Here is a 115343-nt window from a genome sequence, read left to right on the forward strand (position 1 = left end):
GATGGGCGGACCGCACGAGCGCGACCGCTCCGGAGACGAACGCGGAGGCGGCGCTGGTGCCCCAGCCCTCGTAGTACTTGCGATCGGGATCGGCGATGACCACGTCCACACCGGGGGCGCTGACCGTGGCGTACCAGCGACGGGTGGAGAAGGCGGCGTGGGTGCCGAAGCGGTCGACGGCGGCGACGGCGACGACACCGGGGTAGGCCGCGGGGTACGAGATGTGGTCGCCCTTCTCGCCGCCGTTCCCGGCCGAGGCGACGACCACGGCGCCCTTGGCGAGGGCGTACTGGACGGCGGCGTCCTCCCTCTTGTCCGGGTGGGCCGACTCGCTGTCGTCGCCGAGCGAGAGGTTGATGACGTCGGCTCCCTGGTCGGCGGCCCAGCGGATGCCGTCGGCGAGCGCGGTGCCACGGGACTTGCGGGCCCGGACGCGCGCCGGATCGGTCCCTTCGAGGATCACCCGGACGGGCAGGATCTTCGCCTCGGGGGCGATGCCGAGTACGCCGTCCTCACGCCCGGGTCCATGGCCGTGCCCGGCGATGATGCCGGCCATGGCGGTCCCGTGCCGGGCCCATGCGCGATCGCCGCGGCGGGCCCCGAAGCCGATGAAGTCCTTGGTAGGGAGCACCTGGCCCGCGAGATCGGGATGGCTCTCGTCGACCCCGGTGTCGAGGACCGCGACGGTGATTCCCTTGCCCTTGGTGGTCTGCCACGCCTCGTCGGTGTGCAGGGCTTCGAGGGCCCACTGACGGGCTCTGATGGCGTCGGCGTGGGCGGGCGCCGCGGACACCAGAGCGAAGGCGAGGGCGGCGGCGAGGCCTCCGGTCAGCCGGCGGCCGTAGTGGTTCCGGGGGCGCGTACGGGCGGGGCGTGCGGCCGCGGACCTACGGTCTGCTGCGGTCATTCGGGCTGCTCCGGAGCCTTGGCGGCGAGGGCGCGCAGAGCGCGTTCTATGCCGTCCGCGATGCCATCGGCCTCGTGACCGAGGCCCGCCTGCGCCGGGGCTGATGTGGCACCGGCGACGATCGTCTCGCCCGCCGGGCGGGGATCCGCCACCGGGCGGCCGTCGGCGAAGCCGGATACGGCGTACACGATGACGGGTGCGTCGGTGAGCACGCGGATCCTCCAGCTGGCCCGCTGCCGGTCGCCGAAGCCCGCGGCGGCGGTGCCGGGGACGGCGTACGCCCGGGGCATCATGTCGGCGCGTTCGTCGAGGCTCTCGCGCGAGAACCGGGTGCGCAGGGTCGCCGTCACCTGGCGGTCCGCCTGGGTGAAGACCATGCCGACCGTGGTGACACCGCTGGCCGTGGCATCGGTGTAGGTGGCCCGCAGCACGCGCAGGCATCCGACCGGTCGCAGTGCCTTGACCAGCAAGGGGTCGAGGGCCGGGGCGCACGGGGCGTCGGGCGCCACGCCGACCCGTGTCCAGACGCGGTCCGCGCCCCCGGGCCCCGCGCCGGTGCCCCTGAGCGTGCGGGGAAAGAGCTCGTCGACGGGGACGCTGTGCCACAGGGAGCGCGCCTCGGCGTAGCCGTCCCGTGTCGCGGGGGCGCCCGCGGGTTCCCCGACGAGCCAGCTGCCGGCGGCGGCGCCTGCGGCGAGCCCCAGCCCGAGCACGACACAGACGACGGCCGCCGCGGTACGGGCCCGGCGGCGGGGGCGAATGGGCCGCAGCCGCGTGGTGACTTCCGCGGGCGTCTCGGGGCGGAAGCCGGGGTACGGCTGGTATGGCTCGCCGTATGGGGCCGCGGCGGCGCCCTGCGGTGGGCCGCCTATGGGCATCCCCTGCCAGAGCGGCCGGTCGGCCGCGCGGGGGCGCGGAGGGACCGCGACGCCGCCGTCGGGCACGGCGAGGGGCGCGGCACGGCCGAATCCCGTGGCCGGTGATGCGCCCGGCGCCCCGGACACAGCCGTGACCCCGTCGGGTACGGCTGCGGCGCCGGCCGGGGAAGGCCCGGGTACACGGCCCGTGGCACCCGGGGGTCGGGTCGGCTGCGGCGGCACTGCCCCGCCCCCGCCCATCGGCGGCCGGGAAGGGCGCGGCGGAACGGCTCCTGACGGGCGCGGGCGCACCGGTGGGAGGGTCTCAGCCGTTTCCGCGGGTTCAGCGGTACCGGCCCGCCCGGCCGCCATCGCGGCCTCGGTGGTCCCGGTGTTTCCGTCGGTGTCCGCGGGCTCAGCGGTCCCGGCGGGCTCGGTCGCCTTCGCGGGCGGAGGCGGAGTGGCCGGCTGCCGCGGGGACGGAGACGGTGTCGAGTCCGTGATCGGGCGCAATCGCGTCGTGGTCTCGGCAGGAGCCGGCGGGGGGACCGCGCCAGGCCGGGGCGGAAGGAGAACTTCCGTGATACGGGAAGAGCGTGGTGCCTCGGTGCTCATCCGCCCCCGTCTCCTTCATGCCGTAGCGCCGGCGGATCGCCTTTCGGGCAGGCCCGTTCGTCACCGCGTGAGCGTCACTCTACGGGTTGGACGAGGCGGTCCGGGTACAGGATTGTCGGCACGGGGCATCTGCCCAGAACGTCCCTCTACCCCTGGGTAATCGGGTCTGGCAAGCTCGGGCCATGATTCCCCGAGCCGCCGACAGGGCCCGGTACGACCGGGCCACGGCCCACCTCGACGCCCCGCTTGCCCTCGTCGATCTCGACGCCTTCGACGCGAATGCGGCGGACCTGGTCCGCCGGGCGGGCGGGAAGCCGGTCAGGGTGGCGAGCAAGTCCGTCCGCTGCCGGGCGCTCCTGGAGCGCGTACTGGCGAAGGACGGGTTCGCCGGGATCATGTCGTTCACCCTGGCCGAGTCGCTCTGGCTGGCGCGGGCGGGCTTCGGCGATGTGCTGCTCGCCTATCCCTCCGCCGACCGCGCCGGGTTCGCCGAGCTTGCCGGGGACCCCAAGCTCGCCGCCGCCGTGACGGTGATGGTCGACGATCCGGCGCAGCTGGAGCTGATCGACCGCTCACGTGACGGCGGCCGGGAGGAGATCCGGGTCTGTCTGGAGCTGGACACGGCGCTTCAACTGCTGGGCGGGCGCATCCGGTTCGGGGCGCGCCGCTCGCCGCTGCGTGAGCCGGCCCAACTGGCGGCGCTGGCGCGGGCCGTCGTCCGCCGCCCCGGCTTCCGGCTGGTGGGGCTGATGGCCTACGAGGGGCATGTGGCCGGTGTGGGGGACGCGGTGGCGGGCAGTCCGCTGCGTTCGCGGATGGTCCGGCTGATGCAGTCCGCGGCGCGGCGCGAGCTGGCGGAGCGCAGGGCGGCCGTGGTGGCGGCGGTCCGGGCCGAGGCCCCGGACCTGGAGTTCGTGAACGGCGGCGGCACGGGCAGTGTGCAGCACACCGCGGCCGAGGACGCGGTCACCGAGATCGCGGCCGGGTCGGGGCTCTATGTGCCGCGGCTGTTCGACAACTACACATCCTTCAGCGGCCGTCCCGCCGCGCTGTTCGCGCAGCCGGTGGTCCGCCGGCCCGGGGTGGGTGTGGTGACGGTGCTCGGCGGCGGCTATCCGGCGTCCGGTGCGGCGGGGCAGGACCGGTTGCCGGTTCCGTATCTGCCGGAGGGCCTGCGGTACGACCCGCTGGAGGGCCCGGGCGAGGTCCAGACGCCGCTGCTGGGCAGCGCCGCCGACGATCTGCTGATCGGCGACAAGGTGTGGTTCCGGCATGCGAAGGCCGGGGAGCTGTGCGAACGCTTCGACGAGCTGAGGCTGGTGGAGGGCGACCGGGTGGTGGCGTCCGTACCGACGTACCGGGGCGAGGGGCGCACCTTCCTCTGACCGCGCCCGGGGCTCGGGTCCTACGGGCCGATCGTCGAGCCGACCCCGCCGCTGACATCGCCGATCGGCCGGATGCCCTTGACGATCCGGTCCATTTCCGTGAGCGGTGGTCCGTCCGCTCCCGCGTCGAAGGCGAACCGGACGATGACGAGTGCCTCGGACCCGACCGGTGAGGGGAAGACCAGCGACTGGACGTAGCCGCCCGGTCCGGCGCCGGTGGTCACGCGCCAGCGGACCAGGTGACCCGTGCGTCCGGCGACCGCCACCGATCGCGAGGCGATCTGCCGGTGGCTCTTGATGCCGCCGTGGCGCCGGCGTTCGGAGCCCTCCTTCTCGTACGCCTCCTCGGCGGCGGCGGAGATGTCCCGCGCGGCGAGCCGTGCGGGCGAGGTCTCGTCGGTGCCGGTCGCCGTACGGGACGACACCCTGCCGTGGTCGCAGAAGCCGCCGTCGTCGCCGGGGCACCGGTAGGCGTCCTCGGTGACCATGGTGAGCCCCTCGTCGGCGAGGGAATCGGACCTTTCCCAGCCGTCCGGTATCGGCAGGGTGATGCCGTTGAGCTGGTCGACGAGAACGGTGGGATCACCGGACGGTGCGGCACTGGGGCCGTCCGCGGAATCGCTCGCCGCCGGCTCCGCGGCGGAGGCGGAGGACGTCGTGGACGCACCGCGCCGTGGGGTGGTGTCGCCGCCGCCGAGCACTACGGCCGCGGTGACGGCCGCTCCGGCGAGTACCGCTCCCGCGGCGAGGAACACGACCGTCCGGCCCCGGCGCCCGCCGCCGGTCGTGACGGTCCGGCCCGGCTGCCCGTCGCCGGTCGCAGGGATCTGCGGACCGGCGGCGGACGGCCGGGTGTGCCCGGACCAGGTGGCGCCGTCCCACCAGCGTTCGACGGCAGGGTTGCCCGGGTCCGGGTACCACCCCGGCGGAGTCGTCATGCTCACGCCGTCACCCTACAGAGGGGGTGCCTCACTACAGCGGGGTGACGTACGCCCCCGAGATACCGCCGTCGACCAGGAAGTCCGTCGCGTTCACGAACGACGAGTCGTCGCTCGCGAGGAACGCCACGGCCGCCGCGATCTCCTCGGCGTCCGCGAAGCGGCCGACGGGGATGTGAACGAGCCTGCGCGCGGCCCGCTCCGGGTCCTTGGCGAACAGCTCCTGCAGCAGCGGGGTGTTGACGGGCCCCGGGCAGAGCGCGTTGACCCGGATGCCTTCGCGGGCGAACTGCACTCCCAGTTCGCGCGACATCGCCAGCACACCGCCCTTGGACGCCGTGTACGAGATCTGGGAGGTCGCCGCACCCATCCGCGCCACGAAGGAGGCGGTGTTGATGATGGAGCCCTTGCCCTGGCGCTGCATATAGGGGATGGCGGCCTTGCAGCACAGGTACACGGACGTCAGGTTGACCTCCTGGACCCGCTTCCAGGCCTCCAGGCCGGTCTCCAGGATCGAGTCGTCGTCGGGCGGCGAGATGCCCGCGTTGTTGAAGGCGATGTCGACACTGCCGTAGGTGTCGAAAGCCGTCCTGAAGAGGGCCTCGACCTCCTCGGCGTCGGTGACGTCGACCTTCACGTACGTACCGCCGACCTCCTCGGCCGCGGCCTTGCCCGCGATCTCGTCGATGTCGCCGCAGACCACGTTCGCGCCCTCGGAGGCGAGACGTCGTGCGGTGGCGAGGCCGATTCCGCTGCCGGCGCCGGTGATGACTGCGGTGCGGCCGACGAGGCGGCGGCACACAGAAGTGTCGGTCATGGGTTCAGGCCTCCGTGCTGATGAAGACGTTCTTGGTCTCGGTGAAAGCGGTGAGGGCGTCAGGGCCGAGTTCACGGCCGAGGCCGGACTGCTTGTAGCCGCCGAACGGGGTCCAGTAGCGGACGCTGGAGTGGGAGTTGACGGACAGGTTGCCGGCCGCGACCGCTCCGGAGACGCGCAGCGCACGGCCGACGTCCCGGGTCCAGATGGAGCCGGAGAGACCGTAGTCGGTGGCGTTGGCGAGGCGTACGGCGTCGTCCTCGTCATCGAACGGGAGGACGACGGCGACCGGGCCGAAGACCTCCTCGACCGCGGCGGGTGCGTCGGGCGCGAGACCGGTCAGGACGGTCGGCGGGAACCAGAAGCCGGGGCCTGCCGGAGAGGAGCCGCGGATGCCCGGAGAGTCGTCGGGGACGTACGAACGCACCCGTTCCAGCTGGGTCTTGGAGATCAGCGGACCCATCTGGGTCCTCTCGTCCGCGGGGTCGCCGACGACGACGGACTCGATCGCCGGGGCCAGCAGTTCGACGAACCGGTCGTACACCGAGGACTGGACGAGGATGCGGGTGCGGGCGCAGCAGTCCTGGCCGCTGTTGTCGAGGAAGGCCATGGGGGCGGCGGCCGCCGCCGCCTCGACGTCCGCGTCGGCGAAGACGATGTTGGGGCTCTTGCCGCCGAGTTCGAGGGTCACCCGCTTCACCCGGTCCGCGCAGAGCCCCATGATCTGCTTGCCGATCCGCGTCGACCCGGTGAAGACGATCTTCGCGACACCGGGGTGGCGCACGAGCGCGTCTCCCGCGATGTCACCGCGGCCCGGCAGCACCTGGAAGAGGTACTCGGGAAGGCCTGCTTCCAGGGCGAGTTCGGCGAGCCGGAGCGCGGTCAGCGGAGTGGTCTCGGCCGGTTTGAGGATGACGGCGTTGCCCGCGGCGAGCGCCGGGGCCATGCCCCAGCCGGCGATCGGCATGGGGAAGTTCCACGGGGCGATGACACCGACGACGCCGAGGGGTTCGAGGATCGTGAGGTCGATCCCGCCGGGCACGGGGATCTGGCGGCCGGTGAGCCGCTCCACTCCCCCGGCCGCGTAGTCGAGGAGGTCACGGACGTTTCCGGCCTCCCAGCGGGCATTGCCGATGGTGTGGCCTGCCTCGCGGACCTCCAGCCGGGCCAGTTCCTCGACGTGGTCGTCGACGACGGCGGCGAAGCGGCGCAGCAGCCGGGCCCGGTCGGCGGGGGCCGCGGCCGCCCAGGCGCGCTGGGCCCGGGCGGCCCGGGTGACGGCCGTGTCGACGTCCTCCCCGACGGCGCCGGGGACGGTGGCGATGACCTCCTCGGTGGCCGGGTTCAGCACATCGAGTTCGTACGGTTGCGACAAGTGATGCCTCACATGCGTTCGAAGGAGCGGCGAAGCTCCCAGTCGGTCACCGCGGCGTCGAAGGCTGCGAGCTCGACCCGCGCCATGTTGCGGTAGTGGGCGACGACCTCGTCCCCGAAGGCGGCCTTGGCGATGGGGCTGTTCTCCCAGAGCTCGGCGGCCTCGCGGAGGGTGGTCGGTACGTGCTCGTAGTCGGCCGTGTAGGCGTTGCCCGCGCAGACCTCGGGGAGCTCCAGCTCGTGCTCGATGCCGTAGAGGCCGGCCGCGACCATGCCGGCGACGGCGAGGTACGGGTTGACGTCACCACCGGGGACCCGGTTCTCGAACCGCGTGGAGCGGCCGTGCCCGACGACGCGCAGGGCACAGGTGCGGTTGTCGTGGCCCCAGGCCACGGCGGTGGGGGCGAACGAGCCGGGCTGGAAGCGCTTGTAGGAGTTGATGTTCGGCGCGTACAGCAGGGTGAAGTCGCGCATCGCGACGAGCTGGCCCGCCAGGAAGTGCCGCATGATCCGCGACATTCCGTGCTCGTGACCGTGCCCCTCCCCCGCCATCACATTGCGTCCGTCCGCGTCCTGCAGGGACAGATGGATGTGGCAGGAGTTGCCCTCGCGCTCGTTGTACTTCGCCATGAAGGTGAGCGAGACACCCTCCTGCGCGGCGATCTCCTTGGAACCGGTCTTGTAGATCGCGTGCTGGTCGCAGGTGACGAGGGCCTCGTCGTAGCGGAAGGCGATCTCGTGCTGGCCGGGGTTGCATTCGCCCTTGGCGGACTCGACGGTCAGTCCGGCCGCGGCCATCTCGTTGCGGATGCGCCGCAGCAGGGGCTCGATCCGGCCGGTGCCGAGCACCGAGTAGTCGATGTTGTACTGGTTGGCGGGGGTCAGGCCCCGGTAGTTCGCGTCCCAGGCCTGCTCGTAGGTGTCCTTGAAGACGATGAACTCCAGCTCGGTGCCGACGTGCGCGGTGTAACCGAGTGCGGCGAGCCTCTCCAGCTGGTGGCGCAGGATCTGGCGCGGAGCGGCCACGACCGGGGCGCCGTCGGTCCAGGCGAGGTCGGCCATGAGCAGGGCCGTGCCCTCGTTCCAGGGTGCGCGACGCAGGGTGGTGAGGTCGGGGTGCATGGCGAAGTCGCCGTAGCCGCGGTCCCAGGAGGACATCTCGTAGCCGTCCACCGTGTTCATCTCGGTGTCGACGGCGAGGAGGTAGTTGCAGCCTTCGGTGCCGTGTCCCAGGACCTCGTCGAGGAAGAAGGACGCGGCGAACCGCTTTCCCTGCAGCCGCCCCTGCATATCGGGGAAGGCCAGGACTACGGTGTCGATCTCACCGCTCGCGACGAGGGCTTCGAGCTCCTCGACGGACAGCGGGGGTGTGCGGTCTGCCACGGGATGCGCCTCCTAAGGTCAGCCGGGAAGCCATAAGGTATGTCCGAAGACCTTTGCTTGGGAAGGGGGAATCGCGAGGTGGGCGAGAAGAGCGAGTCGACGGACCGGCTGACATCCGTGCTGCGGCCGGTGCGCGGGGGAAACGGCTTCGAGGAGGCACTGGAGCAGATCCTCCAGGTGGTGCGGCTCGGACTGGTGCCGGGGGGCGAGCGGCTGCCCGCCGAGCGGGAGCTGGCCGACCGGATGGGCATCAGCCGGGTCACCCTCCGCGAGGTGCTCAAGGTCCTCCAGGAGGAGGGCCTCGTCGAGAGCCGCCGGGGCCGCTACGGTGGAACGTTCGTGCGGCAGCGGCGGCACACCGCGGACGAGGACGAGCTGCGCCGTCGCGTCGCCGCGGTCGACCTGGAGGACACCCTGCGCTTCCGCGAGGTGCTCGAAGTGGGCGCGGCCGGGCTCTGCGCGGCGCACGGGCTCTCCGCCGAGGGCACCGAGCGGCTGGCCACGGCCCTGACGGCGACGCACGACGCCACACTGGACGACTACCGGCGGTGCGACACACTGCTGCACCTCACCCTCGCCGAGCTGTCCGGGTCGCCCACGCTGACCAAGCAGTACGCGGCGGTACGGGCGACCGTGAACGACCTCCTGGACTGCATCCCGCTGCTCGTACGCAATCTCGAGCACTCCCAGCAGCAGCACGTCGCGCTGGTGGAGGCGGTGCTGGAGGGGGACGCCGACGCGGCACGCGAGGTGATGCGCGAGCACTGCGACGGCACGGCCGCGCTGCTGCGCGGATTCCTCGCCTGACGGGCTCGCCCGGCCGGCTCCGGCCGCCCGCGCACGGGGGCGGCGTAACCCGAACGTAACGCAGGGGTCTTGCGTTTCCCCGAGTCCAACGCAAAGGTATGGCGTCATTCCATTGGGCCCTACGCGGGAGCTCTACCATGACGCTCGAAGACACCACAGGGAGCAAGACCCCACCGTCGGACGACGACTACCTCCAGCGCCGGACCCTCCGGCGCGGCAGCGCGGGCTGGCTGCTGCTGACCGGACTCGGCGTGGCCTACGTCGTCTCCGGCGACTTCTCCGGCTGGAACATAGGACTGTCCAAGGGCGGCTTCGGCGGCCTCGCCGTGGCGACCGTGCTGATGGGGCTGATGTACGCCTGCCTCGTCTTCGCGCTGGCCGAACTCTCCGCGATCCTGCCGACGGCGGGCGGCGGCTACGGCTTCGCCCGCCGCGCACTCGGCACCTGGGGCGGCTTCCTCACCGGCACGGCGATCCTCATCGAGTACGTCCTCGCACCCGCCGCCATCGCCATCTTCATCGGCGACTACGTCGAGTCACTCGGACTCTTCGGCCTGGAATCGGGCTGGCCGGTGTACCTCGCCTGCTTCGTGATCTTCATCGGGATCCATCTGTGGGGCGTGGGTGAGGCGCTGCGCTTCAGCCTGATCGTCACGGCGATCGCGGTCGCGGCCCTGCTGATCTTCGCCGTCGGCGCGTTCACCGACTTCCATGTGAGCGGGCTCGACGACATCCCGGTCGACAAGGACGCGGTCGGCTCCAGTTCCTGGCTCCCGTTCGGCCTGCTCGGGATCTGGGCGGCGTTCCCCTTCGGCATGTGGTTCTTCCTCGGCGTCGAAGGTGTTCCGCTCGCCGCCGAGGAGGCGAAGGACCCGGTCCGCTCCATGCCCAAGGCGCTCGCCCTGTCGATGTCGATCCTGGCCCTGCTCGCCCTGATCACCTTCTTCGCCGCGACGGGAGCACAGGGCTCGGCGGCGATCCAGGAAGCCGGCAATCCCCTGGTGGTGGCACTGCAGGGGGACGGTGACCCCACCGCGCTGAGCCGCTTCGTGAACTACGCGGGTCTCGCCGGTCTCGTCGCCTCGTTCTTCTCGCTCATCTACGCCGGGTCCCGCCAGCTCTTCGCCCTGTCCCGGGCCGGCTACCTGCCCCGCTTCCTGTCCCTGACCAGCAGCCGCAAATCCCCGTACCTGGGCCTGCTCATCCCCGGCGCGATCGGCTTCGCCCTGGCCGCCGGGACCGGCGACGGGGCCCGCATGCTGAACATCGCCGTCTTCGGCGCGACGATCTCGTACGCGCTGATGGCGCTGTCCCACATCGTGCTGCGGCGGCGCGAGCCGGAACTGCACCGGCCCTACCGCACGCCCGGTGGTGTGCTGACCTCGTCCGTGGCGTTCGTCCTCGCGCTGTCGGCGCTGGTCGCGACGTTCCTGGTGGACAAGGACGCGGCGTTCATCGCGCTCGCGGTCTACGGCGTCGCACTCGCCTACTTCGCCTTCTACAGTCGGCACCGTCTGGTCGCCCGGGCCCCGGAGGAGGAGTTCGCGGCGCTCGCCGCGGCCGAGGCAGAGCTCGAACGCGACTGACATCATCGAGGGACAGGAGGAATCTCACCGTGACCCAGCCGCTCATCGGCGTCAGCACCTACCTGGACACCGCCTCGTGGGGCGTGTGGCAGCTGCCGGCCGCGCTGCTGCCCGAAGGCTATCCACGCCTCGTCCAGGCGGCGGGAGGCATCGCCGCGATGCTCCCGCCGGACGATCCGGGGCGCGCGGCGCGCACGGTGGCCAGGCTGGACGGGCTGGTCGTGGCGGGCGGGCCCGATGTCGAGCCCGTCCGGTACGGCGCGGCCCCCCACGCCCGGACGGGCCCGCCGGCCCGGGAACGGGACGCCTGGGAGCTCGCGCTGATCGACGCGGCGCTGGAGTCGGGGACGCCGCTGCTCGGGATCTGCCGGGGCATGCAGCTGCTGAACGTCGCGCTGGGCGGAACGCTCGTCCAGCACATCGACGGCCATGTGGAGGCGGTCGGCGTCTTCGGCCACCACCCGGTGACCCCGGTGGCCGGCACCAGGTACGCGTCGCTGGTGCCGGAGGTCTCATCGGTGCCCACGTACCACCACCAGTCGGTCGACCGCCTGGGCACCGGCCTCCTGGCCTCGGCCCACGCGGAGGACGGCACGGTGGAGGCGGTCGAACTGCCGGGGGCGGCATGGGTGCTGGGGGTGCAGTGGCACCCGGAGATGGGTGAGGACACGCGGGTGATGTCGGGGCTGGTGACGGCGACGGGGTAGCCTCCGGCGGGTGTCTCTGGCGGTGCGGGTGCGGTTGCCTCTGGCGGTGCGGTGGTGCGGGTACCTCTGCGGGGTGGGCGGTACCGGGTTGGCGCCCGGTGTGTCCGTCCTCAATCGCCGGACGGGCTGGGGTGTGTGGGCTTGCCCTGGGCGTTGTCGGTGGGGGTTGGTGCCGTTCCGGGGCTCGCGTCCTGGACGGCATGATTTACGGCGCGCCTTGCCCCTGCCGTGATGGCACCGCCTGCGTTGCGCGCCACAAATCACGCTTTAGTGTCCCGGACACGACCCCTCCACGGCCCCTGTCCCGCAGACCGGCCCCGCTCGCCCCCGGGGTGCCTGCCGTTGCGTGGGAAGGGGGACTCGGAGGGGTCGTGTGCAGAGACACTAAAGCTCCCCCAGACTTCGTCCGGGGGGGGACCCCCATTGTGTCGCGCTACGACAACGGTGCCTTCTTGGTCCGGGGTGGGCGCGACGTAAATCATGCCGTCGTCGCATACGAGCCCCGCAGAGGCCCCCAACCTCACCGACAACGCCCCGGGCAAGCCCCACACCCCAAGCCCGTCTGGGGGTCCCCCCGGACGGAGTCTGGGGGAGATTGAGGACGGACACACCGGTTGCCGCCGCGGGCACCGCCCACCTCACCACCGCACCGCCAGAGGCATCCGCCACCCCGGCGCGACCGGGGCCGTGGGGCACCGCCCCACCCTCCTCAGCCCCGTGTCAGCGCCAGCAGCTCCCGCGCCGGACCCGCCGGCTTCCGCCCACGTGGCCACACCGCGCGCAGGTCCCGCCGCAGGGTCACGCCCTCCACCGGTACCCGGACCAGCCGGCGTGAGGCCAGTTCCTCCGTCACCGCCAGTTCGCTGAGCACCGCCGGTCCCGCCCCGCTCACCGCCGCCGCCTTCACCGCCGTCGTCGACGCGAGTTCGAGCAGCGGCTCGGCCAGACCGCCGTACTCCTCGAGCGCCGAGTCCAGAACCTGGCGGGTGCCCGACCCGCGCTCCCTCAGGACCAGTGGCATCGACGCCAGCTCGTCCGGCGCCACGGCCCTCCGCCGCGCCCACGCGTGCCCCGGAGCGGCGACCACCACCAGTCGGTCGTGGCCGATGACCGCGCCGTCCATGCCTTCAGGCACCCGGAGCCCCTCGACGAAGCCGATGTCGGCCTCGTCCCGCAGCAGCCACTGCGCGACCGCCGCGGAGTTGCCCGCGAGCAGCGACACCGCAGTGCCGGGACGTCCCTGCCGCAGCGCGATCAGCCAGCCCGGCAGCAGATACTCGGCGATGGTCATGCTCGCCGCGACCCGCAGCCGCGAGTCCCGCCGGTCCCGCAGCGCCTGCGCTCCCGCGTCGAACGCCTCCGCCGCCTCCACGATGCGCCGTGCCCAGTCGGTCACCAGCGCTCCCGCGTCGGTCAGCCGGGAACCCCGCGGAGAGCGGTCGACGAGGGCGACACCCAAGTGCCGCTCCATCGAGCGGATCCGGCTGCTCGCGGCAGGCTGGGTGATGCCCAGCTCACGTGCCGCGCGCCCGAGGCTTCCGTGCCGGGCGACGGCCAGCAGCAGCTCCAGCGCGCCGAGATCGGGTACCCGGTGCGCCAGCGGTCCCCGTTGCTCCTCGGTCATCAGTCCAGCTTATGAGCTCATAGCAAGGTGATCACTGGTGAGGGCGGGCGCGGCGCCAGAGAGTGGCCCCATGGTCTTCCCCTCTCTCCGCGATCTCGGGCCCAACTGGTACGCGACGGTCATGGGCACCGCCATCGTCGCGAACGCCGGTGCCGCCCTGCCGGTGCAGTCTCCCGGTCTGCGGGCCGCCTGCACCACGGTGTGGACGCTGTCGGCGCTGATGCTCGCGGCTCTGCTCGCCGCCCGTACGGCCCGCTGGGCGCGGCACCGTGACCGGGCCGTCGGCGATCTGCTCGACCCGGCGGTCGCCCCGTTCCTCGGCTGTCTCGCGATGGCGCTGCTCTCGGTGGGGACCGGCTCCCTCACGCTCGGCGGCGACGTGCTCGGCAGACGGTCCGCGGCGGTCGTGGGCACCGCGCTGTTCACCGCCGGCACGGCCGTCGCGCTCCTGGTCGCCGTGGCCGTCCCGTATCTGATGATCACGCGTCACCGTCTTGCGCCCGGGAGCGCTTCACCGGTGTGGCTGCTGCCCGTGGTCGCCCCGATGGTGTCGGCCGCGGCGGGGCCCCTGCTGGTGGAACGGCTGCCCGCCGGCCAGGGACGGGAGACCTTGCTGTTCGCCTGTTACGCGATGTTCGGGCTGAGCCTGCTCGCCGTACTGGTGATGCTGCCGCTGGTCTTCGCCCGGCTGGTCCACCACGGTCCCCTGCCGCTCGCGCTGACGCCCGCGCTCTTCCTCGTCCTCGGCCCGCTGGGCCAGTCGACCACCGCGATGGCCAATCTCACCGACGCCGCGCGGACGGTGGTTCCCGCGCCGTATGCGGACGGCCTCGGCGTCCTCGCGGTGCTGTACGGGGTCCCGGTGATGGGCTTCGCCCTGCTGTGGCTGCTGATCGCCGGGGCGCTGGTGGTGCGGGCGGCCCGGCGGGGCATGCCGTTCACGATGACGTGGTGGGCGTTCACCTTCCCGGTCGGCACCTGTGTGACCGGGGCGGCGGGGCTGGCCGCACGCACGGGGCTGCCCGCCTGGGGCTGGCTGGCCGGAGCGCTGTACGCGCTGCTGGTCGGCGCCTGGGCCGTCGCCGGTTTCCGCACACTGCGCGGTCTGCTCAGCGGAGCGCTGCCCGCAGCGCCGCGGGCGCCTCTGCCAGCGACGGCCCGTACCACGTGAGCATGCGGCCGTCGACGAGCGCGGCGGGCAGTCCCGGGAAGGCCTCGGGTCCGTCGGCGGCGGTGAAGCGGTAGGGCTCGTCGGGCAGCACGACGAGGTCCGCGCCCGCCGCGTTGAGTTCGTCCACCGCGATCCGCGGATAGCGGTCCGGGTGCGCGGCGTAGACGTTCTCGACCCCGAGACGGGCGAGGAGGTCCCCGGCGAAGGTGTCCCGGCCCAGCACCATCCAGGGCCGCCGCCAGATCGGTACGACGGCGCGCCGTGGCTCGCCCGGCTCCGCCGCCGCCCAGGCGGCCCGTGCTTCGTCGAGCCAGCGTGGCCGCCCCGCCCCGCAGGCCCGCAGGACCCGTTCCAGCTCGCTGAACGCCTGCGGCAGGGTGCGCACTTCCGTGACGAGGACATCGAGTCCTGCGTCGCGCAGGGCAGCGATGTCGGGGGCCCGGTTCTCCTCCTCGTTGGCGATGACGAGGTCGGGCGCGAGGGCCGCGATCGACGCGAGGTCCGGGTTCTTGGTGCCGCCGACGCGGGCCACGGCGAGGTCCGCGGGACGAGTACACCAGTCGGTGACCCCGACGAGCAGTCCGGGCGAGCTGACCGCGACGGCCTCGGTGAGCGAGGGAACGAGTGAGACGACCCGCCGTACGGTCCCGCGCGGACGGGTCACGGACCGGCCTGGACGCTGTCGCCGACGGCGACGGCGACGACGAGCAGACGGGTGCCGGGCCGGGTGGCGCGCCAGCGATGGCGTACACCGCCGGACAGATAGAGCGTGTCGCCCTTCTCCAGGCGGTACGCGCGGCCCTCGGCCTCGACCTCGGCCGCCCCGTCGGCGACGTACATCAGCTCGTCGTTGCGGTGCTGGTACTCCCGGTCGCTGTCCTGCTCGCCGGTGAATTCGACGGCCCGCAGCTGGTGGTGGCCGCGCACGAGCGGTCGTGCGCCCTCGCCGCGGAGGCCGGCGCCGTCGTCGGCCCTCACGACGTCCACGACGCGCGCGGAGTCGGCGGCGGCGAGCAGTTCGGCCCCCGTCGTGCCGAGTGCCTCGGCGACCCGGTCGAGGGAACGCATGCTGGGGCGGGCCCGTTCGTTCTCGATCTGGCTGAGGAAGGGCACCGAGAGCCCACTGCGCTCGGCCACGGTGGCGAGCGTGAGGGCAAGGGCCCTGCGCCGTCTGCGGACGGTGGAGCCTACGCGGAGAGTTTCCTTGTCTGCCATGGCGTCGTCCCTCCCTCCTTCTCAGTACCTTACGCAGATTCGGGCATCGAATCGCACAGTTGTCACAGCGGCAACGGTGAGGGCCCCGCCACTGTATGTGACGGGGCCCGACCGGTGGGGGTGGATGGAGAATGGTCTACACAGGTGCGAGGCGGTTCACCAGGCCCGGGTTCTCCTCGAGCCAGGCGCGGACGGCTTCCTGTTCCTTGCCCTTTCCGGTCTTCTGGATCGTCGCCTCGAGGTCCGTGAGCTGCTTCTCGCTCAGACGGAAGCTCTTGAGCCACTTCCCGACCTTCGGGTTGTCGGCGGCGAAGCCCTTGCGGGCCAGCGTGTGGATGCCGTCGCCCTTGCCCCAGGTTCCCTTGGGGTCCTTGAGCTTCTTCAGGTCGTAGGTGCTGTAGGCCCAGTGCGGCGACCACAGGGTGGTGACGATGGGTTCCTTCTTGTCGTACGCGCGCTTGAGCTCGGCGAGCATCCCGGGCGTGATCAGCGACCAGCGACCAGCGACCGGGAAACGGCGGCGCGGCCACGGTGGACGGGGCGCTGTCGGTGCGGTGCGGCATCATCGGGGCTGTGACGCGACGCCTGATGCTCCTCGACACCGCTTCCCTGTACTTCCGCGCCTACTTCGGCGTCCCGGAATCGGTGCGCGCCCCCGACGGCACGCCCGTCAACGCGGTGCGCGGACTGCTCGAATTCATCACCCGGCTGGTCCAGGACCACCACCCCGACGAGTTGGTGGCCTGCATGGACGCCGACTGGCGCCCCCACTGGCGGGTGGAGCTCATCCCGTCGTACAAGGCGCACCGGGTGGCGGTGGAGGCCGAGACGGGTCCGGACGTGGAGGAGGTGCCCGACACGCTGTCACCGCAGGTCCCGATCATCGAGGAGGTCCTCGACGCGCTCGGCATCGCCCGTGTCGGGGTGGCGGGGTACGAGGCGGACGACGTCATCGGCACACTCACGGGGCGTGCGACGGGCCCGGTGGACATCGTGACCGGCGACCGGGACCTGTACCAGCTGGTCGACGACGCCCGCGGGGTGCGGGTGCTGTACCCGCTGAAGGGCGTCGGCATGATGCAGGCGACCGACGAGGCCGTACTGCGCGAGAAGTACGGCGTGGACGGGCCCGGGTACGTCGATCTGGCGCTGCTGCGCGGGGATCCCAGCGACGGCCTGCCGGGAGTGCCGGGTATCGGCGAGAAGACCGCGGCGAAGCTGCTGGACACCTTCGGGGACCTGGCGGGGATCATGGCGGCCGTGGACGACCCGGCGTCGAAGCTGACGCCGTCGCAGCGCAAGCGGCTGGACGAGTCACGGGCCTATGTGGCCGTGGCCCCGAAGGTGGTGCGTGTGGCCGGAGATGTGCCGCTGCCGGCCTTCGACCCGGCGCTGCCGAAGCAGGCACGCGATCCGGAGCGGCTCGAGGAGCTGGCGTCGCGCTGGGGACTGGGGCGGGTGGTGCATCGGCTGCTCACGGAACTTGGGGCGTGAGCCACCGGGTACGCATCGGCACCTCATGGCGACTTAGGTTACCCTAACCATTACCCAGAGCCTGATCGCCCCCTGAGTGAGGGAGACCGCTGTGTCAGACACACCCACCCGCAAGGCACCGACGACCCACGAGGCGCGGGTGGTGCGGACGGACCGGATCACTCCGCACATGGTGCGCGTCGTCCTCGGCGGTGAGGGGCTCGCGGCGTTCGACACCGACGGGTCGACGGACGCCTACGTCAAGGTGCTGTTCCCCGCACCCGGAGTGACCTACCCCGAGCCCTTCGACATGGCCCGGATCCGCGAGGAGTTCCCGCGTGACCAGTGGCCGAGCAATCGCACGTACACGGTGCGCGCCTGGGACCGCGTCCACCGCGAGCTGACGATCGACTTCGTGGTGCACGGGGACGAGGGCCTCGCCGGGCCGTGGGCCGCCGGCGCACAGCCCGGAGAAACGGTCCGGCTACTCGGCCCCGGCGGGGGCTACGCTCCCGACGCGACGGCGGACTGGCATCTGCTCGCAGGAGACGAGAGCGCGCTGCCGGCGATCGCCGCCTCCCTGGAGCAGATGCCGGCGGGTGCGGTGGTCCAGGCGTTCGTCGAGGTGGCCGGCCCGGAGGAGGAGCAGAAGATCGTCACTCCGGACGGGGTCACGGTGACCTGGCTGCACCGGGGCGGCCGGGCGGTCGGCGAGGCACTGGTCGCCGCGGTGCGGGAGTTGGACTTCCCGGAGGGCGATGTCCAGGCGTTCGTCCACGGCGAGGCGGCGGCGGTGAAGGAGCTGCGCCGTCACCTGCGCCTCGAACGCGGTATCCCCGCGGCCCGTTTGTCGATCTCCGGATACTGGCGGCTGGGCAAGTCCGACGAAGCCTGGCGGGCGATCAAGAGGGACTGGAACGCGCAGGTGGAGCGGGAGCAGGAAAAGGTCGCCTGACCTCCGGCTCCGCAAAGGCCGCCGCGCCACGGCCTGTTGGGGACGTCTGCCGTCCACGGCGATCGACCCATGCAAGACAGACGCATATGTCCGCATACAGGGCGGACTGGGCTTCCGAGAGACGGCCCGGTCCGCCCTGCACCATGTATCAGCTGGGAAAAAGTCCTGCGGAAGGGCAGTCTGGACCCGCCTCTGCTCCGTATATGAGACGGAGGAAAGGGTGAGGGGAGAACGCGTGAAGGAAGCCGTAAGCATCACTGGGGCACCACCGGCCGGACCGGGACTCGACGAGCTGCTCGTACGGGTGGCACGCGGCGACCAGGAGGCCTTCGCCCGGGTGTATGACGCGGTGTGCGGGCCGGTGCTGGGAATCGTACGCAGTGTGCTGCGCGACCCGGCCCAGTCCGACGAGGTGACACAGGAGGTGCTGGTCGAGCTCTGGCGCACGGCCGCCCGCTACCAGCCGTCCCGCGGCTCGGCGCTGACCTGGACACTCACCCTCGCCCATCGCCGGGCGGTGGACCGGGTGCGGTCGGCACAGGCCGCCACCGAGCGCGAGCAGAAGGTGGCGAGGCTCGGTGCGACCCCGGCCTTCGACGACGTCGTCGAGCAGGTCGAGGCCCGGCTGGAGCGCGAGCAGGTGCGCCGCTGTCTGCGGACCCTCACCGAGTTGCAGCGCCAGTCGGTGACCCTCGCCTACTACCGCGGTCTCGCCTATCGCGAAGTGGCGGAACTGCTGTCCGTGCCGCTCGGCACGGTGAAGACAAGAATGCGCGACGGGCTCATCCGGCTGCGCGACTGCCTGGGGGTGAACGCATGAGCGCGGCGGGACGCGGCTCGGGACGGGATGCCGAACTGCACACGCTGACCGGGGCGTACGCCCTGCACGCGCTCGGCGAACGTGAACGCGTACGGTTCGAGCGGCACTTGGACGCCTGCATCTCATGCACGCAGGAGGTGCGAGAACTGAGCGCGACGGCAGGACGGCTGGGGCTCGCGGTCAGTGAACCGCCGCAGGCCGCGATGAAGGCACAGGTGCTGCACCGGATAGCGACGGTGCGTCAGGAGCCGCCGGCGGTCGGCGTCCACGGCGCACTGCCCGACGGGGCCCGGCTCGCGGAACGCCGGATCAGGCCGGGGGGCCGGCGCCGGGTGTCCCGGTTCGTACTCGCGGCGTGTGTGACGGGGCTGGCCGCGTTCGGCGGGTTCTCCGCGTGGCAGCAGCACACGGCGCAGAACGCCCTCGTCGAGGCCCGCGAGTCGGCGCGCCAGGCCCAGCTCCGGGCTCAGGCACTGACCGAGGTGCTGACGGCACCCGACGTACGGACCAGCTCGGCGAGCCTAGGCACCGGCGGCGCGACCGGCACGGTGGTGGTGTCGCACAACCGGGACCGTGCGGTGTTCCTGGCGTCCGGCCTCCCCCGCCCGGACGAGGGCAAGGTGTACCAGCTGTGGTTCGCGGACGGGGACACGATGCGCCCCGCCGGACTGCTCGACTCCTCGGCGACCGCGCAGTCCTTGCTGATGGAGGGTCCGGTGGGCCGGGCCACGGGCATGGGCGTCACGGTCGAGCCCGCAGGAGGCTCACCGAAACCGACATCCCAGCCGCTGGCGGTGCTGAGCTTCCCCGGGGCTTAGGGGGCTTCTGACGGATCTCCGCGGCGTCGCGACGCCCGGCACGCCCCCACGGCCGTACGGCGTGGGAGGTACCCCCACTCGCCGCACCGGCCGAAAGCCCAAGTACGTCCCGTACGAGGGCTTCAGCCGGCACTCCGAGAGCACGCACCGGACGCCGCTCCTTCCTCCACGGAGATCCATCAGAAACCCCCCAGCCCTGGCATGGCCTCCCCATGCGCCGTGCGTTCGCCGCGCCGCGGGCTCCCTCCCGCGCCGCGGCGAACACGGGCCGCCGGCGCGGGCCGCGGGCGCTTCGTCCCGGGGCGGCGTTGGCCCGTAGCCTGAGCGGATGCGGACGAAGGACCGGATCAGGGGCACGGTGGTCGGCTCCGCCGTGGGCGACGCGCTCGGCGCACCGTTTGAGTTCGGCCTCGGGGGCGTCTACTCGGGCCGCTTCCCGGACGGTGTCGGCGAGATGTGCGGAGGCGGCGGCTGGGATCCCGGGGAAGCCACCGATGACACACAGATGACTGTTCTCGTGGGCGAGTCACTCAGGGAACGCGGCGGACTCGACCTGCCGGACATGTTCGACCGCTTCCGGCGCTGGGCCGCAGGGGACCCGAAGGACATCGGACTCCAGACCGAGCAGGTCCTCGGCAGCGGGGACCCCTGGGACCGCGCGGCGGCGATCCATTTCCAGGTCAACGGCCGTGCGGCGGGGAACGGTTCGCTGATGCGGGCCTCGGCATCGGCCGTCTTCTTCGCCGGTGCGGGACGTACGGCCACCATGACCGCCGCCCGGCGGATCGCCGCCCTCACCCATGGCGACCGGGCCGCTTGGGAAGGCACGGCGGTACTCCACGAACTGATCCGGGTCGCCCTGGACGGACATGACCCCATGGACGCCGTGCCCGACGCGCTCGGCGAGGTGGAGGAGCAGCACAGGGAGCGCTGGGCGACGGTGCTGGCACCGTCCTGGCACCCCGACGATGCGACCGAGTTCAACGGGGCGGTCTGGCCATGCCTCGGTTCGGCACTGTGGGCGCTCCGTACGACGGGATCGTTCGAGGAGTCACTGGGCGCCGCGATCGATCTCGGTGGCGACACCGATACGGTCGCCGCGGTCACCGGCGCACTGGCGGGCGCGGTGTACGGCGCGTCCGTGATCCCCGCGCGGTGGACGGAGCCACTGCACGTCCCCATGCCCGGCCACGGCGACCGCGTGCTGCGCGCCCCGGACCTGGCTGGCCTGGCCGAGGCGCTGTCACGCGACTGAGCCCGCGGCACGGCCCACCGACCGGCGGACGAGCCCGCATATGCCTGGCCGTCCGGCGGCGGCGTCCGCATGGTCGGCAGCAGCCCGGAAAGGATCTAGTGCTGTGGCCGGATAGCTTCGCCGGGAAGCTCGCGGCGTCCTGTGCGGTGGATCGCAAGGCGGGAATCGCCCTTGTACTGGATGTACTCGGGTGATGCGACAACGCAGCGAGACGCCGTGCAGGGCGCCGCGAGCCGGTGAACCTATCCGGTCACAGCACTACGGGGCTTCTGACGGGTCTCCGCGGCGTCGCGACGCCCGGCACGCCCCCACGGCCTTACGGCGTGGGAGGTACTCCCACTCGCCGCACCGGCCGAAAGCCCAAGTACGTCCCGTACGAGGGCTTCAGCCGGCACTCCGAGAGCACGCACCGGACGCCGCTCCTTCCTCCACGGAGATCCATCAGAAACCCCCTAGCCGACCGAGCTGTACGCCACCACGCCCCGCAGCAATCCGTCGACCGCCTTGCGGGCCGTACGCGCCACCGTCGTACCCTCGCCCGGTGCCGCCGCGGCAATCTGTCCCAGCACGTCGATGACCTGCTTGCACCAGCGCACGAAGTCGCCCGCCGGCATCTCCGCTTCGCGGAGTACTTCGTCGAGGCCCTTCCCCGAGGCCCATTGGTACGCGGCCCAGGCGAAGCCCAGATCGGGCTCGCGCTGACCGACTCCCTCCGCCTGGTTGATCCTGAAGTCTTCCTCGAGCGCGTCGAGCCGACCCCAGATCCGCACCATCTCGCCGAGTGCGGCCTTCGCCTTCCCCGAGGGCAGTTTCGGCGCCACCGCATCGTCCGCCTGCCGTGCCTCGTAGACCAACGCCGAGACACAGGCGGCCAGTTCGGCCGGGCTCAGGCCCTCCCAGACACGCTCACGCAGGCATTCGCTGGCCAGCAGATCCAGTTCGCCGTACAGCCGCGCCAGTCGCTTGCCGTGTTCCGTGACCTCGTCGCCACGGAGGTAGTCCATCTCCGTGAGCAGGCCGACGATCCGGTCGAAGGTGCGGGCGATGGTGTTGGTGCGCCCCTCGATACGGCGTTCCAACTGCCGGGTGTCGCGCTGCAGACGGTGGTAGCGCTCGGCCCAACGGGCGTGGTCCTCGCGCTCGTCGCAGCCGTGGCAAGGGTGCGAGCGGATGTCCTTGCGGAGCCGGGCGATCTCCCGGTCGTCCACGGCGGCCGATCGCTGCCTGTGGTGCCGCTCGGGCACGATGTGCCCGGCCTTCGTCCGCAGTGCCGACGCCAGGTCGCGCCGGGACTGCGGCGACCTCGGATTGAAGGACTTGGGGATTCGCATCCGCTCCAAAGGCTCGACCGGGACCGGGAAGTCCATCGCCGCGAGCCGCTTGACCTGCCGTTCGGCGGTCAGCACGAGGGGCCGCGGTCCGTCGTGGTACTCGAACCCCCCGCGGTGGCCGCCCGACCGCCCGGCCGGAAGCCCCGGGTCGAGCACCAGGGCGAGACCGGCGAACTTGCCTGTGGGGACGTGGATCACGTCTCCGGGCTTGAGCCGCTCCAGCGAGCCGGCGGCGGCCGCCCGGCGCTGCGCCGCGCCCTGCTTGGCCAGTTCGGTCTCGCGGTCCTTGAGCTCCCGCCGCAGCCGGGCGTACTCCTCGAAGTCGCCGAGGTGGCAGGTCATCCCCTCCAGGTAACCGGCCAGCCCCTCCTCGTTGCGCTGCACCTGGCGCGAGATCCCGACCACCGACTTGTCGGCCTGGAACTGCGCGAAGGACGTCTCCAGCAGTTCGCGCGAGCGATGCCGGCCGAACTGCTGCACAAGGTTCACCGCCATGTTGTAGGACGGCTTGAAACTGGAGCGGAGCGGATAGGTGCGCGTGCCCGCGAGACCGGCGAGGGCGCCCGGGTCCATACCGCGCTGCCACAGCACGACGGCGTGGCCCTCGACGTCGATGCCGCGCCGTCCCGCCCGGCCGGTCAACTGGGTGTATTCGCCGGGGGTGATGTCGGCGTGCTGCTCGCCGTTCCACTTGACGAGCTTCTCCAGCACCACCGACCGCGCGGGCATGTTGATGCCGAGCGCGAGGGTCTCGGTGGCGAAGACGGCCTTGACGAGGCCGCGTACGAACAGCTCCTCGACGACTTCCTTGAAGGTCGGGAGCATCCCGGCGTGGTGCGCCGCTATGCCTCGCTCCAGCCCTTCCAGCCACTCGTAGTAGCCGAGGACGTGGAGGTCTTCGCTGGGGATGGCGGCCGTGCGCTCCTCGACGATCTCACGCACCCTCCTGCGCGCCTCGTCGTCGTTGAGCCGCAGTCCCGCGTGCAGACACTGCTGGACGGCCGCCTCGCACGCGGCGCGGCTGAAGATGAAGGTGATGGCGGGCAGCAGGCCCTCGGCGTCGAGGCGCTCTATGACCTCGGGCCGGGAGGGTGTCCAGATGCGGCTGCGCTGTCTGCGTTCGCGCTCGCGGTCAGCCTCGCGGACCATCTTGCCGCGCCGGCGCTCGCGGGGGTTGTACGTGCGCGAGTTCTCCATCCGGGCCATGCGGACCAGATCGGGGTTGACCTCACGGCGTGCGGCGCCACGGCCACCGTGGTCGCTCTCCTCCTCGAAGAGGTCGTGCATCCGGCGGCCGGCGAGCACGTGCTGCCACAGCGGCACCGGGCGGGACTCGGAGACGATCACCTCGGTGTCGCCACGGACGGTGTCCAGCCAGTCACCGAACTCCTCGGCGTTGGACACGGTCGCCGACAGGGACACCAGCGTCACGGACTCGGGGAGGTGGATGATCACCTCCTCCCAGACGGCGCCGCGGAAGCGGTCGGAGAGGTAGTGGACCTCGTCCATGACCACATAGCCGAGACCGAGCAGGGACTGGGATCCCGCATACAGCATGTTGCGCAGGACCTCGGTGGTCATGACGACCACGGGAGCCTCGGAGTTGACGCTGTTGTCCCCGGTGAGCAGGCCGACCTTCTCGGGGCCGTACCGCTTGACCAGGTCCGAGTACTTCTGGTTGGACAGCGCCTTGATGGGTGTCGTGTAGAAACACTTGCGCCCCTGGGCGAGGGCGAGGTGCACGGCGAACTCGCCCACGATGGTCTTGCCCGACCCGGTGGGCGCCGCGACGAGCACGCCCTTGCCGCCCTCCAGGGCCTGGCATGCCTCGATCTGGAACGGGTCCAGCTCGAAGTCGTACAGCTCGCGGAAGGGAGCGAATGCGGTGGCCTGCTCGGCGGCACGGATCCGAGCGGCGGTGTATCGCTCAGCTGGGGAGAGGTCCTCTGTCATCTTGCTGTCGAGAGTACCCGCCGGGTCCGACAGTGGGCGCGATCTTTAACCGGGCCCGGAGCCCGGCCCGCGGTGGGCTCCGGACAGAACCCCAGGACGGCACAGAGGGCCGGACGCGGAGCGCGTCCGGCCCTTCGCACTTCCCGGAGTGAGGTCCTCCGCACCGTGTGTGGCGGGCTCAGGTCACGTCGTCGTACCCGTTGACGCGGTCGCGGTCGCCGCTCTGCTGCTCGGGGAGCGCATGGGCGGACGGGACGGACTCGACGGCGCCGATCGGGGACGGTGTCAGGTCGAGATCGGCGGCCTCGTCGTCACCGATCCCGGCGTCGGGGTCGTTGCGGCTGCGGCGCTTGTCGTTGAGCAACGCGATGCCGACCGCCATGAGGTAGAGCACGATGATCGGGCCGGCCAGAGCGATCATGCCCAGCGGATCCGTCGACGGGGTGGCGACGGCGCCGAAGACGAAGATGCCCATGATGACGCCCCGCCACCAGCCGGCCATCCGCTTCCCGGACACGACACCGGCGAAGTTCAGCATGGTCAGCATCAGGGGCAGCTCGAAGGAGAATCCGAAGATCAGCACCATCCGGACGGCGAAGTCCAGGATCTTGTCGACCTCGAGCAGGTTCTCGGCGGGAGCCGGCGTGATGCTCAGAAGCACGCTCATGCTGACCGGCATGATCACGAACGCCAGATACGCGCCGGCGACGAACAGGGGCACGGCGGCGAAGGCGAAGATGTAGGTGTACTTCTTCTCGTGCTTGTGCAGCCCGGGAGCCACGAAGGCCCAGAGCTGGTAGAGCCAGACCGGGCAGGAAGCGATGATACCGGCCATCAGAACGACCTTCACGGTGGTCGTGAACGGCGACAGCAGGTCGGTGTAGACGATCGTCGCGCAGGCGCCGCCGGTGCGGGTCTCCCCCGGCACACACCGGTTGACGGGAGAGGCCAGGAGGTCCATCAGCTCCTGGCTGTAGAAGGCAGCGACGACGGACGTGATCGTGATCGCCAGCATCGCCTTCGCGAGCCGGTTGCGAAGCTCACGGAGATGGTCCGCGAGCGGCATCCGCCCCTCGGGGTCCACGTCCTTCTTGGTGCGGGCACGCTTGAGCAACCCACGTCCTCATCTCGTGCGTCAGGCCGCCACTGGGCGGCCCGGGGTCAGCGCTGGGTGGTGGTGTCCGTCGGCTCGGTGACAGGACGGGACGTCACGTCACCGGGCGCCGCCTTGATGGTGCGCTGAGCCGGGGGCTGCTCGGCCGGCGGGTCGGCGGGCGCGGGCTGCTGGCCCTCCGACTTCATGGCCTTGGCCTCGCTCTTCAGGATCCGCGCGGACTTGCCGAGCGAACGGGCCATCTCGGGGAGCTTCTTGGCGCCGAAGAGAAGCACGACGACGACCAGAATGAGGATGATCTCGGTGGGGCCGATCTGTCGGAACATATGCTTTGTCTACCTTCTCACCGAGGCGTCTGGGGCGGGAGAGCGGCGCGATCGGACTGTCGTCCGAACCACCACCAGCAGCGATCGTAACTCGGACGAGTAAACACAAGGCAATCCCTGTGTATACCACCGTTGGCGGCAGCGCCTCGTTGCTTCCACCGCGATCATCAGCCTACCTCTCCGGTCGTATACCGGAGGAAATGGCCTTTTCGTCAGTGCTGTGACCGGATGGGATCCGGTCACAGTACTAGGGGGTTTCTGATGGATCTCCGTGGCGGACGCCGCGGAGATCCATCAGAAACCCCCTAGCGCAGCGCCCCTCCCGTGCGCCCGAGCACGGTCGCCGCGTGCTCCAGATCCTCGGCGGCACGGTTGATGCGTTCCGCGGCGGCGGCGACCTGCCGGCCCAGGCGCCGGGCCTCCAGGAAGACGCGGATTCCAAGGACACCGAGGACGGCGATTCCGAGGAATCCCAGGGCGATGGCGAGCATGGACCAGAACATGGGCGGAGCCTTGCGGTCGAAGGAGGATCAGACGGTCGAGTGGAGGCGCAGCGTCCGCACTCCGCCGCCGGTGAGCAGTTCGACGATCCGCTCACCCGCGGGCTTGCGCACGGCCGCCCCGCACTCGGGACAGGTGAAGGAGTAGAACGTGGTCCGCCGGCTGGCGCCGATCGCCAGGCGCAGGGCGGCCGCCGAGAGCTCGAAGCGGGAGCGGCAGTCGGGGCACGCGGCCTTGAACAGGACCGGGACCGCGGATGCCGGAATTCCGGAGAGAACGGACATATCCCTCAATAACTCCCATCGGTCACGGTCGTCTCGGTCACGGCTGCCGGGCCTGGACGTCGTACGCGGCCAGTGCCTCGCTCGCCGCCCGCTGGGCGCTGTCCGCCAGATCCTGCGGCGAGACGATCCGGCCGTCCCTGCCGAGCCGCAGCGCGAGCCGCCGGAGAGAGGCGGGGTCCGGTGTGCGCAGCGTGATCCGCAGCCCGCCGTCGGCCAGCTCCTCCGCCCGGTCGTGGGGGTAGTACTCGGCCACCCAGCGACCGCCGGGGCCGACCTCGACCACGACTTCCGGGTCCTCGGCCGACGCCTGCACCAGTCCCTCCGAGAGGTCCCGCAGCTCGATCTCGGGCGGTGCGGACGGCTCGTCCAGCAGCCGGATCTCGGCGACCCGGTCGAGCCGGAAGGTCCGGCGCGCCTCCGAGAGGTAGCACCACGCCTCCATGTACGTGTGTCCGACCGCGAACAGCCGGATCGGGTCCACCTCGCGCTCGGTGAGCTCGTCACGCGCCGGTGAGTAGTAACGCAGCCACAGCCTGCGGCGCTCCGAGATGGCGCGGTCGACGTCGGCGAAGACGCCGCCCTCGGACTCGAAGGTGACCGAGAGCCGGGCGCTGGCGCCGGCCGCCTCCCCTGCCGCGGCCTCCAGTTTGGCGGTGGCTCTCAGCAGGGCGTCCCGGTCGCCCTCACGCAGCCCGGGCAGCGTGGCGACCGCCCGCGCGGCGACCAGCAGGGCCGTCGCCTCGTCCGCCGCGAGCCGCAGCGGCTCGGCCGCCTCCGCCGCGAGGGCACCCGGGTTGCGCCACCAGATGCGGTCGCCGTCCGTGTCGATGTCGAGCAGATCGCCGCCGCGGAAGCTCGTTCCGCACATGGGCAGCACGTCGAGGTCCGAGATCAGCTCGTCCTCGGTGATCCCGAAGGCCCGGGCCACGTCTCCGACACGCGCGCCGGGGCGCTCGCGCAGATAGGTCACCAGCGAGAGCATCCGCCGGGTCTGGTCGATGGCGTTCACGGCCATGGTCGTACGAGTCCCCTCAGCCCTTGGCCACGGCGCGCAGCCGGTCGACCACATCGGCCCGCAGGTCCGCGGGCTCCAGCACGATGACGTCCGGGCCGAACTCGACGAGCCAGGCGTCCAGACCGTGTCCGTACGGAATCTCCAACTCGTCCCAGCCGTCGCCCAGTTCCCGGACCTCCGCGGCCCGTGCCCGCAGCGGATAACCGGCGCCCGACCGCAGCTTGATCAGTGCGGACCGGGTCGCGGTCTCCCCCGCCCAGGTCTCGACCGTCTCGCGCACGGTGACCACGTCGGGCACCGGCGCGGTGTACGCCCCCGCCCGGGAGCGGACCTTGCCGGTGATCCGGGACAGCCGGAAGACCCGCTCGGCGCCGCGGTCCCGGTCCCAGCCCGCGAGGTACCAGTGGCCGCGCCAGCACTCGAGCGCCCAGGGCTCGACATGACGGGTCTCGGGGTGGACGGCATTGGACTTGCGGTAGTCGAAGACGACGGGCCGGCGGTCCCGGCAGGCGAGCATCAGCGGCTCGAACGCGGCCTCGTGGACGGGGATGCGCGGCTCGAGGGCACTGTGCTGTGCCGTGTCGTACGCCGTCTCGCTCTCCGGCATACCGGCCGCGCGCAGCTTCTGCAGGGCACCGCTGGCCGCTCCGGCGAGACGGGCCTGCTGCCAGACCTTGGCGGCGAGGCCGAGGGCGGCGGCCTCCTCGGCGTCGAGGGTGATGGGCGGAAGCCTGTTGGAGTCGCGGCGGGCGAGGTAGCCCGTCTCACCGTCGAGATTCTCCACGGTCGCGATGACCAGGCCGAGTTCGCGCAGATCGTCCTTGTCGCGCTCGAACATGCGGTTGAAGGCCTCGTCGCCGCCCGCCTCGAGATAGGCCTCGATGGACCCGCGCAGCTCCCGCTTGCTGAGCGGTCGTCGTGTGCCGAGCAGACACAGCGCCAGGTTCATCAGCCGCTCGGCCTTGGCAATGGCCATCGACGCCCTTCCGCCCTTCATAGAGTTCTCTGATCGTCGAACCTACCGCTACGGGCTGTCGTGGCAAAAGCGCGGGCCCCCGCCAGGACAGGCGGGGGCCCAGCGTGACCGCTTGCGATCAGATCGCGACCAGGTCGCAGACGAAGATCAGCGTCTCGCCCGGGGCGATACGGCCGCCGGCACCGCGGTCGCCGTACGCGAGGTGGGCGGGGATGATCAGCTGGCGGCGGCCGCCGACCTTCATGCCCTGGACGCCCTGGTCCCAGCCCTTGATGACCTGGCCGACACCGAGCTGGAAACGCAGCGGAGTACCGCGGTTCCAGGACGCGTCGAACTCCTCGCCCGTGGAGAAGGCCACGCCGACGTAGTGCACGGAGACGGAGTCACCGGCCTTCGCCTCGGGACCGTCGCCCTCCCAGATGTCCTTGATCTCGAGCTCGGTGGGGGGCTCGCCACCCGGGAAGTCGATCTCGGGCTTGTCGATGCTCACTGCTCTGCTCCTCAAACTGGTGAACTGGGCAACCGGGACAGTCTTACATCTTTGCCAGGATGTCCAAGGCGAAGACCAGCGTGGAGTTCTTGGGAATGCCCTGCTGCTCCTTGTCGCCGAACGCCTGGTCCGGCGGGGCGACGATCAGGATGCGGCTGCCCACCTTCTTGCCCGTGATGCCGTTCTTGAGGCCCTTGAGCGTCAGCTGCGGCAGCGGGAAGTTGGCGGTCTTGCCGGTGGCGTACGTGGAGTCGAACTTCTTGCCGTCCTTCCAAGTCAGGGCGACATAGTTCACGACGACCGTGTCACTGGCCTTGACCGGCTCGCCCTTGCCCTCGACCACGTAGTTCGAGACCAGCTTCGTCGGCGGGTCGGACTTGGGGACGGTGACGGTCGGTTCCTTGCCGTCGGTGTTGGTGCCGACCTTGGGGAGGTCGATGTTGTCCTGGGCTACGACGGAGCCCGAGGCGGACTTGGGGATCGTGGTGCCCTTCAGGATGTCCACCACGAAGACCAGGGTCGCGTTGGGCTTGATGTCGCCCTGGCCCTGGGCGCCGTAGCCGAGATCCGGCGGGATGACGAGCTCGACGCGGCTGCCGACCTTCTTGCCCTCGAGGCCCTGGTCCCAGCCCTTGATGACCTGTCCGGCCCCCAGCGTCAGATCGAACGGCTGCCCGCGATCGAAACTGTTGTCGAACGGCTTGTCCGAGTCCCAGGACTGACCGAGGTAGTTGACCTGGACGGCATCGCCCTTCTTCAGAGCCGGGCCCTTGCCCTCGATGAGGGTCTCGGACTTCAGCTCCTTCGGCGGGTCGCCCTCCCCCTTGGCGAGGGTCGGTTTCTCTCCGAACTTGGCGCCCGCCGTGATCGCGGGAAACCCGTTCTTGGACGAGGTGGAGTCGGAGCCGTTCTCATCACCGCAGGCCACTGCGGAGAGCAGCAGCAGGGGGACGACGAGAAGGCCGGCAAGTCGGCGCACGTGTTCCTCAGATCTCAGACGGCACATCGGTCGCTCGACACTCTATGGCGTGCCGAGGGCCCCGCACGAGGAACGTACGGGGCCCAGGTCGCGTTCCCGGACCGGGAGAACCGGCGGGAGCGGCTACATGCCGGCGATCAGTTTCTCCACCCTGTCGTCGACCGAGCGGAAGGGGTCCTTGCACAACACGGTGCGCTGCGCTTGGTCGTTGAGCTTGAGGTGCACCCAGTCGACCGTGAAGTCGCGCCGCTGCTCCTGGGCGCGGCGGATGAAGTCGCCGCGCAGCCGTGCCCTGGTGGTCTGCGGGGGCACGGATTTGCCCTCGAAGATCTTCAGATCGTTGCAGATCCGGGCCGCCTGGCCCTTCTTCTCCAGGAGGTAGTACAGGCCCCGGCGGCGGTGGATGTCGTGATAGGCGAGGTCTATCTGGGCGACCCTCGGGTGCGACATGGTCATGTTGTGCTTGGCCCGGTACCGCTCGATGAGCTTGTACTTGATCACCCAGTCGATCTCGGTGCCGATCCGGTCGAGATCCTCCTGCTCGATGGCGTCGAGCGTGCGGCTCCACAGTTCGAGTACCTGCTCGACCGTGCCCGAGCGGATCCCGCGGCGGTCGACGAAGTCCACGGCCTTCTCGTAGTACTCGCGCTGGATCTCCAGGGCGGAGGCCTCCCGGCCGCTGGCCAGGCGCACCTTGCGCTGACCCGTGATGTCGTGGCTGACTTCACGGATGGCCCGGATGGGGTTCTCCAGCGTCAGATCGCGCATCACCGTGCCTGCCTCGATCATGCGCAGCACCAGGTCGGTGGCGCCGACCTTGAGCAGCATGGTCGTCTCGGACATGTTCGAGTCCCCGACGATGACGTGCAGACGGCGGTAGCGCTCCGCGTCCGCGTGCGGCTCGTCGCGGGTGTTGATGATGGGGCGGGACCGGGTCGTGGCCGAACTGACGCCCTCCCAGATGTGCTCCGCGCGCTGGCTGACGCAGTAGACGGCGCCGCGCGGGGTCTGGAGCACCTTTCCGGCGCCGCAGAGCAGCTGCCGGGTCACGAGGAACGGGATCAGGATGTCCGCGAGCCGGGAGAACTCCCCATGACGGGCGACGAGGTAGTTCTCGTGGCAGCCGTAGGAGTTTCCCGCCGAGTCGGTGTTGTTCTTGAAGAGATAGACGTCGCCTGCGATTCCCTCCTCGTGCAGACGGCGTTCGGCGTCGACGAGCAGGCCTTCGAGGATCCGCTCGCCGGCCTTGTCGTGGGTGACCAGTTCGGTCACGTTGTCGCATTCCGGAGTGGCGTACTCCGGGTGCGACCCCACATCGAGGTAGAGGCGGGCGCCATTGCGCAGGAAGACGTTGCTGCTGCGGCCCCATGACACAACACGGCGGAAGAGGTAGCGCGCCACTTCGTCAGGAGACAGTCGGCGCTGTCCCCTGAATGTGCACGTGACGCCGTACTCGTTCTCCAGCCCGAAAATGCGGCGGTCCATGACTGAACATTACGCCTGACGGCCTGAGCTGAAACCGGGTTCGACGGCACCGCTCCGATCATTTTCATCCGCTGACGCGATGTGTTCGCTCCGGCCGGGAGCTACGAGGACCCCGCCGGTGGCCAGAAGGACCAGCAGAGCGGCGATTCCGCCGCCCCCCGCCACGGCGAAGCCCGCGACGGTCCCGCCCAGTTCCACGGCGGGTCCGGCGGCGGCCGTGCCCACGGCGGCGCCGACGCCGAACGTGGTCACGAGCCAGGAGAATGCCTCGGTGACGGTCCCCCGGGGGGCGTGCCGGTCGACGACGATGAACGCGCACGCGATGGCGGGGGCCAGGAACACGCCCGCGACGGCGCTGAGGGCGGTCATCGCCACGATCCCCGGGGTGAGCATGAGCGGCAGATAGCCGAGCGCGAGCAGGCCCACGATGGCGCGCAGACGTCGCTCCGGGGCGCCTGCCCACTGGCGGGCACCGTAGGCGACGCCGCCGACGAGCGCTCCGAGACCGAGAGCGGCCATCAGGGCGCCGTACACGGAGTCACCGCCGTGGTCGTCGGCGTAGGCGATGGCGGCGACCGTGATGGAACCCAGGGCGAGGCCTACGAAGAAGAACGAGCCGAGGAGCGCAAGCAGGCCGGGTGAGCGCAGGGCACCCAGCCAGTGGGCCTCACGGGGCGCGGAACGCCAGTTCCTGGAAGGTCCGGACACGATGACCGAGAGCGTGCCGACGAGCCCCAGGGCATTGATGACCAGGAGCGCGGCGGCGGGCGAGAGGAGCCACACCAGCAGCGTCACGAGCAACGGACCCACGGTGAACATGACTTCCTGGGCTATCGCGTCCATGGCGTAGGCCTGGTGGACCCGCTCCTGGCGGTGGCCCAGCACGCTGGACCACAGGGCCCGCAGCCCGCCTTCGAGGGGCGGGGTGAACACTCCCGCGACGACCACCGCCGCGTACGCCACCGGCAGCGACGCGATGCCCGCCACGGCCAGCAGCGCCATCCCCAGTGCGGAGACTATGGCGGACGGAAGCTGGACACGCGGCTGGCCGTGCAGGTCGACGAGACGCCCCAGCAGCGGCTGCCCCACGGCGGTGGCGAGGCCGTAGACGGCGGCGAGTGCGCCCGCGAGCGCATAGCTGCCGCCCTCGGCGCGGGCGAACAGGACGATCGCCACATGCGCGGTGGCGTTCGGCAGACGGCCCACGAGGGTGCCCATGAGCAGGCGGGCGGCGTGCGGCGCCTTGAGGATCTCTGCGTACCCGGACGCTCCCGCGGCCATGTCCCGCCTCTTCACTCGATCCCGTTCAGGGAAGTTTTACGTATAACTTGGTACGTCATACGTACCATGTGGCCAGGCCGCGAGTCCACCCCTCGCGGCGGACAGAGTCCTGCCCACCCGGCGGACGACATGACGCGGAGGCGAGTGTGCAGACCCGGGAGCCCGCCGGCGGTCCTCGGCCGACCAGCAGGGACGTGGCGCGGGCGGCGGGGGTCTCACAGGCCACGGTCTCGCTCGTGCTGGGCGAGAAGTGGCGGGGCCGGGTGTCCGAGCGCACCGCCGTTCTGGTCCGGCGGACGGCGCAGGAGCTCGGCTACCGCCCCAATCTGGCGGCCCGCAATCTGCGGCTCGGCCACACCAGGACCGCGCTGCTCGTGGTGCCCGCGCTGACCAACGAGTTCTTCGCCCGGGTGTACGCGGGTGCGGCGCTCGTCGCGGCGGACCACGGCTTCGGAGTGGTGCTCTACCCCTCGCCGGAGGGGGTCGGCCCCGCGAAGGACCCGTTCGCCTCGGCGCGGGCCGCGCTGGACGGGGTGATCGCCTCGTCGATGGCGGCAGGTGCCCTGGACGCGATCCGCGGCACCGGTCTGCCGCTGGTGATGCTCGACAGCGACCCGGCCGATCCGGGACCGGCCGCGCAAGTGAATCTCGATCTCGCCGACGGCATGCGGCAGGTGACGGACCATCTGGCCGGGCTGGGACACCGTCAGTTCCTGCACCTGGCCTCGGCGATCCCGTCCTGGACCTTCGAAGTACGGGCCCGCGCACTGGATGCGGCCGTGGCGAAGGTGCCGGGGGCGTCGCTGCTCAGAGTCCCGTCACCGCTCGACGTGGACGGTGCGCGTGCGGCGGCCGAGCGCGCGCTGACCGAGGCGGCGCCGTCCCGGCCGACCGCGCTCGTCTGCGACGACGACATCGTCGCCGCGGGCGCGTGCAAGGCGGCACGGAGGCTCGGGCTGCGCGTGCCGGAGGACCTCTCGGTGACGGGCTTCGACGATCTGACGCTGGCGACCGCGCTGGAACCCGAGCTGACCACGGTCCAACTGCCGGCGGAGCGGGTGGGCGAGGCGGGGATGTCCGCGTTGCTGTCCGTCCTGGAGGGCCGGACCCCCGACTCGGGGGACCTCCCGGTCACCCTGATCCCCAGATCCTCGACGGGCCCTGCGCGGTGACGCTGCGCTGTGCGGTTCGGGGTGGGCTTGTTGAGCTTGCCCGGTGCCGCGGCGTGCCCACACACCCGCAGCCGGTCTGAGGGTCCCCCCGGACGCAGTCTGGGGGAGATTGAGGACGGACACACCGGACGCCAACCCGGGCAGCGGCACCCCACCGCCGGCCGCACCCCGACGGTGGGGGTGAGGGACGGTGGGGGTGAGGGGGAGGCGGCTAAGCCTCCCCCTCCGTGTCCTCCGCGTCGGAGGGAACCTCCGTCGGCGCCGACGCCGCGTCATCCGCCTGCAACAGCCGCGACAACTGCCGCCCCACAATGCGCTTGAACTTCCGCTTCTGCGGCCGCGTGCGGTCCAGGATCGCCACCTCCAGCCGCTCCGCGGGGATCTCCCGCTCGGAGCCGTTGGTGTCGCGGGACAAGGCCTGCACCGCGAGCTTCAGGGCCTCGGCGAGGGACATACCGTCCCGGTGCTGCTGGTCGAGGAAACTGCTGATCTGCTCCGCGTTTCCGCCGACCGCGACCGAGCCGTGCTCGTCCACGATCGAACCGTCGTGGGGCAGCCGGTAGATCTGGTCTCCCTCGGGCGAGGTACCCACCTCGGCGACGACCAGCTCCACCTCGTACGGCTTCTCACCCGCACTGGAGAAGATCGTGCCGAGCGTCTGGGCGTAGACGTTGGCGAGGCCGCGGGCCGTCACATCGTCGCGGTCGTAGGTGTATCCGCGCAGATCCGCGTAGCGCACACCACCGATCCGCAGGTTCTCGTACTCGTTGTACTTGCCGGCGGCCGCGAAGCCGATCCGGTCGTAGATCTCGCTGAACTTGTGCAGGGCACGGGACGGGTTCTCACCGACGAAGACGATGCCGTCGGTGTACTGGAGGACGACCAGGCTGCGGCCGCGTGCGATGCCCTTGCGGGCGTACTCCGCCCGGTCGGCCATGGCCTGCTGGGGTGAGACATAGAACGGCGTCGACACCGGCTATCCGTCCCTTTCTGTCAGTGGCGAGTGGATCAGAGCAGCGAGGCACGCGGGCCGTCGGGCTGCTCGAGGCGGCGCTCCAGGATCGAGCGGGCGGTCTCACCTGTCTCGTCGTCGGTCAACCTGCGGAAGCCCTCGTCGGTGATCACCGTGACGATCGGGTAGATCCGGCGCGCCACGTCCGGACCGCCCGTCGCCGAGTCGTCGTCGGCCGCGTCGTACAGCGCCTGCACGACCAGGGTGACGCTCTGCTGCTCCGTCAGGTCCTCGCGGTAGAGCTTCTTCATCGCGCCGCGCGCGAAGATCGAACCGGAGCCGGTCGCCGCGTAGCCGTGCTCCTCCGAGCGGCCGCCGGTGACGTCGTAGGAGAAGATGCGGCCCTTCTCCCGGTCGATGTCCCAGCCGGCGAAGAGCGGCACCACGGCGAGGCCCTGCATGGCCATGCCGAGGTTGCTCCGGATCATCGTGGAGAGACGGTTCGCCTTGCCTTCGAGGGAGAGCTGGGCTCCTTCCACCTTCTCGAAGTGCTCCAGCTCCAGCTGGAAGAGCTTGACCATCTCGACCGCGAGACCGGCGGTACCGGCGATGCCCACGGCCGAGTACTCGTCGGCCGGGAAGACCTTCTCGATGTCGCGCTGGGCGATCATGTTGCCCATCGTGGCCCGCCGGTCACCGGCGAGCACCACGCCGCCGGGGAAGGACGCGGCGACGATCGTCGTGCCGTGGGGTGCTTCGATCACGCCCTGCACGGGGGGCAGCACGCGCTTGCCCGGGAGCAGTTCCGGTGAGTGCTCGCCCAGGAAGTCCATGAACGAGGAGGAGCCCGGCGTCAGGAAGGCTGCCGGCAGACGCCCGGTGCTACGAGGGTTGGCTTCCACGCGTTTCCTTCCGAATTGGCGGCGGCCCGCCACGGGGGCCGGGCCGATCTTGCATGCTCTGCACGGACCTTACCCGCGCCGTCTCCGGTCATCCGCCCGGTTGCGGCCGGCCTCGGGGCCGGCCGCAACGGACGGACAGTCGGGGGCTACCCCGACACGATCAGGGGGAGTTACTCCCCGCCCTTCTGGACGAAGGACCGCACGAAGTCCTCGGCGTTTTCTTCCAGGACGTCGTCGATCTCGTCGAGCACGGAGTCGACATCGTCCGACAGCTTTTCCTGGCGCTCCTTGAGGTCTTCGGAGGCCTGCGCGTCCTGCGCCTGCTCCTCGACCTCCTCGGTGGAGCGCGTGGCCTTCTGCTGCCCGCCGCCGGTGTCCTTGGTCGCCATATCCCTCACCCCGCTCGGGTTGCCCGTTTGGTTGGCTCACTCAAGATCAGACCCTACAAGCAGGGTCCGACATCGGCCCCGCACTTTCCTCAACGTCCGGGGGTCACCGCATTGATTCCCGGCCGGAAGCCATTTCAGCCCCCGGACAGCACCCGGACCAGGTCCTCGGCGGTGCGACACCGGTCGAGCAGCGCTTTCACATGGTTCCGCGTGCCTCTGAGCGGCTCGAGCGTAGGCACTCGTTGCAGAGAGTCACGACCCGGGAGATCGAAGATCACGGAGTCCCAGGAGGCCGCGGCGACGTCGTCCGCGTACTGCTCCAGGCAGCGGCCGCGGAAGTACGCCCTGGTGTCCTCAGGAGGCTTGCTCTCCGCCCTTTCGACGTCCGACTCGTCCAGGAGCCGCTTCATCTTGCCGCGGGCCGCCAGACGGTTGTACAGGCCCTTCTCGGGGCGTACGTCGGCGTACTGCAGATCCACGAGGTGCAGCCGTGCCGCGTCCCAGTCCAGGCCGTCCCGGCGCCGGTAGCCCTCGAGGATCTCCCGTTTGGCGATCCAGTCCAGCTCCCCGGACAGGCTCATCGGGTCGTTCTCGAGCCGGTTGAGCGTGTCCTCCCAGCGGACCAGGACGTCCGAGGTCTGCTCGTCGGCGTCGACGCCGAAGCGGTCCTCGACGTACTTCCTGGCGAGCTCGAAATATTCCATCTGCAACTGGACCGCGGTGAGTGTGCGGCCGCTGCGCAGAGTGATCAGACGCTGCAGAGTCGGGTCGTGGGAGACCTGGTGCAAGGTGCGTACCGGCTGGTCGACGGCCAGGTCCACCGTGATGAAGCCGTCCTCGATCATGGACAGCACCAGCGCGGTCGTGCCGAGCTTGAGGTACGTCGAGATCTCGGAGAGGTTCGCGTCGCCGATGATCACATGCAGCCGGCGGTACTTCTCGGCGTCCGCGTGCGGCTCGTCCCTGGTGTTGATGATCGGCCGCTTGAGCGTGGTCTCCAGGCCGACCTCGACCTCGAAGTAGTCGGCACGCTGGCTGATCTGGAAGCCGTGCTCGTGCCCGTCCTGGCCGATTCCCACCCGTCCGGCACCGGTGACCACCTGCCGGGACACGAAGAACGGCGTGAGGTGGCGCACGATGTCCGAGAACGGGGTCTCCCGCTTCATCAGGTAGTTCTCGTGCGTTCCGTAGGACGCGCCCTTGTTGTCGGTGTTGTTCTTGTACAGGTGGATCGGCTGGGCGCCGGGCAGCTGGGCGGCCCGCTCGGCGGCCTCGGCCATGATCCGCTCGCCGGCCTTGTCCCAGAGCACGGCGTCACGCGGATTGGTGACCTCGGGGGCGCTGTACTCGGGGTGGGCGTGGTCGACGTAGAGCCTGGCGCCGTTGGTGAGGATCACATTCGCCAGGCCGATGTCCTCGTCCGTGAGCTGGCTGGAGTCGGCGGCCTCCCGTGCGAGGTCGAAGCCCCGGGCGTCCCGCAGCGGATTCTCCTCCTCGAAGTCCCAGCGGGCACGGCGCGCCCGGTGCATCGCCGCCGCGTAGGCGTTGACGATCTGGGACGAGGTGAGCATGGCATTGGCGTTCGGGTGGCCGGGGACGGAGATCCCGTACTCCGTCTCGATGCCCATTACTCGCCGTACGGTCATGCGGCCCTCCTTGCCCGGCGGCGCTCCCGTCTGGGGGCGGCGCTCAAGTACCGCTCGGTCTCCGGTGCGTGTGCGGTGCCCGTCCCCGCACTGCGCGGCTCGGCGGTACCGACGAGCCTAGAACGCCTCTGCGCTGGTGGGGAGATCAATTCGGTCATTGCTCTGTGTGGTGCGATTACCCGTCCGCAGGCCCTGGGAAAGCAGGCGGCTGCGGATGTCCTCTCCCGTTTTTCCACGGGCGAGCCAAAGACATCCGCAGCCGGGCTGCGATTTACAGGTACTGACCGGTGTTCGCCACCGTGTCGATGGAGCGTCCGGTGTCCGCGCCCTGCTTTCCTGTGACAAGGGTGCGGATGAACACGATCCGCTCGCCCTTCTTTCCGGAGATCCGGGCCCAGTCGTCCGGATTCGTGGTGTTCGGCAGGTCCTCGTTCTCCTTGAACTCGTCCACGCAGGCCTGGAGGAGGTGAGCGACCCGCAGGCCCTTCTGGTTTTGGTCAAGGAAGGCCTTGATGGCCATTTTCTTGGCCCGGTCCACAATGTTCTGGATCATGGCGCCGGAATTGAAGTCCTTGAAGTACAGGACTTCCTTGTCGCCGTTGGCGTACGTGACCTCGAGGAAGCGGTTCTCCTCGGATTCGGCGTACATCTGCTCCACGACGGACTGGATCATTCCCTGCACCGCCGCCTCCTTGGAGCCGGTGTGCTCGGAGATGTCGTCCGAGTGCAGCGGAAGCGACGGCGTGAGGTACTTCGCGAAGATGTCCTTCGCTGCCTCCGCGTCCGGACGCTCGATCTTGATCTTGACGTCGAGCCGGCCGGGCCGCAGGATCGCGGGGTCGATCATGTCCTCACGGTTCGAGGCGCCGATCACGATGACGTTCTCGAGGCCCTCCACACCGTCGATCTCCGCGAGCAGCTGCGGAACGATGGTGTTCTCCACGTCCGAGCTGACGCCGGAGCCGCGGGTGCGGAAGAGCGACTCCATCTCGTCGAAGAAGACGATCACGGGGGTGCCCTCGCTCGCCTTCTCCCGCGCACGCTGGAAGACGAGGCGGATGTGCCGCTCGGTCTCGCCGACGTACTTGTTCAGGAGCTCGGGGCCCTTGATGTTGAGGAAGTAGCTCTTCCCGGCGGGCTGGCCGGTCACTTCGGCGACCTTCTTGGCAAGGGAGTTGGCGACCGCCTTGGCGATCAGCGTCTTCCCGCAGCCGGGCGGACCGTAGAGCAGGATTCCCTTCGGCGGGCGCAGTTCGTGCTCCCGGAACAGGTCCGGGTAGAGGTACGGAAGCTCGACCGCGTCGCGGATCATCTCGATCTGGTTGCCCAGACCGCCGATCTTGTTGTAGTCGACGTCCGGAACCTCTTCGAGGACGAGCTCCTCGACCTCGCTCTTGGGCACGACCTCGTAGACGTAGCCGGACCTGGGCTCGAGCAGCAGGGCGTCGCCGGGACGGATGGTGGCGTCCAGCAGCGGCTCGGCGAGCCGTACCACCCGTTCCTCGTCGGTGTGCCCGATCACCAGGGCGCGCTCGCCGTCCTCGAGGATCTCCTTGAGGGTGACGATGTCCCCGGTGCGCTCGAACTCCATGGCCTCGACCACGTTGAGCGCCTCGTTGAGCATGACCTCCTGGCCGCGCCTGAGCTCGTCGAGCTCGACGCCGGGGCTGACGTTCACCCGGAGCTTGCGGCCCCCGGTGAAGATGTCGGCGGTGCCGTCCTCGTTGGACTGCAGGAAGACACCGAAGCCGGCCGGCGGCTGTGCGAGCCGGTCGACCTCCTCCTTGAGGGCCACGATCTGGTCGCGGGCCTCACGGAGCGTGTTCGCCAGTCGTTCGTTCTGAGCGGACACGCCGGCCAGGTTTGTCTGCAGCTCGACGATCCGCTCTTCGAGAATCCTCGTATGACGCGGAGAGTCGGCGAGCTTGCGGCGCAGGACGGCGATCTCCTGCTCGAGATATGCGACCTGACCGGCAGGGTCGTCAGACCCCCGTCCCGGCCGGAAGCCGCGGTTGTTGTCGTCGTCGTGGGCTGCCACGGTCCTCACCTCCTCCAAGGGGAGCTGGACGCTTCCTGACCCTACCTGGGTGGGTGGTGATTGAAACCCCTAGATCACAAAGACGGAAGGGGTGTGTCCGATCTTCACCCTTGCGCTCTCCCTCACGCCAGGGGAATACCCACCCATCAACATCGGAAAGCGGGCGGTTGTATCGTCGGAACGGTCAACACCCGTCAGGGCTGGCACCTATTGATGCACATCGCGCAGGAACGGCAGGCGACATGAACGAGGCTCTCGAAGTCTGGATCGACCAGGACCTCTGCACCGGCGACGGGATCTGCGCGCAGTACGCCCCCGAGGTCTTCGAGCTGGACATCGACGGACTGGCCTACGTGAAGGGCGGGGACGACGAGCTGCTGCAGGCGCCGGGCGCCACAACGCCCGTGCCACTGCCGCTGCTGACCGACGTCATCGACTCCGCCAAGGAGTGCCCGGGCGACTGCATCCATGTACGACGCGTTGCGGACAAGGTCGAGGTGTACGGGCCCGACGCCGACTAGTGTCCTGTCCGGCCATCCCGCCGCACGGACGGTGACCGTTCAGGCACCGTCCGCAGTCGGAGCGGTGCTACGGGACTCGACGAACTTCCCGCCTCGCCAACGCCATTCGGCCTGCTCCTGCTCGTCGGGACAGCAGCGGGGGACGTCCGGTGAGGAATAGCCGAGGAGCGTCGCCGTGACGGCTCCGTCACGGACGGTGAAAGCGGACACACTGAGGCGCTCGGCCGGGTCGAGCAGGGTCGCCACGACGCGTGGCGTACCGGCCGATGACCGGGCGATGACGTAGACGCCGCTCGGCGGGGTCCCCGAACCGGCTTCGCAGCGGCCCACCACGGCGGTCTCGGGACCACCGTCGCCGTCGAGGTCCCCCGCGGCCTTCTTCACGACTGTCGTACCGGCTGCACCGCACTCGAGGGGCAGATCCACCAGCGCCGGATCCGGTGCCGCCACGGGAGCCGCGGCCGTCGCGACCTCCGTGCCGGACTGGTTGGCCTTCGCGGCGTCCGGCTGGAGCAGGCCCGCACCCGCGACCACTGCGGCCATCGCCGTCGCGGTGGCGAGCCAGTGCACCGGGCGGGCGGCGGTGTGCGCGAGGTCCGGAAGCGTCGCGGAGGTCTGCACGCGATGTGTCTCCTGTGCGGGCTGTACGGGCTGCGCCGGCACGAACCGGCGGCAGGAGGAGTAGGCATCGTGCCACACGTCACAGGGGGCCGGAACAGGGGGGTGGGCAATGCCAACGTAAAGACGCCGCCGTCCAGTTCTCCCGGGCAACCGGGAACTGGACGGCGGCAGCCGTGCGTTGTGAGGTGATTCAGCCCTTGTTGGGGCCTTCGTAATCCTCGCCGTAGGCACCCTTGGCGGGGCGCCGGCGGCGCATCGGCGGCTCCACCCCGTCCGCGAGACGGCGGGCGGTGACGAGGAATCCGGTGTGGCCGATCATCCGGTGGTCCGGACGTACGGCGAGGCCCTCGACGTGCCAGTTGCGGATCATGGACTCCCAGGGCTGCGGCTCGGCGTAGCAGCCGATCTCGCGGATGGACTCCACGGTCCTGGCGAGCTGGGTGGTCGTCGCCACGTAGCAGCAGAGGATGCCGCCGGGGACGAGCGCCTTGGAGACGGCCTCCAGGCACTCCCAGGGGGCGAGCATGTCCAGGATGACGCGGTCGACGTCCGCGTCCGAGAGGTTGTCCTGGAGGTCGCCGACGGTGAGCGTCCAGGCAGGGTGGGGGCCCCCGAAGTAACGCTCGACATTCGCCTTGGCGATCTCCGCGAAGTCCTCCCGGCGCTCGTACGAGTGCAGCATGCCCTCGTCGCCGATGGCCCGGAGCAGGAAGCTGCTCAGCGAGCCGGAGCCCACACCCGCCTCGACGACGCGTGCGCCGGGGAAGATGTCGGCGAACGCCAGGATCTGCCCCGCGTCCTTGGGGTAGACCACGGCGGCGCCGCGGGGCATGGACAGGACGTAGTCGGGGAGCAGGGGGCGCAGCGCGAGGTAGGCGACGTTTCCCGTGGTACGGACGACACTGCCCTCAGGGGCGCCGATCAACTCGTCGTGCGGGAAGGAACCCTTGTGGGTGTGGAAATTCTTCCCGGCCTCGAGCGTGAACGTGTAGTGGCGTCCCTTGGGATCCGTGAGCTGGACCTGGTCCCCGACCTTGAAGGGCCCGCGACGGCGGGCGGCACCGGTCGGTTCGGACATGTGACCAGAGTACCGGCTGTTTTGGGCCCGGTTCTCCCCCCTGGGGCCCACAGGGGCACCCGGGCGGAACGGACCGGGCTCCGTGACGAGCGGGAGTCAGCCGGAGGGCCGGGCCATGGCCTTGACGAAGGCCCGCTCGACGTCCGCCGTCGAGAGCACGCCGTAGATCTCGCCGGTCTCCTCGACGACGAGGTACTCGGTGGCGGGGGTGGCTCTGAGGCGGTCGAGGAGGGCCTCGCCGGCGAGCTCGGCGGGCACCCTCATGCCCTCGGTGAGCTCCTGCGCCAGACCGCTGACGGCGACCCAGGGGCGGCGGTGCTGGGGTACGCCGACGATCGCGCTCTCACGTACCAGAGCCGTCGGGTCGCCGTGCCCGTCGACCACCACGAGGGCGCGTGCGCCCGCCTCGTTGGCGCGGCGCAGGGCCTCGGAGAGTGGGGTGTCGGACTCGACGGGGACCGCACGGCGGGTGAGGGTGCGGGCGCTCAGTTCGGGAAGGTGCTCGCGCAGCCGGGCCATGCGCAGGCTGTTGCCGGCGCCGGTCCAGATGATGGCGGCGAGGATCGCGGCGAGCAGGGCGTCGGTGACGGTCTCCATGCCGCCGATGTCCGCGGTGGAGTTGCCGAGGGCTCCGGTGTGGGTGAGCAGCGGGAGGCCGATCAGCACCGCGACGGCGAGCGCCCGGCCGACCCAGGCGGCGGCGACCGTGCCGCTCATCGGCTTTCCGGTGATCTTCCAGACGACCGCGCGCAGCATCCGGCCGCCGTCCAGGGGAAGCCCCGGCAGCAGGTTGAAGGCGGCGACGATCAGGTTCGAGATCATCAGTCCGGCGAGGAGCACCCCCGGGACGGTGCCGGGCTCCACGGCCCGTACTCCGGCGTAGAAGAGTCCGGCGAGTGCCAGCGAGAGCAGCGGACCGACGAAGGCGAGGAGGAATTCACGGCCGGGTGTCTCGGACTCCTTCTCGATCTCCGAGACGCCTCCGAAGAACTGGAGCTGGATGCGGCGCACCGGCAGCTTGTAGCGCAGCGCGACGATCGTGTGGGCCAGCTCGTGGACGAGCACCGAGGCGTAGAAGGCGACGGCGAAGAACAGCGAGACGAGATAGCGGGCGCCGCCCAGTTCGGGCAGGACCCGGTCCAGTTGGCCGCCGAAGACCCAGGTGATGAGGGCGGCCACCAGGAACCAGCTGGGGGCGACGTATACGGGCACGCCGAAGAGGCGGCCCATGAGGATGCCGCCACCGGGCTCTTCCGGACGCCGCCGCCCTGTGGTGTCGGGGTCCGCTTTCCCCGTGCCGGACTGCGGCCGCGTGTGCTCGCCGCTCTCGTCGTCCTTGTTCACGGGTCCCCTTCGTTGCGGTCGCTCGCCCGATCATGCTGTGCGAGAAGGTCTGCCGTCGATGGTATGCCGCTCGCTGTCAGTGGCGGGTCGTAGGGTCGTGGTCATGAGTACGAGTCAGCCGCCCGTCCCGGAAGGGCTCCCGCCTGCTCCGCAGGGCCCTCCGCCCGTCCTCGAGGACCAGCCGCCGACGGCGGACGGTCACCCGTCGCCGCCGGAGACCGGGCCGTCGGTGCCCGAGAGCCGGCCGCCGATGTCGCTGTCGCCGTCGCGGGCGAGCGACTTCATGCAGTGCCCGCTGCTGTACCGCTTCCGGGTGATCGACAAGCTCCCGGAGAAGCCCAGCGAGGCGGCTACCCGGGGGACCCTCGTGCATGCCGTGCTTGAGCGGCTGTTCGACGCTCCGGCCGTGGACCGCACCCCACCGCGGGCGAAGTCGCTGATCCCGGGGCAGTGGGACCGGCTGCTGGAGTCACGGCCCGAGCTCGGCGGGCTGTTCGCCGACGATCCTGACGGCGAGCGGCTGGCTCGCTGGATGTCGGAAGCGGAGCAGCTGGTGGAACGCTGGTTCTCGCTGGAGGACCCGACGCGGCTCGAGCCTGCCGAGCGCGAGCTGTTCGTCGAGGCGGAGCTGGAGTCGGGCCTGCGGCTGCGGGGGGTCATCGACCGGGTCGACGTGGCGCCCACGGGAGAGGTGCGGATCGTCGACTACAAGACGGGCAAGGCGCCGCGGCCGGAGTACAGCGAGGGCGCGCTGTTCCAGATGAAGTTCTACGCCCTGGTGGTCTGGCGGCTGAAGGGGGTCGTGCCCCGGCGGCTTCAGCTCGTCTATCTGGGCAGCGGCGAGGTCCTCACCTACGACCCGGTCGCGGCGGATCTGGAGCGGGTGGAGCGCAAGCTGCTGGCGCTCTGGGAAGCGATCGTCCGGGCCACGCAGAGCGGCGACTGGCGCCCGCGCCCGTCGAAGCTCTGCGGCTGGTGCGACCACCAGTCGGTGTGCCCGGAGTTCGGCGGTACGCCTCCCGTGTATCCCTTGCCTCTGGTGCCTCCGCAGCCCTCCCCCTGAACGTGGCCGGAATGTGCCTGGCGGTGACGCTCCGGGAGCGTGCTCCGCGGAATGTGCGCGTCCGCGGGACATGCGGTGCAGTCCGGGGCAGACGGGGGCGCCCGGCGACGTTCCGGTACCGCGGTCAGGGCAGAATGGGGCGGGTCTAGCGAAGGAGATCCCGTGGCTATCCGCGTCCTACTGGTCGATGATCAACCGCTGCTGCGCACCGGCTTCCGGATGATCCTGGAGGCGGAACAGGACATCGCGGTGGTCGGTGAGGCCGGCGACGGTCTGCAGGCCCTGGACCAGGTGCGGGCGCTGCAGCCCGATGTGGTGCTGATGGACATCCGTATGCCGCGGATGGACGGGGTGGAGGCCACCCGGCAGATCACCGGTCCGGGGCGGGACGGCCCGGCGAAGGTGCTGGTGCTGACCACGTTCGATCTTGACGAGTACGTGGTGGAGGCGCTGAGGGCCGGGGCGAGCGGCTTTCTGCTGAAGGACGCGCCCGCGAACGAGCTGGTGCAGGCGATCCGGGTGGTCGCGGCGGGCGAGGCGATGCTCGCGCCGAGCATCACCCGTCGGCTGCTGGACAAGTACGCGGGACATCTGCCGTCCGGCGAGGAGTCGGTGCCGGACACCCTGCACACACTGACCGAGCGCGAGGTCGAGGTGCTCAAGCTGGTCGCGCGTGGCCTGTCGAACGCGGAGATCGCCGCGGATCTGTTCGTCAGTGAGACGACGGTCAAGACCCATGTGGGCCATGTGCTGACGAAGCTGGGGCTGCGGGACCGGGTACAGGCCGCGGTGTACGCGTACGAGAGCGGCTTGGTGCGTCCCGGCGCCCAGTAGTCGTCCGGCTGTGCGGCAGGGGCCCGGTCGGTGCGACCGGGCCCCTGCCGTTTGCCGTGTCAGCCCTTCTTGATCTCCCAGAAGCGGAAGACCGTCGAGGGGTCGAGCGTCCACTCGAGGCCGGTGATGTTGCCGTGGGCGACGGCGTACTGCTTGCCCTGCCACAGCGGCAGCAGCGGGACGTCCTCGGCGACCTTGTTCTGCAGCTCGCCGAACATCTTCTCGGTCGCGGCGCGGTCCGTCATGGCCGACGTGGCCGGAATGATCTTCCCGGTGATCTGCTTGTTCTCGTAGTTGTTGTCGAGGACGTTGCCGGGCCCGAAGAACGGCTGGGTGAAGTTGTCGGGGTCCGGGTAGTCGGGCACCCAGCCCCTGACGTACACGCCGTACTTGCCGGCCTTGATGTCCTTGTCGTACTGCTCGAGTTCGACGGACTTGACGTCGGCCTTGAACAGACCGCTGCTGTTGAGCTGCTTGGCGATGGCCTGCAGCGCATGGTCCGTTGCCGGGCCGAAGCGGCTGTGGGTGGACCAGAGTGTGATCTCCACCTTGCTGCTGATGCCGGCCCCCCGCAGCGCCTGGCGGGCCTTGTCGGGCTGCGGGCGCTCGCCGTAGCGGTCGAAGTAGGCGGTGTTGTGTCCGGCGATACCGGCCGGGATGATCGAGTACAGGGGCTCCGCCGCGGTGGCGTCGTAGGCGTCACGCACGAGCGCGTCCCGGTCCACGAGGTAGGCGAAGGCCTGGCGCACAGCGAGCTTGCCCGCGACCGGGTGCTTCACATTGAAGACCAGGTGCTGCACCTCGGCGCTGTCGCCCTCGATGACCGATATCTGCTGCTTTTCGGAGCCCTTGAGCGCGGTGATGTCCTGGGCGGTGAGGCCTCGGTAGGCCACATCGACCTTGCCCTCCTTCAGGGCGGTGGCGAGCTTCTTCTGGTCGCCGTGGAAGAAGGACATGGTGACCCCGCCGTTGCGCGCGGACGCATGGCCCTTGTACTCGGAGTTGACCGAGAAGACGCCTTCGTTGTCGTTGAAGGAGTCGAGCTTGTACGGGCCGGAGCCGACCGCCTTGCCGTCGGTGCGCAGCGAGCCGGCGTCGTACTCGCGGTGGTCGACGATCGATCCCGCGCCGGAGGCGATCTTGCTGGGGAAGGTGGCGTCGGGGCTCTTGAGCCGGAAGACGACCGTCCGCTCGTCGGGGGTCTCGATGCGGTCGATCGTGGCCAGCAGCGGACCCGGACCGGAGTCACTGGCGATCTTGATCGTGCGCTCGAAGGAGAACTTCACGTCCTCCGAGGTCAGGGGGTTGCCGTTGCTGAACTTGAGGCCGTCGCGCAGCGTGCAGCTGTAGACGGTGCTGGCGCCGCCCTTGAAACCGCACTTCTCGGCCGCGTCGGGCTCGGGAGTGGTGCCGCCCTTGGGGAAGGCCAGCAGGGACTGGAAGACGTTGTTGAACAGCACCCACGAGCCCGGGTCGTAACCATCGGCCGGGTCGGTGGCCAGGATCTCGTCGGACATACCGACGACGATCCGGCCGCCCTCGCCCGACGCGCTGTCGTCCGTCCCGACGCCGCAACCCGCGAGCAGGACGGCGGAGAGCCCCGCGGCAACCGGGGCCGTCCTCTTGATGTTTCTTGCCTTCACAGAACCTTGCCTCTTGCTCTCGAATGCCGGCCGCGACGTTCGCGGCTCGATGGTGAAGATCAGGCGTCGTCGCGCGCGAGCTCCCACAGCTGGAGGTCGGACGAGGAGTTCAGCGTCCACTCGACGCCGGTGACTCCCGACCGTGCTGCGACGTACTGCTTGCCCTGCCACAACGGCAGCACGGGCACATCTGCGGCCACGATGTCCTGCAGCTTCGCGAAGGACGCGGACGCGGCGTTGCGGTCGGCCTCGCGGCGCGACGCGGGGATGAGTTCGCGGCGGGCCACGGTGCTCACATAGGGGGTGTTGAGGAAGTTGTCCTTGTCCAGGAACGGGGCGATGTAGTTGTCCGGGTCAGGGAAGTCGGGGAACCAGCCGAGGCCGTAGACCGCGTACTCACCGCGCTGCTGAGCGGTCCGGAACTTCGACCACTCGGCACCCTGGACGGTGATGTCGAAGAGCTTGGTGGCGTTGAGCTGGTCGCGCAGCGCCGCGAACTCCTTGGCCGTACCGGGGCCGTAGTGGTCGGTCGTGTAGTGCAGGGTGAGCTTGACCGGGGTGGCGATTCCGGCGTCGCGGAGGTAGCCGGCGGCCTTGCTGCGGCTCGGCTCGCCGTACATGTTGTAGAACGAGTTGACGTGGCCGACGACGGACGACGGGATCAGCGAGTAGAGCGGCTCGGCGGTCGCGCCGTAGACCTTGCTCGCGATCTGTCCGCGGTCGACGACGGCGGCCATGGCCCGGCGGACCGCCCTGTCCTTCACGGACGGGGCCTTGGTGTTGAAGCCGAGGTAGCGGATCTCCAGGCCGGGCATCTCGGTGAGCGAGACGTCGTCCTGGGGCGACTGGAGTTCGGCGATCTGCTCCGGCGCCAGGGTCCGGGCCATCATGTCGACGCCGCCGGATCGCAGAGCGCTCCCCATGCTCTCGGCGTCGGGGAAGGAGCGCAGCTCGACCTTGTCGTTGCGGAGCTTCAGATCGCCCTTGTAGTGGGGGTTCCTGGTGAAGACGGCGCTGACGAGCTTCTCGCCGTCGGTCTGGGCCGCGAGGGTGTACGGGCCGGATCCGCTGACGTCGAACCCCTCCCGCAGCTTGTGGCCGTCGTAGGCCTCACGGCTGACGATGCCGGCGACGGGCGTCGAGAGCTTGTAGGGGAAGGTCGCGTCCGGGGTGCCGAGGTGGAAGACGAGTTCCTTGTCGCCCTTGACGTCGATGGTGTCGATGTTGGCGAGCAGACCGGCTGCACCGCTGTCGGCCTTGATGGCCAGGACCCGCTCGATGGAGAACTTCACGTCCTCGGCGGTGACGGGCTTGCCGTCGGAGAACTGGAGATCGTCACGGAGTGTGCAGCGGTAGCTCTCGCTCGCGGTGTCCGTGAAGGCACACCTGGAGGCCGCCTCCGGCACTGGCGCACCGCCGCCGCGCGGGACGTGCATCAGCGTCTGGAGGGTCTGGCGGAGCACGTTCCAGGCTCCGGTGTCGTAGGCGTAGGCGGGGTCGAAGGGCGCCGGTGCGTCACTGCCGGCGACGAACTGGTCCGTGGTTCCCACGACAATGGCGTCCCCCTTGCTCGCTCCCCCGCTGACGTTTCCGCAGGCGGCGAGCAGGGAAGTGAGCAGGCCCACTACGGCCGGCAGCACCAGAGTCTTGCGGTTCATCCTGGACGTTCTCTCCCTCATCCCACACTGGGATACAGCGATTACGGGACACTCCGCCGCGGCCGCCCGGTCGGGGCGGGGGCGATCGGGCAGGGCACAGCACGATCAGGCCTGCGACACGGGCTTCGGGGTGTCGCCCTTGACACAGGCCGGTGTGCGGCGAAGTTCTCGCGTCGAGATTAGTCGGCGGTGTCACGAGCGCAGGACCGAACCGGAGTTGGGACGGCGTCGCCCGGTGAGCAGAAATGGCGCCGCATCGATATCCATGCAGCGGGATGATTAGGGCATTACGGATTCAAACTCGGACACAAGGGCACCACCCCGGCCGCCCGAACGGACCCTTGTCCGCATGGCCAACCCCCGAGGCACCGATCCCGCGTGACGAACGTCACGCCCTCGGGGGGTTACGGAAAATACACGGGTAGATGCCCAGAGTTTCCGCATCTTTTGAAGGCAACGGTGGGTGTACGCCTTAGTTCATTCGGGTGATCAGGGTACGCAGGAAGGACAGGTCGACCTCCTCGAGCGAGGTCACCACCACCCGGCCGTCGGCCGGTGCGATGGGCGCCACGGACGGAACCGCGACCACCCGGCAGCCGGCGGCCTCGGCCGCGGCGACACCCGTGGCGGTGTCCTCGATGACGGCGCATCTCGCCGGTTCGGCCCCCAGGCCGCGGGCGGCCAGGAGATAGGGGTCGGGGTGCGGCTTCGTACGCGAGACCTCGTCGCCCGCGACGGTGAGCGCGAAGCGGTCACGGCCCAGCGAGGCCAGCACCCGGTCGATGATGCGCCGGTGCGAGGCGGAGACCAGGGCGGTGGGGACGTTGTGCGCGGCGAGTTCGGCGAGTAGCCGCTCGGCGCCCGGCATCAGCGGCACTCCGAGGGAGATGCGGTCCTCGAAGCGTTCGTTGAGCAGCACGGTCAGCTCCGCGAGGGTGATGTCCGCGCCGGTCGCCTCGATGAGATAGCCCGCGCTGCGGGTCATGGGGCCGCCCACCACGATGTCCCGCCAGGCTGCGTCCAGCTCGTGGCCGAGGTCGGCGAAGACCTCCACCTCGGCGTCCCACCAGAAGCCCTCCGTGTCCACCAGAGTGCCGTCCATGTCGAGGAACACGGCTTGCAGGGCGGGGGCGGAGCCCCGGACGAGCCCGGGGACGGAGCCCTCACCCGTGCGCGTCGAGGACGCGGGGACCGTGCTGGTCATCGGCACACCTCCGAGAGGGACGAGAAGGCCGGCCGCCTTCCCGGTGAGGGAGGGCGACCGGCCTGCACTGGACCGACCAGTGTACGTCGTGAGTGACCGGTGTGCGCGGCCGAAACTCACGGGGCGCACCCGGAATCCCCGCCATGACCGAGCGTGCCCGGACGCACCCGCAGGGTCAGCCCGTCCCGGCGGGCATGACGGCGGGCGTCTCAGCGGGCGTTGAAGTACTTCGCCTCGGGGTGGTGGATCACGATCGCGTCGGTCGACTGCTCCGGATGGAGCTGGAACTCCTCGGAGAGCTTCACCCCGATCCGCTCGGGCTCGAGCAGGTCGGCGATCTTCGCCCGGTCCTCGAGGTCGGGGCAGGCCCCGTAGCCGAGGGAGAAACGTGCTCCGCGGTACCTGAGCGCGAACATGTCCTCGATGTCCGCCGGGTCCTCACCGCCGAAGCCGAGCTCGCCGCGGACCCGGGCGTGCCAGTACTCCGCCAGCGCCTCGGCCAACTGGACGGACAGCCCGTGCAGTTCGAGGTAGTCGCGGTAGGAGTCGGAGGCGAAGAGCTTCGACGTGGCCTCACCGATCCGGGAGCCCACGGTGACGACCTGGAGGCCGACCACGTCGGTCTCGCCGGAGTCCTCCGGCCGGAAGAAGTCGGCCAGACACAGCCGCCTTCCGCGCCGCTGCCGCGGGAAGGTGAAGCGGGTGCGCTCGGAGCCGTCCTCGCCCAGGATGATCAGGTCGTCGCCCTTGGACACACAGGGGAAGTAGCCGTAGACCACGGCCGCTTCCAGCATGTTCTGGGTGTGCAGCTGGTCGAGCCAGCCGCGCAGCCTCGGGCGCCCCTCGGTCTCGACGAGCTCCTCGTAGCCCGGGCCGCCGCCCGTGCGGGCCTGCTTGAGCCCCCACTGGCCCTTGAACAGCGCGCCCTCGTCGAGCCAGGAGGCGTACTCCTTGAGCTGGATGCCCTTGATCACCCGGGTGCCCCAGAACGGCGGCTCGGGGACGCGGTTGTCGGTCGCCACGTCGGAGCGCACGGAACCCTCGGGGCCCTCGTGGACGGCGTCCTCGGCCACCGCGGACGCGGTGGCCCGCACCCGGCGCTGCCTGAGCTCGGGCAGTGCGGCGCCCGGGACGCCCCGCTTGACCGCGACCAGGGCGTCCATCAGCCGCAGGCCCTCGAAGGCGTCGCGGGCATAGCGCACCTCGCCCTCGTAGATCTCGTGGAGGTCCTGCTCCACATAGGCCCGGGTGAGGGCGGCGCCACCGAGGATCACCGGGTACTCGGCCGCCAGCTTGCGCTGGTTCAGCTCCTCCAGGTTCTCCTTCATGATCACGGTGGACTTCACCAGGAGTCCGGACATGCCGATGACGTCGGCCTTGTGCTCCTCGGCGGCCTCCAGGATCGCGGAGACGGGCTGCTTGATGCCGAGGTTGACGACGTTGTAGCCGTTGTTGGACAGGATGATGTCCACGAGGTTCTTGCCGATGTCGTGCACGTCGCCGCGGACGGTGGCCAGCACGATGGTGCCCTTGCCCTGCGCGTCCGACTTCTCCATGTGCGGCTCGAGATACGCCACCGCGGCCTTCATCACCTCGGCCGACTGGAGCACGAACGGCAGCTGCATCTGGCCGGAGCCGAAGAGTTCGCCGACCACCTTCATGCCGTCCAGCAGGGTCTCGTTGACGATCTCGAGGGCGGGCCGCTCCGCCAGTGCCGCTTCCAGGTCGGCTTCGAGACCATTGCGCTCGCCGTCGATGATGCGCCGCTTGAGCCGCTCCTCCAGCGGAAGCGCGGCCAGCTCCTCGGCCTTGCCCGCCTTCAGCGACTTGGCGGTGGCCCCCTCGAACAGCTCCATCAGCTTCTGGAGCGGGTCGTAGCCCTCGGCCCGCCGGTCGTGGATCAGGTCGAGGGCGGTGCCGACCTGTTCCTCGTCGAACCGGGCGATGGGCAGGATCTTCGAGGCGTGCACGATCGCGGAGTCCAGTCCGGCCTTGACGCACTCGTCGAGGAACACGGAGTTCAGCAGGATCCGGGCGGCAGGGTTCAGACCGAAGGAGATGTTGGACAAGCCCAGGGTGGTCTGGACGTCCGGGTGGCGCCGCTTGAGTTCGCGGATCGCCTCGATGGTGGCGATGCCGTCCTTGCGGGACTCCTCCTGGCCGGTGCAGATGGTGAAGGTCAGTGTGTCGACGAGGATGTCCGACTCCTGGATGCCCCAGTTGGCGGTGAGGTCCGTGATGAGCCGCTCGGCGATCTCCACCTTCTTCTCGGCGGTGCGGGCCTGGCCCACCTCGTCGATGGTGAGCGCGATGAGGGCCGCGCCGTGTTCCTGCGCCAGCCGGGTGACCTTCGCGAAGCGCGACTCGGGTCCGTCGCCGTCCTCGTAGTTGACGGAGTTGATGACGGCGCGCCCACCGATCTTCTCCAGGCCGGCACGGAGGACGTCGACCTCGGTGGAGTCGAGGACGATCGGGAGGGTGGACGCGGTGGCGAAGCGGCCGGCCAGTTCCTCCATGTCGGCGACGCCGTCACGGCCGACGTAGTCGACGCACAGGTCGAGCATGTGGGCGCCTTCGCGGATCTGGTCGCGGGCCATCTCCACACAGTCGTCCCAGCGGCCGTCCAGCATGGCCTCGCGGAACTTCTTGGAACCGTTGGCGTTCGTCCGCTCGCCGATGGCGAGGTACGAGGTGTCCTGGCGGAACGGCACGGTCTGGTAGAGGGAGGCGGCGCCGGGCTCCGGGCGGGGCTCGCGCGGCGCCGGGGCGAGGTCGCGCACCCGCTCGACGACCTGGCGCAGATGCTCGGGGGTCGTGCCGCAGCAGCCGCCGACCAGGGACAGTCCGTACTCGCCGACGAAGGTCTCCTGGGCGTCGGCGAGCTCGGCCGCGGTCAGGGGATAGTGGGCGCCGTCCTTGCCGAGTACGGGCAGACCGGCGTTCGGCATACAGGACAGCGGGACGCGCGAGTGGCGGGCGAGATAGCGCAGGTGCTCGCTCATCTCGGCCGGACCGGTGGCGCAGTTCAGCCCGATCATGTCGATACCGAGGGGCTCCAGCGCCGTCAGGGCGGCTCCGATCTCGGAGCCGAGCAGCATCGTGCCCGTGGTCTCGACGGTGACCGAGCAGATCAGCGGGAGGCTGATCCCGGCGGTCTCCAGGGCGCGGCGGGCGCCGAGGATGGCGGCCTTGGTCTGGAGGAGGTCCTGGGTGGTCTCGACGAGCAGCGCGTCGGCGCCGCCGGCGATCATGCCCTCGGCGTTCTGCTGGTAGGCGTCGCGCAGGGTGGTGTACGAGGCGTGGCCGAGCGTCGGCAGCTTGGTGCCGGGGCCCATCGAGCCGAGCACCCAGCGCTGCTGCCCGGTGGCCGCCGTGTACTCGTCGGCCACCTCCCTGGCGATGCGGGCACCGGCCTCGGACAGCTCGTAGACCCGCTCGGAGATCTCGTACTCCCCCAGCGCGGCGTAGTTGGTACCGAAGGTGTTGGTCTCGACGCAGTCGACCCCGACGTCGAAGTAGGCGGCGTGCACCGAGCGGACGATGTCCGGGCGGGTGACGTTCAGGATCTCGTTGCAGCCCTCGAGGTCCTGGAAGTCCTCGAGCGTGGGGTCCTGCGCCTGGAGCATGGTGCCCATCGCCCCGTCGGCCACCACCACCCGGGTGGCGAGAGCCTTGCGGAGGGCGTCTGCCCTGGTCCGGTGGGCAGCCGAGGCTCCCCCACGGGGGGACGTCGGGCTGTCGGCGGAAAGGGTCGGCAACGAGGCCATGGATTGCTCCCTGGGATGCGACGGCTGTCGGCTTTGCGGCTCCTCGGGGGAGGCACACCCGGCCAGCCTAGCCGGGAGTGACCTTTCGCGGAGTTCCGTCCCAGCCGTTGGACGGCACGTCCTCCCAGGCGACCGGGTGACGACCCCGTGATGTCCGGAACCACTCGGTCTTGACAGACTGTCCTCGCGGTAACGCCGATTCGGCATCGACCGATAGTGTTCAGCATTGTCGAACCATGGGGAGAAAGGCCGGGCGATGGCGAAGAACATCCAGTCGCTTGAACGGGCGGCGGCCATGCTGCGACTGCTCGCGGGCGGGGAGCGCCGGCTCGGACTGTCCGACATCGCCTCGTCCCTCGGTCTGGCCAAGGGCACCGCGCACGGCATCCTCCGCACGCTGCAGGCGGAGGGCTTCGTCGAACAGGACGACGCGTCCGGCCGCTACCAGCTGGGGGCGGAACTGCTGAGGCTCGGCAACAGCTATCTGGATGTGCACGAACTGCGGGCCCGGGCGCTGGTCTGGACGGACGACCTGGCCCGTTCCAGCGGCGAGAGCGTCCATCTGGGGGTGCTGCACCAGCACGGCGTGCTCATCGTCCACCACGTCTTCCGGCCCGACGACAGCCGGCAGGTGCTGGAGGTCGGCGCGATGCAGCCCCTGCACTCCACGGCCCTGGGCAAGGTACTGGTCGCGTTCGACCCCGTGGCGCACAGCGAGGCGCTGGAGGTCGACCGCATGGCGTTCACGCCGCGGACGGTGACGGAGCTGCGGGAGTTCGAGGGCCTGCTGGAGCTGACGCGGGCGCGGGGCTGGGCCGCCGACGTGGAGGAGACCTGGGAGGGCGTCGCCGCGGTGGCCGCGCCCATCCACGACCGGCGCAGGATGCCGGTCGGCGCGGTGGCCATCACGGGCGCCGTGGAGCGGGTGTGCAACGGGGCCGAGCTGCGCTCCGAGCTGGTCGCCGCGGTACGTGACTGCGCGCGCGCCGTCTCCCGCGACCTGGGCGCCGGACGGTTCTGACCGGGGCAACGAGGCCAACCGGCACCGGCACAAGCGCGGGACAAGGGGGGCAGTCCGGGCGCATGCCCTGCGCCCGGACTGGACCTGGCGGCGCCTGGTCAGGCCCTTGCCGTGACGACTGGGCCGCCGGGCGTCGACGCGTGGCCGGTGGCCGGCCAATGGCGCGTACGGGCGACCCGGGGTGCGACGGCGGCATGCGAGCGGCCGCCGGACCGCGGCGCCTGACGGCAGCCCGGTGCAGCGCATGGCCGAAATGCATCGGGTGCCGGGATCGGACGAGATCGCGCCCGAACGGCCCCGCCCACCGCCACCTGGGCCGCCACGAAGGCGTACACCAGGCGCTTCTGATCGTTCGGGCGCATCATCGATAACGATCGGGTTTTCGGCCACACAACCCTTGACGTCCCGTTCACCGCGAAGCAAAACTGCCGTTCATCGGTCGGCATTGTCGAACACCTACCGGCAATACACGCTAAGGTGTGGCAACGCCAAGGGCCGGTAATCGCTCTCATCCCCGAGGGCGCGAACCGCGGAGGGACCCGTCGGTTCGCCTTGCCCTGGACGAAGGACAAAGGAGTCGCGGGTGTCCAGCTCCGACATCTTCATCGGCGAGATCATCGGTACCGCCGTTCTCATCCTGCTCGGCGCCGGCGTTGTCGCCGCCGTCGTACTCAAGCGCTCCAAGGCGCAAAACGCCGGCTGGGTCGCCATCACCTTCGGGTGGGGCTTCGCAGTCCTTACCGCGGTCTACATCTCGGCTCCGCTGTCCGCCGCGCATCTCAACCCGGCGGTCACCCTGGGCATCGCGATCACGAGCGGTGACTGGAGCCAGGTCTGGGTCTACTGGGCTGGCCAGCTCGTCGGTGCCATGCTCGGTGCTTTCGTGGCCTGGCTCGCGTACTACGGCCAGTTCAAGGCCCATCTGACGGACCCCGAGATCATCAAGTCGCCGCCGCACGAGGAGGGCCTGGTCACCGAGGAGGCCGCCCCGAAGGCCGGCCCCGTGCTCGGTATCTTCTCCACCGGCCCGGAGATCCGTGTCGCCTGGCAGAACCTCGTCACCGAGATCATCGGCACCATGGTGCTGGTGCTCGCCGTCCTCACCCAGGGCCTAAACAACGACGGTAAGGGCCTCAACGTCGTCGGCGGTCTGATGGTCGCCCTGGTGGTCGTCGGTATCGGTCTGTCCCTCGGTGGACCGACCGGTTACGCCATCAACCCCGCCCGCGACCTGGGTCCGCGCATCGTCCACGCACTGCTGCCCCTGCCGAACAAGGGTGGCTCCGACTGGGGGTACGCCTGGATCCCCGTCGTCGGTCCGCTGATCGGTTCGGCCATCGCCGCGGGTATCTACAACATCGCATTCGCGTGAGCCCTACGTCCTTCCCTCAGATTTCCAGGAGTAGACCGTGACCGACGCACACACCGCCGGCCCGTTCATCGCGGCCATCGACCAGGGCACCACCTCCTCCCGCTGCATCGTCTTCGACAAGGACGGCCGGATCGTCTCGGTCGACCAGAAGGAGCACGAGCAGATCTTCCCGAAGCCGGGCTGGGTCGAGCACAACGCCGCAGAGATCTGGACCAACGTCCAGGAGGTCGTCGCCGGCGCGATCGAGAAGGGCGGCATCTCCGCCGCCGACGTGAAGGCCATCGGCATCACCAACCAGCGTGAGACCACGCTGCTGTGGGACAAGAACACGGGCGAGCCCGTCCACAACGCCCTCGTCTGGCAGGACACCCGCACCGACGCGCTCTGCAGGGAGCTCGGCCGCAATGTCGGTCAGGACCGTTTCCGCCGTGAGACCGGTCTTCCGCTGGCGAGCTACTTCTCCGGCCCCAAGGTCCGCTGGCTGCTGGACAACGTTCCCGGCCTGCGCGAGCGCGCCGAGCGCGGCGAGATCCTCTTCGGGACCATGGACTCCTGGGTCATCTGGAACCTCACCGGCGGTGTCGACGGCGGTCACCACGTCACCGACGTCACCAACGCCTCGCGCACCATGCTGATGAACCTCCACACCATGGAGTGGGACGAGAAGATCGCCCAGTCCATGGAGGTCCCCATGGAGGTGCTGCCGGAGATCCGCTCGTCCGCCGAGGTGTACGGCCATGTCAAGGGCGGCGTACTGGACGGCGTTCCGGTCGCCTCGGCGCTCGGCGACCAGCAGGCGGCCCTCTTCGGCCAGACCTGTTTCGCCGAGGGTGAGGCGAAGTCCACCTACGGCACCGGCACCTTCCTGCTGATGAACACCGGCAGCAAGATCATCAACTCCTACTCCGGCCTGATCACCACCGTCGGCTACAAGATCGGCGACCAGGCGCCGGTGTACTCGCTCGAGGGCTCCATCGCCGTCACCGGGTCGCTCGTGCAGTGGATGCGTGACCAGATGGGTCTGATCAATTCCGCGGCCGAGATCGAGACGCTCGCGTCCTCGGTCGAGGACAACGGCGGCGCCTACTTCGTGCCGGCGTTCTCCGGACTCTTCGCCCCGTACTGGCGCTCCGACGCCCGCGGTGTGATCGCCGGCCTTACCCGTTACGTCACCAAGGCGCACATCGCGCGCGCCGTTCTCGAGGCCACCGCCTGGCAGACCCGCGAGATCACCGACGCCATGACCAAGGACTCCGGTGTCGAACTGACCTCGCTCAAGGTCGACGGCGGAATGACCTCCAACAACCTGCTGATGCAGACGCTCGCGGACTTCCTCGACGCACCGGTGGTGCGCCCGATGGTGGCCGAGACGACCTGCCTCGGCGCGGCCTACGCCGCCGGCCTGGCCGTCGGCTTCTGGCCGAACACCGACGCCCTGCGCGCCAACTGGCGCCGGGCCGCCGAGTGGACCCCCCACATGGACCCTGCGAAGCGCGACAGGGAGTACAAGGACTGGCTCAAGGCCGTGCAGCGGACCATGGGCTGGCTCGAGCACGACGAGAGCTGACGAGGAGCTATCGATCATGACCACCCTGCAGAGCGTCCCTGCCGTGGGGACGCGCCCGGCCTCCGGTTCCCTGCCGAGCCGCGCCGAGACCCGGGAGCAGCTTGCCAAGGCGACGTACGACCTCCTGGTGATCGGCGGGGGCATCCTGGGCATCTCCACTGCCTGGCATGCCGCGCAGGCCGGACTGCGGGTGGCCCTGGTGGACGCCGGCGACTTCGCCGGCGCCACCTCCTCCGCCTCCTCCAAGCTGCTCCACGGCGGTCTGCGCTATCTGCAGACCGGCGCGGTCAAGCTGGTGGCGGAGAACCACTTCGAGCGCCGTGCGGTCTCGCGCCAGGTGGCCCCCCACCTGGCCAACCCGCTGACCTTCTATCTGCCGGTCTACAAGGGCGGACCGCACGGCGCTGCCAAGCTCGGCGCGGGGGTGTTCGCCTACTCGGCGCTCTCCGCGTTCGGTGACGGCGTCGGACACGTCATATCCCCGTCCAAGGCGCAGCGGGACGTTCCGGAGCTGCGCACGGAGAACCTCAGGGCCGTCGCCGTGTACGGCGACGACCAGATGAACGACTCCCGTATGGCGCTGATGACGGTCCGCGCGGCCGTCCAGGCGGGCGCGGCCGTCCTCAACCACGCCGAGGTCACGGGACTGCGCTTCACCAGAGGCCGGGTCACGGGCGCCGAGCTCAGGGACCGTACGGACGGCACCGAGTTCGGCGTCGACGCCCGGCTGGTGCTCAACGCCACCGGCCCCTGGGTGGACCACCTGCGGAAGATGGAGGACCCGAACGCGGCTCCCTCCATCCGCCTCTCCAAGGGCGCCCATCTGGTGCTGAAGCGCACCTCGCCGTGGAAGGCCGCCCTCGCGACCCCGATCGACAAGTACCGCATCACCTTCGCCCTCCCGTGGGAGGACATGCTGCTGCTCGGTACGACCGACGAGGAGTACGAGGGCGATCCGGCGGACGTCTCGGTCAACGAGAAAGACATCACGCAGATCCTGGACGAGGCCGCGTTCTCGATCCGCGACCAGCAGCTGTCACGCGATCTGATCACCTATTCCTTCGCCGGCCTGCGGGTGCTGCCGGGCGGCCCCGGCGACACCTCGAAGGCCAAGCGGGAGACGGTGGTCACGGAGGGTCGCGGGGGGATGCTGTCGGTCGCCGGCGGCAAGTGGACGACTTTCCGCCACATCGGCCGCACGGTGATACACAAGCTGGCGACCCTGCCGGGCCGGCCGCTCGCCGACGACATGGAGCCGGTCGCGCAGCTGCCGAAGAAGCTCCCGCTGCCGGGCATCGCCAATCCGCGCGCGGTGGCGCACCGGCTGCTGGTGGACGGCCCGGCACCCGGCCCCCGCATGGCCGCCGACACCGCCCGGCACCTGGCCACGCACTACGGCTCGCTGTCGTTCGAGATCGCACGGCTGGCGAACGACAACCCGGAGCTGGGTGAGCGGATCCACCCCGACGCCCCGGAGATCTGGGCGCAGGTCGTCTATGCGCGCGACCACGAGTGGGCCGAGACGGCGGACGACGTGCTGCGCCGCCGCACGACCCTGACGATCCGCGGGCTGGCGACGGACGACGTCCGCGCCGGGGTCGAGAGCCTGCTCCAGAACAGGGACTGATCCAGAACAGGGACTGAGCAGCGCGGTGCGATGTCCCCCGGCGGGGGGCGGTTCCTTCGGGAGCCGCCCCCCGCCGCTTTGGCGCCCGGGGAAGCGGCAACTGCGGCCGCGGAGGCGGCCAAGGGGATCGCCACGGCCGAACTCGGCCCGTTTGTCCGTCCGTTCGGAGCCGATGCCGACCGCCGGTCAGCGGGCACCCGTCGCCGATGCCCAATCGGGCCGCGCGTCCCGGCCGGCGCCGGGTGGTGCGCCTCGCCCCCCGCCCCGCACACCCGCCCCACCCCGGGAAAAGCCCCTGGCCGGAAACCGCTGGTCTGTCGGCCTGTGCCACCGCCCCCGCGAAGTTCACCCGGCGGTGCACAGGGGCTCGGGCGCGCACCCCTGAAGCCGTAAGGTTGGTCCGTAAGCAAGGAAACGTCGGAAGGAGGCACTGGGTGATCGAGCTCGAGGGGGTTCCCGAGCTGATCGACCCGGTCATGGTGGCCGCGTTCGAGGGCTGGAACGACGCCGGCGACGCCGCCTCCACCGCGGTCGCGCATCTGGACCGGGAGTGGAAGGGGGAGGTGTTCGCGGCGCTCGACGCCGAGGACTACTACGACTTCCAGGTCAACCGGCCCACGGTGTGGCTGGACGGCGGGGTGCGGAAGATCACCTGGCCCACCACCCGGCTCTCCGTGGTCCGGATCGGCGGTGAGAAGCCCCGTGATCTGGTGCTGGTACGCGGGATCGAGCCGTCCATGCGGTGGCGCTCGTTCTGCAACGAGCTGCTGGGCTTCGCGCACGAGCTGGGCGTGGAGATGGTCGTGATCCTGGGCGCGCTGCTCGGAGACACACCTCACACCCGTCCGGTGCCGGTCAGCGGTGTCACCTCGGACCCTGACCTGGCCAGGACGATGGATCTGGAGGAGACCCGATACGAGGGCCCGACCGGCATCGTCGGGATCCTCCAGGAGGCGTGCACGCATGCCGGGGTGCCCGCCGTGTCACTGTGGGCTGCGGTGCCGCACTACGTCTCCCAGCCGCCCAACCCGAAGGCGACGCTGGCTCTGCTGAACCGGCTCGAGGACCTGATCGACCTCCGCATTCCCCTGGGCGAACTCCCGGAGGACGCACGGGCCTGGCAGCTGGGCGTGGACCAACTGGCCTCCGAGGACAGCGAAGTGGCGGAGTACGTCCAGACGCTGGAGGAGGCGCGGGACACGGCCGAGCTCCCCGAGGCCTCCGGGGAAGCGATCGCGCGCGAATTCGAGCGATATCTGCGGCGGCGTGACGGTGGTCCGGCAGGCCCCGGACAGCCACCGGGCGGGCTTGCGGCCGAGGGCGGTGACGGCGGCTCGTATCTGCGCGGCACGTCCAGCGGGCGGACTCGTCCGCCCAAGCCCCAACGGCTGGAGCCCGAGCACGGGCAGGCGGGCTCCGACGACGGCCCCGCCCCTGACTCGACGGAGCCGAAGGACTCGGCGGGTTCGGCGGGTTCGGCGGGTTCGGCGGGTTCGGCGAAGCCGGACGACTCCCGGGATTCAAAGGATTCGCAGGATTCGCAGGATCCGGCGGATCCGACGGATCCGACGGATCCGTCAGAGGACTGAACGGTCGGGGAAGATCGGGGCGGCGCCTGTCGGGCACCGCCCCGCTCCCGTGTCCGTACCCGCCCGTGCCCGACCGTCCGGCAATCGCCCCGGCGTTCGGCGGGCACTACAAGGTCAGGGGCAGCGGAACCGGGCCCCCGCCCAGTCGGCGTGGTCCCCGCTCTTGGAGCCGTTGGTATCGGTGACCTTGAGACGAACGTGCCGGGCGCCGGTCACGTCCACGTCGACGGGTACGGTCGGCGACGCCCCGCTCAGCCTGGACGACGTCCACAGCACCTCGCCGTCCGCCTCGACCGAGAAGGCCACCTCCCCATAGCCGTCGATCTCGTCGTCGATGCCGACATCGGCAGTGAACCCGCTGCACCGGCCGCCGAGATGGACCTCGATGTCGGAGTCGGCGTGCGCGCCGATCCCCTTCTCGTAGGTCGTGCCGGCAAGCGTGAGCGTCCGTCCGTCGCCGGCGGCCGACTCACCGTTGCTGCGGTCGCGTTCGGCAGGCCCCCACCCGTTGCCGGACGTCAGCCACACCAGTTCGCTCGCCCAGACATCACCGTTCGGCGGCTTCGGTACCACGGCGGTCGCGAACCGCTGGACGGCGGTGCGGGAGGCACCGGCCGAGCGGTAGCGCGCGGTGGCGGTCAGCGTCACCTCGCCCGGTGCCGCGTCGCCTGGCGCGGTGACCTTCAGGGCGATACGCCGAGTGGTCCCCGCGGGAACACGGGCGATAGGCCCGGCCGGTGTCACCTTCCAGCCGGCTGGCGCAGCCAGCGAGACCGAGACCCCCGTGGCGTCCCGGGTCCCCGCGGTGACGTCGACCGCGATCGTCCCTTCTTCCCCCGCGCCCAGCTCCTGCCCGATCGGCGCGGCGACCACCGCGGCCGCGCCAGGCACGGCACCGCCGACCGCGGCCGTGTCCTTCAGCACGAGCGAGAAGGCCCGGTCGGTGCGCAGCGGTTCGGTCTTGATCTTGACGACTCCCCCGCGGTCGCCGGCGTCGTACCACCATCCGCGAGGGGACCGCTCGAAGGCGGCCCCGGAAGCCATCCGGGGAAGCGAGCGCCCCCGGAGCACGACATCGCTCGGGGCGTCCCCGGTGTGCACGGTGAAGTGGTAGGGGCGGCCGGCCGCCTTACCCGTGAAGGAGCCCTCGCTCGCCCCGATCCGCACCGTCACGTCCCCCGCTCCCCGGCGCGGCGCGGCGACGTCGGCGCGCTGGGTGGCGTAGGCGCCGCCCCGGTGCTCGCGTGTCACTCCGTCGTCCTCGTAGAGCGTGAAGGACGAGCCGCCCCGGGGGTAGATGTCCCACGCGAGCGGTGACCCGGGTGCGCGGTCGGCGTAGGAGCGGATCCCGCCGGGCCACATGGGGACGACGGCCCCGGCACGGACGAACAGGGGCAGGGTGTCGAGCGGTGCGCTGTAGCCGTCGACGGTGGCGGGGCCTTCGTAGGTCCGTCCGCTCCAGTAGTCGATCCAGGTGCCCTCCGGCAGATGGATCCCGTCACGTCGCACGGTGTCCTGGTACACGGGTGCGACGAGGAAGTCCCTGCCGCTGAGGAAGGTGTACTTCGCCGCGTCCGTGGCCGCATCCGGGTCGTCGGGATACTCGAGCACCAGCGGTCTGGCGAGCCCGACGCCCGTCTTCGTGGCTTCGTGGGCGTAGGTGTAGAAGTACGGCAGCAGGGCCTCGTGAAGCTTGAGGTAGCGGCGGTTGACGGAGGTGTACGGCTCCCCGTGCCGGAAGGGTTGCTTGTCGGTGGGCGCCCAGCCGTCCATGGTCATCGTGACCGGGAGGAACATCTTCCACTGCAGATCCCGGGTGTACGTCCGGGGACTGCCGCCGAAGATGCCGTCGACGTCACCCGTGGTGTAGGCGAGGCCCGACATGGCTGCTCCCGCATAGGTCGGTATCTGCCAGCGGATGTACTCCCAGCTGCCCGCCTGGTCTCCGGACCACTGGACTCCGCAGCGCTGTGCGCCGGACCAGCTCTCGGGCGCCCAGGTGAAGCCCCGGGCGTCGCTGTGGGCCTCGATGCCCGCGTAGGCGTCCTTGCAGCCGTCGAGGGCGAACTTGTAGCCGGCCCCGACCCAGGCGACGTCGAGCTTGGCGACGCGCTGGCCGGCCCGTACCTGTTCGGCCAGTTTGTCGAGGCCGTCCTCGGTCCACAGGCCGAGCCGAGTCCCGCGCTGGACGAGACCCGTCGCGGTCTCGGCGAGATGCTCGTATCCGCAGCCGTAGCCGTCGTTGACGAGCATCCAGCCGTTCGGCATGTCGTGGGCGACGTAGCCGTCGGCGACCTTCAACGCGTCCAGGGTGCGCCGTTCACCGCGGTTGGCGTTGTGCAGATAGCAGTCGGCGTCACCGATCTCCAGGCCGTAGACGGGCGGCAGGAACGGCTTTCCGGTGAGCCGGGTGTACTGCCCGATGACGTCCTTCATCCCGGGCCCCGCGAAGTAGTAGGCGTCGAAGCGGAGTTCCTTCGCCGTGGTGGTCACCGGATCGCCGAACGCATAGGTGTTGGGGGCGTAGGTGTTGCGGTAGACGCCGTAGCCGGCCGACGACACGTAGAACGGCACGGAGTTGGGGTGACCGCCGTCGTTCCAGTTGTAGTCGACGCCGACCTCGACGGTCTTGCCGCGGTGCGAGGTGTTGCCCCGGCCGTTCTGCATGCCGGCGCCGTAGAACTGCTCGTCCGCGCCGCGCTCGAGGGTCTGGGTCGTGGTGGTCCCGCTCCAGCTCAGCCCGCGGGTCTCGGCCCACAGCCGGGTGCCGTCGGCGCGGTGGAGGGCGAAGCGCAGGGGCGACTTGTAGGCGCGCAGGGTCATCTGAGACGTGCTGAGCTCGTAGCGGTCGCCGCGGTCCTTCCAGTGGGTCGCGGGCGGTCCGCCCTGCGGGAGGACGATATCGGTGCCGGTCGGGTCGGTGAACGCGCCGTCGGGGGCGAGTTCCAGACGGAAGGTCAGCGGTGACACGAAGCTGACCCGGACTTCGGCCCGGCCTGCCGTCAGCCGGTAGACGGCCCCGTCGGCCGAGAATCCGGTGAGATCACCGACGGTGGTGGAAGGAGGGTCGCCGGCTGGGGGAAGACCGCCGGCCCGGGGCACACCGCCGGCTGCCGGAAACGGAGCGGCGACCACGGCGACCAGACCGAGCAGCGCCCCGGCGATAGCCGTCCCCACCCCTGCTCTGATGCGCATTGGTGATGGCATACGGCGTACTTAGCGCAGAAACGAGCATGGAACCAGGGGTGAGCCTGGAGGCAGGGCCGAAAAGCGACGGCGCCCCCGGGCTCCGGAGAGCTCCAGGGGCGCCGGACGCGCCGGACGGCAATGAGCCTGGTTACAGGGCGACACCCAGCAGGGCGTCCACCGCACGGGACACGAGACCGGGCGCGCCCTCGTCCGTCCCGCCCTCGGTCCGCTGGCGCTCGGCCCAGCGGTCGACGGCGACGAGTGCGGCCGGAGCGTCCAGATCGCTCGCGAGGGCTTCGCGGATCTCCTCGACCAGCGCGTCGGCCGACGGACCGTCAGGCCGCGATACGGCCGCGCGCCAGCGGCCGAGGCGGGCCTGCGCCTCCTCCAGGACCTGGTCGGTCCACTCCCAGTCGGCCCGGTAGTGGCGGGACAGCAGCGCCAGCCGGATGGCGGCCGGGTCGACGCCGTCACGGCGCAGGGTGGAGACGAAGACCAGATTGCCCTTGGACTTGGACATCTTCTCGCCGTGCAGCGCCACCATGCCGGCGTGCACATAGGCCTTGGCGAACGGGTGCTCGCCGGTGAGGACCTGCGCGTGCGAGGCGCCCATCTCATGGTGGGGGAAGGCGAGGTCGGAGCCACCGCCCTGGACGTCGAAGCCCATACCGAGGTGGTCGAGGGCGATGGCGACGCACTCGATGTGCCAGCCCGGACGACCCCGGCCCAGGCTTCCGCCGTCCCAGCTCGGCTCGCCGTCGCGGGCGGCCATCCAGAGCATGGGGTCGAGCGGGTTCTTCTTGCCGGGGCGCTCAGGGTCCCCGCCGCGCTCGGCGGACAGGGCGCGCATCACTTCGGCGTCGTAGCGGGAGACCTCCCCGAAGTGCGGGTCGGCCTCCACCGAGAAGTAGATGTCGCCGTCGAGCTCGTACGCGGCGCCGGCGTCGCGCAGCCGCTCCACGAGCGGGACGATTCCCGGTATCGCCTCGACGGCGCCGATGTAGTGCCTGGGGGGAAGCATCCGCAGCGCGGTCATGTCCTCCCGGAACAGGGACGTCTCGCGCTCGGCGAGCGCCACCCAGTCCTCGCCGTCCCGCTGCGCGCGCTCGAGCAGGGGATCGTCGACGTCCGTGACGTTCTGGACGTAGTGAACCTGCCGCTTGGTGTCGAGCCACACGCGCTGAACGAGGTCGAACGCGTTGTAGGTCGCCGCGTGACCCAGGTGGGTCGCGTCGTACGGGGTGATTCCGCAGACGTAGATACGGGCGACGGGACCGGGGTCAAGGGTGACGAGACCCCCGGTCGCGGTGTCGTGGATCCGGAGGTCGCGGCCCGTGCCGGGCAGGGCGGGGACCTCAGAAGCGGGCCAGGCATGCATGCCACGAGCGTAACCGGATGCCTGTTCCGGATACGAACCGGATACCGCTTCTTGGCCGGTGGGGCACTCTTGCGTGCGACGGTGACCTGGGAGTAAGAGAACCGGTCACAGCGGAGCGGTGCCCTGGGCGTACGGCTACACCGGCGGCCAGGGGATGGCCGGCCAGCTGCCCGAGGGTTCCGGGTGACGCCCTTCGGCCAGCAGCGCGGTCACCCGCGTCCGGACGGCTGCCACCTCGGCCGCCGTCAGCAGCTTCGCCAGCCGGCCGGCCAGGCCGGACCCGTCGTCGAGGGCGTCCGCGAGCGCACCGAGGGCGTCCGTGGCCTCCGCCGTCAGCGGTTCCCCCGCCCAGCCCCACAACAGGGTGCGGAGCTTGTCGTCGACGTTGAACGTGACGCCGTGGTCGATCGCGTACAGTCGGCCGTCCGCCGTCGGCAGCAGATGCCCGCCCTTGCGGTCGCCGTTGTTGATCACGGCGTCGAGCACGGCGAGCCGCCGCAGCCGCGGGTCGTCCGCATGGACGAGCAGCGCGGTGCGCCCCTCCCCCACATCGGCGAGGCCGACCGCCTTCCAGCCGTCGCCCGGCTCCTCGGCCTCGACCAGGGCGAGCAGCCCTTCGGCGGACGGATCCGCTTCGATCCAGAGCTGGACCATGCCCTCGCCGTACGGGCCGTCCCGCAGCACGGTCGGCGGTACCAGTCCCCATCCGGTCGCCTCGGAGATCTCGTACGCCGCGACCTCGCGCTGTGCCAGTGTGCCGTCGGGGAAGTCCCACAGGGGCCGCTCGCCGGCGACGGGCTTGTAGACGCAGCGCGCTTCCTCGCCGTCGTAGGACAGGGTGCAGAACAGCACCGCGTTGGACGCCTCACGGACCCGCCCCTTCACCGTCAGCTCGCCCTTGGCGAGCAGATCGAGAGCGGTCACGCTCCGCGGCGGTATCCGTTCTGGCGCGGACATACGTGTCCCTCCGGGTCGAGCGGCAGGCTGCACAGGGGGCACGGCGGCCGCCCCGCGTTCACGACGTCCAGGGCGCGCTTGGCAAAGGCCCTCGCCTGTACCCCGGTCAGCCGGACGCGCAGCATCGGCGGTCCGTTCTCCTCGTCCTGCAGCAGCCGTTCCTCGGCTTCGGCGAGATCCTCCTCGGAATCCGCGTCGAGCTCGACGAGCGCCTGCGCCTCGACGATCATGCGCTGTTCCTCGCCGTCCCAGGCGAGCGCCATGGTGCCGACCCTGAACTCCTCCTCCACCGGCGCGTCGAGCGGTGCGGTGTCGGCGATGTCCGTGGGCGCCATGGCGGGCACGGGGGCGTTGCCCCCGGTGCGCCGCACCACCTCGTCGAGCAGTTCGTCGATCCGCTCGGCGAGCGCCGCGACCTGGGTCTTCTCCAGGGCGACACTGGTGATGCGCCCTGACGCGGAAGCCTGCAGGAAGAACGTACGGCGCCCAGGCAGCCCGACCGTGCCGGCCACGAAGCGGTCCGGTGGGTCGTAGAGGAATACCTGACGGGGCACGTCCTGTCTCCCTTGAGAATCAGCGGGCTTTCGGCTCGTCCACCCTACTGCTCCGACCGATCACCGTGCGCCCGCGCCGCCCCCGACCACAGCGGCACCGTCCTGCCCCTCCGCAGGACGCTTGGCCGGGGTCAGGGATCCGAAGTCCCCTGTGTCGCCGAGCCGCAACAAGAAGGGCCGGATCCGTGTGTAGCGGATCGCCGTCACGGAGCACGGCTCGACATGGATGCGCTGGAAGAGATCGAGGTGCATCCCGAGCGCGTCCGCCACCAGGGACTTGATGATGTCTCCGTGCGAGCACATCAGGTAGACGGCGTCCTCGCCGTGCTCGTGCTCCATCCGCGCGTTCCAGTCGCGCACGGCGTCGACGGCACGCGCCTGCATGGCCCGCATCGACTCGCCGCCCGGGAACGCCGCGGCCGAAGGGTGGTGCTGGACGACCTCCATCAGGGGCTCGTCGGCGAGTTCGGCGAGCTTGCGGCCGGACCAGTCGCCGTAGTGGCACTCGCCGATCCGCTCGTCGGTGTGCAGCGGCAGGGCCGGGCGGGCGTCCAGCAACGGCTGCAGGGTCTCGAGACAGCGCTGCAGCGGACTGGTGACGACGGCGGCGAGTTCCACCCCGGCGAGCCGCCCGGGCAGCGCCGCGGCCTGCAGCCCGCCCCGCTCGTCGAGGGCGATCCCGGGCGTCCAGCCCGCGAGTACCCCGGCGGTGTTGGCGGTGGAGCGTCCGTGGCGTACGAGGATCAGCGTGGCCATGCTGGCCAGCCTAAGGGCTGTCCCGTGGAGCCTTTCGTCTGGATCTTGCCGGGCTCGCGTGCCCTGGTGCTGTGCCCGGCCGCCCCGGAGCGCCCGGGCCGCGGGACCGTGCGTCGGGCCCTGCGGGGGACACAGAGTCCGGAGGTGCGGGCCGGGCCCGGGCGCGGAAGAATGCGCGCCGTGATCGTGGATTGCGCCATCTACCGGGAAGGGCGCCGCACGAAGGGTCCCGACGACCTCTCCGACGCCCTCGCCCAGGCTCGCGCGAGCGGGGACGCCTTCCTGTGGATCGGTCTGTACGAGCCGACCTCGGAGGAGTTCGACCGCGTCCGCAGCGAGTTCGGGCTGCACCCGCTGGCCGTGGAGGACGCGCTCACCGCCCACCAGCGCCCCAAGCTCGAGGTCTACGACGACTCGCTGTTCGTGGTCCTCAAACCGCTGAAGTACGACACGGGGAGCGACACCGTCTCCGCCGACGAGGTGATGGTCTTCGTCGGTGACTCGTTCGTGGTGACGGTGCGGCACGGGGAGAGCGCCCCGCTGCATGCCGTAAGGCTGCGGTTGGAGGCCGACCCGAAGGTCCTCAGGCACGGCCCGACGGCGGTCCTGTACGCCGTCAGCGACGCCATCGTCGACCACTACATCGAGGTCGCGAGCGAGCTCCAGATGGACCTGGAAGGGCTGGAGGCGGAGGTCTTCGCACCCGAGGGGGGCGACTCCCGGAACACCGCGGCGAAGATCTACACCTTCAAGCGGCAGGTGCTGGAGTTCCGCCGGGCGACGGGGCCGCTGACGGCACCCGTGGAACGGCTCGCCGGCGCGTCGGTCCCCTTCGTCCACGACCACTCCCAACCGTTCTTCCGCGATGTGAGTGACCATCTGCTGCGGGTCAACGAACAGATCGAGGGTCTCGACCGGCTGCTGTCGGACATCCTGGCGGCGCATCTCGCGCAGATGGGGGTGCGGCAGAACGACGATGTGCGCAAGATCTCGGCGTGGGCGGCCATGGTGGCGATCCCGACGATGGTCGCGGGCATCTACGGCATGAACTTCGAGCACATGCCCGAGCTGCGCTGGACCTGGGGGTATCCGGCGGTACTGCTGGTGATGGCCGCGGTGGTGTACGGGCTGTACCGGCAGTTCAAACGCCGCGGGTGGCTGTGATCCGAGGGTGCCGGCACCGTGGCTGCGGGCACTGCGGCCGGGCGGGGCTCAGACGGCGGAGGCCGTCGTCGCCGGTCCTCCCCCTGCCTCCGGCGGAGGGACCCCGAGGGCGTTGCGCCGATCGGGCATCTTCAGACTGACCATGCGCCGCCAGCCCCCGGCGCGCTCGTAGACGTACATCCCGTGGATACCGGCGGCCAGGGCCGCCGACTTGGCCTTCGGCCAGTTCAGCAGCCTGCCCATGTGCGCCATGACGGCGAGGCTGACGTCCCGGTAGACGGTGACCTCGGTGAGGGCGCACTCACGCAGGGTGCTCTGGATGGTACGGCCGTGGCCCGCGTAGGCAAGCCGGAGCAACTCCTCGTGGCAGTAGGCCAGGTGGTTGTCCTCGTCGTGGCAGATCTGCCGGATCGCCCTGCCGACCTCGGGGTGATCGCCGAAGTACCTGACCAGCATGTCCATCTGGTCGGCGGCCCGCTGCTCGGTGACCCGGCTGTGCGAGAGGTAGACGATGATGTCCCGCTCGGTCAGAGGCTCGTCACGGCGCAGCTTGTCGTGGGCGAGTCCGATTCCGTGCTTCTCGAGGAGCATCGTGTAGTCGGTCTCGGGCGGGACCTCGACGGGGTCGAGTCCGCGCTTCTTGAGCAGCGCGTTGAAGATCCGGCCGTGCTTGTCCTCGTCCGCGCCGTGCCGGGTGATCTTCGGGGTGAGCTCGCGCATGCCCGCGGGCACCAGTGTGGCGATCCTGCCGTTCTCCCAGCCCCCCTGGGTCTCCCCGCTGGCCGCGATCGAGCAGAACAGCTGGTAGGAGTCGTCGTTGTCGAGGATCTCCTGGAACAGGCTTCGGGCCGAAAGCATCACTGCCACCTCCAGTCGGACATCCGCAAAGAACGAGTCAAATGCGGACAGGCCGGACAGGCAACCGATGAAGCGGACCGCTCCGCCGAAAGAAGGAGCGCGTGGGGGCGCCCCGGGCAAGCCGGGCACGCCCCTGTCGCTCACGCTCGCCCCGTGACCCGGGGCCGCCCGGCGCGTTAGACGTCGTGACGGCCGTGGCGGGGATGACCCCGAGCCCCCACCACGGCCGCAGGTCTGCCAGGGCGGCGCCGACGCCCTTACGCGAGCCCGGAGCGCTCCAGGGCGTCCGTGCCGGCTCGCAGGGCGGCGAGACGCTCGTCCAGCGTGAATCCCGCGGGGGCGAGGGTCAGCGTGGTCACCCCGGCCGCGGCGTACGCCTGCATCCGCTCGGCGATCCGCTCGACGGAGCCGAGCAGCGTCGTGGAGTCGATCAGCTCGTGCGGGACGGCCGCGGCGGCGCCGTTCTTGTCCCCGGAGAGGTACTTGTCCTGGATCTCCGCCGCTTCCTGCTCGTATCCCATGCGCTGGGCGAGCTGGTTGTAGAAGTTCTGCTTGCGGCTGCCCATACCGCCGACATAGAGCGCGGTGTACGGGCGGAACATGTCGGCGAGGCCCTTGACGTCGTCGCCGACGGCGAGCGGAACGGTCGGACAGACGTCGAAGCCCTCCATCGTCTTGCCCGCCTTCTCACGGCCCGCGCGGATGTGGCGGATCGCGGTCTCCTCGAGGTGATCGGCGGACGGGAAGATCAGCAGGGCGCCGTCGGCGATCTCACCGGTCTGCTCGAGGTTCTTGGGGCCGATGGCGGCGATGTAGAGGGGGATGTGCTCGCGCTCGGGGTGGACGGTGAGCTTGATCGGCTTGCCGGGGCCGCCGGGCAGCGGGAGGGTCCAGTGCTCGCCCTCGTAGGAGAGGCGCTCGCGCGTCATGGCCTTGCGCACGATCTCGACGTACTCACGGGTGCGGGAGAGGGGCTTGTCGAACTTGACGCCGTACCAGCCCTCGGAGACCTGCGGTCCCGAGACGCCGAGGCCGAGCCGGAAGCGGCCGCCGGAGAGCGAGTCGAGGGTGGCCGCCGTCATGGCGGTCATCGCGGGCTGGCGGGCGGGGATCTGGAAGATCGCGGAGCCGACGTCGATGCTCTCGGTCTGGGCGGCGACCCAGGCGAGAACGGTCGGGGCGTCGGAGCCGTAGGCCTCGGCGGCCCAGCACACGTCGTAGCCGAGCCGGTCGGCCTCCTGCGCGACGGCGAGGTTGTCGCCGTCCATGCCGGCGCCCCAATAGCCGAGATTGATGCCGAGCCGCATACCGCTCCCCTTACCGATGAGTAACGTCGTTCTCGCGGACTCTAGCGCGGCGGCCCCGGATCCGTCAGGGGTGACCGGGCGGTGGCGGGGGCCCGGTTCGGGGGCGAGTTGTCCACAGGGTCGCTCGGAGTGGGGCCCTGGCCAGTAATCTCGCCGCCATGGAGCAGAGGCATCTCGGCCGTACCGGCCTGCGTGTGTCCCGGATCGGGCTCGGCACCCTCACCTGGGGGCGGGACACCGACGAGCACGACGCCGCCGACCAGTTGAAGGTCTTCTGGGAGGCAGGCGGCACGCTGGTCGACACGGCCGATGTGTACGGAGGGGGCGAAGCCGAGTATCTGCTCGGACAGCTCGTGGAGCGGCTGGTGCCCCGGCGCGATCTGGTCATCGCCACGAAGGCGGGGAGCGTGCTGGAGCCGGACCGCAGATTCGACGCCTCACGGGGACATCTGCTGTCCGCTCTGGACGCATCCCTCGAACGCCTCGGCACGGACTACGTGGATCTCTGGCAGATCCACGCCTTCGATCCGCTGACGCCGCTGGAGGAGACCCTTCAGGCCCTCGAACTCGCGGTGAGCAGCGGACGCGCACGGTACGCGGGTGTGTCGAACTTCTGCGGCTGGCAGCTGGCGAAGGCCGCGACCTGGCAGCTCGCGGCTCCGGGCATACGGACACGTCTCGCGAGCACCCAGATGGAGTACTCGCTGCTCCAGCGCGGGGTGGAGCGCGAGGTCCTGCCGGCCGCCCTGGACCTCGGTGTGGGCCTGCTGCCGTCGTCCCCGCTCGGACGCGGTGTGCTCACGGGCAAGTACCGGACCGCGACGCCGGCGGACTCGCGCGGGGCCTCGGAGATGATGTCCGCCTTCGTCGAGCCCTATCTCGACGACGCGGCGAGCCGCATCGTCGACGCGGTGGCGACCGCGGCGGACGGTCTGGCGACCACCCCGCTCGAGGTGGCTCTCGCCTGGGTGCGGGACCGGCCGGGAGTGGTGGCCCCGATCGTCGGTGCACGCAGCGCGCAGCAGCTCACGGCGGCACTGTCAGTGGAGGGCCTTAGTCTTCCTGACGAAATCTGCCAGGCGCTCGACGATGTGTCGGCGCCCGTGCACCGCTATCCCGACCAGGACTGGAGCACGCTGTGACTGCGCAACCCGGGGCGACCCCCGGCCCCCCGGCGGACGAGCCCGAGGACGCTGCCCTCGCGGAGGAGCCCGGTGGCGGCACCGGGCAGCCACCGGCGCCTGGCGGTGACGGCCCGGCGGTGGACGCCGGGAGTGCGGTCCAGGAGGACGCGGCCGGGGGCGACGCCGACGACACCGCCGGGCACGGCGGTGCTGCGGACGACGGCGGCGCTGCGGACGACGGTGGCGCCGCGGACGACGGTGGCGCCGCGGACGACGGTGGACGGACCGGCGACGGAGCGCTGTCCGAGACCGAGGCCGAACTGGCCGCACAGCGTGAGCTGCGGGAGCGGATCGAGCGGCGCAAGGCGGAGAAGGACGGGCCGGTCGAGGCGGGGGCGAAGCTGAGCGGGACGGCGGCCGAACTGCTCGCGGCCGTGCGGGCCGTCGAGAGCGGGCAGCGGCCGGAGAAGGCATTCTTCGAGCAGCCCGCCGCGCCGCGGCCTCCGGCGGCTTCGTCAGTGCCGCTCCCGGTGCGGCCCCCGATGCCGGACCCGGAGCGCGGCCCCCGGAGGCCGGCTCCGGCGGCCGTGGCCGCGGTGCTGGAGGTGCTGGTCTCGGGCGGCGCCCCCGAGGGGCTGGCGGAGCGGGTCGCCGGTGTGCTCGGCGAGCAGGCCGCGCAGTCGCTCCGCGAGGATCCCTGGCAGCTGCTGGCCGTGCCTGGGGTCCGGCCCGAGCAGGCCGACGGGTTCGCGAGAGCCCTGCTCGGCGCGGAGTGCGGCCCGGGCGACCCACGGCGGTCCGTCGCTCTGGTCGCCTGGCTGCTGGAGCAGTCCGCGCAGCAGGGAGACACCGCCCTGGAGGCGTCAGCCGTGCGCAAGGCCCTCGCCGGACGCTCCGTACCCGAGCCGGAGGAGGCGTTGGAGCATGCCATCGCCGAGGGTGCCGTCCTGGTGTTCCAGGACGGACCGGAGCAGCATGCCGACGCCGAGGAGGCCGACGGTGAGGACGGCGACGCCGAGGCTTCCGAGCAGGAGCAGGCGGCCGCACCGGTCCTGGTGGGGCTCGACCGGTATGCCCTCGCGGAGGAGAGCCTCGCCGACGGTCTGGCCCGACTGGTACGGACCGGTCCCGACGACACCTGGGACGGACCCGAGCTGGTGCGTGCCTCCGGCGGGCACGGCCTGGTACTGCACACGGGCGGCGAGGCGGCCCGCGCGGAGCCCATGTCCTTGGTCGAAGCGGCTCGTGTCCGCGGGCTGCGCGCCCTGGTCGCGACCGACAGCGAGAACGGCCGCCGACGGCTCGGCCTCGCCGACGCCGTCACCGTGCAGGGGCTGCTGGCCGGCACACAGGGCCCGGGCCGTGACGACGACGGCGCCCTCGCGCTCGATCTGCTGGCCGTGCTGGACGCACCACAGCTGGACGTCGAGACCGCGGCGATGCTCGTGGAGTCGCTCCCCGACGGCAGCCGGCTGGTGCTGAGCGGTGACCCGGGGGTGCTGGGGTCCGCGGGTGCGGGCCGGGTGTTCGCCGATGTGCTGGCGGCCCGGGTGTGCCCGCACATCGCCTCGCGCGTCCCCGACCCCGGACCGATCGGAGAGCTGGTCTCCGGCATCGGGATCGGTGAGCTGCAGCAGGTGGAGGCACCGGGCAAGGAGGTCGTCATCGTGCCGGTCCGGGACGCCGGCGAGGCTGTGCACCGCACGGTCCAGCTGGTCGCGGACTCGGTCCCGAGGGCGATCGGCGTTCCGGCCGACCGCACCCAGGTGATCACGGTCGGCCATGGCGGCTCGGCGGGCACCCGCGCGCTCAACGCGGCGCTCAAGGAGCGGCTCAACCCGGGCCCGGGCCGGTTCGGCGGCTTCGACCCGGGCGACCGTGTCGCATACGTCCCCGCCGCCGGACGCACCCTGTGCGGCACCGTGGTCTCGGCCGACGCGGAGGGCCTGCGCCTCGACTGCGAAGGCACGCCCGTCGTCGTCCCGAAGGAGCAGGTCGGCACGGCGCTGCGGCACGGCTGGGCCCTCACGGCACACCAGGCGGCGGGAAGCCGCTGGCCCGCCGTGGTCGTCGTCCTCCCGGGGGATGCGGCACAGGGTCTGAGCCGTCCGTGGGTCTACACCGCCTTCAGCCGCGGTGAGCGGCACCTCTCGGTGGTCCATGGTGTGGACCAGGCCCTCGCCCACGCGGTGGCCCACGTCCCGGCCCAGGACCGCACGACCCGGCTGCGCACCCTGCTGGAGGGGCTGCTGGTGCCACCGAGCGCTTAGGACAGGACCGAGGTCCCGCCTTGTCCCCGGCCACGCCCTGCCCCGTCCGAGCCGGGGCAGCGGTCGGGGACAGGCCCGGGTCAGGGAGCCGGGCTCGCGGCCGGGGCCCGAGGGCGGTCAGGTGCCCGCCGTGTCCATATCGTCCAGGTCTTCGTCCAGATCGTCTTCGTCGAAGACGGAGCTGACGTCGAAGCGGCAGACCACGCGCTCCGGATCCGCCTGATCGAAGGGAGTGCTCAGCCACTCCCCCGGCTCGGGCAGTTCGTCGGCCGCGGACACCCACAGCGTGGAGTCGCCCTCCTGCAGGCCGAACTCCTTGTGGCGGGAGGCGATTTCGTCCGGTTCGAACTCACCGAAGAGCACACCGAGCGCCGCGTGCACGCTCGTCCCGACCACGGCCGCCGTGCGCTCGGAGGTCGCGTCCCGGTCCAGGTCGGCAACACGCTGGGCCTGGGCCAGCAGGCGCTGCGGCTCGGCCACGGCATAGTCGCGTCGGATGAGCACGCTCACGGCATTCGGTTCGTCGGGTCCGGCATAGGGCGGAAGGGAATCGTCCGCTCCGGGAATCTCGAAAGGAGTGACTTCGTCGTAGCGGTCATAAAGTCGTTCGTCGTACGCCTCGGCCGCGGCGGCGAGGGCGTTGAAGGCGTCGTAGACCGCCGGGTCGTCCTCTCCCGTGCGGCGTTCTACCGCTTCGAGGTGACGGTCCAGCGCTGCTTTGACCGCCTCGGCGGCGGCGCGAACCTCGGCAGCCGTGGGCTGCGCAGGAGCGGATGCATCAGACATAGGGCAGACGCTATCCGTACCAGGGCTCTGCCCGCACAATAGATGCGATGCCGGAATACGAATTTGTCGACGTGTATGTGCCCCGCGGAGTCTCTCGCAAGGAGGCGGCCCGTCTGCTGACCGAGCATGCCGAGTACGGACACTGGGAGTTGGACCGACTGAGTCTCCACCGGGACGGCAGTCGGAAGGTGCGGCTGCGCCGGCGCATCATCCGCCAGGTTCGCGCCACATGGTGAGATCCTGCTGCACGAAAGACGGATCGGGCCCGCTGCTGCGGGCCCGATCCGATTCCACGCCGCTGAGTGAGGATATGGTCACGCGGAGGCGCGGGCCTTGCGGTAGATGACCGCACCGCCGAGGAGCAGTCCGGCCCCCATGGGGATCGCCAGGCCGAGCGACCCGGCGCCGGTGTGCGCGAGCTGGTCGGTGTTCCTGGGCGGGGTCACGGTGTTGGTGCCCGGTACGTTCGGAACCGAAGGCTCGACCGGAGTGCCAGGCCGACCCGGCTCTCCGGGCTCACCCGGCTCCCCAGGCTGACCGGGTTCCCCAGGCTCACCCGGCTGACCGGGTTCCCCAGGCTCCCCCGGCTGACCGGGCTCTCCGGGTTCACCCGGCTCCCCAGGCTCCCCCGGTTCCCCAGGCTCACCCGGCTCCCCCGGTTCACCGGGGTTGTCGCCGCCCCGGCCGTTGCCGCAGTCGTTGCCGACAGCGCCGTTGCCGAGGCCGCCGATCGTGACGCTGTTCCCGCATGCGTTCACAGGAACGTCGACGGGCACTTGGACCGTGTTGCCGGATCCGACTCCCGGGGAGTTCGTCGTCCCGCCCTCGGCGTGGGCGCCCCGGCGGTTCTCCCCGGCATTGACACAGCGGTTTCCGACCGCGGGATTCAGCACCCCGACGACGTTCACGGTGTTGCCGCAGACGTTGACCGGGACGTGCACCGGAACCTGGACCGTGTTCCCGGAGAGGACACCTGGTGAATCCGACGCGGTGCCGTGGGCGTCCGCACCCCCGTGCGCGTGCGCGTAGCCGCCGCTCAGGGCGAGCACTCCGCCCGCAGCCGCGATGGTGATCAGGCCTTTTCGCGTGACCTGTCGCATAGGTAGTTCCCTGCCTTCTGACTTCGGAACGCTCCCGGGCACCGTCGCCCGGAGGCGGAATGTCAGCGGCCCCGGAGTACGCGGCGCGCACTCCGGGGCCGCCGGACTCCTCACGAGTCGTGATGCAACATCACGCGTTCTGGCAGTAGTTGCCGAAGGCCGGGTTCAGCAGCCCGATCACGGAGACCGTGTTGCCGCAGACGTTCACCGGCACGTGGATCGGCGCCTGGATGACATTGCCGGACAGCACACCCGGGGACTGCACGGCGGCACCCTGAGCACCCGAGTCGGCGACGGCCATCCCCGCACCCGCGAGAACCAGACCACCGGTGGCAGCCGCGACAGCGACGACCTTCTTGATCATTCTTCCTCCTAGTTGGCAATGCGATCCCAGCCGCGGACCGCACACCCTGTAACGAGGAGGAAGTAATGGAGCTACTAGCGTATGGTCCCATTCACTCTTTTCAGTCAAGTACGCACGCGCGGCCGAATTTCCGGGTTGTCATCCCCCGGGGTCGACCGGCTCCTGCCAGGCCCGGCCTGCTCGCGTCCCCGGGGCCGCTCAGCTCGCGTCGAGGAAACGGTCCAGCACCCGGACGCCGAACCTGAGGCCGTCGACCGGCACCCTTTCGTCCACCCCGTGGAACATTCCGGCGAAGTCCAGCTCCGGCGGCAGCTGCAGCGGCACGAAACCGAAGCAGCGGATGCCCAGATCGTCGAAGGACTTGGCGTCGGTACCGGCGGAGAGCATGTACGGCACGGCCCGCGCGATCGGGTCCTCGGCCTTCAGCGCCGACTGCATCGCCTCCACGAGACCGCCGTCGAAGCTGGTCTCCAGCGCCTTGTCCGCGATCACGTCCTCGCGCTTCACACGCGGCCCGAGGAGCCGGTCGAGCTCGGTCAGGAACTCCTCCTCGTACCCCGGCAGGAAGCGCCCGTCGACATGGGCGGTGGCCTGTCCGGGGATCACGTTCACCTTGTAGCCGGCGCCGAGCATGGTGGGAGCGGCCGAATTGCGCAGCGTCGCCCCGATCATCTTGGCGATCCCGTTCAGCTTGGCGAGCGTGGCCTCCATGTCCTCCGGGTCGAGCGGGGTGCCGAGCGCGTCGGACAGTTCGTCCAGGAAGGACCGTACGGTCTTGGTCACCCGCACCGGCCAGGTGTGCCGTCCGAGCCGTCCGACGGCCTCGCACAGCTCGGTGATGGCGTTGTCGTTGTTGGTCATCGAACCGTGCCCGGCGGTGCCCTCGACGGTGAGCCGCATCCAGTGCATGCCCTTCTGCGCCGTCTCGACGAGATAGAGCCGCAGGTTCTCGTTCACGGTGAAGGAGAAGCCGCCGACCTCTCCGATCGCCTCCGTGACCCCCTCGAAGAGGTCCGGGTGCTTGTTGACGAGATACCGCGCCCCGTAGGTGCCGCCCGCCTCCTCGTCCGCCAGGAACGCCAGGACCACGTCACGAGGTGGCTTACGCCCGCTGCGCAGCCGGTCCCGTACGACCGCGAGGGTCATCGCGTCCATGTCCTTCATGTCCACGGCGCCGCGGCCCCAGACGCAGCCGTCGGCGATCTCACCGGAGAACGGATGGTGGGTCCAGTCGTCGGCGTTGGCCGGGACGACGTCGGTGTGGCCGTGGATGAGCAGCGCAGGCCGGGAGGGGTCCTCGCCCTCGATCCGCGCCACGGTGGAGGCGCGCCCCTTGTGGGACTCGATGATCCTCGGCTCCAGGCCCACCTCGGCGAGCTTCTCCGCGACGTACTCGGCGGCGGCCCGCTCACCCGGGCCCGAGTGGTCGCCGTAGTTGCTGGTGTCGATCCGGATCAGATCGCGACAGAGGTCGACGACCTCGTCCTCGCCGGAGATCGTCCGGCCGGTGCTCGACTCGCTCACGCTCTTTCCTCCCGCTGTCGCTCGGTGGTCCCCCACATCCTCCCCCCGCTCCCGCCTCCGTCCCAAGGGCGCCCGCGCGCCGACACACACCCGTCACGGGCCCGCCCCTGGCGGCGGCGCCCGCGGCGTCCGGGGCGTGATCGAGCACCCCCGAATGTTTGCTATGGTTTTCCACGTCGGAACGGCCGAGGGCCGGAAGACAGACACCTTGTCCGGGTGGCGGAATGGCAGACGCGCTAGCTTGAGGTGCTAGTGCCCTTTATCGGGCGTGGGGGTTCAAGTCCCCCCTCGGACACCACCAAGGAACCCCAGCTGAGCTGGGGTTTTTTGCATTTCTGGCAGACAGCACGGGACGGGGTACGGGAGCTGTGGGACGCAGACGACGGGTGGCGCCGCCGGCGCCGCTGCCACAGCGGGACGGCATCGATCCCGTGCGCGTTCGTCTGCCCGCGGACCCGGGGGGCGCCTGGCCGACGGTGCGGGAGCATCTCGTCGAGCGCTTCGGGGCGGCTGTGGGCACGGAGCGGGTGGAGGAGATGCTGCGCGAGGGACGGTTCGTCTCGACGGACGGTCCGGTCACCGGCGACGAGCCGTACACCCCGGGCCGCCTTCTGTGGTTCCACCGGGATTTCGCGACGGAGGAGCGCGTGCCGTTCGAGGTGGGCATCGTGTACCGGGACGAGCGCCTGGTGATCGCCGACAAGCCGCACTTCCTCGCCACCACTCCGCGTGGCCGGCACATCACCGAGACCGCGGTCGCCCGGCTGCGCCGTGAACTGGGGCTGCCCCATCTGCAGCCCGCACACCGGCTCGACCGGCTGACGGCGGGGCTCGTGCTGTTCGTGGTGCGCCCCGGGGACCGGGGGGCCTACCAGACGCTGTTCCGGGACCGCCGGGTGCGCAAGGAGTACGAGGCGGTGGCCGCGTACGACCCGGCGGTCGCGCTCCCGGTCACCGTCCGCAGCCGGATCGAGAAGGAGCGCGGGGTGATTGCCGCCCGGGAGGTACCGGGCGAGCCGAACAGCGAGAGCCGGATCGAGCTGCTGGAGCACCGCGGCGGGCTCGGCCGGTATCTGCTGGTGCCGGCGACCGGGCGGACCCACCAGCTGAGGGTGCATATGAACCGCCTGGGGCTCCCCATCCTGAACGACCCGGTGTATCCGGTGGTCCAGGACGTTCAGGATGCGGAGCCCGGGGGCCGGGCGGACTACTCCCGGCCGTTGCAGCTGCTCGCACGGTCGCTGGCGTTCACCGATCCGCTCACCGGGCAGGAGCGCCGCTTCGAGAGCCGGCTGGTGCTCCCGGCCTGGTGACGCCCGCGGCGAGCGGTCAGAGGATCACCACCGAGCGCAGGACGTCGCCCTCGTGCATCCGGGCGAAGGCCTTCTCGATGTCGCCGAGGCCGATCGTCTCGGTGACGAAGGCGCCGAGATCGATGCGGCCCTGCCGGTGGAGGTCGATGAGCATGGGGAAGTCGCGGGACGGCAGACAGTCGCCGTACCAGGACGACTTGAGCGCGCCGCCTCGGCCGAACACGTCCAGGAGCGGCAGTTCGAGCTTCATCTCGGGCGTGGGGACGCCGACGAGGACCACGGTGCCGGCCAGGTCCCTGGCGTAGAAGGCCTGTTGGTAGGTCTCGGGACGGCCGACAGCCTCGATGACGACGTCCGCACCGAAGCCGCCGGTGAGCTCGCGGACGGCTTCGACGGGGTCAGTGATGCGGGAGTTGACGGTGTGGGTGGCGCCCATGGAGCGGGCGGTCTCCAGCTTGCGGTCGTCGATGTCGACGGCGATGATCCGGGCGGCTCCGGCCAGGCGGGATCCGACGATCGCCGCGTCGCCGACGCCGCCGCAGCCGATGACGGCGACGGAGTCGCCGCGGCCGACGTTCCCCGTGTTGATCGCCGCCCCGATGCCCGCCATCACTCCACAGCCCAGCAGGCCCGCCACGGCCGGGGCGACCGACGGGTCGACCTTGGTGCACTGGCCGGACGCGACCAGGGTCTTCTCCGCGAAGGCACCGATACCGAGGGCCGGCGACAGCTCCGTACCCGCCCGCGGGCCGGTGGCCAGGGTCATCTTCTGGCGGGCGTTGTGGGTGTCGAAGCAGTTCCAGGGCCTGCCGCGCAGACAGGCCCGGCACCGGCCGCAGACGGCACGCCAGTTGAGGATCACGAAGTCGCCGGGAGCCACGTCGGTGACGCCGGGCCCGGTCGACTCCACGATGCCCGCGGCCTCATGGCCGAGCAGGAAGGGGAAGTCGTCGCTGATGCCGCCCTGTTTGTAGTGGAGATCGGTGTGGCAGACCCCGCAGGCCTGGATCTTGACCACGGCCTCGCCGGGTCCCGGGTCGGGGACGGAGATCTCCACGACCTGGACGGGCTCGTTCCTGCCGGGGGCGATGACCCCTTGGACCTGCTGCGGCATTGCAGTGCTTCCCTTCCTCGGGACAGGTGTGTACTGCATGTGTACGGCACCACCATGCCCGCGCGGGGCGCCCACGGCGAGGCCCCCCGCCGGATCTCTCCGTCGGGGGGCCTGCGAGTGCTGTGAACCGGTCACAGCATCAGGAGCCTTCTGGGCGTCAGTCCTTGGCCTGGCCTGCGGCGATCGCCTTGGCCTTGCCACGCACCAGGTACCAGCCGGCGACGAGCGCGAGCGCGATCAGCGGCAGGAGGTTGACCGTGGTGCGGCTGATGCCGCCGTCCATCCACATCAGGACCAGCACGGAGGCCAGGAAGGCCAGCGTGACCAGCTGCGTGTACGGGGCCCAGGGCAGCCGGTAGCCCGGGCGGGTGACCCGGCCGTCCTTGGAGCGGTTCCAGAACAGCAGGGAGCAGATCATGATCATGCCCCAGGTGCCGATGATGCCGATCGAGGCGAAGTTCAGCACCAGCTCGAAGGCCTCACCAGGCATGACGTAGTTCAGGAAGACACCGGCGACGCCGAAGCCCGCGGTGAGCAGGATGCCGCCGTAGGGCACGCCGCCCTTGTTCATCACACCGGTGAACTTCGGCGCGGAGCCCGAGAGCGACATGGAGCGCAGGATGCGGCCGGTGGAGTAGAGGCCGGAGTTCAGGCTGGACAGCGCGGCGGTGAGCACCACGAGGTTCATCGCGTGGGCACCGCCGGGGATGCCGAGCTTGTTGAAGACGGTGACGAACGGGCTCTGGTCGCCGGAGTACGCGGTGTACGGCAGCAGCAGGGCGAGCAGGACGACCGAGCCGACGTAGAAGAGGCCGACGCGCCACATGATCGAGTTGATCGCCTTCGGCATGATCTTCTCGGGGTTCTCGGTCTCACCGGCGGCGACGCCGCAGAGCTCGACGGAGGCGTAGGCGAAGACGACACCCTGGATGAGCAGCAGCATCGGCATCATGCCGTTCGGGAAGATGCCGCCGTTGTCCGTGACGGTGGCGAGGCCCGGGGTGTGGCCGCCGATCTCGTGCTGGGTGGCGACCAGGTAGATGCCGATGAGCATGAAGATCACCAGCGCGGCGACCTTGATGATCGCGAACCAGAATTCCATCTCGCCGAAGTACTTCACCGAGATCAGGTTGGCGGCGAGGACCACGGCGAGCGCGATCAGGGCGAGTACCCACTGCGGGATGTCGCTGAACATCGCCCAGAAGTGGGCGTAGGTGGCCGCGGCCGTGATGTCCGCCACAGCGGTCGTCGACCAGTTCAGGAAGTACAGCCAGCCTGCCGTGTAGGCGCCCTTCTCGCCCATGAACTCACGGGCGTACGAGACGAAGGCGCCGGAGGACGGCCGGTAGAGGACGAGCTCGCCGAGCGCGCGCACGACGAAGAAGGCGAAGACGCCGCAGACCGCGTAGACGATGAAGAGCGAGGGGCCGGCGTTGGCCATGCGGCCGCCGGCTCCGAGGAAGAGGCCCGTACCGATGGCGCCGCCGATGGCGATCATGTTGATGTGCCGTGACTTGAGGTCCTTGCGGTACCCGGCGTCACCGGCGTCCACATGGGGGGTGCCCGTGGCCGGGGACCCCGCGATGGGCGTTTCGGCCGCAGTCATGGTGCGGTCACTCATAGAGCTGTTCGCCTTCGTGAGGGGGTGTGCGATGCCCGGTCGTCCACCGGGCGGTCTTCCGCGGTGAGGGAAAGGTGAGGACACTGCCACCGCGGCAAGGCATGCGGGCACAGAAGTCCCGACGCCACATAGTCACGGCAACCCTTGGATTTTGGCAGTGGCGAAGCTCACTCAGATACAAATCTGAGGTTTTTCAGAGGTTTCGACAAGATGAAGCAAGGGATTCAAGATCACCCGGGCTGGCTCTCTCGTCAGGGGGCGAGCGCGTCCGGCTCCCCCGGGGCCACCAAGTCGATCTTGCGTACGAACCCCGTCGACCCGATCCGCGTCGCCTTTGCGAACGGCTTCGAGTGTCTTCGAGCGACCCGGGCGTGGCATTGCGGGCCGCAGGCCCCGCGGGCAGCGTGCGGCCCGACGGCCCCGGGTCCGGCGCGTCGGCACCCGCACCCGCGTCGATGGAGACCTGCCGACGGAGACACTGAGGCACTCAGGGCACCGAGGCACCGAGGCACCGAGGCACCGAGGCACCGAGGCGATGAAGACAGCGAGGCACCGATGAGCATTCCCCCCGTCGTTGTGGTGATGGGTGTGACAGGGACCGGGAAGTCCACGGTCGGCCCGCTGCTCGCCGCGCGCCTGGGCGTGCCCTACGCCGAGGGCGACGACTTCCACCCCGAGGCCAACATCGTCAAGATGTCGGCCGGTGTCCCGCTGGACGACTCGGACCGCGCGCCCTGGCTCGACGCGATCGGCCGCTGGGCCCACGGCAGGAAGGGGCACGGCGGGGTGGTCTCCTGCTCCGCGCTGAAGCGGATCTACCGCGACCGGCTGCGGGTGTCGGCTCCCGATGCCGTCTTTCTCCATCTCACGGGAGACCGTGCGCTGATCGAGCGCCGTATGACGGAGCGCGGGGGGCATTTCATGCCGACCGCGCTGCTCGACTCACAGTTCGCCACGCTGGAGCCGCTGCGGAAGGACGAGACCGGGGTCGCCGTCCTGGTGACCGGCTCTCCCGCAGCGATCACCGAGCGGGCGGTCATCGCGCTGCGCGGGCTCGAGGGCTGAGAAGCAGCCGGTCGCGGTCCCGGCTCGACCGCCCCGCCTGGGGCCTTTGCCCCTCGTCGGTCCTCGTCGGCCTCTCGTCCATCCTTGCGCGCCTCTCGCCGCCTCCCGTCAGTCCTTGTCGGGGTCCCAGAGCGGGTGCTCCCGCCGGGCCCAGGGGCGCTCGACCGACCCGGTGCGCATGCCACGGCGCGCCTCCGGGTCCGCGACGGCCATGCCGACATGGCCGATGAGGACGATGCCGATGGTGAGCGCCAGCCAGTCGTGGACGAACGTCGCGCTCGTACGCCACACCAGCGGCGCGAGATGCGTGAACCACATCAGCAGTCCGGTGCCGAGCATCACCAGCACCGCGCCCGCGATCCAGGCCGCGAAGATCTTCTGCCCGGCGTTGAACTTGCCCGCCGGTCGGTGCGCGGGGCCGCGCAGCCTGCGCCGCGCGGCCGAGAGCCACTGCCGGTCGTGCGGTCCGAAGCGGTTGAGCCGGCCCAGATCGGCCCGGAGGGCGCGGGAGGCGAGGCCGAGCAGGAAGGGCACCGGAAGGAGCAGTCCGGACCACTCGTGCACGGTCACCAGGAAATAGCGGCGACCGACCAGTTCGGCGAGTTCGGGAATGTACAGACAGGCCGCGGTGGCGACACAGACCAGCATCAGGGTGGCCGTGCTGCGGTGGACCCAGCGCTCGGCACGGCTGAACCTGCGTACCCGCGGGGGAAGTTCAGACGGTGGGGGTGTCGTCCCGGCCGTTCGACCGGCCGACCCAGGCGTCGACGTCATAGCCCCGCTCCTCCCAGTAGCCGGGCTGCACCTCGGAGGTCAGCGAGATTCCGGAAAGCCACTTGGCGGACTTGTAGAAGTACATGGGCGCCACATAGAGCCGCACCGGGCCGCCGTGCGCGTGGCCGAGCGGCTGGTCCTGCATCCGCAGACAGACGAGCACGTCGGAGCGGCGCGCCTGGTCGAGCGTGAGGCTCTCGCTGTAGGTGCCGTCGAAGCAGGTGAAGCGGATCGCCCGGGCCTCGGTCCGTACTCCGGCCGCGTCCAGCAGCGCGGACAGTGTCACGCCCTCGAAGGCCGTACGCGGCACGCGCCACCCGGTGACGCACTGGACGTCCCGTACGACACGGGTCTGCGGCAGCGCGCGGAGGGCGTCGAGGGTGTACGACGCGGGACGCTCGACCAGCCCGTCGACGGTGAGGCGGTAGTCCGCCGCGCTTCTGCGCGGGACGGACGCGGCGACCGAGTAGTAGCGGAAGCCGCCGCCGTTCGGGAGCAGCCCAGTGAGCTTGGTCGGGTCCTTGTCGGCGACCGAGCCGAGGAAGCTCTCGAGGCCGCGCTGGAGATACGGGGCGGCGACGACGCCTGCGGCGCCGAGGCCGAGCACGGAGAGCACAAGGCGCCGCCCGACGGGCGTGCCTTCCCCATCAGGGACCGGGGCGGGGGTCGGGTCTTTCACATCTCGATTCGAACACCGGCGGCGTCCGGATTCCAGTGGCCGCGGGAGTTCGTCAGACTTCCGTCAGACATTCCCGGGTCCTGGCGGAAGCGGAGAACCACTGCAGGGGCCGCCCCGGCCGGGACATGGTCCGGTCCGGGCCGGGGCGGCACTGCAGGTCAAGGACGATGCGACGGGAGACGGTGCCTCTCATCGACGGAGGACGGTGCCTGTCAGGGGCCTGTCAGGGGTGCCGGGGGCCCGGGGCCACCGACTCGGCGGCTCGTTCGAGCTGGAAGGCCTCGTTGCCCAGGCCGATGCGTTCGTGCACACCGGGACGCAGGGTCTTGAGCACGGAGCCGTAGAGCAGTCCCGCCACCAGGGCGACGCCGATGATCCCCGGAAGCATCCAGTTGAGCGCGGAATCAGGTCCGGCACCGATCAGGACGTCGAAGTCCTTCACCGTGTAGACCGCGATCACCACGAGGGCGATGCCCGCGAGTGCGGAGGCGGTGAGCCGCCAGGCCTGTGCCAGGGCCGCGCCGCGCCGGCCGAAGAAGGCGATCACGGCGAAGGAAGCGGCGGCCATGAGCAGGATGACGCCGAGCGCACCGGTGTTTCCCATCCAGGTGAACAGGTGCACCACGGGGGTGGTCGGATCCCCGGCGGGCAGGTCGTCGGTGACGGCGAAGGCGACGACGACCAGGACGGAGACGGCGGACTGGAGCAGGGACCCGGTGGCGGGGGCCCCGCTCGCCTTGCTCGTACGCCCGAACGCGGCCGGCAGCAGCCCTTCGCGGCCCATGGCGAACGCGTAGCGCGCCACGACGTTGTGGAAGCTGAGCAGCGCCGCGAACATACCGGTGACGAAGAGGATGTGCAGCACATCGGTGAAGGTGCCGCCGAGCCGGGACTCGGTGAGCGAGAAGAGCAGCCCGGGGCCCTGCTTGGCAGCCTGGTCGACGACGGCGCCCGGTCCGGTGGCGATGGTGAGTGCCCAGGCGCCGAGTGCCAGGAACAGGGCGACGAATCCGACGGCGAGGAACAGCACCCGCGAGACGACGACATGGGGGCGGCTGGTCTCCTCGGCGTACACCGGAGATTGTTCGAAGCCGGTGAACGCGGCGATGCAGAAGCAGAGCGCGGTGCCGAGGCCCGCCCCGGCGAGACTTCCGGGATCGAACGCGGCGAACGAGAGGCCCTCGCGGCCCGGTTCGGCGATGGCGGCCACGTCGAAGATGACGACCAGGGCGCATTCGACGACGAGGAGGACGCCGAGGACCCTGGCGTTCAGGTCGATCTTGAGCCAGCCGAGCACGGCCACGACGACGGCGGCGACCAGGGCAGGCACCCACCAGGCGACCGTCAGACCGAGATGGGTGGACAGCAGGCCGGAGAGCTCGAAGCCGAGGATGCCGTAGATGCCGACCTGCAGGGCGCTGTACGCGACGAGGGCGACGTAGGCGGCCCCGGCGCCCGCGGTGGGGCCGAGGCCGCGGGCTATGTAGGCGTAGAAGGCTCCGGCGTTGTGGACATGGCGGCTCATCTCGGCGTATCCGACGCTGAACAGCATCAGTACGAGTCCCAGGATGACGTAGAGCAGGGGCTGGCCGACCATGCCCATCACACCGAACACGGTCGGCATCACACCGGCGACGACCATGAGCGGTGCGCTGGCGGCGAGCACGGAGAGCAGCAGGCCCGCGGTGCCGAGCCGGTCGGCACGGAGCGCGCGTTCCTGTCCCTTGTAAGTGTTGATCTCACTGGAGCCCGTAGTGGTGGCGCTCATACGCGAACTGCCCGGCGACATGGCGGGTTTGTCCCTTCGGGGTCGGACGATCGGACGTGTCAGACGGTGCCGAGCGCGGCGCTGCGCGCGGCGTGGAACGCGTGGTGCGGGTCCTGGTCCGGGTACGACCAGGGGACGGGGGTGGCGTGCGAGCCGATCCGGTGGAAGAGGGCGGCGGCCTCGGCAGGCCGGCCTTCGCAGTACTTCGCGTGGGCGAGGAAGTTGAGGTCGACGCGGTTGCGGGGATGGTCCTCGCGCTCCCACTCCAGCCACCAGTCGAAGGCCGCTTTCATGACCTGCCGGGCCCTGCGGCCGCTCCAGTGGCCGGATGTCAGCGGGTCGGCGGACTCGCTGCCCGCTGCTGCCAGCACCCGGTAGCGCTCGGCGTGGGCGACGACGGGAAGAACGGCCAACGGAGAGTCCGCCGGGGCCTGTTCGACGGCCCAGGCCGCGAAGTCGTACACCTCGTGGAGCGGGTCCTGCCCGGCGCCCGGGTGGCGCTCGGCGAGTCGCGCGGCCATGAGGTGGTGGGCGTGATGGTGCTCGGGGTGCCGGACGCGCACCTCGTCGAAGAGTCGTGCCACCTCTTCCTCCGAGCCGAGGCTGCGGGCGAGGAGCAGCAGGGCGAGCCAGGGGGTCGGGTCGTCAGGGACGAGGTATGCCGCGGCTAAACATGCCGCACGGGCCTCGTCCGGGTGTTCCTTGCCGCGCAGCGCCGTGCAGACGGACGCACAGGCGAGGAGCGTGGTGGCGTCGGAGCTGCCCGGGTCGGCGAGCAGCCAGTCGTGCGCCCAGGCGCCGGTCGACGGGGCGTCGCCGAGCACCAGGAGGCGATGTCCCCTGCGGTCCCAGTCGTCGCCGGTCGCGGTGAGCAGTGAGCGTGCGGCGGTCCACCGGCCTTGAGCCAACTTGGCGCGCGCGGCGATGAGTTCAGTGTCGCCGAGTGCCGGGTCGAAGGTGGGCCCGGAACGCGCGCCGCGTCGGCGGGAGCGTCCGAGCGGCGGCGGAGGTGGGGGCATCCGCGGAGCTTCCTTTGTTGCGAGAGTTGAGCGCGGGACGTGATCGAACGGTCGCGCACAGCAAAGCGGTAGGCAAGGCTCCACGTCAAGGGCGGAGCCGCCTACGTTCTGAGCGGAACAACTGCCGCGACCGTCCGGGAAGTTGGCAAGGCGTCGGAGTGCCTGACGTACGGGCCGATGAGCGCGTCGGCCGGCGGTCCCGTCGGACCACGACCGCCGGTGCACCCGCGCCGCCGAACACGGTCCGCGTCATGTCACCGCTCGCGCCGCGTTATGTCCCTCGGCTCACCGTCCGCGTCAGCACCGTTCGCCTCATGCCCCGCACGCCCTTCGCGTCGCCGTCCGCGTCACGCCACCGCCCGTGCGCTTTCCCACCGCCCCGTCACCGCCCCGTCACGCCACCGCCTTCGCCGCGGCCCTGCCGGCCGCACGCCCGGAGAAGATGCAGCCGCCCAGGAAGGTGCCCTCGAGGGAGCGGTAGCCGTGCACTCCGCCGCCCCCGAATCCGGCCGCTTCGCCCGCGGCGTACAGCCCCGGCAGAGGATCGCCGCCTTCGGCGAGCACCCGGGAGGACAGATCGGTCTCCAGACCGCCGAGCGACTTGCGGGTGAGGATGTTGAGCCGGACGGCGATGAGGGGGCCCGCGGCGGGATCGAGGATGCGGTGCGGCGGCGCGGTGCGGATGAGCTTGTCGCCGAGGTACTTGCGGGCCCCGCGGATCGCCGTGACCTGGAGGTCCTTGGTGAAGGGGTTGGCGATCTCCCGGTCGCGCGCGATGATTTCGCAGCGCAGCCGGTCCTCGTCGATGAGGGGCTCCTTGGTGAGGGCGTTCATCCCGCGCACCAGGGCTGCGAGATCCTTCTCGACGACGAAGTCCACCCCGTGGTCCATGAACGCCTTGACGGGGCCCGGCACTTCGGCGCGTGCGCGCCCGATGACCCCGCGGACCGACTTGCCGGTGAGATCGGGGTTCTGCTCGGAGCCGGAGAGCGCGAACTCCTTGCCGATGATGCGCTGGTCGAGCACGAACCAGGTGTGGTCGTGGCCGGTGCGCATGATGTGTTCCAGCGTCCCGAGGGTGTCGAAGCCGGGGAACAGCGGTACGGGGAGCCTGTTTCCGCGCGCGTCCAGCCAGAGCGAGGAGGGTCCGGGCAGGATGCGGATGCCGTGCCGGGCCCAGATGGGGTTCCAGTTCTCGATGCCCTCGGTGTAGTGCCACATGCGGTCGCGGTTGATGTGGTGGGCACCGGCGGACTCCGCGATCCCCAGCATCAGTCCGTCGACATGGGCGGGGACGCCGGAGAGCAGCTTCCCGGGCGGGGTTCCGAGCCGCTCGGGCCACTGGGCCCGTACCAGGTCGTGGTTGCCGCCGATACCGCCGGAGGTGACGATCACGGCCTGGGCCCGCAACTCGAACGAGCCGGTGATCTCTCTGCTGCTCGCCTTGCCGCGCTCCGCGCCGGACGGCTCGAGGATCTCCCCGGTCACGGTGTCGACGGAGCCTTCCGCGCGACCGAGCCCGGTCACCCGGTGCCGGAAGCGCAGGTCGACGAGCCCGCGTGCCACGCCCGCCCTGACCCGGCGCTCGAACGGCTCCACCAGACCGGGTCCCGTCCCCCAGGTGATGTGGAAGCGCGGCACCGAGTTGCCGTGCCCGTTCGCGTCGTAGCCGCCGCGCTCGGCCCAGCCGACGACCGGGAAGAACCGCACTCCCTGGGCGTGCAGCCACGGCCGCTTCTCACCGGCGGCGAAGTCGACGTACGCCTCGGCCCAGCGCCGGGGCCAGTGGTCGTCCTCGCGGTCGAAGCCGGCGGTGCCGAGCCAGTCCTGCATGGCCAGCTCGTGGCTGTCCTTGATGCGCATACGCCGCTGCTCCGGCGAGTCGACCAGGAACAGGCCGCCGAAGGACCAGTGGGCCTGGCCTCCGATCGACTGCTCGGGCTCCTGGTCGAGCAGGATGACGCGGCGGCCCGCGTCGACGAGTTCGGCGGTGGCCACGAGCCCCGCGAGTCCTGCCCCGATCACGATGACATCGGCGTCGTACGCCATGGGTGGGGTCCCTCTCGGAGCGGGCGCTCTGCGGCGCGGGCCTCTTCGGTGGCTCCGATCTTCTGTACGCGACGGTAACTCGTCAACCGTGCAGACCGAACTCACTCGTACGGGCCGAGCGCGGAGTCCCCTGCCGGCCGGCTGGTTGGATGGGCGGTATGAGTGCCGCAGCGAGTCCTTCCGACGAGGTACTGGACATCGTCGACGAGAACGACGTGGTCACCGGCCAGGCCCCACGGGGCGTCGCGTACGCCAGAGGCCTGCGTCACCGCTGTGTGTTCATCCAGGCCAGGGATGCGCAGGGCCGGATCTTCGTTCACCGGCGCACGGCGACGAAGCTCGTCTTCCCCTCCCTGTACGACATGTTCGTCGGGGGTGTCGTCGGCGCGGGCGAGTCATACGACGACGCGGCGCTGCGCGAGGCCGGGGAGGAGCTCGGTGTCACGGGGCTCCCGCGCCCGGTGCCGCTGTTCAGGTTCCTGTACGAGGCCCCCGGCCCCCGCCCGGACGGAATCCGGCAGACGTGGTGGTCGGCCGTGTACGAGGTGCGGTGCCCGCTGCCGGTGCGTCCGCAGACGGAGGAGGTCGCCTGGTACGACTTCCTCCCGCAGGAGGAGCTGGACCGGCGGCTCGGCACCTGGGAATGGGTGCCGGACGGACTCGCCGCATACGAACGGCTGCGTGCGCACCGGGCACGGTCGGGCTGACGGAAGCGGGCTGCGGTCGCCCCCTCCGTCCGCGGGAGCGGCCCTCGCCGCGGGTAGGGTGCGTCGCGTGAGCGAATTCGTGCGAAGTCTGCGGCTGTGGCTGTCGCCGGGGCGGATCCGGGACGAGGGCGAGACCCCCGACTACCGCTTCTCGCTCGCCAACGAGCGCACGTTCCTCGCCTGGATCCGTACCGCTCTCGCGCTCATCGCCGGGGGTTTCGCGGTCGACCAGTTCCTGCCCGATCTGCGCTGGGGTGTGCGCGTGGGACTGTCGCTCGCCCTGATCGGCGCGGGAGTGTTGTGCGCCCTGCGCGCGGTCAACCACTGGGTGCGCTGCGAGCGGGCGATGAGACGGGGCGAGGACCTGCCGGTGTCGCGTTTCCCCACCGTGCTGGCTCTCGTCGTGGGTGCCGTCTCGGTCACGATGGTGGTGGTCGTCGCCTGGGGGCACGGGTGAGCGAAGAGGCGCGGGACCCGGGGCTGCAGCCGGAGCGGACGCGGCTGGCGTGGCGGCGTACGACGCTCGCGTTCACGGTCGCCGCGGTGCTGGCGGCGCGGCAGATCGTCCACCACGAGGAGATCACGGGGGACGATCTGGTCGCCTTCGCGCTGAGTGCGCTGGTGTGGCTGGGCTTTCTCACGGTGGCCCACCGGCGCATCGTGACGATGACCGTGACCCGCCCCCCGGTGGCGATGCCGATGGGGCAGGCGCTCGGTGCCGCCGTGTGCACGCTCGCGCTGGCGGTGTTCGCCGTGGCGATCGTGTGGTGATCCGCCGCGTCCGGGGCCGTGCGTCCGGATCGGCCCGGGTCAGGCTTCCCAGTCGACGGTGACGACGATCTTTCCGCGGGTGTGGCCGCCCTGGCTGAGCCGGTGCGCCTCGGCGGTCTGCTCCAGGGGGAAGCTGCGGGCCACGTGGACGGAGAGCACCTCCTCCTCGGCGAGTTCGCTGAGCCGGTAGAGATCCGCGGTGTTGGGGCGGACGAAGGCATAGCGTCCGCCCAGGGTGGTGACGGCCGGGTCCGCGATGGAGGCGAGCCGGCCGCCCGCGGCCAGCAGCTCCGCCGAGACGGTCAGCGCCTCACCGCCGATGGTGTCGAAGACCGCCTGGACGCCGTCGGGTGCCAGCGCCCGCACCCGGTCCGCGAGGCCTTCGCCGTACGCCACCGGCTCCGCGCCCAGCCCGCGTACGAACTCGTGGGACGGCTCGCTCGCCGTGCCGATCACCCGGGCCCCGAAGTGGCGGGCCAGTTGCACGGCCAGCGAGCCGACGCCGCCCGCCGCCGCGTGCACGAGGAGCGTGTCGCCCGAGCCCACGCCCAGGGCGTGGGTGAGGACCTGATAGGCCGTGAGCCCGGCGAGCGGCAGGCCCGCGGCCTCCTCGAAGCCGAGGTTGCGCGGTTTGCGAGCGAGCGTGCGGACCGGGGCCGCCACGTACTCGGCGAAGGTGCCCCGGGACAGGAAGTCCTCACGGACGTAGCCCATGACCTCGTCGCCGACGGAGAACTCGGGCACGGACACCCCCGGCTGCACCACGACGCCGGAGACGTCCCAGCCGGGGATCACCGGGAACACGGTCTCGATGAGCCCGTCGAGATAGCCTTCGCGGCACTTCCAGTCGACCGGATTGACGGCCGCCGCACGCACCTTGACCAGGACGCTGTCGGGTCCCACCGTGGGTTCCGGGCGCTCGCCGTACTCGAGCACCTCGGGGCCGCCGTAACGGCTGTAGCTGATCGCCTTCATGGGTCCGACCCTCCGGCCCGCAGGGGCCTTGTGCAAGCAGGAGCGCCGACGGCGGGGTCCCGGCACCGGCAGCCTCCACCGGCCGGAGCACAACCCGCATCGGCACGGGACCGGCCGCGCGCACCGGCGGCGCACCGCGAGGACGCACCGCGGACGCACCGCGGACGGGCGCGGCGGCCCACGGGCTCCCGTGTCGAGGACCGCCAACGCGCGAGCCCCCCTCCGCGGCCGCGGGGCGCCCCACTTTCGCCGGCCAGGGGCAACTGGCAGGCTGCTCCTGTCAGTCGACCACTCTCCCGGGGGAGCCTCGGTGCCTGCCAGCCATCCGTACACCGTCCAGCTCACGCCATCCGTACATGCCTACGTCCAGCCCGACGGCGGCTGGTGCCTGAACAACGCGGGATTCGTCAGCGACGGGGAGTCCACCCTCCTGGTCGACACGGCCGCCACCGAGCAGCGTGCCGTGCGGCTGCGCGAGGCGTTGCTGGCGACCGGCGCTCCGCTGCCGGGGCTGCTCGTCAACACGCACCACCACGGCGACCACACCTACGGGAACGCCGTCTTCACCCCGGGGGCGACGGTCGCCGGCCACGAGGCCTGCCGCAGCGAGGTCCTCGCCGCCGGGCACCAGCTCCATCTGATCTGGCCCGGAACCGACTTCGGCGAGATCACGATCACCGCGCCGGACCTGACGTACAGCGAGCGTCTCAGCCTGCACGCGGGCGGGACCGAGGTGCGGCTGATCCATCCCGGGGTGGCTCACACGGTCGGCGACACGATCGTGCACCTGCCGGAGCACGGCGTCGTCTTCACCGGCGACCTGATTTTCAACGGCGGTACGCCGTTCATCCCGATGGGCTCGCTCAGCGGCTCCCTGAAAGCGCTGGACCTGCTGCGTTCACTGGAGGCCACGACCGTCGTACCGGGGCACGGCCCGGTCGCCGACCCCTCGGCGTACGACGCGACGGAGCGCTATCTGCGCTTTGTCGCCGAGGTCGCCGAAGCGGGGCGCGCCAAGGGCCTCACCCCTCTGGAGGCGGCCCAGGGCGCCGACCTGGGCGAGTTCGGCGAGCTGCGGGAGAGCGAGCGGCTCGTGGCGAATCTGCACCGTGCCTATGCGGAGCTGGAGGGCCTGCCCGGTGGCTCGCCGCTCGATCCGGTCGCCGTCTTCGGGGACATGGCCGTGATGAACGGCGGGGTACCGGTGGCCTGCCACGCCTGACGGCCGCGTGCCACGCCCGAGGTCCGCGGGCCAGGCCTGACGGCCGCGAGCCACGCCCGGCGGCCCCGGGCGATGGTTCCGGCGTGGCACCGGGGGGCGCCTGCCCTGGTGAGACCCGGATGCCGATCCGTCGTGGCGCACCCCACCCTGGACTACATACCGACCGGTCGGTCATCATGGACGGAAACAGATCCGCCGCCCCACCGGAGGTGCCCGATGAGCTCAGCCCACCCGCCAGGCCTCGACCCCGTGCAGTTGCGCGGCCATCTCGACCGCGAGCGGCCGGGCCTGGTGAACGGGCCGCTCAGCGCCCGGCTGATCCAGGGCGGCCGGTCCAACCTCACCTACGCCGTCACCGACGGCACGGACCGCTGGGTGGTCCGCAGGCCACCCCTGGGGCATGTGCTGGCCACGGCCCATGACATGGGGCGGGAGCACCGGGTCATCAGCGCCCTGCACCCCACGTCGGTGCCGGTGCCACGGCCGGTGCTGCTGTGCGAGGACGACTCCGTCATCGGCGCGCCCTTCTACGTCATGGAGTTCGTCGAGGGCACCCCTTACCGCACCGCCGAGGAGCTCGCCCCGATCGGCCCGGAGCGCACCCGCGCCGCCGTGCTCGGGCTGGTCGACACACTCGTCGACCTGCACGCGGTGGACCCCGGCGCGGTGGGCCTCGGCGACTTCGGGCGCCCCGAGGGCTTCCTCGACCGGCAGCTGCGCCGCTGGGGCAAGCAGCTCGACGCCTCGCGCAACCGGGAACTGGCGGGCATCGACGAGCTGCACGCCGCACTGGGCCGCTCGCTGCCGGACTCGCCGCAGCCCACCGTCATCCACGGCGACTACCGCCTGGACAACGTACTGATCGGCGAGGACGACCGGATCAAGGCGATCCTCGACTGGGAGATGTCCACGCTCGGAGATCCCCTGACCGATCTCGGACTGCTGGTGATGTACAGCCGGAAGCTGGAACTGCCCGACTCCCCCATCAGCACCACGGCCGGGGCCTCCGGCCACCCGGCCCCGGCCGAACTGATCGAGCGCTACGCCGCCCGCTCCGGCCGGGACACCTCGGCCATCTCCTGGTACACGGCGTTCGCCTGGTTCAAGCTGGCCGTGATCCTCGAGGGCATCCACTACCGCTACACGCTCGGCCAGACCGTCGGCGCGGGTTTCGACCGCATCGGGGAGCTCGTCCCCCTCTTCATCGAGCACGGTCTCACCACCCTGCAGGAAGGCTGATCACCGCCATGGACTTCGCATTCGACGCGCGCACCGAGGAACTGCGGGCCAGGCTGCTCGCCTTCATGGACGAGTATGTGTACCCGGCCGAGGCGGTCGCCCACGAGCAGCACTCCCGGCTCGCGTCACCGTGGGACACCCCGGCGGTGATCGAGGACCTCAAGGCGGAAGCCCGCCGGCAGGGGCTGTGGAACCTCTTCCTCCCGGACGCGGAGTACGGGGCGGGGCTGACCAATCTGCAGTACGCGCCGCTGGCCGAGATCACGGGGCGCTCCCCCCATCTCGCACCCACCGCGCTGAACTGCGCCGCTCCGGACACCGGCAACATGGAGGTGCTCGCCCTCTTCGGGTCGGACGAGCAGAAGAAGCAGTGGCTGGAGCCGCTGCTGGCCGGTGAGATCCGCTCGGCGTTCGCGATGACCGAGCCGGCCGTCGCCTCGTCGGACGCCACCAATATCGAGACGCGGATCCAGCGCACCACGGACGGCTCCGGTGACTACGTCGTCAACGGCCGCAAGTGGTACATCTCCGGGGCGATGAACCCCCACTGCAAGGTCTTCATCGTGATGGGCAAGACCGACCCGGAGGGTCCGGACATCCGCCGTCAGCAGTCGATGATCCTGGTCCCGCGCGACACTCCCGGGATCGAAGTGCGCCGTGCGATGACGGTGTACGGCTACGAGGACCATCTTCACGGCGGCCATGCCGAGGTCGTCTTCGACGACGTCCGCGTACCGGCCTCGCATCTGATCGGCGAGGAGGGCGGCGGTTTCGCCATCGCCCAGGCCCGCCTCGGGCCGGGGCGCATCCATCACTGCATGCGGCTGATCGGCATGGCCGAGCGCGCGATCGAGCTGATGTGCCGCCGTGCGGTGTCCCGGACCGCGTTCGGCAAGGCGATCGCCCAGCAGGGCGTCGTCCAGTCCTGGATCGCGGACGCCCGGGTCACGGTGGAGCAGTTGCGGCTGCTGGTGCTCAAGACCGCGTGGCTGATGGACACGGTCGGCAACAAGGGAGCGCACACCGAGATCCAGGCCATCAAGATCGCCACGCCGCGCGCGGTGGTGGACATCCTCGACCGGGCGGTCCAGGTACACGGTGCCGGAGGCGTCAGCCAGGACTTCCCGCTGGCCGAGCTGTGGGCGGGGGCGCGGACGCTGATGCTGGCGGACGGCCCCGACGAGGTGCACCAGCGGTCGCTGGCACGGCAGGAGCTGAAGAAGTACCGGTGACCGCCACGGTGGTGGCCGGGCATCGTGGCCCGGCCGCCACCGGGCCCGGCCACCACCGTCAAGGACGCAGGGCGCGCAGCAGCAGATCGGCGAGGTGGTCGGCGACCTGCTGCGGGCTGAGCGGCCCATCGGGGCGGTACCAGGTGGACAGATGGTGGACCGAGCCGAAGTGGTAGTCCACCACGAGGTCGGCGGGGGTCGTGTCGGAGAAGACCCCGCTCTGCTGGCCTTCCTCGATCAGTGCCCGGAAGCGCTCGTGGTAGCGCCGGCGCTCGGCGCGGACCTGCTTGTTCTTCTCCGGGCTGAGGTGGTGCATGGAGCGGAAGAAGATCGACGCGTCGTCGAGGTTCTCGATGGTGGTCACGACGACGTCGGCGGCGGCGGCCCGCAGCCGCTCCTCGACCGGCGCGTCGGCCTGCGCGAAGGCGTCCAGCCGCTCCTGCTGGAGGCGCAGCACCCGGGAGTAGACCTCCTGGAGGAGGTCCTCCTTGGAACCGAAGTAGTGGTAGAGGGCGCCCTTGGTGACGCCCGCAGCCTCGACGATCTCCTGGACGGATGTGCGGTCGTAGCCCTGTTCGGCGAACAGCCGGGTGGCGGTGGCCAGCAGCCTCTGGGGGACGGGGGTGCCGCTCCCGTCCGTCGTCCTGGCCATTGCCGCCACCCGCCCTTCCGTTCCGTACCGTCGTCCGTGTCCGGGAACCCGTCTCCCGTCGGAAGATCCTGCCACTAGTCGGCTGCGGCGGCTCCCGCGGCCCCGCGCGTGCGGCACGTGCCGCGGCGCACCGGGTACGCCCCGCGCCGGCTCCGGCCCGCTCACCGGGCCGGGGCCGGGCATCCTCTCACGCCCCCATGCCTTCCCACTTCTGCTGGATGTGGTTCATGTTGCCCAGCCAGCGCTCGGTGTCGGTGGCGCGCGCCCGGTAGTACCCGGCGACCTCGGCGTGCGGCAGGATCAGGAAGCGGTCGGACTCGATACCGTCGAAGAGCGCGTTGGCGACGTCCTCCGGCTCGATGGCGCCGGGCGCCAGGACGAGCTCACCGGCCGTACCGGCCGCGGTGAGCATGTCCGTACGCACGCCCTGGGGACAGATGGCGTGCACCTTGAGTCCCCGGTGACGGTAGGTCAGCGACAGCCACTCGGCGAACGCGAGGGCGCCGTGCTTGGTGACGCTGTACGGAGCCGCGCCGATCATGGTGAGGAGCCCGGCGGCCGAGACGGTGGAGACGAAACGGCCGCTGCCGCGCTCCAGCCAGTCGGGCAGCAGGGTGCGCACGGCACGGACGTGTGCCATGACGTTGACGTCCCAGGCCACGGCCCAGACGTCTTCTTCGGCGAACCCGTCGCCGGCGCCGGTGAGCCCCGCGTTGGCGCAGTAGATGTCGATGGTGCCGCCGAGCGCCTCGCGGGCCTCGTCCACGATCGCGGAGGCATCGCCCGGCACGGCGGTGGCGCCGAGCTCGTCGGCGATCGCCTTGGTCCTGGCGGCGTCGATGTCGTTGACGACGACATGAGCCCCCTCCGCGGCGAATCTGCGCGCGAGCGCCGCGCCGATACCGCCGCCGGCTCCCGTGACCACCACGTTCGCGCCCTGCACCGTACCCATCGGACCTGCCTTTCCCTCGCCGCTCGACCAAGAACAGACTAACCGGTCGGTATGCCGTCCTGGAAGGGGTCGCGAACCCCGTCCTGGAAGGGGTCGCGAACCGGCACCTGCCTCGTTCCCCTGGGGCTGCCGCACCGCCCAGCAGGCCCTGCTCTCGCATCTCGGGGCACATGCCGGACCCGGCCGTGGCGAGTGCACGCCAGGGGTCTGGTCGTCGTCGTACCGGCGCGGGATGCTGTGGGGACCGGTGGTCAGCGGTGGACATCTCCCCGCATGTCGCCCAGGAAGAAGGGGGTCCCGCCTGTGAACGAGATGAGTGTCGAGCCGTACCGGGAGATCACGTTCGATGCGCAGGGCGATGTCGACACCGGCCAGCGGGACGCGCTGGCCGCGCTGAAGGTCACGGACCTGGTGGTGTTCGCGCACGGCTGGAACAACTCCCCCTCCGTGGCCAGGCATTTCTACTCGCGCTTCTTCGAACCGTTCCCAGGGCTCGTCGCGAGCGGCGCGCGCGTCGGATACGTGGGTGTCGTCTGGCCCTCGATGATGTTCACCGACGAGCCGATACCGGATTTCGACGCACTCGCCGGAGTCTTTCCCGGGCAGCAGCCGATCGTGGAGCGGCTGTCCGGGCTGCTCGAGCAGCAGCCGGACGACGCTGCGGCCTTCGACGAGTTCGCCCGGCTGATACGTGAACTGGTCGGGGCCGTCCCGGCCGAGGGCTGCGCCGGTGACCTCGGGGAGCCGGCCGGGGAGGACGCCCCCGCGTTCCTCCGGGAGGACCCGGTCGAGGTCTGCCGTGTGTTCACCGAGGCCCTGGACGGCGCGGAGCCGTCACTCGCACTGGGGTCCGGGCTCGGGAGGCTGTGGAAAGGCGGCCGGGAGGTGCTGCGTCAGGCCACGTACTACACGATGAAGCGGCGGGCGGGGACCGTCGGCGAGCGGGGCCTCGGGCCCGTGCTGGGACGGCTGGGCCGCTCCTCCGCCGCTCTCCGCGTCCATCTCGTCGGGCACAGTATGGGAGCCCGGCTCGTGGCCTTCGCACTGCGCGGACTGCCGGGCGGGATACGGACCGTGAAGTCCGTGACCCTGCTCCAAGGGGCCTTCTCGCACTATGCGTTCGCAGCGTCGCTGCCCCATGCCCGCCGCAGAAGCGGGATCCTGGGCGGTCTGGAGCGGCGCGTGGACGGCCCGGTGGTCGCCTGTCACTCTCGGCACGACACCGCGCTCGGGGTGATCTACCCCCTGGCGTCACGGATGGCGGGTGACTCCTCGACCGTCGTCGGGCTCGACAGACGCTGGTGGGCGGTCGGGCACGACGGCATACAGGCGGTCGACGGGACCCGGCAGCTGCCGCTGGAGACGGTCCTGCGGGACGGTCTGCCCGCCTCCGGTTGTGTCAACGTCGACACCGCGACGGTCGTGTGCCGCGGCGGGCCGCCTTCGGGGGCACACAGCGACATCCTCCATCCGGAGCTGGCCAGGGTGGTGCTGACGGCGGGCCGGATCGGACGCTGAGAGCGCCCGATCCGGGTTCTCCGTGGTCGAGGTCGCTGTCAGCGGTGCGAGGGGAATTCGACGACCTGCTGGTACGTCGGGCGGTTCTGCCAGTGGACCGTCGGATGCGTGATCCCGCCCAGTGCCCGGTGCACGATCGCATCGGAGCACCACTGGTCGCCGGCCCGGCAACTGCCGTCGCCGGGGTACACCTCGGTGGCGGGCCTGGCCACGGCCTGCTTCAACGTGGCGAGCAACGCGTCCCGGCAGGCGGCGAGTTGGCCGCCGCCGCAGTACGTCCGAGCCAGCGGACCGCCGACCTGGTCACCGAGGACCTGGCGAAGGTCCTTGTCGACGAATCCCCACCACCCGGACTGGAAGGCCGAGCCGCTGTGTCCGCCCGTCGGGCCGTGGGCGGCCGCGGGTGATTCGTCGACCGGCAGGTTCGCGGTCAGAGCACGATAGAGGTCGTCTCCGAGTCCGGGTCCGAACTCGGCGTCCACGAGCAGTGGCCACCAGGCGTCCATGATCCGCACGGCGTCGCCGTACCCGTAGACGTGCGAGCCGGGCGCGGTCTCCTTGCGCTGGGCCCCGGCGGCGCGCCAGGTGTCCAGTTGCTGGATCGCCGCGCTCAACTGGGGGTCGGTGACCGGTGCGCTCCGCAGTACCCGCAGCAGTTCGGGCAGCAGCTGCTCCCCGCGCAGGTCGGTCAGCCCGGCCTCCGCCATGGCCCGGGTCAGTGCGGACCGGGTCACTCCCCCGGCGGCGACCAGCGCGGCGACGCGGTCGTCGAGGAGATCGCCGCGGTGGACGGCGCCCATGCCGAAGCCCGCGGTGTTGTAGTCCTTGGCCTGCCGATTGTTCCAGGAGATGTAGTAGTCCTGGCCGGTGGATCGTGGGTGCTGGGCGAACGGGGTGTAGTCGGCCGCGTTGGTGACCGGGTCGAACCCCCGCCATTCATAGGCCTGTTCGGCCTTGACCGGGAGGGCCGCGTCGACTCCGGGGGCGCGTACCGGGTTCATGCCGCTGTTGTAGTAGGCGGCCGTGCGCGAGTCCGCGTAGAACCAGTTGAAGGCGTAGCCGATGTGGTGCGCGGCTTGCTGGAAGGAGGCTGCGTCGGTCACATACGAGGGGTCGTTGAGCATCTGGAAGCCGATGATCGAGTCGGCCTCGTGACCGTAGGTGCTGCGCAGCGATGTGTAGGCGACGGGCTTGCCCGAGACGGTGGCCCGATGGGTGACGATGCCGTACTTGGTACGCCAGACCTGCAGCCGGTACGAGCCCTCCGCGGTCCCGTCGGCGACGGTGGGCTTCCAGGCGTTGCGCCTCTCCATCCTCTCCATCGGTGTGCAGGTGCCCCGGTAGAGGTAGTGGTCGGCATCCGGGCCGGGGGTGCCGCCGCCGGGTGCGCACAGCTCGACGGCGTAGGTGTCGGTGATGTCCTGCCCCGCCGAGGTGGCGGACCAGGCGTAGTCCTGGCCCCGCCCCATCTGGACGTACATGCCGACGCCCGCGAACGAGACGCCCCGGGCGGAGATCCCGGGCCCCTGGAGCTCCTGCATCATCAGCAGCTGCGGTGCGAAGTAGCCGGTCTGCGGGCCGAAGACGGCGACGGGGTTGCCGCTCGCCGTACGGGCTCCGGAGACGACCAGGGCGTTGGACATCGCACGTCTGGGATTCAACGACTCGGGCGGCAGTACTCCCTGGTCGAACATGCCCTGGGCGGGTGCCAGTGCCCTGGGAACGCGCACGCGCGCCTTGGTGTTGGTCCCGGCCGAACCGGTGCGGTCGTACACGAGCTGTTCGCTCCGCACCGAACCGGCGTCGGGCAGGGCCGTACCGCGCGGTTCGGCCGGCTTCTGCGCATACGGGAAGGACGAGCCGTCGTGGACGGTGAGGACGGCCTCCGCGTCGTTGCGCTGGCGGAACGACTCCCAGACCCGGGTGCCTTCGACGACGCCGTACTTCTGCTGCGCGGCGAGCAGCGCGAGCGCGGCCTGCACCTCGCCACCTCCCCCGCCGCCGAACTGGCCTCCGACCACCGAGGCGATGGCGATCAGATCGGTGAGCTTGAAGGGCTGGATCTCACCGGCGTTGGTGATCGCGTCGACATGGCCGGTGAGGACGTACTCACCCGGGAAGTAGCGGCCGTTCTTGGACTGCACGCGATAGGCGTTGATGCCGTCGACGTAGGCCTGCGCGTCGGCCATGGCCTGCTCGCCGCGCGGGCCCCCGCTGCCGCGTATGCGGGCGATCTGGGCTTCGTAGTCGGCTTCGGTGTACGGGGCCTGCGGCCAGAACTGCTGTTCAAGGCCCTGGTTGGCGAGTGCACCGCCGGCGAACGGAGTGAGCTCGCCGCGGCCGATGTGCCGGAACAGGTCCATCAGCCAGAGCCGGTCCTGGGCGGCGGCGTATCCGGCGCCGAACTCGGTGCCGTAGCGGGTGGTTCCCTTGATGTGCGGGACGCCGGTCTTCTTGTCCCGGGTGATCGTGACGTCCGCGCGCGGGCTGGTCACCGATTCGACCTGGTTCGCCGGGACGCCGAAGGAGGCGTCGTTGAAGAATTCGGTCAGCCTGGCGTCGGTGACACCGCCGTATCCGCCCACCAGGGCGTCGTAGCGGCCGAGTTGGTCGGAGCTGTGGCCCGGCCGGGTGCCTAACAGCCGGTGGAGCAGGATGTCGGCGAGGGTGGCGTTGCCGTTCTGCCCCGGTGGAAGGATGTCCGCGCACTGGCTCTGGCCCTGCTTCAGGCAGTGGTCGGCCACGGGTGCGGGTTCGTCGGCGGCGGCCTGCGGCAGCGGAGCCAGCAGCGCGGCGCCGAGTACGAGGGCCGCACAGGCGGTTCTGAGTCGTCCGGTGTGGGGTCCGGTGAATCGTCGCATGGGTGCTCCTCGGTGAAGCGGGTGCGGCGCAGGCTACTGGCGATATGACTCGTCGGTAAGATGAGTGACCGTCACTTTTACGAAAGCGCCGCGGGACAGCCCTTGGGCGAGATCCCCCCTCCGAGTTCTCCGCGGTTTCCACCGGCCCCGCCATCGCTGGATCGTCCGGCCGGAATGAGCCCTGTGGCGAAAGACGCATGTTCGATGGAGCCGGATTGGGTAGTCGTACGTCCATTCCTCAACGCGGAAGTACGAGCCATGGAGTACGAGCGACGGAGGTGGCAGTGCGATGGCCGGTTTCCGGAGTCTTGCGAGACAGGTCCGCGACCCTCGAGGTGATCTTGCGCTCAGGCGCTATTCCCTGCGCAAGTGCCTGGAGCGGTTCGCCCCCTATGGACACCGGGCGACCTGGAATCATCTGTGTAGTAGGCACGGGATCGAACCCGAGGACCGGGCGCCCGATCCGGCGCGGCTGGTGGCCGCGCTCGACGAGCTGGAGGAAGCGCGGGCCGTGTGGCTCGCCTACGAAGAGCGGTTCGCGGAGCGCCGCAAGCGCGAGAAGCACGACGGGCTGCGACGACCGGGGTCGATCGACGACTGGCACCGGCGTACCTGGGGTGGCAACGGCATCGCCCGCTGCGACAACCCGTCGGTGCATCCTTCGGACCCGTTGGACGAGGTACTGCGCCGGCTGATCAGGGCGCTGGGTTCGAGCCCCCGGGCGGTGTGCCCGGTGTGTACCGACCGCCGCATCGTCTGGCGGCAGGATCTGGGACACGAGCCGGGATTCGGTCCGGTGTGTACGAGCTGCGGGGTGGTCGTGCCGCAGCCCGTGCTGACGAACGAGGCCCTCAGGAGCGCGAAGCTGATGCGCGGCAGGGCCCTGGCATCGGTGGCATGACACCACGTTGAGCACACGGGGCCCGGCCGCGCGCCGGGCCCTTCGCCGTCCCCCGGTCCGCCACCCCATCGTCCGCACCGCATCCGCCGCACCACCGCGGCCCCCGTGACGGGTGGTCGAGACGGGTGGTCGTGACGACGCTCCGGACCGGTACCGCTCGGCCGCCGCCCCCCAGGATTGTCAGTGCGGCCTGGCAGCATGACGGACATGATCCAGCTGCCTCAACGGGGCCCGGGAACCGCCGGATTCCGCCCCGTACGGATACCACCGGAGGTCTCGCCGACGCGGTGGCGCACGACCCGGCCCCCGGAGGCGGGCGACCGTACCAGAGACGAAATCCGGTGGCCCACCGTAATTCGCCCCGGCGACAGTGGTGTTGACCTACGAACCGCATCCGGGGAGCTGTGACATGTCGACGCTGCGCGTCACCGCCGAAGTCCTGACCATCCACGATCATCCGAACGCCGACGCCCTCGAGCTGGCCCAGGTGGGCCTCTACCGGGCCGTCGTCGCCAAGGGCGCCTACCGCAGCGGTGACATCGCCGTCTACATCCCGGAGCAGTCCGTGCTCCCGGCGGGTCTGATCGAGGAGCTCGGGCTGACCGGACGGCTGGCGGGAAGTGCCGGCGACCGGGTCAAGGCGGTGCGGCTGCGTGGTGAGCTGTCGCAGGGGATCGTGTGCCGCCCCGAGGTGCTCGAGGGTACCGACCTCGAGCACGCGGCCGCCGAGGGCACGGACTTCGCCGAGCTGCTGGGCATCACGAAATGGGCACCGCCGATCCCGCCCACCATGAGCGGTGAGGTGGAGGCGGCGCCGGACCTCCTGCCCTGGGTGGACATCGAGAATCTTCAGCGCTATCCGGACATCTTCGCGCCGGGCGAGCCGGTGGTGCTGACGGAGAAGCTGCACGGCACGGCCTGTCTGGTGACGTACATCGCCGGGCAGGGCAGGGTCCTGGTCTCCTCGAAGGGCTTCGGCGCGAAGGGCCTGGCACTGAAGGAGGACCCGCGCAACCTGTACTGGCGCGCGGTGCACGGCCACGGTGTGGCCGAGGCCGCTGCGCGTCTGGCCGAGCGGCTCGGCGCGGAGCGCGTGGGCATCTTCGGCGAGGTGTACGGCGCCGGGGTACAGGATCTGTCGTACGGCGCGAACGGCCGCTCGACCGAACTCGGCTTCGCGGTGTTCGACGTGTCCGCGGAGATCGGCGGAAGGGTCGGGTGGCTCGACGCGACGGAGCTGCTCGGCGGCGAACTGCCGCTGGTCCCCAGGCTGTACGAGGGTCCCTTCGCGCCGGAGAAGGTCCTGGAGCTCGCCGCCGGTCGCGAGACCGTCTCGGGCCGGGACCTGCATCTGCGCGAGGGAGTGGTGATCCGTCCGGCGACCGAGCGCTACAGCCCGGTGACCGGCGGCCGGGCGATAGCCAAGGCCGTCAGCCCGGCGTATCTCACCCGCAAGGGCGGCACCGAGTACGAGTGACCGCTGTACGTACGGCGGCCCGTCGCGGGGGTGCGGGCCGCCGTGCGCAGGGTGGCCCGTCACGGGGGTGCGGGCGCCTTGCGAGGACGCGGCGCGGCCGGTTGCGCCGCCGGGCCGAGGGTCGGCGCGATCGGCCGCGTACGCGTGTGCGTCCCGGACGCGGCACGGGCTTCAGCCGTCGCCCTGCTCCGTGAGCCGGTGCTCCGGCAGCAGCCGCGAGCCGGTCATGCTCTGGCCGAAGGCATCGTCCGGATTGGACAGCACACAGGTCTCCAGGGACAGACAGCCGCAGCCGATGCAGTCGGTGAGATGGTTCCGCAGGCGCCCCAGCCGTTTGATGCGCTCGTCGAGCTCGGCTCGCCACGCCTGCGAGAGGCGGGCCCAGTCCTCGTGGTTGGGGGTGCGCTCCTCGGGCAGTTCCGCCAGCGCCTCCCTGATCGTCGCGAGCGGGATACCGACCCGTTGTGCCGCGCGGACGAAGGCGACCCGGCGCAGTGCGTCCCGCCCGTACCGGCGCTGGTTGCCCGAGGTCCTGCGACTGCTGATGAGCCCCTTGGACTCGTAGAAGTGCAGCGCCGACACGGCGGCTCCGCTACGGGCCGAGAGCTGGCCGACGGTCAGCTCGTGGACGTTCTCGGGAATCTGCGGCACTTGCCGGAGCCTACGCGACGGCCGGGCGGGGCAGCCGTTGACAGCGGACCGCGCCCCCACCATGCTAAGCAGTCGCTTAGATATCTACTTCTGGGCTGTGCTCGCATGCGCCCCCGGCCCTCACCGGGGGCCCGGACACAGGCCGGGACCGGATGAGAGGCAGGAACAGGACATGGCCGAGCCGAGGATCTTCACCTCCGCCGAGGAGCTGGCCGCCGGGGTGGGTGAGCAGCTGGGGTACAGCGACTGGCTGGAGGTCGACCAGAAGCGGATCGATCTGTTCGCCGACGCCACCGGCGACCACCAGTGGATCCATGTGGACGTCGAGCGCGCGGCGGCGGGCCCCTTCGGACGGACCATCGCGCACGGTTATCTCACCCTGTCGCTGCTCCCGGCCCTCGTCCCCCAGGTCATGAGGGTCGAGGGCATGAAGATGGGCATCAACTACGGCACCAACAAGGTCCGTTTCCCCGCACCCGTGCCGGTCGGCTCACGGCTGCGCGCCACGGCCGTGCTCAAGAATGTCGAGGGGGCGGGTGAGGGCGTGCAGGTGACGGCTCTCGTCACCGTGGAGCGCGAGGGCGGCGACAAGCCGGTCTGTGTGGCGGAATCCGTCTCCCGCTATTTCTTCTGAGTCCCCGCGGCACCGACCATGCGCAGCACGAGGTCGGCGTAGAGTGCGCCGACCTCGTCGGGCGTGCGGCGCCCCTGGGTGTTGAACCACCGCGCCACGTCGATACAGAGGGACAGCACGGCGAGGGTCGTGCCGGGGACGTCCGGCACGTCGAACTCCCCTGCCGCGACGCCTTCGTTGATGATGCGCCGCACCGCCGCGTCGGACTTGCGGCGCAGGGCCACGATCTCGGCGCGGTGCTCCTCGCCGAGCGCATCGAGCTCGTACTGGACGACCCGTGCCGTGGTGTGCCGCTCGGCATGCCAGCGTACGAAGGACCGTACGGCGTCGGCGAGCCGCTCGGCGGCCGTGCCTCCGCCCCCGGCGGCCGCCTCCAGGAGGTCCAGCGCCCGGTCGTGGCCGATGCGGCTGATCCGGTGGAGCAGCTCTTCTTTGGTCTTGTAGTGGATGTAGAGCGCGGCCGGGCTCATTCCGGCACGGCCGGCGATGTCGCGTGTGGTGGTCGCGTGGTAGCCGCGCTCGGCGAAGGCCTCGACGGCGGCGACGAGCAGCCTTCTGGCCGCCTCGGGGGTGACCTCACCCCACGGCATGTCCTCGGCGCCGGTCGTTTCCTCCGCCGTACTCATCGCTCCGCCCTTCCTGGCTGTCTTCTGACAGGACGAACACCATACCCCGAACCTGAGCAAGCGCTTAGAACTCGCTCACAGCTTCTGGAACGGGTCGTGCTCGGCCAGCAGCTTCTCCAGCCTGGCCTGATCCACCCGGCTCACGATCTGACCGGCCTCCTGCTTGTCCCTGATGACCTTGGCCAGGGTGAAGGAAGAGGTGGTGAGGTAGAGGACGGCGATACCGAGGAAGGCGCGGACCCAGACGTCGGCGTCCAGATTGACGATGCCGATGGACACCGCGCCCAGTGCGATGGCGAAGGAGATCGCGGACTGGGCGTAGTAGGCCGCCGTGTTCTGCTGTTTGATCTGCGAGTCGCTCATGGAGCCAGCATCGAAGATGCGTGACGGGCGCCATATCCGCTCCCCTACTCAGACCGAGAGCTCAGGCATACTCACCGCGTACGCCGGTCACCCCGCACCCGCGACCGTGCACACGCCCCCGCGCCGTCGCCGCCCCGGTGCCGCCGCGCCTCCCACCGATGCCCGTGCAGGACCGTCCGGGACACCGGCCCCCGGGGGTCAGAACGCGGACACCCCGGTCAGCGCACGGCCGATGATCAGCTTCTGTATCTGGCTGGTGCCTTCGTACAGCGTCATCACCCGTGCGTCGCGCAGCAGTTTGCCCACCGGGTACTCATCGATATAGCCGTAGCCGCCGAAGACCTGGAGGGCGTTGTTCGCGGCACGGACGGCCGCTTCGGAGGCGAAGAGCTTCGCCTTGGAGGCTGCGGTGGCGAACTCCTCTCCCCGGTCGACGAGATCGGCGACCCGCCAGGTCAGCAGCCGCGCCGCGTCCACGTCCACGGCGATGTCGCTGATGAGCTCCTGCACCAACTGGTAGGAGGCGATCGGCCTGCCGAACTGCTCGCGCTCCCCCGCGTAGCCGACGGCGGCCTCCAGTGCGGCCCGGGCAACGCCGACGCAGCCCGCGGCCACCGACATCCGCCCTTTGGCGAGCGCGGACATGGCGACCGAGAAGCCCTTCCCCTCGGGGCCGAGCATCGCCCCGGCCGGGATCCGGACGTCCTCGAGGACCAGCTCCGCGGTTGCCTGGCCGCGCAGTCCGAGCTTGCCGTGGATGGCGCGGCGGGTGAGCCCGGGAGCGTCGGCGGGGACGAGGAAGGCGGAGATGCCCTTGTGGCCCGGGGTGCCGTTGGTCCGTGCGAAGAGCAGGACGACATCGGCCCAGGTGCCGTTGGTGATGAACGTCTTCGAGCCGTTGAGGACGTAGCCGTCGCCGTCCCGTACGGCCCGGGTGGCGAGGTTGCCGGCATCGGAGCCGGTGCCGGGCTCGGTGAGGCCGAAGCAGCCGAGCGCCTCACCGCCGGTCAGCCGTGGCATCCAGTGCCGCTTCTGCTCCTCGCTGCCCCAGGACGCGATCGTCTTGGCGACGAGCCCCAGGGATACGGAGACGATGCCGCGCACGGACGAGTCGCCACAGCCCAGCTCCTCGGTGACCAGGCAGTACGCCAGGTGGTCGCCGCCCGAACCGCCGTACCGCTCGTCGATCGTGAGCCCGAGGAAACCGAGCGAACCCAGCTTCTTCACGATCGCCCGGTCGACGTTCTCCGCGCGGTCCCACGCGGCGGCGTGCGGGGTGACCTCGCGTTCCACGAAGTCGCGGGCGAGCTGCCGGACGGCCTTGTGCTCCTCGCCGAGCTCCAGGTTCACCGGGCACTCCCCACTTTTAACTAACACTGCTAGTTTCTGTTCGGCAGGGCCTACTATGTGCCGCATGGCCCGACCGCGCAAGCCCCTCCTCAGCAGAGAACGCATCGTCGGCACGGCGAGCGCGCTGGTGGACGCGGAGGGCCTGGACGCGGTCTCCACCCGACGGCTCGCCGCGGAACTGGGGGTGAGCGGCCCGTCCCTCTACAACCACTTCCGCAACAAGGACGAGATCCTGGACGCGGTGGCCGATGCCGTCAGCGCCAAGGTCGATCTGTCGATGTTCGACGAGACGGACGGCAGGGACTGGCGCACGGCGCTGCACGACTGGGCCGTCTCCTATCGCGCGGCCCTCACGGCGCACCCCAACATCGTCCCGGTTCTCGCCCGCGGCCCAGGACGGCGCCCCGCTGGGCTGAAGGTCGCCGACACCGTGTTCGGCGCGATGGTCCGGGCAGGCTGGCCGGCCGCCCGCGCCACCCATATCGGTGCGCTGATGCGGTACTTCATCACCGGCTCCGCGCTCGGGTCCTTCGCCCGCGGCTTCGTCGACGACGAGACCGCCTACGATCCGGCCGACTACCCTCACCTCGGCCAGGCCCATCTGCTCGCCGACCGGCAGGAACAGGTCGACGAAGGCGCGTTCGAGACGGGGCTGCGGGCACTGCTGGACGGGCTGGTGCTGCAGTTCCGCGGGTGCCATGACCTCCCCTCCGACCGGTGCCACGACCCTTCGGCCACCGCCGAACCGTAATCGCGCCACTCTGAGGTCATGGCACCCGAGGACCTGATGCGGGCTCGGATCCCTGCCCTCCCGCCGGACGGCCGGGGCGGCGACGTCCACGCCGCCCCGACCGAACCGCCGGCCACACCCTCACAGGGCCGCCACGTCAACCGGCAACGTTGTCTCAATGGCGGCGCTGGCAACGTTATCCCGGAAAGCTGACAACGTTATCTCAGATGTGTCCTTCAGCCGGTCCCCGCCGAGCCGCCCGAGGTCGAGCCGTCACTCGGGGCCGAACCGCCCGTCGAGCCGTCACCGGAAGCCGAGCCGCCCGAGGCCGAATCGCCCGGCGACCCGTAACCCGGGGTCGAGCCACCCGTCGAACCACCCGAAGTCGAGCCACCCGTCGAACCACCGGAGGTCGAATCGCCCGTCGAACCACCGGAGGTCGAATCGCCCGGAGGCGTGGGTGCGGGTGTGGACTCGGCCGGAGGCGTAGGCGCGGGTGTGGACTCGGCCGGAGGCGTCGGTGCGGTGCCGCGCTGGCTGATGAACACGTAGTCAGCGCCGTACTTGACCTCCTTGGTAGGGGTCCTCCTGGGGTCGCAGGCTCCGGCCGGGGCGACACCGCCCTTGGTGTTCACGCGGAGGATCTTCACCACCTTGGACAGCTTGCCGGTCGCCCGGCCGCTCTGGGTGGCCTTCAGTTCCAGCTCCGGGATGTTGCCCGGGGCGCGCGGCGTCTTGGTGACCACGCTGCCCGTCACGGCGCTTCCGTCGCGGGCGATCCACTGCGGCGGTCCGGAGTTCGGGTTGACGAAGGAATGCTTGATGCCACCCTGGAGCGTGGCACGGACCCCGCGCTGGGTGAAGGCGAAGGTGCCGTCGGCCTGCTTGGTGCAGGCATAGATCTGCACGCCGGAGACTACGGACGCCCGGAAGCTGCGCTCGCCGGTCCCCTGGGAGGCGCCCGCCGCCGCCCCCTCCTGGGCCGCGAAGCCTGCACTGGTTGCCACGACAAAGCCGCCGGTGACCAGGCCGGCGCCGGCGACCAGCCAGACGAGCTTCTTCTTGGTTGTAGCGGTCCTTCTACGGGACATTCTGATCCTTATCTCGATCATCATGAATGAAGAGAGGCCGACCGTTTGCCTTCTCCACCGTTGACGTGGATCTCCGTGCCGAGTTGCTGTGCGAACCGCGAGCACACCACCCGGTTCCAGAAGTGCTCGCCGCCCCCCATGCCCGGCCCCGGAGATCCGCTGGGCGACCTTATGTACGCACCGCGCTTTCCAGACACTCAGCCGCCGGACAGTTTTTTCGCGCCACATCCGGTTTTTTTCGCTCCCCACCGGGAGAAGCGGATGACGGACGCCTCCAACTCCGCTGCACACCAGGGAAAAGCGCAGGTCACGGCGTATGCGGGCAGTGAAGGGCTTCCCCTCGGAGCTGCCGTTGTCACCGTGCTGACGGGCGGTCGCTCGAGGGGGGCCGATCACGCTGCAGCACGAACCCGCCAATCTCAGGCGCGTGCGCCAGGAGGAGGCACTGGCTGGTACGCGGCCGTGCCGCGCCGAGTCCCTTACGGAGCACGGGACTTCGTCAGAGCACGACCAGCGCCCTGGCGCCCCGCCCCGCGATCATGTTGTCGAAGGCGGCCGGGATGCCGTCCAGGCCGATCCGCTCGGTGACCAGCGCGCCCAGGTCCAGCCGCCCCGCGCGGACGTGCTCCGCCAGCACCGGGAGATCGCGCGCCGGGTCGGAATTGCCGTACACACAGCCCGAGAGCGTGCGGCCCCAGTGGAAGATCTCCAGGGCGTTGAAGGTGACCTGCTGGTCCTTGCCGCCGATGCCGACGACGGTCGTACGGCCGCCGCGCCTGGTCGAGTCCCAGGCGGTACGGATGGTCTCGGCACGGCCGACGCACTCGACGGCCACGTCCGCCCCTTGACCACCGGTCAGCTTACGGACCTCACGCGCCGTGGTGCCGGAGGCGACGACGTAGTCGGTGGCACCGGCGCTGCGGGCCAGTCCCTCCTTCTCCGGAGAGACGTCGACGGCGACGATCGTGGACGCACCGGCGATCCGGGCGGACTGGAGGGTGGCGAGTCCGACGCCGCCGACACCGAAGACGACCACGGACTCGCCCTCACGGACGCGCGCGCTGTGGTGGACGGCGCCGTAGCCGGTGAGGACCGCGCAGCCGAGGAGCGCGGCTTCGGTGAGCGGGACACCGTCCGGGACCGGCAGGACACAGTTGGCCGCGACGACGGTCTCCTCCGCGAACGCGGCGACATTGAGGCCGGGGTGGAGCTCCCTGCCGTCCTCGGCCACGGCGTGCACCCTGCCCGCCCCGGTGAGGGCGTCGGCGCAGAGCCAGACCTCGCCGATCGAGCAGTGGTGGCACTTCCCGCAGGACGGCGCCCAGTTGAGGACGACGCCGTCGCCGGGCGCGACATGGGTGACGCCTTCGCCCACGGACACGACCGTGCCCGCTCCTTCATGCCCCAGTACGGCGGGGACGGGCACCCGCATGGTCCCGTTGGACAGGGACAGATCGGAATGGCAGACCCCTGCGGCGGCGATGCGTACCCTCACCTGGCCGGGGCCGGGCTCGGGGAGTTCGATCCCGGTGATCTCCAGAGGGGAGCCGATGGCGGGCAGGACGGCGGCGCGGATCACGCTGGACACTCCTCGGAGCTCTCAGAACTGCAGGGACTTGGTCTGGAGGTACTCGGCGAGGCCGTGCGAGCCGAGCTCGCGGCCGACGCCCGACTGCTTGTAACCGCCGAACGGCGCCAGGGGGTTGAAGCGGCCTCCGTTGATGTCGACCTGTCCGGTGTCCATACGCCGGGCGAAGGCGACGGCCTCGTCCCTTTCACCCCAGACGGCGCCCCCCAGCCCGTACACGGTGCCGTTCGCGATCCGCAGGGCGTCGTCCTCGTCCTCGTACCGCAGGATAGAGACGACGGGGCCGAAGATCTCCTCCTGGGCGATCGTCATCTCGGGCGTGACGTCGGCGAAGACGGTCGGGGCGACGAAGTAGCCGGTCTCCCGCGGGGACTCGGGGCCGCCGGCGACGACGCGGGCGCCCTCGGCGATGCCCCGCTCGATGTAGCCGAGGACGCGCTGCCGCTGCTTCTCGCTGACGAGCGGCCCGATGCGCTCGCCGGGTACGTACTTGACGACGGCTTCGGCGGCCAGCGCGACGGCCTCGTCGTACCGGTCGGTGTGCACCAGCATCCGGGTCCAGGCGCTGCACGTCTGGCCGGAGTTGGACATGACGTTGGCGACGCCGACGTTCACGGCGCGGGCCAGATCCGCGCCGGGCAGGATCACATTGGCGGACTTGCCGCCGAGCTCCAGCGCGACGCGCTTGACGGCCGCGCCCGCGGTCGCGCCGATCTGCCGGCCGACGGCGGTGGAACCAGTGAAGGAGACCAGGTCCACTCCCGGATGTTCGGCGAGGGCCTGTCCGGCGACCGGGCCGAGCCCGGTGACCAGGTTGAACACCCCTGCGGGCAGACCCGCATCGTGGACGGCCTCGGCGAACAGCTGGGCGGTCAGCGGGGTGTCCTCGGCGGGCTTGAGCACAACGGTGCAGCCGGCGGCCAGCGCCGGGGCGACCTTGGCGACGATCTGGTGGAGCGGGTAGTTCCAGGGGGTGATGGCGCCGACGACGCCCACCGGCTCCAGCAGGACGGTGGAGTTGCCGACCTGCTCCTCGAAGGAGTACGAGGCCGCGAGCTCCGCGTACGCGCCGGCTACCAGGATCGGCAGCCCGGCGTGGACGGTCTGGGCGAGCTGTGCGGGTGCGCCGAGCTCGGCGGTGACGGTCTCGGCGATCTCGTCCTTACGGGCGGCCAGCGCGTCGCGGAGCGCGGTGACAAAGGCCGCGCGCTCGGCGTGAGGGGTGGCGGCCCAGGCGGGAAAGGCGTCGCGGGCTGCGCGCACGGCCGCGTCCACGTCCTGCGCCGTACCGGCCGGGACATGCGCGATGACCTGCTCGTCCGCCGGGTTCACCACCGCGATGGTGCCGGCACCGGCGGCCGGCCGCCAGGTGCCGCCGATGTACATCCCGTCGTGGGCCTTCATCCGCTGTCTCCTTCGGGCATGGCTCGGCAGTGCCGGTTGATCCGATGCCCAAACTAGCGGTGTTAGTTTTCCGGCGCCAGGGTGGCCCTGCGGCTCCGGCCCTGTGATTCTCCCCCCACCCCGCTCCTTCCTGTAGCGGGGTGGGGTGCTCTGGAGAGGAGCCGTGTCAGGCCGGTGTCTGACCGGCCGCCGTCGGGGCCACCGACTGAACCTGGCGGGCGGCCGCGGGGGGCGGGATCGAGGCGACCCGGGCCGCCTCGCTCATCGTTCCCACCTGGACGCGGGACCGGTCGGTCGTCGGCGACGCCGAGATCGCGGCCGCGGTGGGCGCGGGCTGAGGGGCCGGAGCCGTCTGGGACTTCTCTTCCGGCGCCTTCGCGACCGACGACCAGGTGCGCAGACGGTGGCTGGCGGCCTCGTCCAGGCTCACCGGCGCCCCCCGCTGCTCTGCCAGCCGGCTGGCCTCACGGCCGAGTGCGGCCACATCGTCCCAGCGCAGCCGGAGAACGACGGACAATTCCGCCCCACCGTCCGGAAGTCCGTGGATGATCGGCCCGTCACCATCAGTCATTGCCGCTCCTGTCGTTCGCGCGGAGACGTGTCACCGCACCGCAGTGAGGTGTCGCCGCGCCCCGCCGGACGCGGTCAGCCACTAGTACGCGCCGGCACGGCGTCGTGTTCACCGCGCGGGAACGCCCGTTCGGGGCCCGTCCCGCAGTCCGAGTCCGCGCCGCGGACGGCGACGACGTCCACGGGGAAGCCGTTGAGCACGGCCGTGCCCGACAGCGGGTCCAGCAGTGAGCCGTCAAGGAGTTGATTGACGTTCACTCCGGGCCGTGCCGCCGCCACGGACATACGGGTGCCGGAGCGGTCGTGCCCCCAGCCGTGCGGAAGGCTCACCACTCCGGTGCGCACGCTGTCGGTGATCTCGACGGGCGCCTCCAGCCGTCCCCCGTCCGCCCCGATCAAGGCCGTGTCCCCGTCGTGGAGTCCGAGCCGGGCGGCGTCGTCCGGGTGGATCTGGAGGGTGCAGCGGTTGGAACCACCGTTCAGGGCGGGGAGGTTGTGCAGCCAGCTGTTGTTGGAGCGCAGATGGCGACGGCCGACCAGGACGAGCCCCTCTCGCCGCTCGCCCAGGGCGCGGCGCAGTCTCGGCAGATCGGCGGCGATGGGCTCCGGCAGCAACTCGACGCGTCCGCTGCGGGTCTTGAGCACCTGGCCGAGCCGGGGTCGCAGGGGGCCCAGATCGACGCCGTGCGGCCGGGCGAGCAGCTCGTCCAGCGTGAGGTCGTACGCCCCGAGGCGCAGCATCATGTCCAGTCGGCGCTCGGGCCCCGTGCGGCCGGTCAGCCGGCCGGCCAGCTCCTTGGGGTCCTGCCCGCACACCGGTGAGTGCGGGTCGGCGACCGCCCTGGCCAGCGCGCCTTCGATGACCATCTCGTCGACCGCCGCCGGATCGGCCCCGTGCATACCGCCCACGGCGAGGATCAGCCGTGCGTGGATCTCGCACTCGTCCATCGCGCCCGGGTCGAGCGGGACGGCGGCGGGTGTATAGCGGGCCTGGTTGCGTACGGCGAACGCGTTGAACGCGAAATCGAAGTGTGCGCTGCGGGACGGGGGCGGTGGGGGCAGGACGACATCCGCGTGGCGGGAGGTCTCGTTCAGATACGGGTCGACGCTGACCATGAAGTCGAGGTCGCCCAGGGCACGGTCCAGCCGGTCGCCGTCCGGCGCGGAGAGCACGGGGTTGGCGGCGATCGCGATCAGGACCCGGATCCGCCCCTCGCCGGGTGTCTCGATCTCCTCGGCCAGTGCGGCGACGGGCAGTTCGCCCTTGGCCTCGGGGTGACCGCTCACCCTGCTGCTCCACCGGCCGAGTGCGAAGCCCTTGCCGGGTTGCGGCTGCCCGTCCCGGTGGCTCGCCCAGGGGCGGGGTGCCCGCTCGGTGGCGGAGAGCGGGAAGAGCGCACCGCCGGGCCGGTCGAGGTTTCCGGTGACGACGTTGAGGACGTCGACGAGCCAGCTGGCCAGGGTGCCGTGCTCGACGGTGCAGCTGCCGATCCGTCCGTACACGGCGGCGGCAGGGGCCGCGGCCAGTTCGCGCGCCATGGCACGGATCTCGGCGGCCTCCACGTCACAGACCGCGGCGACGGCTTCGGGGGTGAAGTCCCGTACGGCGTCCCTGACGTCGTCCACGCCCTCCACCTGCCCGGCGAGCTCCCCGAGGTCCGTGAGCCCCTCCTCGAACAGGACGTGCGCGAGGGCGGCGAGCAGCAGGGCGTCTGTGCCGGGGCGGATGGCCACATGGCGGTCGGCGAGTGCGGCGGTGCGGGTACGCCGCGGGTCCACGACGGTGAGGCTCCCTCCCCGGCGGCGCAGTGCCTTGAGCTTGCCGGGGAAGTCGGGTGCGGTGCACAGGCTGCCGTTGGACTCGAGCGGGTTGGCACCGAGCAGCAGCAGATGGCCGGTGTGGTCCAGGTCGGGGACGGGTATGGCGGTCGCGCTGCCGAAGAGCAGTCCGCTGGAGACGTGCTTGGGCATCTGGTCGAGGGTGGATGCGGTGAAGATGTTGGGGGTGCGCAGGGTCGAGAGCAGGACCGGCGGATAGAGCCCGCCGGCCATGGTGTGCACGTTCGGGTTGCCGAGGACGACACCGACGGCGTTCGGTCCGTGCTCCTCGATCAGCGGGCGTATGCGGGCGGCGATGACGTCGAAGGCCTCGGTCCAGGTGGCCTCGCGCAGCTCCCCGGAGCCGTCGCGCACCAGGGGTGTGCGCAGCCGGTCGGGGTCGGCGTCGAGCTCGCCGAACGCGGCGCCCTTGGGGCAGAGGAAGCCCTGGCTGAAGACGTCGTCCCGGTCTCCGCGCGCGCCGGTGACGCGGCTGCCCTCGATCGTGAGCGTCAGTCCGCAGGTGGCCTCGCAGAGCGGGCAGATCCGGAGGGCGGTGCGGGTGGCGTCGGTTCCTGGCATGAGGGCCCTCCCGTGGGCGGCTGCAGCGGTGGCGCGCGAGGACCGCCGAGCATACCGACCGGTACGCATGACGGGGAGGGGTCATCGCCCGGGGCCGTCACGTCCCGGTCCACGGACCCGTCCCGCGGACCGGCGAGGGCGACCGGCCCCCCGACCGGTCGCCCTCGCCGGCGGCATGGAGGGGCACAACAGCCGTCGGCCACGACACCGCGCCCCGTGTCGGCCCACGATGCCGTTGACGTGAAC

99 protein-coding genes, 1 tRNA gene and 1 pseudogene (1 of these 101 only partly in view) are annotated in these 115343 nt (G+C 70.7%); 37 read left to right on the forward strand and 64 right to left on the reverse strand.

The features are described 5' to 3' along the window. Both mycP and ACTWOL_RS06815 read right to left on the reverse strand, forming a co-directional pair. On the reverse strand, positions 1-907 hold the 5' portion of the coding sequence (gene mycP / locus ACTWOL_RS06810) for a type VII secretion-associated serine protease mycosin (RefSeq protein WP_474295359.1). Its footprint begins 320 nt before the window's first position; only the first 907 of its 1227 coding nucleotides appear in the window; it begins with the start codon at positions 905-907; its stop codon lies beyond the left edge, outside the window. Then, the gene (locus ACTWOL_RS06815) at positions 904-1911 is read right to left on the reverse strand and encodes a hypothetical protein (protein WP_474295361.1); all 1008 of its coding nucleotides are present in this window, start codon (positions 1909-1911) and stop codon (positions 904-906) included. The genes mycP and ACTWOL_RS06815 overlap by 4 nt, the downstream gene beginning before the upstream one ends. A gap of 650 nt (positions 1912-2561) precedes the next feature. Between ACTWOL_RS06815 and ACTWOL_RS06820 the strand changes: the two genes are divergently transcribed. Then, complete coding sequence (locus tag ACTWOL_RS06820) at positions 2562-3764, forward strand: amino acid deaminase/aldolase (RefSeq protein ID WP_474295363.1); 1203 nt, start codon at positions 2562-2564, stop codon at positions 3762-3764. 20 nt (positions 3765-3784) lie between these two features. Here ACTWOL_RS06820 and ACTWOL_RS06825 read toward each other — a convergent pair whose 3' ends face one another. Genes ACTWOL_RS06825 through ACTWOL_RS06840 form a run of 4 tightly spaced genes read right to left on the reverse strand, consistent with a single transcriptional unit; the run spans position 3785 to position 8276 of the window. Then, on the reverse strand, positions 3785-4702 hold the full coding sequence (locus ACTWOL_RS06825) for a DUF2510 domain-containing protein (protein WP_474301104.1): 918 nt from the start codon (positions 4700-4702) through the stop codon (positions 3785-3787). A 34-nt stretch (positions 4703-4736) separates the two neighbouring features. Further along, entirely contained in the window at positions 4737-5519 is a 783-nt protein-coding gene (locus ACTWOL_RS06830; protein WP_474295365.1) for a 3-oxoacyl-ACP reductase, read from the reverse strand. A gap of 4 nt (positions 5520-5523) precedes the next feature. Further along, the gene (locus ACTWOL_RS06835) at positions 5524-6894 is read right to left on the reverse strand and encodes an aldehyde dehydrogenase family protein (protein ID WP_474295366.1); all 1371 of its coding nucleotides are present in this window, start codon (positions 6892-6894) and stop codon (positions 5524-5526) included. An 8-nt stretch (positions 6895-6902) separates the two neighbouring features. After that, complete coding sequence (locus ACTWOL_RS06840) at positions 6903-8276, reverse strand: glutamine synthetase family protein (RefSeq protein WP_474295368.1); 1374 nt, start codon at positions 8274-8276, stop codon at positions 6903-6905. Between the two features lie 78 nt (positions 8277-8354). Between ACTWOL_RS06840 and ACTWOL_RS06845 the strand changes: the two genes are divergently transcribed. The 3 genes from ACTWOL_RS06845 (at position 8355) to ACTWOL_RS06855 (ending at position 11376) form a co-directional block, all read left to right on the forward strand. Next, positions 8355-9083, forward strand: coding sequence for a FadR/GntR family transcriptional regulator (locus ACTWOL_RS06845; protein ID WP_474295370.1), 729 nt, complete (start codon positions 8355-8357; stop codon positions 9081-9083). A gap of 137 nt (positions 9084-9220) precedes the next feature. Further along, on the forward strand, positions 9221-10669 hold the full coding sequence (eat, locus tag ACTWOL_RS06850) for an ethanolamine permease (RefSeq protein WP_474295372.1): 1449 nt from the start codon (positions 9221-9223) through the stop codon (positions 10667-10669). Positions 10670-10698: 29 nt separating this feature from the next. After that, on the forward strand, positions 10699-11376 hold the full coding sequence (locus tag ACTWOL_RS06855) for a gamma-glutamyl-gamma-aminobutyrate hydrolase family protein (protein ID WP_474295374.1): 678 nt from the start codon (positions 10699-10701) through the stop codon (positions 11374-11376). A gap of 709 nt (positions 11377-12085) precedes the next feature. Here the strand turns inward: ACTWOL_RS06855 and ACTWOL_RS06860 are convergent. Beyond that, the gene (locus tag ACTWOL_RS06860; protein ID WP_474295376.1) at positions 12086-13000 is read right to left on the reverse strand and encodes a LysR family transcriptional regulator; all 915 of its coding nucleotides are present in this window, start codon (positions 12998-13000) and stop codon (positions 12086-12088) included. A 70-nt stretch (positions 13001-13070) separates the two neighbouring features. Between ACTWOL_RS06860 and ACTWOL_RS06865 the strand changes: the two genes are divergently transcribed. After that, positions 13071-14171 carry a TDT family transporter gene (locus tag ACTWOL_RS06865; protein WP_474295378.1) on the forward strand — a complete coding sequence of 367 codons (1101 nt, stop codon included), beginning with the start codon at positions 13071-13073 and terminating at the stop codon, positions 14169-14171. Here the strand turns inward: ACTWOL_RS06865 and ACTWOL_RS06870 are convergent. From ACTWOL_RS06870 to ACTWOL_RS06880, 3 genes are all read right to left on the reverse strand, one after another. Continuing rightward, positions 14110-14835: a helical backbone metal receptor gene (locus tag ACTWOL_RS06870; protein ID WP_474295380.1), complete on the reverse strand. Its 726-nt coding sequence runs from the start codon at positions 14833-14835 to the stop codon at positions 14110-14112. The two genes, ACTWOL_RS06865 and ACTWOL_RS06870, sit on opposite strands and share 62 nt — an antisense overlap. Further along, positions 14832-15386 (reverse strand): helix-turn-helix domain-containing protein, encoded by a 555-nt coding sequence (locus ACTWOL_RS06875; protein WP_474295382.1) that lies wholly within the window; start codon positions 15384-15386, stop codon positions 14832-14834. The genes ACTWOL_RS06870 and ACTWOL_RS06875 overlap by 4 nt, the downstream gene beginning before the upstream one ends. A gap of 136 nt (positions 15387-15522) precedes the next feature. Continuing rightward, positions 15523-15861, reverse strand: a complete 339-nt coding sequence (locus tag ACTWOL_RS06880) for a glycine betaine ABC transporter substrate-binding protein (RefSeq protein ID WP_474295384.1) — start codon at positions 15859-15861, stop codon at positions 15523-15525. Positions 15862-15959: 98 nt separating this feature from the next. On the opposite strand from ACTWOL_RS06880, the gene ACTWOL_RS06885 reads away from it, so the two are divergent. From ACTWOL_RS06885 to ACTWOL_RS06905, 5 genes are all read left to right on the forward strand, one after another. Beyond that, positions 15960-16880, forward strand: a complete 921-nt coding sequence (locus ACTWOL_RS06885; protein ID WP_474295386.1) for a 5'-3' exonuclease — start codon at positions 15960-15962, stop codon at positions 16878-16880. A 91-nt stretch (positions 16881-16971) separates the two neighbouring features. Further along, positions 16972-17814 (forward strand): siderophore-interacting protein, encoded by an 843-nt coding sequence (locus ACTWOL_RS06890; RefSeq protein ID WP_474295389.1) that lies wholly within the window; start codon positions 16972-16974, stop codon positions 17812-17814. Between the two features lie 235 nt (positions 17815-18049). After that, positions 18050-18634 (forward strand): sigma-70 family RNA polymerase sigma factor, encoded by a 585-nt coding sequence (locus ACTWOL_RS06895; RefSeq protein WP_474295391.1) that lies wholly within the window; start codon positions 18050-18052, stop codon positions 18632-18634. Further along, positions 18631-19452: an anti-sigma factor gene (locus ACTWOL_RS06900; protein WP_474295393.1), complete on the forward strand. Its 822-nt coding sequence runs from the start codon at positions 18631-18633 to the stop codon at positions 19450-19452. Before ACTWOL_RS06895 ends, ACTWOL_RS06900 begins: the two co-directional genes overlap by 4 nt. A 328-nt stretch (positions 19453-19780) precedes the next feature. Beyond that, positions 19781-20707, forward strand: a complete 927-nt coding sequence (locus ACTWOL_RS06905; protein WP_474295396.1) for an ADP-ribosylglycohydrolase family protein — start codon at positions 19781-19783, stop codon at positions 20705-20707. Between the two features lie 452 nt (positions 20708-21159). Here the strand turns inward: ACTWOL_RS06905 and ACTWOL_RS06910 are convergent, their stop codons facing one another. The 11 genes from ACTWOL_RS06910 to ACTWOL_RS06960 all read right to left on the reverse strand — a co-directional run bounded on the left by ACTWOL_RS06910 (position 21160) and on the right by ACTWOL_RS06960 (position 32442). Next, on the reverse strand, positions 21160-23991 hold the full coding sequence (locus ACTWOL_RS06910) for a DEAD/DEAH box helicase (protein WP_474295398.1): 2832 nt from the start codon (positions 23989-23991) through the stop codon (positions 21160-21162). A gap of 178 nt (positions 23992-24169) precedes the next feature. Next, positions 24170-25105 carry a twin-arginine translocase subunit TatC gene (gene tatC, locus ACTWOL_RS06915; protein WP_474295401.1) on the reverse strand — a complete coding sequence of 312 codons (936 nt, stop codon included), beginning with the start codon at positions 25103-25105 and terminating at the stop codon, positions 24170-24172. 47 nt (positions 25106-25152) lie between these two features. Beyond that, positions 25153-25431: a Sec-independent protein translocase subunit TatA gene (tatA, locus tag ACTWOL_RS06920; protein ID WP_474295403.1), complete on the reverse strand. Its 279-nt coding sequence runs from the start codon at positions 25429-25431 to the stop codon at positions 25153-25155. Between the two features lie 305 nt (positions 25432-25736). Next, a complete protein-coding gene (locus ACTWOL_RS06925; RefSeq protein WP_474295404.1) occupies positions 25737-25934 on the reverse strand; it encodes a hypothetical protein in 198 nt (65 codons plus the stop codon). 27 nt (positions 25935-25961) lie between these two features. Beyond that, positions 25962-26216 (reverse strand): hypothetical protein, encoded by a 255-nt coding sequence (locus ACTWOL_RS06930; protein ID WP_474295405.1) that lies wholly within the window; start codon positions 26214-26216, stop codon positions 25962-25964. A gap of 37 nt (positions 26217-26253) precedes the next feature. Beyond that, positions 26254-27225 carry a helix-turn-helix transcriptional regulator gene (locus ACTWOL_RS06935; RefSeq protein ID WP_474295407.1) on the reverse strand — a complete coding sequence of 324 codons (972 nt, stop codon included), beginning with the start codon at positions 27223-27225 and terminating at the stop codon, positions 26254-26256. A 22-nt stretch (positions 27226-27247) separates the two neighbouring features. After that, on the reverse strand, positions 27248-28207 hold the full coding sequence (locus tag ACTWOL_RS06940) for a helix-turn-helix transcriptional regulator (RefSeq protein ID WP_474295409.1): 960 nt from the start codon (positions 28205-28207) through the stop codon (positions 27248-27250). Between the two features lie 118 nt (positions 28208-28325). Next, positions 28326-28697 carry an FKBP-type peptidyl-prolyl cis-trans isomerase gene (locus tag ACTWOL_RS06945; RefSeq protein WP_474295411.1) on the reverse strand — a complete coding sequence of 124 codons (372 nt, stop codon included), beginning with the start codon at positions 28695-28697 and terminating at the stop codon, positions 28326-28328. Positions 28698-28740: 43 nt separating this feature from the next. Then, positions 28741-29676, reverse strand: coding sequence for an FKBP-type peptidyl-prolyl cis-trans isomerase (locus ACTWOL_RS06950; protein ID WP_474295413.1), 936 nt, complete (start codon positions 29674-29676; stop codon positions 28741-28743). A gap of 123 nt (positions 29677-29799) precedes the next feature. After that, on the reverse strand, positions 29800-31161 hold the full coding sequence (gene pafA, locus ACTWOL_RS06955) for a Pup--protein ligase (protein WP_474295415.1): 1362 nt from the start codon (positions 31159-31161) through the stop codon (positions 29800-29802). 9 nt (positions 31162-31170) lie between these two features. Continuing rightward, a complete protein-coding gene (locus ACTWOL_RS06960; protein ID WP_474295417.1) occupies positions 31171-32442 on the reverse strand; it encodes an MFS transporter in 1272 nt (423 codons plus the stop codon). Between the two features lie 146 nt (positions 32443-32588). Between ACTWOL_RS06960 and ACTWOL_RS06965 the strand changes: the two genes are divergently transcribed. Beyond that, positions 32589-33614 (forward strand): LacI family DNA-binding transcriptional regulator, encoded by a 1026-nt coding sequence (locus tag ACTWOL_RS06965; protein WP_474295419.1) that lies wholly within the window; start codon positions 32589-32591, stop codon positions 33612-33614. A gap of 211 nt (positions 33615-33825) precedes the next feature. Here ACTWOL_RS06965 and prcA read toward each other — a convergent pair whose 3' ends face one another. The 5 genes from prcA to arc form a co-directional block, all read right to left on the reverse strand. Beyond that, entirely contained in the window at positions 33826-34587 is a 762-nt protein-coding gene (gene prcA, locus ACTWOL_RS06970; protein WP_474295422.1) for a proteasome subunit alpha, read from the reverse strand. A gap of 35 nt (positions 34588-34622) precedes the next feature. Beyond that, positions 34623-35399, reverse strand: coding sequence for a proteasome subunit beta (gene prcB / locus ACTWOL_RS06975; RefSeq protein WP_474301106.1), 777 nt, complete (start codon positions 35397-35399; stop codon positions 34623-34625). Positions 35400-35638: 239 nt separating this feature from the next. Then, positions 35639-35857, reverse strand: a complete 219-nt coding sequence (locus ACTWOL_RS06980; protein ID WP_011027899.1) for a ubiquitin-like protein Pup — start codon at positions 35855-35857, stop codon at positions 35639-35641. A 134-nt stretch (positions 35858-35991) separates the two neighbouring features. Further along, positions 35992-37503, reverse strand: a complete 1512-nt coding sequence (dop, locus tag ACTWOL_RS06985) for a depupylase/deamidase Dop (RefSeq protein ID WP_474295425.1) — start codon at positions 37501-37503, stop codon at positions 35992-35994. Between the two features lie 271 nt (positions 37504-37774). Then, complete coding sequence (arc, locus tag ACTWOL_RS06990) at positions 37775-39541, reverse strand: proteasome ATPase (protein ID WP_474295427.1); 1767 nt, start codon at positions 39539-39541, stop codon at positions 37775-37777. 242 nt (positions 39542-39783) lie between these two features. Between arc and ACTWOL_RS06995 the strand changes: the two genes are divergently transcribed. Continuing rightward, on the forward strand, positions 39784-40062 hold the full coding sequence (locus tag ACTWOL_RS06995) for a ferredoxin (RefSeq protein WP_474295429.1): 279 nt from the start codon (positions 39784-39786) through the stop codon (positions 40060-40062). A gap of 39 nt (positions 40063-40101) precedes the next feature. Here ACTWOL_RS06995 and ACTWOL_RS07000 read toward each other — a convergent pair whose 3' ends face one another. The 3 genes from ACTWOL_RS07000 to ACTWOL_RS07010 all read right to left on the reverse strand — a co-directional run bounded on the left by ACTWOL_RS07000 (position 40102) and on the right by ACTWOL_RS07010 (position 43105). Beyond that, positions 40102-40683 (reverse strand): hypothetical protein, encoded by a 582-nt coding sequence (locus ACTWOL_RS07000; protein WP_474295431.1) that lies wholly within the window; start codon positions 40681-40683, stop codon positions 40102-40104. Between the two features lie 190 nt (positions 40684-40873). Continuing rightward, positions 40874-41761: a tRNA (adenine-N1)-methyltransferase gene (locus ACTWOL_RS07005; RefSeq protein WP_387163157.1), complete on the reverse strand. Its 888-nt coding sequence runs from the start codon at positions 41759-41761 to the stop codon at positions 40874-40876. Positions 41762-41857: 96 nt separating this feature from the next. Beyond that, complete coding sequence (locus ACTWOL_RS07010; RefSeq protein ID WP_474295434.1) at positions 41858-43105, reverse strand: site-2 protease family protein; 1248 nt, start codon at positions 43103-43105, stop codon at positions 41858-41860. Positions 43106-43208: 103 nt separating this feature from the next. On the opposite strand from ACTWOL_RS07010, the gene ACTWOL_RS07015 reads away from it, so the two are divergent. Then, positions 43209-44168 (forward strand): RecB family exonuclease, encoded by a 960-nt coding sequence (locus ACTWOL_RS07015; protein WP_474295436.1) that lies wholly within the window; start codon positions 43209-43211, stop codon positions 44166-44168. Positions 44169-44330: 162 nt separating this feature from the next. Next, positions 44331-45002 (forward strand): response regulator, encoded by a 672-nt coding sequence (locus tag ACTWOL_RS07020; RefSeq protein WP_474295438.1) that lies wholly within the window; start codon positions 44331-44333, stop codon positions 45000-45002. A 59-nt stretch (positions 45003-45061) separates the two neighbouring features. Here the strand turns inward: ACTWOL_RS07020 and ACTWOL_RS07025 are convergent, their stop codons facing one another. The 4 genes from ACTWOL_RS07025 to metH all read right to left on the reverse strand — a co-directional run bounded on the left by ACTWOL_RS07025 (position 45062) and on the right by metH (position 53274). Next, on the reverse strand, positions 45062-46645 hold the full coding sequence (locus tag ACTWOL_RS07025; protein WP_474295440.1) for an ABC transporter substrate-binding protein: 1584 nt from the start codon (positions 46643-46645) through the stop codon (positions 45062-45064). Positions 46646-46704: 59 nt separating this feature from the next. Further along, positions 46705-48303, reverse strand: coding sequence for an ABC transporter substrate-binding protein (locus ACTWOL_RS07030; protein ID WP_474295442.1), 1599 nt, complete (start codon positions 48301-48303; stop codon positions 46705-46707). Between the two features lie 472 nt (positions 48304-48775). Then, positions 48776-49507, reverse strand: coding sequence for an HAD family hydrolase (locus ACTWOL_RS07035; RefSeq protein ID WP_474295444.1), 732 nt, complete (start codon positions 49505-49507; stop codon positions 48776-48778). Positions 49508-49716: 209 nt separating this feature from the next. After that, on the reverse strand, positions 49717-53274 hold the full coding sequence (gene metH, locus ACTWOL_RS07040) for a methionine synthase (RefSeq protein ID WP_474295446.1): 3558 nt from the start codon (positions 53272-53274) through the stop codon (positions 49717-49719). A 256-nt stretch (positions 53275-53530) separates the two neighbouring features. On the opposite strand from metH, the gene ACTWOL_RS07045 reads away from it, so the two are divergent. The 5 genes and pseudogenes from ACTWOL_RS07045 to ACTWOL_RS07065 all read left to right on the forward strand — a co-directional run. Beyond that, positions 53531-54295 carry an IclR family transcriptional regulator gene (locus tag ACTWOL_RS07045; RefSeq protein WP_474295448.1) on the forward strand — a complete coding sequence of 255 codons (765 nt, stop codon included), beginning with the start codon at positions 53531-53533 and terminating at the stop codon, positions 54293-54295. A 583-nt stretch (positions 54296-54878) separates the two neighbouring features. Continuing rightward, positions 54879-55667 (forward strand): MIP/aquaporin family protein, encoded by a 789-nt coding sequence (locus tag ACTWOL_RS07050; protein WP_474295450.1) that lies wholly within the window; start codon positions 54879-54881, stop codon positions 55665-55667. A 37-nt stretch (positions 55668-55704) separates the two neighbouring features. After that, complete coding sequence (gene glpK / locus ACTWOL_RS07055) at positions 55705-57234, forward strand: glycerol kinase GlpK (protein ID WP_474295452.1); 1530 nt, start codon at positions 55705-55707, stop codon at positions 57232-57234. A 16-nt stretch (positions 57235-57250) separates the two neighbouring features. Further along, positions 57251-58861, forward strand: coding sequence for a glycerol-3-phosphate dehydrogenase/oxidase (locus ACTWOL_RS07060; protein WP_474295454.1), 1611 nt, complete (start codon positions 57251-57253; stop codon positions 58859-58861). Between the two features lie 434 nt (positions 58862-59295). Next, positions 59296-60285 (forward strand): annotated as a pseudogene (locus tag ACTWOL_RS07065) (PAC2 family protein); the annotation flags it as partial. Between the two features lie 279 nt (positions 60286-60564). Here the strand turns inward: ACTWOL_RS07065 and ACTWOL_RS07070 are convergent. From ACTWOL_RS07070 to ACTWOL_RS07090, 5 genes are all read right to left on the reverse strand, one after another. Continuing rightward, positions 60565-63645, reverse strand: a complete 3081-nt coding sequence (locus ACTWOL_RS07070) for an NPCBM/NEW2 domain-containing protein (RefSeq protein ID WP_474295455.1) — start codon at positions 63643-63645, stop codon at positions 60565-60567. Between the two features lie 142 nt (positions 63646-63787). Then, positions 63788-65017: a cysteine--1-D-myo-inosityl 2-amino-2-deoxy-alpha-D-glucopyranoside ligase gene (gene mshC, locus ACTWOL_RS07075; protein ID WP_474295458.1), complete on the reverse strand. Its 1230-nt coding sequence runs from the start codon at positions 65015-65017 to the stop codon at positions 63788-63790. A 135-nt stretch (positions 65018-65152) separates the two neighbouring features. Next, a complete protein-coding gene (locus ACTWOL_RS07080; RefSeq protein WP_474295460.1) occupies positions 65153-65941 on the reverse strand; it encodes an SCO1664 family protein in 789 nt (262 codons plus the stop codon). Then, positions 65938-66528 (reverse strand): DUF3090 domain-containing protein, encoded by a 591-nt coding sequence (locus ACTWOL_RS07085; RefSeq protein WP_474295462.1) that lies wholly within the window; start codon positions 66526-66528, stop codon positions 65938-65940. The genes ACTWOL_RS07080 and ACTWOL_RS07085 overlap by 4 nt, the downstream gene beginning before the upstream one ends. Positions 66529-66588: 60 nt before the next feature. After that, entirely contained in the window at positions 66589-67293 is a 705-nt protein-coding gene (locus ACTWOL_RS07090) for a histidine phosphatase family protein (RefSeq protein WP_474301108.1), read from the reverse strand. A 171-nt stretch (positions 67294-67464) separates the two neighbouring features. Here ACTWOL_RS07090 and corA point away from each other — a divergent pair, with 171 nt between their 5' ends. Next, positions 67465-68448, forward strand: a complete 984-nt coding sequence (gene corA, locus ACTWOL_RS07095) for a magnesium/cobalt transporter CorA (protein WP_474295465.1) — start codon at positions 67465-67467, stop codon at positions 68446-68448. A gap of 48 nt (positions 68449-68496) precedes the next feature. Here the strand turns inward: corA and ACTWOL_RS07100 are convergent, their stop codons facing one another. Continuing rightward, positions 68497-69306, reverse strand: a complete 810-nt coding sequence (locus ACTWOL_RS07100; protein ID WP_474295467.1) for a hypothetical protein — start codon at positions 69304-69306, stop codon at positions 68497-68499. A gap of 257 nt (positions 69307-69563) precedes the next feature. Continuing rightward, positions 69564-70613: an LLM class F420-dependent oxidoreductase gene (locus tag ACTWOL_RS07105; RefSeq protein WP_474295469.1), complete on the reverse strand. Its 1050-nt coding sequence runs from the start codon at positions 70611-70613 to the stop codon at positions 69564-69566. Between the two features lie 158 nt (positions 70614-70771). Between ACTWOL_RS07105 and ACTWOL_RS07110 the strand changes: the two genes are divergently transcribed. Together ACTWOL_RS07110 and ACTWOL_RS07115 are read left to right on the forward strand one after the other, a co-directional pair. Then, positions 70772-71755 carry an aldo/keto reductase gene (locus ACTWOL_RS07110; RefSeq protein WP_474295471.1) on the forward strand — a complete coding sequence of 328 codons (984 nt, stop codon included), beginning with the start codon at positions 70772-70774 and terminating at the stop codon, positions 71753-71755. Beyond that, positions 71752-74007 (forward strand): helix-hairpin-helix domain-containing protein, encoded by a 2256-nt coding sequence (locus ACTWOL_RS07115; RefSeq protein WP_474295473.1) that lies wholly within the window; start codon positions 71752-71754, stop codon positions 74005-74007. The genes ACTWOL_RS07110 and ACTWOL_RS07115 overlap by 4 nt, the downstream gene beginning before the upstream one ends. Before the next feature lie 117 nt (positions 74008-74124). Here the strand turns inward: ACTWOL_RS07115 and ACTWOL_RS07120 are convergent, their stop codons facing one another. Continuing rightward, a complete protein-coding gene (locus ACTWOL_RS07120) occupies positions 74125-74793 on the reverse strand; it encodes a hypothetical protein (protein ID WP_474295475.1) in 669 nt (222 codons plus the stop codon). A 47-nt stretch (positions 74794-74840) separates the two neighbouring features. Between ACTWOL_RS07120 and ACTWOL_RS07125 the strand changes: the two genes are divergently transcribed. After that, entirely contained in the window at positions 74841-75029 is a 189-nt protein-coding gene (locus ACTWOL_RS07125; RefSeq protein WP_474295476.1) for a DUF5703 family protein, read from the forward strand. A gap of 78 nt (positions 75030-75107) precedes the next feature. Here ACTWOL_RS07125 and ACTWOL_RS07130 read toward each other — a convergent pair whose 3' ends face one another. The 3 genes from ACTWOL_RS07130 to ACTWOL_RS07140 all read right to left on the reverse strand — a co-directional run bounded on the left by ACTWOL_RS07130 (position 75108) and on the right by ACTWOL_RS07140 (position 77781). Then, positions 75108-75893, reverse strand: a complete 786-nt coding sequence (locus ACTWOL_RS07130; RefSeq protein WP_474295478.1) for a chaplin — start codon at positions 75891-75893, stop codon at positions 75108-75110. Positions 75894-76023: 130 nt separating this feature from the next. After that, the gene (gene chpH / locus ACTWOL_RS07135; protein ID WP_474295480.1) at positions 76024-76257 is read right to left on the reverse strand and encodes a chaplin ChpH; all 234 of its coding nucleotides are present in this window, start codon (positions 76255-76257) and stop codon (positions 76024-76026) included. Positions 76258-76455: 198 nt separating this feature from the next. Beyond that, entirely contained in the window at positions 76456-77781 is a 1326-nt protein-coding gene (locus ACTWOL_RS07140; protein WP_474295482.1) for a M20/M25/M40 family metallo-hydrolase, read from the reverse strand. A gap of 210 nt (positions 77782-77991) precedes the next feature. Here ACTWOL_RS07140 and ACTWOL_RS07145 point away from each other — a divergent pair. Further along, positions 77992-78079: transfer RNA gene (locus ACTWOL_RS07145), tRNA-Leu, on the forward strand. A gap of 133 nt (positions 78080-78212) precedes the next feature. Then, positions 78213-79094 (forward strand): pseudouridine synthase, encoded by an 882-nt coding sequence (locus ACTWOL_RS07150; protein WP_474295484.1) that lies wholly within the window; start codon positions 78213-78215, stop codon positions 79092-79094. A gap of 16 nt (positions 79095-79110) precedes the next feature. Here ACTWOL_RS07150 and ACTWOL_RS07155 read toward each other — a convergent pair whose 3' ends face one another. Continuing rightward, on the reverse strand, positions 79111-80208 hold the full coding sequence (locus ACTWOL_RS07155; protein WP_474295486.1) for an S-(hydroxymethyl)mycothiol dehydrogenase: 1098 nt from the start codon (positions 80206-80208) through the stop codon (positions 79111-79113). 157 nt (positions 80209-80365) lie between these two features. After that, the gene (locus ACTWOL_RS07160) at positions 80366-81829 is read right to left on the reverse strand and encodes an amino acid permease (protein ID WP_474295488.1); all 1464 of its coding nucleotides are present in this window, start codon (positions 81827-81829) and stop codon (positions 80366-80368) included. A gap of 555 nt (positions 81830-82384) precedes the next feature. Here ACTWOL_RS07160 and ACTWOL_RS07165 point away from each other — a divergent pair. Next, positions 82385-82894, forward strand: coding sequence for a gluconokinase (locus tag ACTWOL_RS07165; RefSeq protein ID WP_474295490.1), 510 nt, complete (start codon positions 82385-82387; stop codon positions 82892-82894). Positions 82895-83002: 108 nt separating this feature from the next. On the opposite strand, the gene ACTWOL_RS07170 is transcribed toward ACTWOL_RS07165, so the two are convergent. From ACTWOL_RS07170 to ACTWOL_RS07190, 5 genes are all read right to left on the reverse strand, one after another. Further along, the gene (locus ACTWOL_RS07170) at positions 83003-83668 is read right to left on the reverse strand and encodes a cytochrome b/b6 domain-containing protein (protein WP_474295492.1); all 666 of its coding nucleotides are present in this window, start codon (positions 83666-83668) and stop codon (positions 83003-83005) included. Continuing rightward, complete coding sequence (locus tag ACTWOL_RS07175) at positions 83610-84347, reverse strand: molybdopterin-dependent oxidoreductase (RefSeq protein WP_474295494.1); 738 nt, start codon at positions 84345-84347, stop codon at positions 83610-83612. The genes ACTWOL_RS07170 and ACTWOL_RS07175 overlap by 59 nt, the downstream gene beginning before the upstream one ends. A gap of 223 nt (positions 84348-84570) precedes the next feature. Further along, a complete protein-coding gene (locus tag ACTWOL_RS07180; protein ID WP_474295496.1) occupies positions 84571-86115 on the reverse strand; it encodes an APC family permease in 1545 nt (514 codons plus the stop codon). Between the two features lie 59 nt (positions 86116-86174). Further along, complete coding sequence (locus ACTWOL_RS07185; protein WP_474295498.1) at positions 86175-87134, reverse strand: hypothetical protein; 960 nt, start codon at positions 87132-87134, stop codon at positions 86175-86177. A 393-nt stretch (positions 87135-87527) separates the two neighbouring features. Then, complete coding sequence (locus ACTWOL_RS07190) at positions 87528-89183, reverse strand: FAD-binding dehydrogenase (RefSeq protein WP_474295500.1); 1656 nt, start codon at positions 89181-89183, stop codon at positions 87528-87530. 158 nt (positions 89184-89341) lie between these two features. Here ACTWOL_RS07190 and ACTWOL_RS07195 point away from each other — a divergent pair, with 158 nt between their 5' ends. From ACTWOL_RS07195 to ACTWOL_RS07205, 3 genes are all read left to right on the forward strand, one after another. Further along, entirely contained in the window at positions 89342-89890 is a 549-nt protein-coding gene (locus ACTWOL_RS07195) for an NUDIX hydrolase (protein WP_474295502.1), read from the forward strand. 67 nt (positions 89891-89957) lie between these two features. Continuing rightward, positions 89958-90347, forward strand: a complete 390-nt coding sequence (locus tag ACTWOL_RS07200) for a YidH family protein (RefSeq protein WP_474295504.1) — start codon at positions 89958-89960, stop codon at positions 90345-90347. Further along, positions 90344-90661 (forward strand): DUF202 domain-containing protein, encoded by a 318-nt coding sequence (locus tag ACTWOL_RS07205; protein WP_474295506.1) that lies wholly within the window; start codon positions 90344-90346, stop codon positions 90659-90661. Before ACTWOL_RS07200 ends, ACTWOL_RS07205 begins: the two co-directional genes overlap by 4 nt. 39 nt (positions 90662-90700) lie before the next feature. Here the strand turns inward: ACTWOL_RS07205 and ACTWOL_RS07210 are convergent, their stop codons facing one another. After that, on the reverse strand, positions 90701-91636 hold the full coding sequence (locus ACTWOL_RS07210; RefSeq protein ID WP_474295508.1) for an NADP-dependent oxidoreductase: 936 nt from the start codon (positions 91634-91636) through the stop codon (positions 90701-90703). A gap of 310 nt (positions 91637-91946) precedes the next feature. Between ACTWOL_RS07210 and ACTWOL_RS07215 the strand changes: the two genes are divergently transcribed. The 3 genes from ACTWOL_RS07215 to ACTWOL_RS07225 all read left to right on the forward strand — a co-directional run bounded on the left by ACTWOL_RS07215 (position 91947) and on the right by ACTWOL_RS07225 (position 95329). Beyond that, complete coding sequence (locus ACTWOL_RS07215; RefSeq protein ID WP_474295511.1) at positions 91947-92858, forward strand: MBL fold metallo-hydrolase; 912 nt, start codon at positions 91947-91949, stop codon at positions 92856-92858. Positions 92859-93074: 216 nt separating this feature from the next. Beyond that, positions 93075-94097, forward strand: a complete 1023-nt coding sequence (locus tag ACTWOL_RS07220) for a phosphotransferase family protein (protein ID WP_474295513.1) — start codon at positions 93075-93077, stop codon at positions 94095-94097. Between the two features lie 8 nt (positions 94098-94105). Continuing rightward, positions 94106-95329 (forward strand): acyl-CoA dehydrogenase family protein, encoded by a 1224-nt coding sequence (locus ACTWOL_RS07225; RefSeq protein WP_474295515.1) that lies wholly within the window; start codon positions 94106-94108, stop codon positions 95327-95329. Positions 95330-95387: 58 nt separating this feature from the next. On the opposite strand, the gene ACTWOL_RS07230 is transcribed toward ACTWOL_RS07225, so the two are convergent. Beyond that, on the reverse strand, positions 95388-95981 hold the full coding sequence (locus ACTWOL_RS07230; protein ID WP_474295517.1) for a TetR/AcrR family transcriptional regulator: 594 nt from the start codon (positions 95979-95981) through the stop codon (positions 95388-95390). Positions 95982-96168: 187 nt separating this feature from the next. Continuing rightward, positions 96169-96933 carry an SDR family oxidoreductase gene (locus ACTWOL_RS07235; protein ID WP_474295518.1) on the reverse strand — a complete coding sequence of 255 codons (765 nt, stop codon included), beginning with the start codon at positions 96931-96933 and terminating at the stop codon, positions 96169-96171. 303 nt (positions 96934-97236) lie between these two features. On the opposite strand from ACTWOL_RS07235, the gene ACTWOL_RS07240 reads away from it, so the two are divergent. Beyond that, a complete protein-coding gene (locus ACTWOL_RS07240; protein WP_474295521.1) occupies positions 97237-98451 on the forward strand; it encodes a hypothetical protein in 1215 nt (404 codons plus the stop codon). 38 nt (positions 98452-98489) lie between these two features. Here ACTWOL_RS07240 and ACTWOL_RS07245 read toward each other — a convergent pair whose 3' ends face one another. Beyond that, complete coding sequence (locus ACTWOL_RS07245) at positions 98490-101312, reverse strand: penicillin acylase family protein (RefSeq protein ID WP_474295523.1); 2823 nt, start codon at positions 101310-101312, stop codon at positions 98490-98492. A 289-nt stretch (positions 101313-101601) separates the two neighbouring features. On the opposite strand from ACTWOL_RS07245, the gene ACTWOL_RS07250 reads away from it, so the two are divergent. Both ACTWOL_RS07250 and ACTWOL_RS07255 read left to right on the forward strand, forming a co-directional pair. Next, a complete protein-coding gene (locus tag ACTWOL_RS07250; protein WP_474295525.1) occupies positions 101602-102213 on the forward strand; it encodes a hypothetical protein in 612 nt (203 codons plus the stop codon). A 409-nt stretch (positions 102214-102622) separates the two neighbouring features. Then, positions 102623-103690: an RNA ligase (ATP) gene (locus ACTWOL_RS07255; protein WP_474295527.1), complete on the forward strand. Its 1068-nt coding sequence runs from the start codon at positions 102623-102625 to the stop codon at positions 103688-103690. A gap of 171 nt (positions 103691-103861) precedes the next feature. Here ACTWOL_RS07255 and soxR read toward each other — a convergent pair whose 3' ends face one another. Beyond that, entirely contained in the window at positions 103862-104341 is a 480-nt protein-coding gene (soxR, locus tag ACTWOL_RS07260; protein ID WP_474295529.1) for a redox-sensitive transcriptional activator SoxR, read from the reverse strand. Positions 104342-104513: 172 nt separating this feature from the next. On the opposite strand from soxR, the gene ACTWOL_RS07265 reads away from it, so the two are divergent. After that, entirely contained in the window at positions 104514-104975 is a 462-nt protein-coding gene (locus tag ACTWOL_RS07265) for a MaoC family dehydratase (protein WP_474295531.1), read from the forward strand. On the opposite strand, the gene ACTWOL_RS07270 is transcribed toward ACTWOL_RS07265, so the two are convergent. The 3 genes from ACTWOL_RS07270 to ACTWOL_RS07280 all read right to left on the reverse strand — a co-directional run bounded on the left by ACTWOL_RS07270 (position 104963) and on the right by ACTWOL_RS07280 (position 107314). Further along, the gene (locus ACTWOL_RS07270; protein WP_474295533.1) at positions 104963-105601 is read right to left on the reverse strand and encodes a TetR/AcrR family transcriptional regulator; all 639 of its coding nucleotides are present in this window, start codon (positions 105599-105601) and stop codon (positions 104963-104965) included. The genes ACTWOL_RS07265 and ACTWOL_RS07270 overlap by 13 nt on opposite strands. Positions 105602-105676: 75 nt before the next feature. Further along, positions 105677-105964, reverse strand: a complete 288-nt coding sequence (locus ACTWOL_RS07275; protein ID WP_474295535.1) for a YiaA/YiaB family inner membrane protein — start codon at positions 105962-105964, stop codon at positions 105677-105679. 198 nt (positions 105965-106162) lie between these two features. Next, the gene (locus ACTWOL_RS07280; RefSeq protein ID WP_474295537.1) at positions 106163-107314 is read right to left on the reverse strand and encodes an acyl-CoA dehydrogenase family protein; all 1152 of its coding nucleotides are present in this window, start codon (positions 107312-107314) and stop codon (positions 106163-106165) included. Between the two features lie 64 nt (positions 107315-107378). On the opposite strand from ACTWOL_RS07280, the gene ACTWOL_RS07285 reads away from it, so the two are divergent. Beyond that, a complete protein-coding gene (locus tag ACTWOL_RS07285) occupies positions 107379-108065 on the forward strand; it encodes a TetR/AcrR family transcriptional regulator (RefSeq protein ID WP_474295540.1) in 687 nt (228 codons plus the stop codon). A gap of 215 nt (positions 108066-108280) precedes the next feature. Here the strand turns inward: ACTWOL_RS07285 and ACTWOL_RS07290 are convergent, their stop codons facing one another. The 5 genes from ACTWOL_RS07290 to ACTWOL_RS07310 form a co-directional block, all read right to left on the reverse strand. After that, on the reverse strand, positions 108281-109135 hold the full coding sequence (locus ACTWOL_RS07290; protein ID WP_474295542.1) for a DUF3455 domain-containing protein: 855 nt from the start codon (positions 109133-109135) through the stop codon (positions 108281-108283). A 499-nt stretch (positions 109136-109634) separates the two neighbouring features. Beyond that, positions 109635-110714: a Zn-dependent alcohol dehydrogenase gene (locus tag ACTWOL_RS07295; RefSeq protein WP_474295544.1), complete on the reverse strand. Its 1080-nt coding sequence runs from the start codon at positions 110712-110714 to the stop codon at positions 109635-109637. 21 nt (positions 110715-110735) lie between these two features. After that, positions 110736-112127, reverse strand: a complete 1392-nt coding sequence (locus tag ACTWOL_RS07300) for an aldehyde dehydrogenase family protein (RefSeq protein ID WP_474295546.1) — start codon at positions 112125-112127, stop codon at positions 110736-110738. A gap of 166 nt (positions 112128-112293) precedes the next feature. Next, a complete protein-coding gene (locus ACTWOL_RS07305; RefSeq protein ID WP_474295549.1) occupies positions 112294-112698 on the reverse strand; it encodes a hypothetical protein in 405 nt (134 codons plus the stop codon). Between the two features lie 74 nt (positions 112699-112772). Beyond that, positions 112773-115097 (reverse strand): molybdopterin-dependent oxidoreductase, encoded by a 2325-nt coding sequence (locus ACTWOL_RS07310; RefSeq protein ID WP_474295550.1) that lies wholly within the window; start codon positions 115095-115097, stop codon positions 112773-112775. Between the last annotated feature and the right edge of the window lie 246 nt (positions 115098-115343).

It is taken from the genome of Micromonospora sp. IBHARD003 (genome assembly GCF_056106285.1).

Bases quoted from the DNA above. Each gene is read 5' to 3' on its own strand.
- ACTWOL_RS06960 (WP_474295417.1), bottom strand. From the start codon at position 32,442: ATGGCCGCGGGAGCGTCCGGGTACGCAGAGATCCTCAAGGCGCCGCAC.
- ACTWOL_RS07105 (WP_474295469.1), bottom strand. From the start codon at position 70,613: ATGCGGCTCGGCATCAATCTCGGCTATTGGGGCGCCGGCATGGACGGC.
- tatA (WP_474295403.1), bottom strand. From the start codon at position 25,431: ATGTTCCGACAGATCGGCCCCACCGAGATCATCCTCATTCTGGTCGTC.
- ACTWOL_RS07170 (WP_474295492.1), bottom strand. From the start codon at position 83,668: ATGACGTCGACGCCTGGGTCGGCCGGTCGAACGGCCGGGACGACACCC.
- ACTWOL_RS06880 (WP_474295384.1), bottom strand. From the start codon at position 15,861: ATGCTCGCCGAGCTCAAGCGCGCGTACGACAAGAAGGAACCCATCGTC.
- chpH (WP_474295480.1), bottom strand. From the start codon at position 76,257: ATGATCAAGAAGGTCGTCGCTGTCGCGGCTGCCACCGGTGGTCTGGTT.
- ACTWOL_RS07190 (WP_474295500.1), bottom strand. From the start codon at position 89,183: ATGGCGTACGACGCCGATGTCATCGTGATCGGGGCAGGACTCGCGGGG.
- ACTWOL_RS07165 (WP_474295490.1), top strand. From the start codon at position 82,385: ATGAGCATTCCCCCCGTCGTTGTGGTGATGGGTGTGACAGGGACCGGG.
- ACTWOL_RS06825 (WP_474301104.1), bottom strand. From the start codon at position 4,702: ATGACGACTCCGCCGGGGTGGTACCCGGACCCGGGCAACCCTGCCGTC.
- ACTWOL_RS07290 (WP_474295542.1), bottom strand. From the start codon at position 109,135: ATGTCCCGTAGAAGGACCGCTACAACCAAGAAGAAGCTCGTCTGGCTG.
- ACTWOL_RS06860 (WP_474295376.1), bottom strand. From the start codon at position 13,000: ATGACCGAGGAGCAACGGGGACCGCTGGCGCACCGGGTACCCGATCTC.
- ACTWOL_RS07130 (WP_474295478.1), bottom strand. From the start codon at position 75,893: ATGCGACAGGTCACGCGAAAAGGCCTGATCACCATCGCGGCTGCGGGC.
- ACTWOL_RS06830 (WP_474295365.1), bottom strand. From the start codon at position 5,519: ATGACCGACACTTCTGTGTGCCGCCGCCTCGTCGGCCGCACCGCAGTC.
- ACTWOL_RS06905 (WP_474295396.1), top strand. From the start codon at position 19,781: ATGCGGACGAAGGACCGGATCAGGGGCACGGTGGTCGGCTCCGCCGTG.
- dop (WP_474295425.1), bottom strand. From the start codon at position 37,503: ATGACCGTACGGCGAGTAATGGGCATCGAGACGGAGTACGGGATCTCC.
- ACTWOL_RS07285 (WP_474295540.1), top strand. From the start codon at position 107,379: ATGGCCCGACCGCGCAAGCCCCTCCTCAGCAGAGAACGCATCGTCGGC.
- metH (WP_474295446.1), bottom strand. From the start codon at position 53,274: ATGGCCTCGTTGCCGACCCTTTCCGCCGACAGCCCGACGTCCCCCCGT.
- ACTWOL_RS07185 (WP_474295498.1), bottom strand. From the start codon at position 87,134: ATGCCCCCACCTCCGCCGCCGCTCGGACGCTCCCGCCGACGCGGCGCG.
- ACTWOL_RS06995 (WP_474295429.1), top strand. From the start codon at position 39,784: ATGAACGAGGCTCTCGAAGTCTGGATCGACCAGGACCTCTGCACCGGC.
- ACTWOL_RS07220 (WP_474295513.1), top strand. From the start codon at position 93,075: ATGAGCTCAGCCCACCCGCCAGGCCTCGACCCCGTGCAGTTGCGCGGC.
- ACTWOL_RS07100 (WP_474295467.1), bottom strand. From the start codon at position 69,306: ATGCTTTCGGCCCGAAGCCTGTTCCAGGAGATCCTCGACAACGACGAC.
- ACTWOL_RS07225 (WP_474295515.1), top strand. From the start codon at position 94,106: ATGGACTTCGCATTCGACGCGCGCACCGAGGAACTGCGGGCCAGGCTG.
- ACTWOL_RS07070 (WP_474295455.1), bottom strand. From the start codon at position 63,645: ATGCGCATCAGAGCAGGGGTGGGGACGGCTATCGCCGGGGCGCTGCTC.
- ACTWOL_RS06910 (WP_474295398.1), bottom strand. From the start codon at position 23,991: ATGACAGAGGACCTCTCCCCAGCTGAGCGATACACCGCCGCTCGGATC.
- ACTWOL_RS07155 (WP_474295486.1), bottom strand. From the start codon at position 80,208: ATGCCGCAGCAGGTCCAAGGGGTCATCGCCCCCGGCAGGAACGAGCCC.
- ACTWOL_RS07160 (WP_474295488.1), bottom strand. From the start codon at position 81,829: ATGAGTGACCGCACCATGACTGCGGCCGAAACGCCCATCGCGGGGTCC.
- ACTWOL_RS07265 (WP_474295531.1), top strand. From the start codon at position 104,514: ATGGCCGAGCCGAGGATCTTCACCTCCGCCGAGGAGCTGGCCGCCGGG.
- ACTWOL_RS07060 (WP_474295454.1), top strand. From the start codon at position 57,251: ATGACCACCCTGCAGAGCGTCCCTGCCGTGGGGACGCGCCCGGCCTCC.
- ACTWOL_RS07110 (WP_474295471.1), top strand. From the start codon at position 70,772: ATGGAGCAGAGGCATCTCGGCCGTACCGGCCTGCGTGTGTCCCGGATC.
- ACTWOL_RS07305 (WP_474295549.1), bottom strand. From the start codon at position 112,698: ATGACTGATGGTGACGGGCCGATCATCCACGGACTTCCGGACGGTGGG.
- ACTWOL_RS07230 (WP_474295517.1), bottom strand. From the start codon at position 95,981: ATGGCCAGGACGACGGACGGGAGCGGCACCCCCGTCCCCCAGAGGCTG.
- ACTWOL_RS07015 (WP_474295436.1), top strand. From the start codon at position 43,209: ATGAGTACGAGTCAGCCGCCCGTCCCGGAAGGGCTCCCGCCTGCTCCG.
- ACTWOL_RS06930 (WP_474295405.1), bottom strand. From the start codon at position 26,216: ATGTCCGTTCTCTCCGGAATTCCGGCATCCGCGGTCCCGGTCCTGTTC.
- ACTWOL_RS06875 (WP_474295382.1), bottom strand. From the start codon at position 15,386: ATGGCAGACAAGGAAACTCTCCGCGTAGGCTCCACCGTCCGCAGACGG.
- ACTWOL_RS07275 (WP_474295535.1), bottom strand. From the start codon at position 105,964: ATGAGCGACTCGCAGATCAAACAGCAGAACACGGCGGCCTACTACGCC.
- ACTWOL_RS07180 (WP_474295496.1), bottom strand. From the start codon at position 86,115: ATGAGCGCCACCACTACGGGCTCCAGTGAGATCAACACTTACAAGGGA.
- ACTWOL_RS06865 (WP_474295378.1), top strand. From the start codon at position 13,071: ATGGTCTTCCCCTCTCTCCGCGATCTCGGGCCCAACTGGTACGCGACG.
- pafA (WP_474295415.1), bottom strand. From the start codon at position 31,161: ATGGACCGCCGCATTTTCGGGCTGGAGAACGAGTACGGCGTCACGTGC.
- ACTWOL_RS07045 (WP_474295448.1), top strand. From the start codon at position 53,531: ATGGCGAAGAACATCCAGTCGCTTGAACGGGCGGCGGCCATGCTGCGA.
- ACTWOL_RS07030 (WP_474295442.1), bottom strand. From the start codon at position 48,303: ATGAACCGCAAGACTCTGGTGCTGCCGGCCGTAGTGGGCCTGCTCACT.
- ACTWOL_RS07300 (WP_474295546.1), bottom strand. From the start codon at position 112,127: ATGAAGGCCCACGACGGGATGTACATCGGCGGCACCTGGCGGCCGGCC.
- ACTWOL_RS07255 (WP_474295527.1), top strand. From the start codon at position 102,623: ATGTCGACGCTGCGCGTCACCGCCGAAGTCCTGACCATCCACGATCAT.
- ACTWOL_RS07250 (WP_474295525.1), top strand. From the start codon at position 101,602: ATGGCCGGTTTCCGGAGTCTTGCGAGACAGGTCCGCGACCCTCGAGGT.
- ACTWOL_RS06940 (WP_474295409.1), bottom strand. From the start codon at position 28,207: ATGGCCATTGCCAAGGCCGAGCGGCTGATGAACCTGGCGCTGTGTCTG.
- ACTWOL_RS07310 (WP_474295550.1), bottom strand. From the start codon at position 115,097: ATGCCAGGAACCGACGCCACCCGCACCGCCCTCCGGATCTGCCCGCTC.
- ACTWOL_RS06820 (WP_474295363.1), top strand. From the start codon at position 2,562: ATGATTCCCCGAGCCGCCGACAGGGCCCGGTACGACCGGGCCACGGCC.
- ACTWOL_RS06925 (WP_474295404.1), bottom strand. From the start codon at position 25,934: ATGTTCTGGTCCATGCTCGCCATCGCCCTGGGATTCCTCGGAATCGCC.
- ACTWOL_RS06980 (WP_011027899.1), bottom strand. From the start codon at position 35,857: ATGGCGACCAAGGACACCGGCGGCGGGCAGCAGAAGGCCACGCGCTCC.
- prcB (WP_474301106.1), bottom strand. From the start codon at position 35,399: ATGGACTTCCTGGGCGAGCACTCACCGGAACTGCTCCCGGGCAAGCGC.
- ACTWOL_RS07270 (WP_474295533.1), bottom strand. From the start codon at position 105,601: ATGAGTACGGCGGAGGAAACGACCGGCGCCGAGGACATGCCGTGGGGT.
- ACTWOL_RS07005 (WP_387163157.1), bottom strand. From the start codon at position 41,761: ATGTCCGAACCGACCGGTGCCGCCCGCCGTCGCGGGCCCTTCAAGGTC.
- ACTWOL_RS07120 (WP_474295475.1), bottom strand. From the start codon at position 74,793: ATGTCTGATGCATCCGCTCCTGCGCAGCCCACGGCTGCCGAGGTTCGC.
- ACTWOL_RS07195 (WP_474295502.1), top strand. From the start codon at position 89,342: ATGAGTGCCGCAGCGAGTCCTTCCGACGAGGTACTGGACATCGTCGAC.
- ACTWOL_RS07235 (WP_474295518.1), bottom strand. From the start codon at position 96,933: ATGGGTACGGTGCAGGGCGCGAACGTGGTGGTCACGGGAGCCGGCGGC.
- ACTWOL_RS07125 (WP_474295476.1), top strand. From the start codon at position 74,841: ATGCCGGAATACGAATTTGTCGACGTGTATGTGCCCCGCGGAGTCTCT.
- eat (WP_474295372.1), top strand. From the start codon at position 9,221: ATGACGCTCGAAGACACCACAGGGAGCAAGACCCCACCGTCGGACGAC.
- mshC (WP_474295458.1), bottom strand. From the start codon at position 65,017: ATGCATGCCTGGCCCGCTTCTGAGGTCCCCGCCCTGCCCGGCACGGGC.
- ACTWOL_RS07245 (WP_474295523.1), bottom strand. From the start codon at position 101,312: ATGCGACGATTCACCGGACCCCACACCGGACGACTCAGAACCGCCTGT.
- ACTWOL_RS06900 (WP_474295393.1), top strand. From the start codon at position 18,631: ATGAGCGCGGCGGGACGCGGCTCGGGACGGGATGCCGAACTGCACACG.
- ACTWOL_RS07210 (WP_474295508.1), bottom strand. From the start codon at position 91,636: ATGAAGGCGATCAGCTACAGCCGTTACGGCGGCCCCGAGGTGCTCGAG.
- ACTWOL_RS07035 (WP_474295444.1), bottom strand. From the start codon at position 49,507: ATGACCAGCACGGTCCCCGCGTCCTCGACGCGCACGGGTGAGGGCTCC.